This is a genomic window from Streptomyces sp. NPDC092296 (assembly GCF_044755465.1).
In the GTDB taxonomy this organism is placed as follows: Bacteria; Actinomycetota; Actinomycetes; order Streptomycetales; family Streptomycetaceae; genus Peterkaempfera.
The window spans coordinates 17963-104489 of sequence record NZ_JBIVRB010000019.1 but is presented as its reverse complement, the minus strand read 5'-3'; the positions used below and the strand labels follow the sequence as shown (position 1 = coordinate 104489).

At 72.7% G+C, this 86527-nt stretch carries 84 protein-coding genes, 1 pseudogene and 1 riboswitch; of the genes and pseudogenes, 39 read left to right on the top strand and 46 right to left on the bottom strand.

Annotated elements, in window-relative coordinates; translation table 11 throughout:
* Window positions 1–137: 137 nt before the first annotated feature.
* On the bottom strand, window positions 138–1214 hold the full coding sequence (locus ACIQGZ_RS27505; RefSeq protein ID WP_402606836.1) for a glycoside hydrolase family 11 protein: 1077 nt from the start codon (window positions 1212–1214) through the stop codon (window positions 138–140).
* Between the two features lie 1411 nt (window positions 1215–2625).
* On the opposite strand from ACIQGZ_RS27505, the gene ACIQGZ_RS27500 reads away from it, so the two are divergent.
* Window positions 2626–3405, top strand: coding sequence for a hypothetical protein (locus tag ACIQGZ_RS27500; protein WP_402606833.1), 780 nt, complete (start codon window positions 2626–2628; stop codon window positions 3403–3405).
* A gap of 146 nt (window positions 3406–3551) precedes the next feature.
* Here ACIQGZ_RS27500 and ACIQGZ_RS27495 read toward each other — a convergent pair whose 3' ends face one another.
* From ACIQGZ_RS27495 to ACIQGZ_RS27485, 3 genes are all read right to left on the bottom strand, one after another.
* Window positions 3552–3920 carry a hypothetical protein gene (locus ACIQGZ_RS27495; RefSeq protein WP_402606831.1) on the bottom strand — a complete coding sequence of 123 codons (369 nt, stop codon included), beginning with the start codon at window positions 3918–3920 and terminating at the stop codon, window positions 3552–3554.
* A gap of 278 nt (window positions 3921–4198) precedes the next feature.
* A complete protein-coding gene (locus ACIQGZ_RS27490) occupies window positions 4199–4492 on the bottom strand; it encodes a hypothetical protein (protein ID WP_402606828.1) in 294 nt (97 codons plus the stop codon).
* Between the two features lie 72 nt (window positions 4493–4564).
* Window positions 4565–4897 carry an Lsr2 family protein gene (locus tag ACIQGZ_RS27485; protein WP_402606826.1) on the bottom strand — a complete coding sequence of 111 codons (333 nt, stop codon included), beginning with the start codon at window positions 4895–4897 and terminating at the stop codon, window positions 4565–4567.
* A 253-nt stretch (window positions 4898–5150) separates the two neighbouring features.
* On the opposite strand from ACIQGZ_RS27485, the gene ACIQGZ_RS27480 reads away from it, so the two are divergent.
* The gene (locus tag ACIQGZ_RS27480; protein WP_402606824.1) at window positions 5151–5537 is read left to right on the top strand and encodes a hypothetical protein; all 387 of its coding nucleotides are present in this window, start codon (window positions 5151–5153) and stop codon (window positions 5535–5537) included.
* 152 nt (window positions 5538–5689) lie between these two features.
* Here ACIQGZ_RS27480 and ACIQGZ_RS27475 read toward each other — a convergent pair whose 3' ends face one another.
* Together ACIQGZ_RS27475 and ACIQGZ_RS27470 are read right to left on the bottom strand one after the other, a co-directional pair.
* Complete coding sequence (locus ACIQGZ_RS27475; protein ID WP_402606822.1) at window positions 5690–6265, bottom strand: TerD family protein; 576 nt, start codon at window positions 6263–6265, stop codon at window positions 5690–5692.
* A 163-nt stretch (window positions 6266–6428) separates the two neighbouring features.
* The gene (locus tag ACIQGZ_RS27470; protein ID WP_402606819.1) at window positions 6429–6914 is read right to left on the bottom strand and encodes a hypothetical protein; all 486 of its coding nucleotides are present in this window, start codon (window positions 6912–6914) and stop codon (window positions 6429–6431) included.
* A gap of 102 nt (window positions 6915–7016) precedes the next feature.
* On the opposite strand from ACIQGZ_RS27470, the gene arfB reads away from it, so the two are divergent.
* Window positions 7017–7463, top strand: coding sequence for an alternative ribosome rescue aminoacyl-tRNA hydrolase ArfB (arfB, locus tag ACIQGZ_RS27465; RefSeq protein WP_402606817.1), 447 nt, complete (start codon window positions 7017–7019; stop codon window positions 7461–7463).
* A 308-nt stretch (window positions 7464–7771) separates the two neighbouring features.
* On the opposite strand, the gene ACIQGZ_RS27460 is transcribed toward arfB, so the two are convergent.
* A complete protein-coding gene (locus tag ACIQGZ_RS27460; protein ID WP_402606852.1) occupies window positions 7772–8323 on the bottom strand; it encodes a flavin reductase family protein in 552 nt (183 codons plus the stop codon).
* 499 nt (window positions 8324–8822) lie between these two features.
* Here ACIQGZ_RS27460 and ACIQGZ_RS27455 point away from each other — a divergent pair, with 499 nt between their 5' ends.
* On the top strand, window positions 8823–10706 hold the full coding sequence (locus ACIQGZ_RS27455; RefSeq protein WP_402606815.1) for a diguanylate cyclase domain-containing protein: 1884 nt from the start codon (window positions 8823–8825) through the stop codon (window positions 10704–10706).
* Window positions 10707–11039: 333 nt separating this feature from the next.
* The gene (locus ACIQGZ_RS27450) at window positions 11040–11987 is read left to right on the top strand and encodes a carbohydrate-binding protein (protein WP_402606812.1); all 948 of its coding nucleotides are present in this window, start codon (window positions 11040–11042) and stop codon (window positions 11985–11987) included.
* 73 nt (window positions 11988–12060) lie between these two features.
* Here the strand turns inward: ACIQGZ_RS27450 and nagA are convergent, their stop codons facing one another.
* Together nagA and ACIQGZ_RS27440 are read right to left on the bottom strand one after the other, a co-directional pair.
* A complete protein-coding gene (gene nagA / locus ACIQGZ_RS27445; protein WP_402606849.1) occupies window positions 12061–13266 on the bottom strand; it encodes an N-acetylglucosamine-6-phosphate deacetylase in 1206 nt (401 codons plus the stop codon).
* Window positions 13267–13289: 23 nt separating this feature from the next.
* The gene (locus ACIQGZ_RS27440) at window positions 13290–14222 is read right to left on the bottom strand and encodes an ROK family protein (protein WP_402606810.1); all 933 of its coding nucleotides are present in this window, start codon (window positions 14220–14222) and stop codon (window positions 13290–13292) included.
* 286 nt (window positions 14223–14508) lie between these two features.
* Here ACIQGZ_RS27440 and ACIQGZ_RS27435 point away from each other — a divergent pair, with 286 nt between their 5' ends.
* From ACIQGZ_RS27435 to ACIQGZ_RS27425, 3 genes are all read left to right on the top strand, one after another.
* Window positions 14509–15807 carry an extracellular solute-binding protein gene (locus ACIQGZ_RS27435; protein ID WP_402606807.1) on the top strand — a complete coding sequence of 433 codons (1299 nt, stop codon included), beginning with the start codon at window positions 14509–14511 and terminating at the stop codon, window positions 15805–15807.
* A gap of 121 nt (window positions 15808–15928) precedes the next feature.
* The gene (locus ACIQGZ_RS27430; RefSeq protein ID WP_402606805.1) at window positions 15929–16837 is read left to right on the top strand and encodes a carbohydrate ABC transporter permease; all 909 of its coding nucleotides are present in this window, start codon (window positions 15929–15931) and stop codon (window positions 16835–16837) included.
* The gene (locus ACIQGZ_RS27425; protein WP_402606802.1) at window positions 16834–17724 is read left to right on the top strand and encodes a carbohydrate ABC transporter permease; all 891 of its coding nucleotides are present in this window, start codon (window positions 16834–16836) and stop codon (window positions 17722–17724) included. Before ACIQGZ_RS27430 ends, ACIQGZ_RS27425 begins: the two co-directional genes overlap by 4 nt.
* Window positions 17725–17771: 47 nt before the next feature.
* Here the strand turns inward: ACIQGZ_RS27425 and ACIQGZ_RS27420 are convergent, their stop codons facing one another.
* Window positions 17772–18131 (bottom strand): cupin domain-containing protein, encoded by a 360-nt coding sequence (locus tag ACIQGZ_RS27420; protein WP_402606800.1) that lies wholly within the window; start codon window positions 18129–18131, stop codon window positions 17772–17774.
* Between the two features lie 114 nt (window positions 18132–18245).
* On the opposite strand from ACIQGZ_RS27420, the gene ACIQGZ_RS27415 reads away from it, so the two are divergent.
* Together ACIQGZ_RS27415 and otsB are read left to right on the top strand one after the other, a co-directional pair.
* Window positions 18246–18479, top strand: a complete 234-nt coding sequence (locus ACIQGZ_RS27415; RefSeq protein WP_402606797.1) for a DUF3263 domain-containing protein — start codon at window positions 18246–18248, stop codon at window positions 18477–18479.
* Between the two features lie 598 nt (window positions 18480–19077).
* Window positions 19078–19923: a trehalose-phosphatase gene (gene otsB, locus ACIQGZ_RS27410; protein ID WP_402606795.1), complete on the top strand. Its 846-nt coding sequence runs from the start codon at window positions 19078–19080 to the stop codon at window positions 19921–19923.
* A 70-nt stretch (window positions 19924–19993) separates the two neighbouring features.
* Here otsB and ACIQGZ_RS27405 read toward each other — a convergent pair whose 3' ends face one another.
* Window positions 19994–21472 carry a trehalose-6-phosphate synthase gene (locus ACIQGZ_RS27405; RefSeq protein WP_402606793.1) on the bottom strand — a complete coding sequence of 493 codons (1479 nt, stop codon included), beginning with the start codon at window positions 21470–21472 and terminating at the stop codon, window positions 19994–19996.
* 50 nt (window positions 21473–21522) lie between these two features.
* Entirely contained in the window at window positions 21523–22524 is a 1002-nt protein-coding gene (locus ACIQGZ_RS27400; RefSeq protein ID WP_402606790.1) for a glucosyl-3-phosphoglycerate synthase, read from the bottom strand.
* 168 nt (window positions 22525–22692) lie between these two features.
* Window positions 22693–22831: riboswitch (SAM riboswitch) on the top strand.
* Window positions 22832–22847: 16 nt separating this feature from the next.
* Between ACIQGZ_RS27400 and thrC the strand changes: the two genes are divergently transcribed.
* The 5 genes from thrC (at window position 22848) to ACIQGZ_RS27375 (ending at window position 28527) form a co-directional block, all read left to right on the top strand.
* Window positions 22848–24155: a threonine synthase gene (gene thrC, locus ACIQGZ_RS27395; protein WP_402606787.1), complete on the top strand. Its 1308-nt coding sequence runs from the start codon at window positions 22848–22850 to the stop codon at window positions 24153–24155.
* Window positions 24152–24430, top strand: coding sequence for a MoaD/ThiS family protein (locus tag ACIQGZ_RS27390; RefSeq protein ID WP_402606784.1), 279 nt, complete (start codon window positions 24152–24154; stop codon window positions 24428–24430). The genes thrC and ACIQGZ_RS27390 overlap by 4 nt, the downstream gene beginning before the upstream one ends.
* A 969-nt stretch (window positions 24431–25399) precedes the next feature.
* On the top strand, window positions 25400–25606 hold the full coding sequence (locus ACIQGZ_RS27385; protein WP_005486335.1) for a cold-shock protein: 207 nt from the start codon (window positions 25400–25402) through the stop codon (window positions 25604–25606).
* A 482-nt stretch (window positions 25607–26088) separates the two neighbouring features.
* Complete coding sequence (gene groL, locus ACIQGZ_RS27380; protein ID WP_402606781.1) at window positions 26089–27711, top strand: chaperonin GroEL; 1623 nt, start codon at window positions 26089–26091, stop codon at window positions 27709–27711.
* A 201-nt stretch (window positions 27712–27912) separates the two neighbouring features.
* Window positions 27913–28527 carry a Uma2 family endonuclease gene (locus ACIQGZ_RS27375; RefSeq protein WP_402606779.1) on the top strand — a complete coding sequence of 205 codons (615 nt, stop codon included), beginning with the start codon at window positions 27913–27915 and terminating at the stop codon, window positions 28525–28527.
* 5 nt (window positions 28528–28532) lie between these two features.
* Here the strand turns inward: ACIQGZ_RS27375 and murQ are convergent.
* Window positions 28533–29438: pseudogene (murQ, locus tag ACIQGZ_RS27370) on the bottom strand (N-acetylmuramic acid 6-phosphate etherase); the annotation flags it as partial.
* 332 nt (window positions 29439–29770) lie between these two features.
* Here murQ and ACIQGZ_RS27365 point away from each other — a divergent pair.
* Entirely contained in the window at window positions 29771–31147 is a 1377-nt protein-coding gene (locus ACIQGZ_RS27365; RefSeq protein ID WP_402606776.1) for an NADP-dependent succinic semialdehyde dehydrogenase, read from the top strand.
* 66 nt (window positions 31148–31213) lie between these two features.
* Window positions 31214–31609: a hypothetical protein gene (locus ACIQGZ_RS27360; protein ID WP_402606774.1), complete on the top strand. Its 396-nt coding sequence runs from the start codon at window positions 31214–31216 to the stop codon at window positions 31607–31609.
* 7 nt (window positions 31610–31616) lie between these two features.
* Here ACIQGZ_RS27360 and ACIQGZ_RS27355 read toward each other — a convergent pair whose 3' ends face one another.
* Entirely contained in the window at window positions 31617–32261 is a 645-nt protein-coding gene (locus tag ACIQGZ_RS27355) for a hypothetical protein (protein ID WP_402606771.1), read from the bottom strand.
* Between the two features lie 98 nt (window positions 32262–32359).
* Between ACIQGZ_RS27355 and ACIQGZ_RS27350 the strand changes: the two genes are divergently transcribed.
* Window positions 32360–33052 carry a copper homeostasis protein CutC gene (locus tag ACIQGZ_RS27350; RefSeq protein WP_402606769.1) on the top strand — a complete coding sequence of 231 codons (693 nt, stop codon included), beginning with the start codon at window positions 32360–32362 and terminating at the stop codon, window positions 33050–33052.
* A gap of 76 nt (window positions 33053–33128) precedes the next feature.
* Here the strand turns inward: ACIQGZ_RS27350 and ACIQGZ_RS27345 are convergent, their stop codons facing one another.
* From ACIQGZ_RS27345 to ACIQGZ_RS27335, 3 genes are all read right to left on the bottom strand, one after another.
* Window positions 33129–33842 (bottom strand): hypothetical protein, encoded by a 714-nt coding sequence (locus ACIQGZ_RS27345; protein WP_402606766.1) that lies wholly within the window; start codon window positions 33840–33842, stop codon window positions 33129–33131.
* A 122-nt stretch (window positions 33843–33964) separates the two neighbouring features.
* A complete protein-coding gene (locus tag ACIQGZ_RS27340; RefSeq protein ID WP_402606764.1) occupies window positions 33965–34360 on the bottom strand; it encodes a hypothetical protein in 396 nt (131 codons plus the stop codon).
* A gap of 95 nt (window positions 34361–34455) precedes the next feature.
* Entirely contained in the window at window positions 34456–36696 is a 2241-nt protein-coding gene (locus ACIQGZ_RS27335; protein ID WP_402606761.1) for a HelD family protein, read from the bottom strand.
* A 343-nt stretch (window positions 36697–37039) separates the two neighbouring features.
* Between ACIQGZ_RS27335 and ACIQGZ_RS27330 the strand changes: the two genes are divergently transcribed.
* The 3 genes from ACIQGZ_RS27330 (at window position 37040) to ACIQGZ_RS27320 (ending at window position 38883) form a co-directional block, all read left to right on the top strand.
* Window positions 37040–37228, top strand: a complete 189-nt coding sequence (locus ACIQGZ_RS27330; RefSeq protein WP_402606758.1) for a hypothetical protein — start codon at window positions 37040–37042, stop codon at window positions 37226–37228.
* A gap of 92 nt (window positions 37229–37320) precedes the next feature.
* Window positions 37321–37968, top strand: coding sequence for a VanZ family protein (locus ACIQGZ_RS27325; protein ID WP_402606846.1), 648 nt, complete (start codon window positions 37321–37323; stop codon window positions 37966–37968).
* Between the two features lie 135 nt (window positions 37969–38103).
* Complete coding sequence (locus ACIQGZ_RS27320) at window positions 38104–38883, top strand: DUF4232 domain-containing protein (RefSeq protein ID WP_402606756.1); 780 nt, start codon at window positions 38104–38106, stop codon at window positions 38881–38883.
* Between the two features lie 39 nt (window positions 38884–38922).
* On the opposite strand, the gene ACIQGZ_RS27315 is transcribed toward ACIQGZ_RS27320, so the two are convergent.
* From ACIQGZ_RS27315 to ACIQGZ_RS27270, 10 genes are all read right to left on the bottom strand, one after another.
* A complete protein-coding gene (locus ACIQGZ_RS27315) occupies window positions 38923–40587 on the bottom strand; it encodes a DNA repair helicase XPB (protein ID WP_402606754.1) in 1665 nt (554 codons plus the stop codon).
* Between the two features lie 56 nt (window positions 40588–40643).
* Window positions 40644–43031 (bottom strand): tetratricopeptide repeat protein, encoded by a 2388-nt coding sequence (locus ACIQGZ_RS27310; RefSeq protein WP_402606751.1) that lies wholly within the window; start codon window positions 43029–43031, stop codon window positions 40644–40646.
* A complete protein-coding gene (locus ACIQGZ_RS27305) occupies window positions 43028–44596 on the bottom strand; it encodes a hypothetical protein (RefSeq protein ID WP_402606748.1) in 1569 nt (522 codons plus the stop codon). The genes ACIQGZ_RS27310 and ACIQGZ_RS27305 overlap by 4 nt, the downstream gene beginning before the upstream one ends.
* Window positions 44597–44899: 303 nt before the next feature.
* A complete protein-coding gene (locus ACIQGZ_RS27300; protein ID WP_402606745.1) occupies window positions 44900–45625 on the bottom strand; it encodes a 3-keto-5-aminohexanoate cleavage protein in 726 nt (241 codons plus the stop codon).
* Window positions 45626–45712: 87 nt separating this feature from the next.
* The gene (locus tag ACIQGZ_RS27295) at window positions 45713–46396 is read right to left on the bottom strand and encodes an RraA family protein (protein ID WP_402606742.1); all 684 of its coding nucleotides are present in this window, start codon (window positions 46394–46396) and stop codon (window positions 45713–45715) included.
* A gap of 3 nt (window positions 46397–46399) precedes the next feature.
* Window positions 46400–47197 carry a carbon-nitrogen hydrolase family protein gene (locus ACIQGZ_RS27290; RefSeq protein ID WP_402606739.1) on the bottom strand — a complete coding sequence of 266 codons (798 nt, stop codon included), beginning with the start codon at window positions 47195–47197 and terminating at the stop codon, window positions 46400–46402.
* 114 nt (window positions 47198–47311) lie between these two features.
* Window positions 47312–48445, bottom strand: coding sequence for an ABC transporter ATP-binding protein (locus ACIQGZ_RS27285; RefSeq protein ID WP_402606737.1), 1134 nt, complete (start codon window positions 48443–48445; stop codon window positions 47312–47314).
* Window positions 48446–48456: 11 nt separating this feature from the next.
* Window positions 48457–49530, bottom strand: a complete 1074-nt coding sequence (locus ACIQGZ_RS27280) for a PotD/PotF family extracellular solute-binding protein (protein ID WP_402606734.1) — start codon at window positions 49528–49530, stop codon at window positions 48457–48459.
* 47 nt (window positions 49531–49577) lie between these two features.
* The gene (locus ACIQGZ_RS27275) at window positions 49578–50465 is read right to left on the bottom strand and encodes an ABC transporter permease (protein ID WP_402606731.1); all 888 of its coding nucleotides are present in this window, start codon (window positions 50463–50465) and stop codon (window positions 49578–49580) included.
* On the bottom strand, window positions 50462–51331 hold the full coding sequence (locus tag ACIQGZ_RS27270) for an ABC transporter permease (RefSeq protein ID WP_402606730.1): 870 nt from the start codon (window positions 51329–51331) through the stop codon (window positions 50462–50464). Before ACIQGZ_RS27270 ends, ACIQGZ_RS27275 begins: the two co-directional genes overlap by 4 nt.
* Window positions 51332–51773: 442 nt before the next feature.
* Here ACIQGZ_RS27270 and ACIQGZ_RS27265 point away from each other — a divergent pair, with 442 nt between their 5' ends.
* Complete coding sequence (locus ACIQGZ_RS27265; protein WP_402606728.1) at window positions 51774–52262, top strand: Lrp/AsnC family transcriptional regulator; 489 nt, start codon at window positions 51774–51776, stop codon at window positions 52260–52262.
* Here the strand turns inward: ACIQGZ_RS27265 and ACIQGZ_RS27260 are convergent.
* Together ACIQGZ_RS27260 and ACIQGZ_RS27255 are read right to left on the bottom strand one after the other, a co-directional pair.
* Window positions 52225–52719 (bottom strand): Lrp/AsnC family transcriptional regulator, encoded by a 495-nt coding sequence (locus tag ACIQGZ_RS27260; RefSeq protein ID WP_402606726.1) that lies wholly within the window; start codon window positions 52717–52719, stop codon window positions 52225–52227. The genes ACIQGZ_RS27265 and ACIQGZ_RS27260 overlap by 38 nt on opposite strands.
* A gap of 119 nt (window positions 52720–52838) precedes the next feature.
* A complete protein-coding gene (locus ACIQGZ_RS27255; RefSeq protein ID WP_402606724.1) occupies window positions 52839–55352 on the bottom strand; it encodes a helicase-associated domain-containing protein in 2514 nt (837 codons plus the stop codon).
* 343 nt (window positions 55353–55695) lie between these two features.
* On the opposite strand from ACIQGZ_RS27255, the gene ACIQGZ_RS27250 reads away from it, so the two are divergent.
* Window positions 55696–56667 (top strand): hypothetical protein, encoded by a 972-nt coding sequence (locus ACIQGZ_RS27250; protein ID WP_402606722.1) that lies wholly within the window; start codon window positions 55696–55698, stop codon window positions 56665–56667.
* 52 nt (window positions 56668–56719) lie between these two features.
* On the opposite strand, the gene ACIQGZ_RS27245 is transcribed toward ACIQGZ_RS27250, so the two are convergent.
* The 5 genes from ACIQGZ_RS27245 to ACIQGZ_RS27225 form a co-directional block, all read right to left on the bottom strand.
* On the bottom strand, window positions 56720–57583 hold the full coding sequence (locus ACIQGZ_RS27245; protein WP_402606719.1) for a class I SAM-dependent methyltransferase: 864 nt from the start codon (window positions 57581–57583) through the stop codon (window positions 56720–56722).
* Window positions 57584–57626: 43 nt separating this feature from the next.
* Window positions 57627–58484 carry an ABC transporter ATP-binding protein gene (locus tag ACIQGZ_RS27240; RefSeq protein WP_402606716.1) on the bottom strand — a complete coding sequence of 286 codons (858 nt, stop codon included), beginning with the start codon at window positions 58482–58484 and terminating at the stop codon, window positions 57627–57629.
* Window positions 58481–59533, bottom strand: a complete 1053-nt coding sequence (locus tag ACIQGZ_RS27235) for a FecCD family ABC transporter permease (protein ID WP_402606714.1) — start codon at window positions 59531–59533, stop codon at window positions 58481–58483. Before ACIQGZ_RS27235 ends, ACIQGZ_RS27240 begins: the two co-directional genes overlap by 4 nt.
* Complete coding sequence (locus ACIQGZ_RS27230; protein WP_402606711.1) at window positions 59530–60630, bottom strand: FecCD family ABC transporter permease; 1101 nt, start codon at window positions 60628–60630, stop codon at window positions 59530–59532. Before ACIQGZ_RS27230 ends, ACIQGZ_RS27235 begins: the two co-directional genes overlap by 4 nt.
* A gap of 154 nt (window positions 60631–60784) precedes the next feature.
* Window positions 60785–61222 carry a hypothetical protein gene (locus ACIQGZ_RS27225; RefSeq protein ID WP_402606708.1) on the bottom strand — a complete coding sequence of 146 codons (438 nt, stop codon included), beginning with the start codon at window positions 61220–61222 and terminating at the stop codon, window positions 60785–60787.
* 151 nt (window positions 61223–61373) lie between these two features.
* Here ACIQGZ_RS27225 and ACIQGZ_RS27220 point away from each other — a divergent pair, with 151 nt between their 5' ends.
* Window positions 61374–62018: an HAD family hydrolase gene (locus ACIQGZ_RS27220; protein WP_402606705.1), complete on the top strand. Its 645-nt coding sequence runs from the start codon at window positions 61374–61376 to the stop codon at window positions 62016–62018.
* Window positions 62019–62026: 8 nt separating this feature from the next.
* Here the strand turns inward: ACIQGZ_RS27220 and ACIQGZ_RS27215 are convergent, their stop codons facing one another.
* The gene (locus ACIQGZ_RS27215) at window positions 62027–63214 is read right to left on the bottom strand and encodes a methyltransferase domain-containing protein (protein WP_402606702.1); all 1188 of its coding nucleotides are present in this window, start codon (window positions 63212–63214) and stop codon (window positions 62027–62029) included.
* Window positions 63215–63616: 402 nt separating this feature from the next.
* On the opposite strand from ACIQGZ_RS27215, the gene ACIQGZ_RS27210 reads away from it, so the two are divergent.
* Entirely contained in the window at window positions 63617–64828 is a 1212-nt protein-coding gene (locus ACIQGZ_RS27210) for a helix-turn-helix transcriptional regulator (protein WP_402606699.1), read from the top strand.
* Window positions 64829–65148: 320 nt separating this feature from the next.
* A complete protein-coding gene (locus tag ACIQGZ_RS27205; RefSeq protein ID WP_402606696.1) occupies window positions 65149–66162 on the top strand; it encodes an alpha/beta fold hydrolase in 1014 nt (337 codons plus the stop codon).
* Between the two features lie 242 nt (window positions 66163–66404).
* On the opposite strand, the gene ACIQGZ_RS27200 is transcribed toward ACIQGZ_RS27205, so the two are convergent.
* The 3 genes from ACIQGZ_RS27200 to ACIQGZ_RS27190 all read right to left on the bottom strand — a co-directional run bounded on the left by ACIQGZ_RS27200 (window position 66405) and on the right by ACIQGZ_RS27190 (window position 68824).
* The gene (locus ACIQGZ_RS27200) at window positions 66405–67226 is read right to left on the bottom strand and encodes a class I SAM-dependent methyltransferase (RefSeq protein ID WP_402606693.1); all 822 of its coding nucleotides are present in this window, start codon (window positions 67224–67226) and stop codon (window positions 66405–66407) included.
* Window positions 67227–67512: 286 nt separating this feature from the next.
* Window positions 67513–68280: a GntR family transcriptional regulator gene (locus tag ACIQGZ_RS27195; RefSeq protein ID WP_402606691.1), complete on the bottom strand. Its 768-nt coding sequence runs from the start codon at window positions 68278–68280 to the stop codon at window positions 67513–67515.
* A 1-nt stretch (window position 68281) separates the two neighbouring features.
* On the bottom strand, window positions 68282–68824 hold the full coding sequence (locus tag ACIQGZ_RS27190) for a GntR family transcriptional regulator (RefSeq protein ID WP_402606689.1): 543 nt from the start codon (window positions 68822–68824) through the stop codon (window positions 68282–68284).
* Window positions 68825–69244: 420 nt separating this feature from the next.
* Here ACIQGZ_RS27190 and ACIQGZ_RS27185 point away from each other — a divergent pair, with 420 nt between their 5' ends.
* Both ACIQGZ_RS27185 and ACIQGZ_RS27180 read left to right on the top strand, forming a co-directional pair.
* A complete protein-coding gene (locus ACIQGZ_RS27185; RefSeq protein ID WP_402606687.1) occupies window positions 69245–69748 on the top strand; it encodes a hypothetical protein in 504 nt (167 codons plus the stop codon).
* Window positions 69749–70194: 446 nt separating this feature from the next.
* Window positions 70195–71463, top strand: a complete 1269-nt coding sequence (locus ACIQGZ_RS27180; protein ID WP_402606685.1) for a cytochrome P450 — start codon at window positions 70195–70197, stop codon at window positions 71461–71463.
* Between the two features lie 96 nt (window positions 71464–71559).
* Here the strand turns inward: ACIQGZ_RS27180 and ACIQGZ_RS27175 are convergent, their stop codons facing one another.
* Together ACIQGZ_RS27175 and ACIQGZ_RS27170 are read right to left on the bottom strand one after the other, a co-directional pair.
* A complete protein-coding gene (locus ACIQGZ_RS27175; protein ID WP_402606683.1) occupies window positions 71560–72033 on the bottom strand; it encodes a carboxymuconolactone decarboxylase family protein in 474 nt (157 codons plus the stop codon).
* A 116-nt stretch (window positions 72034–72149) separates the two neighbouring features.
* Entirely contained in the window at window positions 72150–72791 is a 642-nt protein-coding gene (locus ACIQGZ_RS27170) for an MBL fold metallo-hydrolase (protein ID WP_402606680.1), read from the bottom strand.
* A 53-nt stretch (window positions 72792–72844) separates the two neighbouring features.
* On the opposite strand from ACIQGZ_RS27170, the gene ACIQGZ_RS27165 reads away from it, so the two are divergent.
* Window positions 72845–73270: a MarR family transcriptional regulator gene (locus tag ACIQGZ_RS27165; RefSeq protein ID WP_402606678.1), complete on the top strand. Its 426-nt coding sequence runs from the start codon at window positions 72845–72847 to the stop codon at window positions 73268–73270.
* 23 nt (window positions 73271–73293) lie between these two features.
* On the opposite strand, the gene ACIQGZ_RS27160 is transcribed toward ACIQGZ_RS27165, so the two are convergent.
* Complete coding sequence (locus tag ACIQGZ_RS27160; protein WP_402606844.1) at window positions 73294–73530, bottom strand: dihydrofolate reductase family protein; 237 nt, start codon at window positions 73528–73530, stop codon at window positions 73294–73296.
* Complete coding sequence (locus ACIQGZ_RS27155; protein ID WP_402606676.1) at window positions 73527–73757, bottom strand: hypothetical protein; 231 nt, start codon at window positions 73755–73757, stop codon at window positions 73527–73529. The genes ACIQGZ_RS27160 and ACIQGZ_RS27155 overlap by 4 nt, the downstream gene beginning before the upstream one ends.
* Window positions 73758–74236: 479 nt before the next feature.
* Between ACIQGZ_RS27155 and ACIQGZ_RS27150 the strand changes: the two genes are divergently transcribed.
* Window positions 74237–74620, top strand: coding sequence for a cold-shock protein (locus ACIQGZ_RS27150; protein WP_402606674.1), 384 nt, complete (start codon window positions 74237–74239; stop codon window positions 74618–74620).
* 14 nt (window positions 74621–74634) lie between these two features.
* Here ACIQGZ_RS27150 and ACIQGZ_RS27145 read toward each other — a convergent pair whose 3' ends face one another.
* Genes ACIQGZ_RS27145 through ACIQGZ_RS27130 form a run of 4 tightly spaced genes read right to left on the bottom strand, consistent with a single transcriptional unit; the run spans window position 74635 to window position 78297 of the window.
* A complete protein-coding gene (locus tag ACIQGZ_RS27145; RefSeq protein WP_402606671.1) occupies window positions 74635–75552 on the bottom strand; it encodes a 1,4-dihydroxy-6-naphthoate synthase in 918 nt (305 codons plus the stop codon).
* Between the two features lies 1 nt (window position 75553).
* Window positions 75554–76357, bottom strand: coding sequence for a futalosine hydrolase (locus ACIQGZ_RS27140; RefSeq protein ID WP_402606669.1), 804 nt, complete (start codon window positions 76355–76357; stop codon window positions 75554–75556).
* 38 nt (window positions 76358–76395) lie between these two features.
* Entirely contained in the window at window positions 76396–76920 is a 525-nt protein-coding gene (locus ACIQGZ_RS27135; protein ID WP_402606667.1) for a hypothetical protein, read from the bottom strand.
* 27 nt (window positions 76921–76947) lie between these two features.
* Window positions 76948–78297 (bottom strand): MFS transporter, encoded by a 1350-nt coding sequence (locus ACIQGZ_RS27130; protein WP_402606841.1) that lies wholly within the window; start codon window positions 78295–78297, stop codon window positions 76948–76950.
* 681 nt (window positions 78298–78978) lie between these two features.
* Between ACIQGZ_RS27130 and ACIQGZ_RS27125 the strand changes: the two genes are divergently transcribed.
* The 9 genes from ACIQGZ_RS27125 (at window position 78979) to ACIQGZ_RS27085 (ending at window position 86408) form a co-directional block, all read left to right on the top strand.
* Window positions 78979–79887 carry a DUF3027 domain-containing protein gene (locus ACIQGZ_RS27125; RefSeq protein WP_402606665.1) on the top strand — a complete coding sequence of 303 codons (909 nt, stop codon included), beginning with the start codon at window positions 78979–78981 and terminating at the stop codon, window positions 79885–79887.
* Between the two features lie 228 nt (window positions 79888–80115).
* On the top strand, window positions 80116–83481 hold the full coding sequence (locus ACIQGZ_RS27120) for a sacsin N-terminal ATP-binding-like domain-containing protein (protein ID WP_402606663.1): 3366 nt from the start codon (window positions 80116–80118) through the stop codon (window positions 83479–83481).
* Window positions 83482–83701: 220 nt separating this feature from the next.
* On the top strand, window positions 83702–84046 hold the full coding sequence (locus ACIQGZ_RS27115; protein WP_402606661.1) for a hypothetical protein: 345 nt from the start codon (window positions 83702–83704) through the stop codon (window positions 84044–84046).
* Window positions 84047–84107: 61 nt separating this feature from the next.
* Complete coding sequence (locus ACIQGZ_RS27110) at window positions 84108–84278, top strand: hypothetical protein (RefSeq protein ID WP_402606658.1); 171 nt, start codon at window positions 84108–84110, stop codon at window positions 84276–84278.
* Window positions 84275–84994, top strand: coding sequence for an ABC transporter ATP-binding protein (locus tag ACIQGZ_RS27105; protein ID WP_402606655.1), 720 nt, complete (start codon window positions 84275–84277; stop codon window positions 84992–84994). Before ACIQGZ_RS27110 ends, ACIQGZ_RS27105 begins: the two co-directional genes overlap by 4 nt.
* A complete protein-coding gene (locus ACIQGZ_RS27100; RefSeq protein WP_402606653.1) occupies window positions 84991–85788 on the top strand; it encodes an ABC transporter permease in 798 nt (265 codons plus the stop codon). Before ACIQGZ_RS27105 ends, ACIQGZ_RS27100 begins: the two co-directional genes overlap by 4 nt.
* Before the next feature lie 97 nt (window positions 85789–85885).
* Window positions 85886–86023 (top strand): daptide-type RiPP, encoded by a 138-nt coding sequence (locus tag ACIQGZ_RS27095; RefSeq protein WP_402606649.1) that lies wholly within the window; start codon window positions 85886–85888, stop codon window positions 86021–86023.
* A 53-nt stretch (window positions 86024–86076) separates the two neighbouring features.
* Window positions 86077–86214, top strand: coding sequence for a daptide-type RiPP (locus ACIQGZ_RS27090; RefSeq protein WP_402606649.1), 138 nt, complete (start codon window positions 86077–86079; stop codon window positions 86212–86214).
* A 53-nt stretch (window positions 86215–86267) separates the two neighbouring features.
* Complete coding sequence (locus tag ACIQGZ_RS27085; RefSeq protein WP_402606650.1) at window positions 86268–86408, top strand: daptide-type RiPP; 141 nt, start codon at window positions 86268–86270, stop codon at window positions 86406–86408.
* The last annotated feature ends 119 nt before the right edge of the window (window positions 86409–86527 follow it).

Here is an 86527-nt window from a genome sequence, read left to right as displayed (position 1 = left end):
GGGGGGGGGGGGGGGTGGGGGGGGGGGGGGCGCGGGGGGGGGGGGGGGTGGGGGGGGGGGGGGGGGGGGGGGGGGGGGGGGGGGGGGGGGGGGGGCCCCCCCCCGCCACGGGTGCGGTGTTTCGGGGGGTGCGGGGGTCAGCTTGCGCTGCAGGAGACCGTCGGCCAGGTCCAGGTGCCGTTGGTCATGATCGTCACACCCCAGTTGTTGCCGTTGCCGTTGGGCTTGGCGACGAGCACCTGACTGCTGGGCCAGTTGGCGCTGACGTTCCAGGTCGAGCTGATCTTCTCCGGGGACGGGACGTTCATCGTCACGGTCCAGTTGCTGGAGCCGCTGACCGAGACGTTGAGGTTGTACCGGTCGCTCCACTGCTGGCCGGCGGAGAGCGTCGCCGTGCAACCGCCGCCGCCGTTGCCCCCGGTGGTGCCGCCGGTGGTGCCGCCGCCGTTGCCGCCGGTGGTGGAGCCCCCGGTGGTGCCGCCGGTCGTACCGCCGGTGGTGCCGCCGCCGTTGCCGCCGTCACTCACCGTGATGTTGGAGTTGCCGCTGCTCTGGTAGCCCTCGGTGGCGAGGATCTGGTAGTTGTGGCTGCCCAGGTTCATGCCGTACTTGGCCCAGGCGTCGAAGTGGTTGCCGGTGGTGATGGTGCCGCCGGTCTTCTTGGACTGCCGGACGCTCCAGTACTGGTTGAACGTCGCGGTGCCCTGGATGGACGGGGCGTTGGTCCGCGTGGTCTCGTAGATGTCGTAGGTGCCGCCGTCGCTGGTGACGGTGCCCTTGAACGTGCCGGTGGGCCGGTAGGTGCCCCAGTTGTCGACGACGTAGTACTCGACGAGCGGGTTGGTCGTCCAGCCGTACAGCGCCAGGTAGGCGTTGCCGGACGGGTTGAAGCTGCCCGAGTAGTTCACGGTCCGGCGCGCGCCGGTGGCCCAGCCCTTGCCGGCGACGAAGTTGCCGACGTTGCTCCACGAGGTGCTGTAGTTGCCGCCGGAGCCCAGGTTCATCGAGGACGAACCGCCCCCGTCGGTCCAGAACGAGTAGTAGTAGCCGTTGTTGGTGCCGGTCTGGTTCGAGGAGACGGCCGTGTCGGCGCTGGCGGTGCCGGGCAGGAACATCGCGGCCACGGCGACCAGCAGCAGCGAGCAGGCACTGCTGATCAGCAGCCTGAAGCGGCTGTGTTGGCGGCCCTTCGGGTGGGCGGGGGCATTGTTCATGTGCGTGCTTCCTCCTCGTGAGGGGTGGGGGAGGCCAGGCAGGCGTGACTTGACCCGGCGGGACTGTCAGCAGCCGGGATGACGGCGACCGCGTCGGCATCGCGCAACGCGTCCGGATTGGCCGACCGTCGTGTCCTCGGCGATCGGAGGGCCAGGTCAGGGTGGTGACCTGGATCGACAGCGGCTGAGCTGTCGACGGCGAACAGTTTTGGGCCGTCCCCATGGACCTGTCAACGCTTTCGGCAAGGATTACGAAACTTTCCCCTGGTCAATAGTTCTCGCGCGAACGCCTGGCCTGGCTATTTGCCCTCTTTGGTCTCTTGGGTCAGAGGTCGGCCCGGCGAAGCTCCGGCTCGAAGATCAAAATCCAGGGTCAGCAATCTCGAAAGTTTCGGAGTTCCCTCCGATCATGCCGGTGGAATCTGTGACCAGATGGCAACTGAGCGTGTCCGACCTGCTGAGACAGCCCGACGACATTTCCGAGCCGGACCCCTGGCAGACGGCCCCGCCTCGTGGTTCCCTGAACTTCCAGGCGGACGGCCGGATTGTCTGAGGTGGACTCGGCGACATCTGACTGGACCAGCAGGTCTACCGCGAGGAACGCGGCGACGACTTCGAAACCATTGCCCAGTAGTGGGGCGCCTTGCGGGTGCCCGTCATCGGGGGCGGCTCCCCCGAGAGGTTGCCGCACTCTCCGAACCGGTCCCGACGAGAACGTGCTGATCCGTGATCGGGTCATAGGCGATTTCCTGGCCCACAAGCCGATGCAGCTCGCACCCGGCTACCTCCCGGCCGCCCTTGCCCGGGGCGCCCGCCCCGCCGAGCGTGATACCGGCCCCTGTGGCAACCGCGACCTGCTGGGGCCAGCCATGGCTGTCCCGTTTTCCGTGCTGGGCTTCCAGGTGGCAATGCAGTTGGACATTCGCGTCGATCACCGCGCCGTAGTCCGCCGCAGAACGGGCGTTCCGCCGGCGTACCGCGAGACCCAGGCACTGCGCGCAACCGGGTACGGGGGCAAGCTCTTGTTGAAGGGGTGTGGGTGTGGAGCTCTGCCGCCTGCTTGTCGCCATGTGCAACCTCCCGGCTGGTTCCCGTGGGTTGCTCGATGGTCCCCGCAGGCGGGGGCGATCATCCGTCGGCTTCCTGTTCGCGCAAGAAGTCATCCCGGATGCGCGACAGCATCACCTGCATATCCGCACCGTAGACGGCGACGGAGGCGCCGGACCGCGCCCGTCGCGTTCGATCGTCCCGAGTCGATTGTGGCGGGGCCAAGAACTGACGCTTTCCAAGACGGGAAAGGGGGCAGGGCGGGGCCGGCGGTGCTGGGGCCGGCCCCGGCCGGGGTGGGTCAGACGTTGACGCCGAAGTCCTTTACGCCGAATCTCAGCTCGAAGGGTTTGGTGGAGTACAAGTGGAACGCCTGACAACCACACGTCGGACCTGCCTGGATGTCCCGCTCACCCGGCTGGCAGACCGGCCTATCCGAGACAAGACCTACGCGGAGTACCTGAAGACCCTCAAGCACCTGGGAATTGAGAACCTCCCCTTTGAGGAAGCAACTGTGCGGTTCCTCACCAACAGGCTCGACACTGTTTTTAATCCCGGTACCCGGCGGAAGCACTCCATCGCGCTCCGCGCCAGTCTCGGAATCAAGCTTCCGTGCCCGAAGGCACCGCAGAAGGTCTATGACCTGCAAACCATCGAGAAGATTCACGAGGTCTTCGAAAAGAGCATGTACCGGCCTTGGGTGATGACCATGCTTCACTCAGGCGCACGGCTGGGCGAATCGTGCGTGAAGCAGCCCATCAAGGGGAACATCATCGATTTCGACCGGCAAAGGCTCCCGGACGGGGCTATCTCGACTCCCAAAACCGCCGGACCCGTTGTTGTGGCCGACTGGTTTGCGGCGGAGTACACGGAATACGACCTGGACAAGAATCAGAACTCGGTCTATGTCGGCATCAGGCGCGCAGGCAAGCGCGCGGGACTCACCTTGAATCCCCACCAGTTCCGCCACATGTTTGCCAACGAGATTGTGACGCTCGGCGGGCATCCGGAAATGCTCCGGCGCCAAATGCGCCATCATGATGTGAGTGTGTCCCTGCGTTACTACGTGCAGACGACCGAAGCGGACATCATGGATGTGATGACAAGGTTCGGTGGGGAACCGCAGCTCCCCAAGCACCCCTAGAAAACCCATAACGGCCCTTCTGGCGGCCTTGGATATCCCCCGGGCGTCCTAGCCCCTGAAACGTCAGAAGGCCGCACAGAGCCTCACAGAGCATGAAGGAGCCCCGGCCGCCATTTGGTAGCCGGGGCTCCTTGCTGTTCCCAGGGTCACAGCATTCGTTCCAAGTCGTAGACGTTCGTCAGGTCGGGCGCCGGGTTGAGCTTCGAACCTCTCGGCCTTTGTCTTGCGAACACATCGCCGCCTTGAGCACAGACCAATTCAAGCCAGTGGATTGCGTGGTCGGCGTCGGAGAACACCAGCAGTTCCATTTCTCCTTCCCCGCGCGAATCCCGGGGGTCTTTCGGAAGGCTGGCAAAGCCTCCAAGTACCTTGTCCCAAATCACGTACCCGTCAGCCATGGTCGAGTACTGGAACGAGTAGCGAGGATACATCTCACACCACATCGTCTTTTTCGCCTTTTTGGCGATGCGCTCACGGATTTCGGCCGCCAGCGCCTTAATCTCTTCGTCTGTCATCAGAGCACTCTTTCCGGGGTAGGGACAAGGGTCATGCCCTTGCCGGTCATTTCCAAACCTCGCTTTGAGCACCCGCTCAGCCAGTAGAGAACATCTTCACCCCGGCCGAATCGGAGCAGTTCCTTTTCCCCGGACTTATTGGGCAAGGTGCAGAACCCTCCCACTGCTCGGTCAAAGATGAGATAGGACCGCTCCTGCTTCGAGTAGAGCATTTTGTATCTCTGCCACGGATTGCACTACATACCCGCACCCTTCCGTCTGACTGCCTGTCAAGCAGGCTAACGACGCTTGATGGTGATTTCAAGAGGGATGGATTCGAACGAAAAGACCCATGACCCTGTGTCGGCAAGGGAGCTGTCTGCCTCACCGCCGGACAGGGCGAGGTTCAGACGGCCTGCGTCGCTGCTGTAGGCGTCGAGAGCCTTGCCGGGAGGGAGAGTGCCCAAGGCCGTCTCGCAGGCGCCCAGGATGGCGCTGCGAGCCTCGCGGAGGCTGCCTACATCAGCCGTGTGGGTGACCATGCCGGTGATGGTGACCTTGAACGGCTTGAGGGACCGTCGAAAAAGACTCATACGGCTACCTTATCTAGGTCGAAATGAGAGTGCCCGGGTGTTTGACCACCCGGGCACTCCGCTCAAATCCGGTTACAGCTCCTGGTGAGCCTTCTCGTACAGCTCGACAAAGGCGGCAGGAATTCGACCCCGCGCAAGAAGCGGTTGGCCATCCACCAGGATGTTGTTCTCCTGCGCCCACTTCCGGACCTTGAAAGAATCGGGGCCGGGCTGAACCGGCAAGGCGCGCTGACCGCTGGTGACTTCCTCGGCTACCTTAAGATAAGGAGCAAGAAAATCGTCAATCTTCTGCCGCTCGCTGTCCACCAGGTCAATGGAGTACCTAGTTCCCTCCCACGCGAACTCGACAGTGTCCGCGCCTTCCTCACCAGTGATGTCACAGACAACGATTGTTTTCTTAGCCATGGTCTCTCTCCCTTGCTCTGTGCCTTGGCAGGAGTATAGCGGAATGTACGTCGGCACGGAGTACCTTGGCATTGCTCGGAAACAAGTCTGTTTATCTGTCGCCTCTCGCAGAGAGAGCCATTGGAAATCTGTCCTGGCACCGGAGTCGCAGGATTCAGATGGAGCCATTCAACTACCGGCGCGAAGTGCTCAGGCAGAATCGGCAAATCCGCCGGTTGCGTGACATGTGGCGGTCCTGGTGAAACCCCTTGCCATGAAGCGCTATGAGCTGACAGCAGAGGTGTATCGGCAGTCCTATATTCAGGACCCCGAATCAGGTGCTTTCCATCATGACTGGAACTACTCCAGTCCGGAGGTAATCCACTGCAAGGCAAGGACTGTCCGGCCCTGGGACTCCATTGAGTCTTTCGGGAAGCAATATGAGGACAAGGAGTACCTGGAGATTCAGACTCCAAGCCAAGTATCTCTTGATGCACAGGTAGGCCGGATTGGAAACAGGGCCGGTGAATTGATGTGGAAGCGTGACGATGATAGGCCAATGCTGTTCGAGGTATCCGGCTGCCAACCGAGTCTTGACCGCAATGGCAGAATCATCGAGTACAGGGTTTTGGCATCCTTGGCTGAGGCTCGGTCTCTCTGACAATAAAGAAGCCCCCCTTCCGACCAGGAAGGGGGGTTCTCTCTATTGCGCTATTCCGGCTGAATTACGGCCGACTTGACAGGGTGAGTAGACTCTGCCCTGCAAGGGCGTTCAGGATTAAACCTTCAACGCATGACAGCTAAGCGACATTGTCAGACGTTGACGCCGAAGTCCTGGGCGATGCCGGTGAGGCCGGAGGCGTAGCCCTGGCCGATGGCGCGGAACTTCCACTCGGCGCCGTTGCGGTAGAGCTCGCCAAAGATCATGGCGGTCTCGGTGGCGGCGTCCTCGGTGAGGTCGTAGCGGGCCAGCTCGGTGCCGCCCGCCTGGTTGAGTACCCGGATGTAGGCGTTGCGGACCTGGCCGAAGCTCTGGCCGCGGTTCTCCGCGTCGTAGATGGAGACCGGGAAGGTGATCCGGTCGACCTCGGCCGGGAGGCCGGCCAGGTTGACGTTGATCTGCTCGTCGTCGCCCTCGCCCTCGCCGGTGAGGTTGTCGCCGGTGTGGACGACGGTGCCGTCCGGGGTCTGGCGGTTGTTGAAGAAGACGAAGTGGCCGTCGGAGACGACCTTGCCGGAGCCGTTCAGCACGATGGCGCTGGCGTCGAGGTCGAAGTCGGTGCCGGTCGTGGTCCGCAGGTCCCAGCCCAGGCCGACGGTGACAGCGGTCAGCCCCGGGGCTTCCTTGGTCAGCGAGACGTTGCCGCCCTTGGAGAGGCTCACAGGCATGGTGGGGAGTGTCCCTTCATCGTCGTCGGTCGGCCGTTCGACGGGTCGGACCGGGCGGTCCGGCACTGTCGTCGATGGCAATAACGCGGTAAAGGCCCCGGGTGGTTCCGCGCCGCCGCACCCGGGCGTGTCGGGCTTGTGGGGCGGGTGCGGTGAGGGAGCGTCAGACGCGTGGGAAGCGGGACTGGAGCGCCCAGACATTGGGGTTGTCGGCCAGTTCGGGGTGCAGGTCGACCAGGTCGGCCAGCACGTCCTGGAGGAAGTCGCGGGCCTCGCGGCGCAGTTCGGCGTGGCGTACGGCGGCGGGCGGGCCGTCCACCCAGTCCGCGTGGATCTCCACCCAGCCGAACCGGCGGGCGAAGCGCAGCAGTTCGGTGGACTCGGTGAAGTCCAGCTCGGCCGTCTGCACGGTCGCGCTGCGGCTGCCCGCCGGGTCGCGGTCCAGCAGCTCCGCGATGTCGCACAGCGCCCAGGCGAAGTCCAGCACCGGCACCCAGCCCCAGGCGGTGGACAGGTCCCGGCCGTCCGCGTGCAGGTGGACGTCGCCGCAGAACAGGTCGCGCCGCAGGGTGCGGGCGTCCGCGCTGCGGTAGTCGGTCTGCGGGGGGTCGGGGAAGCGGGGCGACAGCGAGTAGCCGAGGTCGATCACCCGTCCATTGTCGCGGGCCGCCGGGCGGGTCCGTCGCGGGGGCCGGTGCGGGGCCGGGATATCGGGGTGACGGGGTGCGGGGGGAGGCGGGATCATGGGGGTATGCCTGAGCCCATCCGCGTCCGGGGGTCGGTGGTCGTACCCGACGCCGAGCTCCAGTGGCGCTTCTCCCGTTCGTCCGGCCCCGGTGGCCAGCACGTCAACACCTCCGACAGCCAGGTCGAGCTGCGGTGGGACCTGGTCGGGTCGGCCGCGCTGCCGCAGGTGCTCAAGGAGCGGGCGCTGGAGCGGTTGGCGGGGCGGCTGGTGGAGGGCAGGTACATCGTCATACGGGCCTCCGAGCATCGGTCGCAGTGGCGGAACCGGGAGGCTGCGGCGGCGCGGCTGGGGGTGTTGCTGGCGGCTGCGACGGCGGCGCCGCCGAAGGCGCGGCGGGCGACTCGGCCGAGTCGGGGGATGGTGGAGCGGCGGTTGGAGAACAAGAAGCGGCGGTCCGAGGTGAAGCGGGGACGGGGTCGGGGGCGGTCGGGGGGCGGCTACGCCGAGTAGGGCGGGCGGTGCGGGCGCTGTTTGCCGGGTGCTGGGTGCTGGGTGCTGCCCGGGGGTGGGTGCCGCTCGGGGGTGGGTGCCGCTCGGGGTGGGGGGTGCTGGGGGTTCGGGGCTCTACGGGGTGGGGGGTTGTTCGCGCGGTTCCTCGCGCCCCTGGGTGGGTGGGGGGTTGGGTCTGTGTGGGTGTCTGGGTTGGGTGGGGGGTGGTTGTTCGCGCGGTTCCTCGCGTTCCTGGGTGGGTGGGTCGGCCGGGGGTGGGTAGGGGGTTTTCGCGCTGGTGGGCTGAGGCTGTGCGGGGTTGGGGGAGGTCAGGTGAGGGTGCGGTAGCCGCCGCGGAAGTAGAGCAGGGGGCGGGCGTCGGGGGACGGGAGGTGGGCGGTGAGGACGCGGCCGATCAGGAGGGTGTGGTCGCCGGCGGCTATCCGCTGCTCGGTGACGCACTCCACGGTGGCGAGGGCCCCCTCGACCAGCGGCGCGCCGCTGGCCGTACCGCGCCGGTGCGGGGTGTCGGCGAACAGCAGCCGGTCGCTGACCCGGCCCCGCATGGCGAACTTGGCGGCGACCCGGCGGTGGCCGTCGTCCAGGATCGATACCGCCCAGTGGTCGACGCGGGAGAGCAACTCGTCCATCCTGGAGTCCTCGCGGACCGAGACCAGCACCAGCGGCGGCTCCAGGGAGACCGACAGGAACGCGGTCGCGGTCATGCCGACGTCCTCCCCGCGCGGGCCGTCTTCCGGGTCGTGGGCGGTGAGCAGCACCACGCCGGCGGTCAGCCGGGAGAGCGCGGCCCGGAACTCGTCCGGGGTGGCCTCCAGGGCGGTCGTGGGCGTGCCGGGGTCCTCCGACTGCTGCTGGGTCACCCCTCCATGATGGCGGGTGGCCGGCTCCGTCGGGGAGGAGAGGGGTGCGTCCTGGGTGTTCTGCGGAGCGTTGTACACGTATCGCACGGTAGTGGGAGGGAAAGGCTCGGGTCATCGGACCCGGGTCGTAGGACCGGGCGGGACCTTGGTCGCACGGTGAATTCCGCATGGGGCAATTCGCTATGCATGGGACAGAAGGGGCGTGATCACCCGCAGGAGTGAATGTGGCGGGTCCGGCGGGGTGCTGTTGACTTCAGGTCTTGGTGGGTTTGACCGAGGCGAACACCCTCCGGGCTGCGAGGTCTTGAGGTCGGGACGTCCAGTCGCACCCGTCGCGCATGCCTGCCGGCTGTGTGATTTGGGTCACAAGTGGTGGTCTATTGCTGACCGAGCGTGCCGAACGATGTGCTCCCTGTGATTCAGTTCTTCTGGCAATTGGACGATAACCATTCAAGAAGCAGTCAAGGCGCTAGCAGTCGAGGACTCGGGGAGACCCCACATGGAAGCCGAGTCGGAGCCGTATGTCCGCTTGGCGACCCTCCGAACCCTGCACAGGGTTGTCGCGGACCTGAACGCAGCCCGGAGTCTGGCCGGGACCCTTCAGGCCGTCGTCGAGGGCGCGGTCACCGGTATGGGGTTCGACGCCGCAGCCGTCAGCCTGGTGCGGCCGGACGGTGACCTGGTGGTCGCCGCCGTCTGGGAACTCCGCGAGACCGAGTGCGGCGGCCCCGCCGTGCTGCTCGGGCAGGTCGGCTCCCGCGAGTCCTGGGAGCGGCTGCTCAACGTGGGCGACCACTGGGGCACGCTGCGCTTCGTCCCGTACGACCGGGGCTGGGCCGTCGGCCCGGACATCCCGAGCTGGACCGGCGACGGGCCGATGCCCCGCGACGAGACCGACTGGCACCCCGCCGACGGCCTGCTGGCGCCGATGTACAGCCCCGGCGGCGAACTGCTCGGCGTGCTCTCGGTGGACCGCCCGCGCAACGGCAAGCGGCCCGGCGCGTGGACCCGCGAGGCGCTGGAGATGTTCTCCCTCCAGGCGTCGATCGCGATCGGGAACGCCAGACTACGCGCGGAGATGCAGCGGGCCCTGGCCCGGCTGGAGAAGGAGCAGCAGGCACTGCGGGCCAGCGAGGAGAGCTTCCGGCACGCCTTCGAGTACGCGCCCAGCGGCATGGCCATCACCGAACTGCACGGCGTGCAGCGCGGCAAGCTCTCCCGGGTGAACGACGCCCTGTGCCGGCTGCTGGGCCGCCCGCGCGCCGTGCTGCGCCGGCAGAGCTTCGCCGACCTGGTGCACCCCGAGGACCTGGCCCTGCTGGAGCGGACCAGCGCCGAGGGCGGCCGCGCCGAACTGCGGCTCTCCCGCCGGGACGGCGACTACCTCTGGGTCTGCCTGCGCAACTCCGTGGTCGCGGACGCCTCCGACGGCCCCCGCTTCCTGCTCACCCACGTCGAGGACATCGAGGACCGCAAGCGCCACGAGTTGCAGCTCGCCCACCGGGCCAGCCATGACGCGCTCACCGGCCTGCCCAACGGCGCCGAGCTGCGCACCCGGCTCAGCCTGCGGCTCTGCGGCCTGCCGCAGGGCCCCGGCGGCGCGGCGGCGCACGGTGCGGCGCCGGGCGCGCCGGGCGGCGACACGGTGGGAGGCGCGCTGGGCCTCGGTCCGGGGCATGACTTCGAGCTGGCCGCCGGGATGGATCTGGCGGTGCACGGCTACTGCCTGCCGGATGGTTACGGTGCGCAGTCGTACGGTCCCCATGCGTACGGGGCGCAGCCGTACGACCCGCAGGCGTACGGGTCGGAGTCGTACGCACCCCAGCCGTACGCACCCCAGCCGTACGCACCGCAGCCGTACGGCATGCACTACGGCTACGAGCATGTGCACGCGGTGGTGCCGGACCCGGTGCTGCCCGACCAGCCGGCGGCCGGCGGTGCGGCCAAGGGGCTGGCGGTGATCTTCTGCGACCTGGACGGCTTCAAGTCGATCAACGACCGGTTCGGCCACAACGCCGGGGACGCGGTGCTGGTCGAGGTCGCCAAGCGGCTCCAGCACGTGGTCCGCGAGGGCGACACGGTGGCCCGGCTGGGCGGCGACGAGTTCGTGGTGCTGGCCGACGGCATCGGCCGGGACGAGGCCAAGGACCTGGCCGGGCGGCTGCGGATGGCCATCCTGCCGCCGATGCGGATCGACGGCCGGGCGATGCGGGTGGACGTCAGCCTGGGCATCGGCTGGGCCGGCTGCGGGATGAGCATCGACGAGGTGCTGCACACGGCGGACGAGCTGATGTACGTGGAGAAGCGGTCACGCGGCGGCGCCTCGCGCGGCGCCCGGGGGACACAGCAGGGCGGCCCCCGCTCCCACCGACGGGCGGGCTGACCTGCCGTCCGGCCAACTCCGGCCCACCGCCGGGCCACTGTCGCCGGGTCCGTCGGCGGTGGCGCCGGGCGGGCCCGGCCGAAGGCCCCCGCAAGCCGTACGCGCACGTTCGTCGTTGTCACCCGTCCGGGGTAGGCTGCCACGGGTACGGGTGTCCTACGTCTCGAATCGCGGTCATGTGCCGCGGTGCCAATTGATCATGTGCTCAGACCTGCCGCATCGACCGCCACGCCGACCGTCGCACACCCCGCCAGGTGCGGGGGGAACCGTGCACGCGCCCGCGTGCGTCGCATCCGCGGTGAGGCGTACTGCAAGTGGGGAGTTGACGACCGCATGACGGCCGGCAGCAACGGTGTACCCGAGGACGACGACCCGTTCGCCTACCTCTACCGCCCGGCGGGCGGTGAGGGCGCACACGAGGGCGCCGACCAGGCTGCCCCGGCGGCGGTCCAGCAGCCCGGGGTGCCGCGCACGTCGTACGCGCACCCGACCCAGGTCGGCCGGGCGCAGTACGGGCAGCAGCGCCCCGGGCAGCAGCAGCCCGCCTACGGCCAGACGGTGCCGCAGCAGCACGCCCCGTACGCCCAGCACTCCCGCCCCCAGCCCGCCGACGACGGCGGGGCCCAGGGCGGCGGCAGGGCGGCGGGCCGGGGCGGCGGCGGCGGGAGCAGCCGGGGCGTGCTGATCGGCGCCATCGCGGTGGTGGTCGCGATCGCGATCGGCGTGGGCGTGGCGCTGAGCAACCGCGGCAGCGGCAAGGAGGCCGACACGGCGACCGGTGCCTCGCAGTCCCCCACCGCGACGACCAGCGACTCGGGCGAGCCGACCCGGCCCGCCACGACCGCCGCCGCGTCCGGCGACCCGGTGAGCGACGTCTCGGCGCTCCAGGTGCAGAACGGCTCGCAGGCGTCCGAGGTGCAGGGCACCAAGTCCGGCGACGGCAAGTACGTGACGCTCCAGCAGGGCACCAGCATCTCCTGGACGGTGGACGCGCCCTCCGACGGGCAGTTCGCGTTCTGGGTGCACTACGACAACCCCGGCGGCGACGCGCAGGCCGCCGTGACCGCCAACGGCACGCCGCACCCCGGCGGGATCGGCATGAAGAACTACAGCCCGGGTTCCGGCGACCCGGCGGCGAGCTGGTACAGCTCCTATGTGTGGCCGACGCTCAAGAAGGGCGCCAACACGATAGTCCTCACCTGCGACAACGACGCATGCGCCGGGCTGCTGGTCGACAAGGTCGCCCTCACCCCGACCAGCGTCAAGACGTTCCCGGGCTGACCTCGGCGAGCCGGTACGACGCGGAGCGGGCCCCGGGTGACTCCACCCGGGGCCCGCTCCGCGTCGCCGGGGGTCAGGCCACCCGGGCGGGGGCCAGCCGGTCGGCGCCGACCACCCAGCGGCCCCGGCGCATCACCGCGACCAGGTCGTAGCTCTCCGAGTCCAGCACCACCAGGTCGGCGTACTTCCCGGCCTCCAGCGACCCGATGTCGGCGGACAGGCCCAGCAGCGCCGCCGGGTTGCCGGACAGCGCCCGTACCGCGTCGGTGAGCGGCAGGCCGTTGACCGTGACGGCACGCTTGAAGGCGACGTCCAGCGTGAGGGTGGAACCGGCGATCGAGCCGCCCTCGACCAGCCGCGCCACGCCGTCGGCCACCTCGACCTGGAGCGGGCCCAGCGGATACAGTCCGTCGCCCATCCCGGCGGCGCCCATGGCGTCGGTGATCAGCGCGACCCGGGCGGCACCGGCCGCGCCGAAGGCCAGGTCCAGCATGGCGGGGTGCAGATGGACGCCGTCGTTGACCAGCTCCACCGTGACCCGCTCGTCCGCCAGCAGCGCGACGATCGGGCCGGGCTCGCGGTGGTGCACGGCGGGCATGGCGTTGAACAGGTGGGTGGCCACGGTGGCCCCCGCGTCGACCGCCCGCAGCGTGGTGGCGTAGTCGGCGTCGGTGTGGCCGACGGCGGCGATCACCCCCAGCTCCGCCAGCAGCCGGACGGACTCCAGCCCGCCGGGCAGCTCCGGGGCCAGCGTCACCATCCGCGCCGTACCGCGCGCCGCCTCGACCAGCCGGCGGACCACCGCCGGGTCCGGGTCGCGCAGCAGGTCGGGCCGGTGGGCGCCGCACCGCTGGTGCGAGATGAACGGCCCCTCGAAGTGGACGCCGGCCAGCACGCCGTCCTCCACCAGCTCGGAGAGGACGGCGGCCTGCCGGCACACCTCGTCGATCTCGCCGGTGACGGTGCTCGCCATGGTGGTGGTGGTGCCGTGCTCCAGATGGGTACGGGCCGCCGTCAGCGCCTCCTCGGCCACCCCGGAGGCGTACGAGGCACCGCCGCCGCCGTGCACATGCAGATCCACGAAGCCGGGCACCACCGTGCGGCCGGTGAGGTCCAGCGCGCCCGGCACCGGGGCGCCGTCGGCCGGACCGGCGGCGGCGATCCGGCCGCGCTCGACGGCCAGCAGGCCGTTGCCGACGACGCCGGTGGGCAGCACCAGCCGGCCGCCGGTCAGCACGGTGCGGCCGACGCCCGGTCCGAAGGGGCCGCCGGTGGCGATGGGGCCGGTGGCGATGGGGCCGGTCACGCGGTCACCTCCAGGGAGAGCAGATCCCAGGCGAGCAGCCCCGCGCCCAGGCAGGCGGCGTTGTCGCCCAGCACGGCCGGCACCAGCAGCGGCGGCCGCTGGAAGGTGAGCCGCTGCGCCAGCGCGGCCCGCAGCGGGGTGAGGAGGGTGTCCCCGGCCTCGGCCAGCCCGCCGCCGACGATGACCGTCGAGGGGTCGAGCAGGCTCTGGCAGACCACCAGTCCGTCCGCGAGGGCGTCGACCGCCCGCTGCCAGACGGCGGCGGCCCGGTCGTCGCCCGCCGCGACCGCGCGGGCGCAGTCGGCGGCGTCGGCGGCCGGGTCGCCACTGGCCTCGGCCCAGGCCCGGGTGACGGCGGAGGCCGACGCCACGGTCTCCAGGCAGCCGCGCGCGCCGCAGCCGCACTCCGGTCCGCCGGGGCGCACCACGACATGGCCGATCTCGCCGCCGTAGCCGTGCGCCCCCGCCTCGATCCGGCCGTCGATGCCGATGGCGCCGGCGATGCCGGTCCCCAGCGCGATGAAGACGAACCGGTCGACGCCGCGCCCGGCCCCGATCCGACCCTCGGCCAGCCCGCCGGTGCGGACGTCGTGGCCGAGCGCGACCGGCGCCCCGCCCAGCCGCTCACCGAGCAGGGCGCGCAGCGGGACGTCGCGCCAGCCCAGGTTGGCGGAGAAGACGGCGATGCCGTTCTTCTCGTCGATCGTCCCCGGGACGGCGAGGCCGGCCGCGGCGGGCGCCCGGCCGAAGCGGGCCGTGCCCTCGGCGGCCAGCTCCCCGGCGAAGTCGAGGATGCCGGTGACCACGGCGTCGGGGCCGTGCTCCCGGCCGGTGGACCGGCGCGCCCGGTGCAGGGGCGTGCCGTCGGGGGCGATCAGCGCGGCCTTCATGCCGGTGCCGCCCACATCGAGTGCGATGACGTACTTCACGGGGACAGTCTCCTCGACCAGGCAGGAGAGGTCTAGTCCAGTTTGGTAATTGGTCTGGTCCAGAGAGCGACCATCGGACGACCCGGCGGTCGGCGGCCGGCGGCTGTGGGGCCGACCGGGGTCGCTGGTATGTCCGGGGATCGATGCTTTCGTCGTTGCACAGGGTGCAATGAAGCTCAGCGATTCGATAACTGGTGTAGACCTCTTGGGTCCGCGCGGGCACGCTGACCGACACACCGGGCCCGACCAGGACAGGGACCCACAGGCGCAAAAGGGCGGTTAGTTGATGAACCGGCGTGTGCTCGGCCTCTCGACGATCCTCGCGGTCGGCGCGCTCGCGCTGACGGCTTGCAGCAGCAGCGGCGGCAGCGGTGGTGACAGCGGCGACAAGGGCGGCGGCAAGGCGGCCGGGGGCGAGGTCACGCTCAAGCTGGTCGCCGCCGACTACGGCAACACGGCGAGCGACTCCTCCAAGATCTACTGGGACGACGTCGCCAAGCGCTTCACCGCGCAGAACCCCACCATCAAGGTCGATGTCCAGGTGATCAACTGGGATGACATCGACAAGCAGGTCAAGACGATGATCCAGAGCGGCAATGTGCCGGACGTCGTCCAGACCGGCGGCTACGCCGACAAGGTCGCGGACGACCTGCTCTACAAGGCGTCCGACGTGCTGTCCTCGGACACCCAGGCCAACCTCATCGAGTCGTTCGCCAAGGCCGGGCAGGTCGACGGCACCCAGTACGGCATCCCGTTCGACTCCTCCACCCGCGTCCTCTTCTACAACAAGAAGATCTTCTCCGAGGCGGGCATCGCCGACCCGCCCAAGACCTGGGACGAGATCAAGGCCGACGCGCAGCTCATCAAGGACAAGAAGCTCGCCCCCGTCCCCTACGCCCTGCCGCTCGGCCCGGAGGAGGCCCAGGGCGAATCCATGATCTGGGAGCTGGGCAACGGCGGCGGCTACACCGACGCGTCCGGCAAGTACACCCTGAACAGCCAGGCCAACATCGACACCTTCACCTGGCTCAAGGCCAACCTGGTGGGCCCCGGCCTCACCTACGCCAACCCCGCCACCACCGACCGCAAGACCGCCTTCGCGGACTTCGCGGCCGGCAAGGCGGCCATGCTCAACGGCCACCCCACCCTGATCGCCGCCGCCACGGCCGGCAAGGTCGACTACGGGGTGGCGCCGATCCCCGGCAGGACCGCTCCGCTCCAGTCCACCCTGGGCGTGGCCGACTGGATGATGGCGTTCAAGAAGAACGGCCACCAGGACGAGATCAAGAAGTTCCTGGACTTCGCGTACACCAAGGAGAACACCCTCAAGTTCGACGAGATGTACAACCTGATGCCGGTCACCAAGGACACCCTCCAGGACATGACCGGCAGCGGCAAGCACAAGGACCTGGAGCAGTTCTTCGCGCTGCTGCCCACCGCGTCCTTCTACCCGCTGGGCGACACCACCTGGGACGCCGTCTCCGCCGAGATCAAGAAGAGCGGTGGCACGGCGGTCAAGGACGACCCGGCGCAGGTGCTCGGTGCGCTCCAGAAGAAGGCCGAGCAGGCGGTCGCCAACCAGTAGCCCCCCGCGAGCCCCGGCGCCGGCCGACCCCACCGGCGCCGGGGCGCCGGGGCGCCCGGCCGTCCCCTGCCCGACACCGCCCGACCCCGACACCGCCCGACCCCGACTTCGGGAGATACCCGTGTCCCTCAAGACCGCCTCGCCGGGCCGGCGCCGTTCCGGCCTCGCCAGGCTCGGCCCGCTGCCGTGGATCGGTCCGGCCGTGCTGCTGATCCTGCTCGTGGTCGTCTGGCCCGTCTACGAGATGGTCCACACCTCGTTCCTCAAGATCAGCACCAGCGGATTCGTCCGCGGCTCGGCCGGCACCGCCAAGTACAAGCAACTCTTCGACGAGACCGACTTCGGCCATGTCATCACCTGGACGGTGATCTGGACCCTGGTCGTGGTCGGCCTGACCATCGTGGTCTCGCTGGCACTGGCCCAGCTGTTCAACCAGAACTTCCCCGGCCGCCGGGTCACCCGCTGGGCGCTGATCGCCCCCTGGGCGGCGTCGGTGCTGATGACCTCCATCGGCTTCAAGTGGATGCTCAATCAGACCGCCGGCGTGCTCAACACGCTGATGACCGACCTCGGCCTGATCGACAAGCCCGAGGACTGGCTCGGCGACCCCGCCACCGCCTGGCCGTGGATGATGTTCGTCGCCGTCTTCGTCTCGCTGCCGTTCACCACCTACACCCTGCTGGCCGGGCTCCAGACCGTACCGGGCGAGGTGTACGAGGCGGCCAAGGTCGACGGCACCTCCACCTGGCAGACCTACCTGCGGATCACCCTGCCACTGCTGCGGCCCGCACTGCTGGTCGGCGTCGTGATCAACCTGATCAACGTCTTCAACTCCTTCCCCGTCATCTGGGGCATGACCCAGGGCGGCCCGTCCAGCGACACCGCCACCACCACCGTCTTCATGTACCAGCTGATGAGCACCGACATCGGTGAGTCCGCCGCGATGTCGGTGGTCAACTTCCTGCTGGTGGTCGTCATGGTGCTGCTCTTCCTCAAGGTCAGCCGCTGGAACGAGAAGGAGGGCCGATGAGCGCCGCCCAGACCGTCGCCGCGCCCGCGACCGGCAGCGCCCCGGCGAAGGCGCCCACCGCCCCCAGGCGGCCGTTCCGCTCCCGTACCGTGATCACCGCCGGGCTCGCCTGGCTGCTGGCGGCGGTCTTCGTACTGCCGTACCTGGAGATGGTGATCACCGCGCTGCGGCCCGCGGACGAGCTGCGCGACGCCACGTACCTGCCCAAGCACTTCGCGTGGTCCAACCTGGTCGACGTCTGGCGGGACTCCAACCTCGGCTCCAACCTGCGGGTCACCCTGCTGGTCGCCGGGGGCTCCACGCTGCTGGTGCTGCTGGTGGCGCTGCCCGCCGCGTACTACACGGCGCGGATGAGGTTCCGCGGCCGGACGGTGTTCCTACTGCTGGTGCTGGTCACCCAGATGTTCCAGCCGACCTCGCTGCTGGTCGGGCTGTACCGCGAGTTCTACACCTTCGGCATGCTGAACTCGGTCTGGACGCTGATCCTCTGCAACGGCGCCTTCAACCTGGCCTTCGCCATCTGGATTCTCACCGCCTACATCGGAGCCATCCCGGTGGAGCTGGAGGAGGCCGCGATGATCGACGGCCTCGGCCGGGTCGGCGCGCTGTTCCGGGTCACCCTGCCGCTGGCCATGCCGGGCGTCGTCACGGCGCTGATCTTCACCTTCATCGCGGCGTGGAACGAGTTCGTGATGGGGCTGACCCTGACCACGGTGCCGGAGAACCAGCCGCTCACCGTCGGCATCAACAGCTTCGTCGGCAACTACACGGTGCAGTGGAACTACCTCTTCGCCGGGTCGGTCGTCGCCATCGTGCCGGTGGTGGTCCTCTTCGCCTTCATCGAGCGGCACGTGGTCTCCGGACTCACGGCGGGCTCCGTGAAGTGAGCCGACCTGCGGTCTGCCGCCCCGGTGCGCCGGGGCGGCAGGCCGTTTCACGGCAGTGAGATCTGGTACACCTTGCGCAGCGTCTCGTGGATCGTCCAGCGGGTACGGTCACCGGCCCGCAGCACCGCCGCGTCGCCCGGCCCCACCTCCAGCACCCCGCCGCCCGCCACCTCGATGGTGGCCCGGCCGCTCAGCACCACGAACAGCTCATCGGCCTCCGTGTCGGTCACCACCCCGGGCGTGATCTGCCAGACCCCCCGCACCTGCCGCCCGTCCGCCGACTCCCACAGCACCCGCCCCGACACCTCGGGACTCCCCGCGACGATCTGCTCCGGGTCCAGCGGATCGGGCTCCAACGGCAGGTCGGGGACGTGGACGGCGAAACTCGGCGGCGGTGCGATGCTCATGCGCGGAGGCTAGCCCGGGGCCGGTGGGCAGCGGCAGTGGCAGAGTGCGTCAGCGGTGCCGGGCAGAATGACAGGTCGTATCGTCGGACCCGTCGGCCCGGGAGGAGGCTACCCATGGACGAGTCGCCGCTCAGCGAGCGCGACCGGGCGGTGCTGGCGCTCGAAGCGCGGTACTGGCGCACCCCCGGCGCCAAGGAGCAGGCCATCCGCGAACAGCTCGGCCTCTCCCCGACCCGCTACTACCAACTCCTCGGCGGCCTCCTCGACCGCCCCGCCGCCCTCGCCCACTCCCCGGTCCTCATCAACCGCCTCCGCCGCCTCCGCGAATCCCGCCGCAACCGCCGCTGAGACCCCGGCTCCGCCGGGGGCGCGAGGAGCCACCCTCTCCGCCCTCCCACAGCAGCCCCGTCAGGGGCGCGGGGAACTGCGCGAGAAACCACCCCCTTCGTATCGAGTCCCTCCCACAGCAGCCCCGTCAGGGGCGCGGGGAACTGCGCGAGAAACCACCCTCTCCGTATCGAGTCCCTCCCACAGCAGCCCCGTCAGGGGCGCGGGGAACTGCGCGAGGAGCCACCCTCTTCGTATCGAGTCCCTCCCACAGCAGCCCCGTCAGGGGCGCGGGGAACTGCGCGAGAAACCACCCCCTTCGTAGTGGACCCTCCCCACAGCAACCCACCCCCCCCGGGTGGTGCCTGGCTGGCCACGTGTACTTTCCGGCCCCCTGGGGGCGGCCGTTCGCGCAGTTCCCCGCGCCCCCGGGGTGGTGCGTGGCTGGGCGAGGGTGTTTTTCGGGCCCCCTGGGGGCGGCCGTTCGCGCAGTTCCCCGCGCCCCCGGGGTGGTGCGTGGCTGGGCACGCTGCTTGGTACCTGCTGTCCGCGAAGCGAAGATCCACCGCCCCCGCAGCACCGGGCTTGGGCCCGGCCCGGCGCGGGTAGGGTCGCCGGCATGGGCATCCCCGAGCCGACCACCGCCGCTGGAGCGAAGGGCCTCGCCGCGCTGACCGCGGACCCGTCGCGAACCGTCATAGCCCTCGACTTCGACGGCACCCTGGCCCCGATCGTCCCCGACCCCGACCAGGCCCGCGCCCACCCCGGCGCCGTCCCGGCCCTGGCCCGGCTCGCCCCCCTGGTGGGCGCGGTGGCCGTGATCACCGGCCGCCCGGCCGGCATCGCCGTGCGGTACGGCGGCTTCGCGGGCGTACCCGGCCTGGAGCACCTGGTCGTTCTCGGCCACTACGGCGCCGAACGCTGGGACGCCCGCACCGGCGAGGTCCGCGCCCCCGGCGTCCACCCCGGCGTGGCAGCCGTCCGCGCCGAACTGCCGGGCTTCCTCGACCGGATCGGCGCCTGGCAGGGCACCTGGGTCGAGGACAAGGGCCGCGCCGTCGCCGTCCACACCCGCCGCACCGAGGACCCCGACACCGCCCTGGACCAGCTCCGCGCGCCCCTCCTCGAACTCGCCACCCGCCACGGCCTGGTCGGCGAACCCGGCCGCATGGTGCTGGAACTGCGCCCGCCGGGCGTCGACAAGGGCGTGGCCCTCAGCGACTTCCTGCGCGAACGGGACGCCCACTCCGTCCTCTACGCCGGCGACGACCTCGGCGACCTGGCCGCGTACGCCGCCGTCGACCGACTCCGCACCGAAGGCGTCCCCGGCCTGCTGGTCTGCAGCGCCACCACCGACGGCGAAGCCCCCGTCCGCCAGCTCACCGACCGCGCCGACCTGGTCGTCGACGGCCCCTCCGGCCTGGTCACCCTCCTCGACGCCCTGGCCGACCAACTGTCCGCATAGCAGCCGTACGGAAGCCCCGCCGGGCCGCGAGCAGCGGCCCGGCGGGGCCCGGAGGCTCCCGGGGGCCGGGTCAGTCCAGGGCGTGGAGCTGGTCGAGGAACCACTGCTGCGGGGGGAGGGCGGTGGCGGCGGCGGCGAGGCGCTTGCAGCGGTCGGTGCGCTCGGCGGTGGGCATGGAGAGGGCCTGGTGCAGGGCCTCGGCGGTGGCGATCACGTCGTACGGGTTGACGGTGATGGAGTCGGCGCCCAGCTCCGCGTAGGCGCCCGCCTCGCGGGAGAGCACCAGGGCGCAGCCCGCGTCGGAGACCACCGGGATCTCCTTGGCGACCAGGTTCATGCCGTCCCGGATCGGGTTGACCAGGGCGACGTCCGCCAGCCGGTAGGCGGCCAGCGAGCGGGGGAAGTCGTCCTGGACGTGCAGGATCAGCGGCTGCCAGCGCTCGGTGCCGAACTCCAGGTTGACCTCCTGGGCGACCCGCTGCACCGCCGCCGTGTACTCCCGGTACTCCGGCAGGTCGTGCCGTGAGGGGTAGGCGAAGGCGACGTGCACCACCCGGTCGTGCCACTCGGGGCGGGTGCGCAGCAGGTGCCGGTAGGCGAGCAGCCCCCGGACGATGTTCTTGCTCAGCTCGGTGCGGTCGACCCGCACCACCACCTTGCGGTCCCCGACGGCCTCCCGCAGCCCGGCCAGCCGGGAGTCCACGTCGGGCCGGTGGGCCCGCTCGCGCAGGAAGTCCGCGTCGGCGCCGAGGCCGTGCACGCCGATCCGGGTGGTCCGGCCCTGGTGCAGCACCGTCAGGTCGCCGTCGGCCGGGCGTGAGGTGGTCGCGCCGAGCACCGCCTCGCAGCAGTCCGCGAACGCCTCCGCCCAGCGCCGGGTCAGGAACGCCGCCCGGTCCGCGCCGAGCACGCCGGTGAGTACGTCGCGCGCCACGTCGTCGGGCAGCATCCGGTAGTACTCCGGCGGCGCCCACGGGGTGTGCGAGAAGTGCCCGATCCGCAGGTCGGGGCGGCGGGCCCGGAGCAGCGCGGGCACCAGCGTCAGGTGGTAGTCCTGCACCAGCACGGTCGCGCCGGGTGCCGCCTCCTCGGCCAGCGCGTCGGCGAAGGCGGTGTTGTACGCCTCGTACGAGGCCCACTCCTTGCGGAACCGGTCGTCGAAGGTGGGCGCGGTCGGGGTGTTGTACAGCAGGTGGTGCACGAACCAGAGGGTGGAGTTGGCGACGCCGTTGTAGGCGCGGGCGAAGGTGCCGGGCTCGATGTCCAGCATCCGGACGGCCTGGCCGCCGGTGTCGTACCCGGCCCGGTCCAGTCGGCCCGACGGGGCCAGTCGGGCCGCCGTACGGTCACCCTCGGTGAGTGCCGCGCAGACCCACACGGCGTCCGCGTCCTCGATCGCGGACAGTCCGGAGACGAGCCCGCCGCCGCCCCGCTTCAGGGAGAGCGACCCGTCGTCCTCGACGGTGAAGGACACCGGCCCTCTGTTGGAGGCGACGAGTATCGGAGCGCTGCCGCCGGCCGGATCGGGATGTGCTTCGGTCTGGACCATGACCCGTACCTTGCCGGGCAGCTCTCCCGGCAAACCAGCCGGCCGGCCCGTCAGCGCCGCCGGCCAGGCGCGCGGCGGGCCCGGTACTCGGGCACGTCGGCCATCGGCGGGCGCTCCAGCATCGGCACCGGATGGCTGTGCGGTACGAACGCGCCAGCCTCCGGGGCCCGGGAGAACTGGGTGAGCAGCGGCCGTACCAATCCGTCCTCGCCCTTCAGCCGGCCGGTGCGGACCAGCCGCTCCAGCGCGGTGCGGTAGATGGTGGCCGCCATCCGGCCGAGCGCCTGCCCGTCCTGATGGCGGTGGTGGCGTACGCCGACGTCCACCTGGGCCAGCGCGTCCAGGCCCGCCTCGTCCAGCGCGTCCACCAGCAGGCCCAGCTCCACGCCGTACCCGGTGGGGAAGTGCAGCCGCTCCAGCAGCGACCGGCGGGCCGCGTACTCGCCGCCCAGCGGCTGCACGAACCCGGCCAGCTGCGGCCAGTGCAGATTGAGCAGCGGCCGGGCGACCAGCTCGGTGACCCGCCCGCCGCCGGCCGGCACCACCGCGCCCTCGGTCTCCAACGGCCGGTCGTACATCGCCTTGACCAGCTGCACGCCCGGGTCGGTGAGCAGCGGGCCGACCGTCCCGGAGACGAAGTCGGCGGAGAACTCCCGCAGGTCGGCGTCGATGAAGCAGACGATCTCGCCGCTGGTCACCATCAGTGACCGCCACAGCACCTCGCCCTTGCCCGGTACGGCCGGCACCCGGGGCAGCACATCGTCGCGGTGCACCACCCGGGCCCCCGCCCGGACCGCGGCGGCGGCGGTGCCGTCGGTGGACCCGGAGTCCAGCACCAGCAGCTCGTCCACCAGCGGCACCCGCTCCATCAGCTCCCGGCGGATCACCGCGACGATGGCGCCGACCGTCGACTCCTCGTCCAGCGCGGGCAGTACCACGCTGACGGTGCCCGCCGCGCCCGCCGCCGACTTGGCCGCCAGCAGGGCGTCCAACGGCCGGTCGGCGGCGGACCAGGACCGGCGGCGCAGCCAGTCCTCCACCTCGTCGAGCACTCGGTCGTCTCCCGTCACGCGTGGCCTGGCGCTGCCGTAGTGATCCATCTCGCACAGCGGACGTCTCCCACCGGGGGTGGGTCCGTCCGTTACAGTCTTGAGGAAGCGGTACGACCATCGCACGTCGGGGTCGATCACGGACAAACGCGCTCGCCACGGGCGCCATAGAGCTCATCCAGAGGGACAGAGGGAACGGCCCGAAGAAGTCCCGGCAACCCTCCCACCGGTCTCGCATCCTTCGCGAGGCCCCGGTGGGCAAGGTGCCAATTCCGTCCTGCGGCGAGACGCGCCGCGGGGAAGATGAGGAGAGAGGGCCTCGCCACATGGCTGTGCAGAGCATCGCACCCGCAGCAGACGCAGATTCCGCCGCTTCGACGGCCGCAACCGTGGACCTCGGCCCCGCCGTCGCGCTCTCCTGCCGCGAATGCGGCGCCCGGAGCCCGCTCGGACCCGACTTCGCCTGCCTGGAGTGTTTCGGGCCGCTGGAGATCGCGTACGAACTCCCGAGCGGCGACCCCGAGGCCCTGCGCCGGCAGATCGAGTCCGGCCCCGCCAACATCTGGCGCTACGCCGCACTGCTGCCCGTCCCCGCCGACGCGGCCGCCCACCCGGGCCTGAATCCGGGCTGGACCAAGCTGGTCAAGGCCGACAATCTGGCGGCCGAGCTGGGCATCACCGGCGGCCTGCACATCAAGGACGACTCCGGCAACCCGACCCACTCCTTCAAGGACCGGGTCGTGGCCATCGCGGTCCAGGCCGCCCGCACCTTCGGCTTCACCACCCTCTCCTGCTCCTCCACCGGCAACCTGGCCGGCGCCGTCGGCGCCGCCGCCGCTCGGGCCGGCTTCCGCTCCTGCGTGTTCATCCCGCATGACCTGGAGGCCGGCAAGGTGGTGATGGCCGGCGTCTATGGCGGCGAGCTGGTCGCCATCGAGGGCGGCTACGACGACGTCAACCGCTTCTGCTCGGAGCTGATCGGTGACCCGGTCGGCGAGGGCTGGGGCTTCGTCAACGTCAATCTGCGGCCGTACTACGCCGAGGGCTCCAAGACTCTGGCGTACGAGATCTGCGAGCAGCTGGGCTGGCGGCTGCCGGACCAGCTGGTCATCCCGGTGGCGTCCGGCTCCCAGCTCACCAAGATCGACAAGGGGCTGAAGGAGCTGATCGCGCTCGGCCTGGTCGAGGACAAGCCGTACAAGATCTTCGCCGCCCAGGCCACCGGCTGCTCGCCCGTCGCCGCCGCCTTCAAGGCCGGCCACGACGTGGTCCGCCCGGTGAAGCCGGACACCATCGCCAAGTCGCTCGCGATCGGCAACCCCGCCGACGGCCCGTACGTCCTGGACATCGCCCGCCGCACCGGCGGCGCCGTCGAGGACGTCTCGGACGCCGAGGTGGTCGACTCGATCAAGCTGCTGGCCCGGACCGAGGGCATCTTCGCGGAGACCGCCGGCGGCGTGACCGTCGGCGTGCTGCGCAAGCTGCTGGACCAGGGCCTCCTGGACCCCGCCGCCGAGACCGTGGTGCTCAACACCGGCGACGGCCTGAAGACCCTGGAAGCGGTCTCCGGCACCGGCCCGACCGCGACCATCCGCCCCACCCTTGCTTCGTTCCGAGAGGCTGGCCTCGCATGAGCGTCAACGTCCGCATCCCCACCATCCTGCGTACCTACACCGGCGGCGCGGCCGAGGTGACCGCCGAGGGCAAGACCCTCGCTGACGTCATCGACGACCTGGAGGCCAACCACGCCGGCATCCGCGCCCGGCTGCTGGACGACGCGGGCAAGCTGCGCCGCTTCGTGAACGTCTACGTCAACGACGACGACGTGCGCTTCGCCGAGGGCCTGGGCACCGCCACCCCGGACGGCATCGGGATCTCCATCATCCCGGCCGTGGCGGGCGGCTGCTGAACACCGCTGTGCGGCACGGCCGCCGGGCCCCCCCCCCGGGGGCGGGGCGGGGGCCGGGGGGGCCGCCCGGCCCGGCGGGGGCCCCCCCCCGGGTGGTTTGCCGCCCGCCCGGGGGCGGGCGGGCGGGAATGGGGGGCGGGGCCCCCCCCCCCCGGCCCGGCTGGGGTCCCCCACCCCCCCGGGGGGGGGGGGGGGGGGGGCCCCCCCGGGGGGGGCCCCCGCCCCCCGGCCCGCCCCCCGGGGGGGGGCCCCGCGGCCGTGCTTCCGGCCTTCCCGGTCGGGTCCCCGCCCGCTGTTCGTTTCCGGCCCGCCGGGTTCCGGACGTGCGGAAAGGGCGTTCGGCGCGGTAATGCGGTGACCGCGACCGGACGGGCCTGGGGTAGATCGTGGCCCCATGCATGTTTGAACTCCGGAAGCGCGATACAGTGGCTCCGGTCGTCAGTGCACCGTTCGATCAACGCACGAACGGCCCTCCCTCTTTCTGTACCGGCGCTTCGCGTTCCAAACCTTCGGCCGCACCCCTGTCGTGCCCCGGAGGCCGATCCGCCCCCCGTACCAACGCACAGCACGGCACCTCCGCACCGGCACGGAATCTCCGGCTCGGTCGGACCGGGCGCGGCCTTTCGGGTCGCGTACGGACAGTGCGTCCGCCTTGTGAGACGGCCGCACGCTGCCGCCTGCCCCGCTGCGGCGGACGGCACAGAATTCTGAGCGCGAATTGTCGCGCAGGTCCGCTATGTCCGGACCGTATTGCCTGGCGCTGCGGTATTTGCCCAGGGATATCCGATAAGACGCTTTCCGAATTTTCGGCTATTTGACCTGTTGCACAGGGCATCGATGCGGATACATTCAGCCGCGGTCGACACGTTCACTGTCCAGGCTCTGCACAGGGGGACCGCAGTGATCGGATTCGTCCCGGGTCCGCGGAGTGCGGGTCCGTGAAAGGGCCCAGTACTAGGGGAGTTTGGAATGGCTCAGGGCACCGTCAAGTGGTTCAACGCGGAGAAGGGGTACGGCTTCATCGCGGTCGACGGTGGTGCGGACGTGTTCGTCCACTACAGCGCGATCCAGATGGACGGCTACCGCACCCTCGAGGAGGGCCAGCGGGTCGAGTTCGAGATCTCGCAGGGCCAGAAGGGCCCGCAGGCGGACATGGTCCGCCTCGCCGCCGGCTGACCGGTCGGCTGTCTCGACACTCTGCCTCATCGGCCACCGACCGAAGAAGCGCCCGGACCGACACACCCGGCGACTGCTGTCAGCACCACTGCCGAGGCGGACCCCGGCCAGTGCTCCACACGGTCTTCTGCGGGCCCGCACCCGAACACCTCGGGTGCGGGCCCGCCGCCATGTCCGGCTCCGGGTCCGGCTCCGCCCGCCCGCCCGGCTCCCCGGTGGTCCGCCGCCCGCCCCGGCCGTGATCTGCAACCACCCCAAAACATCAGCGACTGAGGTTGCACTCGGAGGGGGAGAGTGCTAAATCTTGCGTTAGCACTCTCCGGTTGAGAGTGACAGCGGACCGGGTCGGTGAGGCTTCCGGGGCGGTGGGGAAAGGACCCACGCGGCCAGGAGGTCGTCCGTCGCGGGCACCCTCGCGGTCCGAGCATGCCAACCCTCCCCCAGCCTCCGGCCGGGGGGACCCCCATGGAGGACCTTCCCACATGGCCAAGATCATCGCGTTTGACGAGGAAGCGCGCCGCGGCCTCGAACGCGGGATGAACCAGCTCGCCGACGCCGTCAAGGTCACGCTGGGCCCCAAGGGTCGCAACGTCGTCCTTGAGAAGAAGTGGGGCGCCCCCACGATCACCAACGATGGTGTTTCCATCGCCAAGGAGATCGAGCTGGAGGACCCGTACGAGAAGATCGGCGCCGAGCTCGTCAAGGAGGTCGCCAAGAAGACCGACGACGTCGCGGGTGACGGCACCACCACCGCCACCGTGCTCGCCCAGGCTCTCGTCCGCGAGGGTCTGCGCAACGTCGCCGCCGGCGCCAACCCGATGGCCCTGAAGCGCGGCATCGAGAAGGCCGTCGAGGCCGTCTCCGCCCAGCTCCTCGAGCAGGCCAAGGACGTGGAGACCAAGGAGCAGATCGCCTCCACCGCCTCCATCTCCGCCGCTGACCCGCAGATCGGCGCGCTCATCGCCGAGGCGATGGACAAGGTCGGCAAGGAAGGTGTCATCACCGTCGAGGAGAGCAACACCTTCGGCCTGGAGCTTGAGCTCACCGAGGGCATGCGCTTCGACAAGGGCTACATCTCCGCCTACTTCGCGACCGACCTGGAGCGGATGGAGGCGTCGTTCGACGACCCGTACATCCTGATCGTCAACTCCAAGGTCGGCGGCGTGAAGGACCTGCTGCCGATCCTCGAGAAGGTCATGCAGAGCGGCAAGCCGCTGCTGATCATCGCTGAGGACGTCGAGGGCGAGGCCCTGTCGACCCTGGTGGTCAACAAGATCCGTGGCACCTTCAAGTCCGTCGCCGTCAAGGCCCCGGGCTTCGGTGACCGCCGCAAGGCCATGCTCGGTGACATCGCCATCCTCACCGGTGGCACGGTCATCTCCGAGGAGGTCGGCCTCAAGCTGGAGAACGCCGGTCTCGACCTGCTGGGCCGCGCCCGCAAGGTCATCATCACCAAGGACGAGACGACCATCGTCGACGGTGCCGGTGACAGCGACCAGGTCCAGGGCCGCGTGAACCAGATCCGCGCCGAGATCGAGAACTCGGACTCGGACTACGACCGCGAGAAGCTCCAGGAGCGCCTCGCCAAGCTGGCCGGCGGCGTCGCCGTCATCAAGGCCGGCGCGGCCACCGAGGTGGAGCTCAAGGAGCGCAAGCACCGCATCGAGGACGCGGTGCGCAACGCCAAGGCCGCCGTCGAGGAGGGCATCGTCGCCGGTGGTGGCGTGGCCCTGCTCCAGGCCGGCGTGGCGTTCGAGAAGCTCGAGCTCGAGGGCGACGAGGCCACCGGTGCCAACATCGTCAAGGTGGCGCTCGAGGCCCCGATCAAGCAGATCTCCGTCAACGCCGGCCTTGAGGGCGGCGTCGTGGTGGAGAAGGTGCGCAACCTTCCGGCCGGCCACGGCCTGAACGCTGCCACCGGCGAGTACGTCGACCTGGTCGCCGCCGGCATCATCGACCCGGCCAAGGTCACCCGCTCCGCCCTGCAGAACGCGGCCTCCATCGCCGCTCTCTTCCTCACCACCGAGGCCGTCATCGCTGACAAGCCGGAGAAGAACGCCGCTCCGGCCGGCGGCGGCATGCCGGGCGGTGACATGGACTTCTGATCCTTCCGGATCAGCCCGTCCAGAGCCCGACCGAAGGGCGGCTCCCCGACACCGGGGAGCCGCCCTGCGGCATTGCCCGGCACCGGTCACTCGTTCGTGGGACTCTGAGGAACGACTCTGAGGAACATGGAACGTTTCGGCACCTCGGGTCCCTCCTACCGTGATGAGGAGAAGGACCGTGCGGGAGAGGGGGAGCAGGGGATGACCGCTGCACTGGCCGAGCGCTGCGCGGTGGACGAGCAGCCGCCGTCATGGGAGTACCTGCTGGAGGTCTGGCAGCAGTTGGACGTTCCCGAGGGTTGGCGCGCCGAGATCGACGAGGGGCAGATCACCTTGGTGCCGCTGCCGGACACCGGACACAACTACATCGCAGGTCGGGTCCACCGGGCGCTGAGCCGCGCCCTGCCCGACACCTGGGACGTCTACCAGACGCTGGGTGTGCACATCGTGCGCCAGGACCGGCTCTACATCCCCGACCTGGTGGTGATGCCGGTCGAGCTGCTCGCCAAGCGGATCAGGAAGCGCGACAAGGGACCGCTGGACGCGGCCGAGGCCGAGGCCGCGATGGTCGTGGAGATCACCTCCAGCGGCAACGCCGGGCACGACCGCGCGACCAAGCTGCATGCGTACGCCCATGCGCAGGTGCCCCATTACCTGCTGATCGACCGCTACGCGGAGAGCGGCCCGGAGACGACGCTGTACTCGCGGCCGGAGGACGGCAGTTACCGGTTGGGGGTGCGGCGGCCGTTCGGGGAGCTGGTGGAGCTGCCGGAGCCGTTCTCGGCGGGGCTGGACACCTCGGGGTTCCTGGTCTGAGCCCGGTTCCCGCTCTGCGCCAGCGCCTCGCGCAGCCGGCCGCCGGCGGCGGCGAGCAGGGCGGCGGCGGTGGCCGGGTCGAGGTCGGCCAGCAGGCAGAGCACGGCGGGCTTCACCTCGCCGCCGGTGGCGGCCAGCGCGGCCGTGACCTCGGCGTCGGCGGCGCCGGTTGCGGCGGCGACCAGGCGGTGGGCGCGGGCCCGCAGCTTGTCGTTGACCGGACGGACGTCGACCATCAGATTGCCGTACGTCTTGCCCAGCCTGACCATGGCCAGCGTCGAGACCATGTTGAGCACCAGCTTCTGCGCGGTGCCCGCCTTGAGCCGGGTGGACCCGGCGATCAGCTCCGGGCCGGTCAGCACCTCGATGCCGTACTCAGCGGCGGCCGCCAGCTCCGAGTCCGGGTTGCAGGCCAGGCCGACCGTGAGCGCCCCCAGTGCGCGGGCGTGCCGTACGGCGGCGACCGCGTACGGGGTGCGGCCGGACGCGGAGACGCCCACCAGGGCGTCGGCCGGGCCGAGCGAGAGAGCCATCAGGTCCGCCACCGCCGCCGCGCGGTCGTCCTCCGCCCCCTCCACCGACGCCACCAGGGCCGCCGGACCCCCGGCCAGCAGGCCCACGACCTGCCCCGGCGCCGTGCCGAACGTCGGTGGGCACTCCCCGGCGTCCAGCACGCCGAGCCGTCCGGCGGTGCCCGCGCCCGCGTAGACCAGCCGCCCGCCGCCCGCCAGCCGCGCGGCCACGGCGTCCACCACGGCGGCGATCCGGGGGAGGACGGCGGCCACGGCGGCCGGTACGGAGGCGTCCTCCGCGTTCATCAGCCGGGCGAGTTCGGCGGTGGGCAGCAGGTCCAGGTCGGCCAGGTCCGGGCGGGCCGCCTCGGTGGGCAGGGCCGCCAACCGGTCACGCAGCTCGCCGGGGCGGTCGCCGGCGCGGGGCTGGTGGGTGTCGCGGGGCTGGTAGGGATCAAGGGGCTGGTGGGGATCAAGGGGCTGGTCGGGATCAAGGGGCTGGTGGGTGTCAACGGGCCGACCCGGGACGCCGGGGCGGTCGGGGGCAGCGGGCTCGGCGGGCCGGTCAGGGTCAGCGGGCTCGGCGGGCTCGCCGGGCTCGCCGGGCCGGTCGGGCTCGCCGGGGGAGGGGGACACGCCGTGACCGTACAACGGGACGCTTCGCCGCGCACGTACCGGGAAGGAGGCGTGCGACGGCGACCGCACGCCGTTGCCGAGGAGGGCAGTCCGCCATGGCCATCGCATCGGTGAACCCCGCGACCGGGGAGACGCTGAAGACCTTCGAGCCGCTGGGCCGCGAGGAGGTCGAGGCCCGGATCGGCCGGGCGCATGACGCCTTCCTCGCCCACCGGCGCACCCCGTTCGCCGACCGGGCGGCCCGGATGCGCAGGGCCGCCGACCTGCTGGACGCCGACCGGGACGACATCGCCCGCACCATGACCGCCGAGATGGGCAAGCCGCTGGCCCAGGCCCGCGCGGAGGCCGCCAAGTGCGCCGCCGCCATGCGCTTCTACGCCGAGCACGCGGAGGCGTTCCTGGCGCCCGAGCCGCTGCCGGACCCCGCCGCCGTCAAGGCGTCCCGGGCGGTGACCCGCTGGCAGCCGCTGGGTGTGGTGCTGGCCGTGATGCCGTGGAACTTCCCGCTCTGGCAGGTGGTCCGGTTCGCCGCGCCCGCGCTGATGGCGGGCAACACCGGTCTGCTCAAGCACGCCTCCAACGTGCCGCAGACCGCCCTCTACCTGGAAGAACTCTTCAGCCGGGCCGGCTTCCCCGACGGCTGCTTCCAAGCCCTGCTGATCGGTTCGGCCGAGGTGGAGGCGGTGCTGCGCGACCCCCGGGTGGCGGCGGCGACCCTCACCGGCAGCGAGCCGGCCGGCCGCTCGGTGGCGGCGATCGCGGGTGACGAGATCAAGAAGACGGTGCTGGAGCTGGGCGGCAGCGACCCGTACGTGGTGATGCCCTCCGCCGACCTGGACGCCGCCGTCGCCACCGCCGTCACCGGCCGCACCCAGAACAACGGCCAGTCCTGCATCGCGGCCAAGCGGTTCATCGTGCACGCGGAGGTGTACGACGCCTTCGCGGAGCGCTTCACCGAGCGGATGCGGGCGCTGCGGGTGGGCGACCCGATGGACGAGGAGACCGACATCGGGCCGCTGGCCAGCGAGCAGGGCCGCACCGACGTGGAGGAGCTGGTCGCGGACGCGGTGGGGCGCGGCGCGCTGCTGCTCTGCGGCGGCGAGCGCCCGGCGCGGCCCGGGTGGTTCTACCCGCCGACGGTCGTCGCCGGGATCACCCCGGAGATGCGGATCGCCCGGGAGGAGACGTTCGGCCCGGTCGCCTCGCTGTACCGGGTGGACTCCGCCGAGCAGGCGGTGCGGGTCGCCAACGCCACCTCCTTCGGCCTGGGCGCCGCCGCATGGACCCGCGACCCGGCCGAGCAGGAGCTGTTCACCGCGGAGCTGGAGGCCGGGGCGGTCTTCGTCAACGGCATGGTCGCCTCCTATCCGCAGCTGCCGTTCGGCGGCGTCAAGCGGTCCGGCTACGGGCGGGAGCTGGCGGCGCTGGGCATCCGGGAGTTCTGCAACGCCAAGACGGTCTGGATCGGCTGACCGGCTGCCGACCCGCCCGGCCCTGGCCGCACCCCCGGGCCGGCCGGACGGGGGACAATGGACACCATGTCCAGCGAATCCGCCCAGCCCCGCGAACCCGAGCCCGAATCCGCCCTGGAGACGGCCCTGCACACCGCGCGGGCCCGCATCCTCGCCGACCTCACCGCCCGTGACGTCTGCGACGCCGCCGTGGTGTCCCTGGTGGAGGACGCGGTGGCGCACCGCCGCTGGTGGGTGGAGCAGTGGCCGGCGGGCGTGGACTACCTGCTGGGCCTGGTCGCGCAGGACGTCCAGGACGCGCTGCTGGAGGCGTACGGCCGCTGGCCGCTCTGCCCGGTGCACGCCGCCGAGGGCGACCCGCACGCGCTGGCCGTCGAACCCGAGCTGGGTCCCGACCCGCACTGGGTCTGCGGTGAGGCGGGCGTCGCGGTGGCCCCGGTCGGCGGGCTGGGCGCCGCGTAGCGCGACGTCAGCCGCCGAGCAGTTCCAGTTCGGTGGCGAGGTTGCGGCGCGCCCGCTCCTCGTACCGCCGGTGCGCGGTCGCCGTACGGTAGAGCGCGGGCCGTGCGAGCAGCTGCCGGAGCACCGCCGCCCGGCCCGCCCGGAACGCCTCCTCCGGTACGAAGCCGTACTCCTCCCGGACGGCGGCGGCATAGGCCGCGTACGCCTCCGGTGGGCCGGCCAGCACCGCGAGGTCGGCGTCGCACAGCACCTCGCCGTCGCGGTCGCCCGCCGCCGGGTCGTGGCCGACCGTCAGCCGCACCAGCCGGGCCACCTCGGTGACCCGGCGCGGCGGCAGCCCGGCCTCGGTCAGTGCCCGCTCGGCCAGGGCGGCGCTGCGCTCCTCGTTCTCCGACCGGTCCGGGCGGTAGACGGCGTCGTGGAACCAGGCGGCCAGCCGCACGGTGTCCGGGTCGGCCGCATGCTCGGCCAGCGCGTCGACCTCCGCCAGCACCGCGGCCAGGTGCGCGGGGGTGTGGTAGCGGCGCTGCGGCTCGGCCCAGCGGCGCAGCAGCTCCGCGCCGTACGGGGCGGGGTCGGCGGGGGAGCCGCAGCGGGTCAGCAGGGCATGCCAGCGCTCCAGCAGGTCGGGGCGCGGGTCGGTGGTGGCCATGCCCCATTGTGGCCGACCGCGCCGGGGGGTGGGGCGGGGGCGGGGCGCGGTCGGGGCGGGCTCGCGGTGGAGGGTGTGCGTATGGCAGGCTGTGCCACATGTCTAGACCAATCTTCGAGGTGATCGCCACATCAGCCCAGGACGCCGTGGCTGCGGTGGCCGGAGGCGCTGACCGCCTCGAACTGGTCACCGACATGCACGCCGACGGGCTCACCGTGCCGGTGGAGACCTTCGCCCGGATCAGGGCGGCGGTCGAGGTGCCGCTGCGGGTGATGCTGCGCATCCAGGACGGCTTCGCGCCGGGCGACCTGGACGAGCTGCGGACCCGGGCCGAGCGGTTGCGGGCCGAGGGCGCCGAGGAGTTCGTGCTGGGCTTCCTCACCGCCGCCGGTGCGGTGGACCTCCCGGCGATCCGGGCGGTGCTCGCCGCCGTACCCGGCTGCCGCTGGACCTTCCACCGCGCGCTGGACCACGCCGCCGACCGGGCCGCCGCCCGCGCCGCCGTGAGCGGCCTGCCGGGCCTGGACACCTTCCTCACCGCCGGTTCCGCCGCCGGGGTCTCCGCCGGCCTGGACGTCCTGGCGGCCGAGGCCGGCACCGCCTCGGACCAGCAGCTGCTGGTCGGCGGCGGCCTGCGGGCCGACCACATCCGCGACCTGCGCGCGGCCGGCCTCGCCGCCTTCCACGTCGGCGGCGCGGTCCGGACCGCCGGCTGGGAATCCCCGGTCGACGCCGACCGGGTCCGCGTCTGGCGCGACCTCATCGACACCCAGATCGCCGTCTCCGTCTGACCCCGCACGGGAGCGCTCCCGCCCGGCCGTCCCCACGCCGCGCGGGGGCGTGCCCCTGAGCGCGGCGGTGCGGGCGCTACGCGTCGCGCCGGGGGCGGTTGCGCAGCAGGGTGTCCACGCGGCTCCGCGCCCGGAGGTAGTCGGCCAGTTCGGGGACGAGCATCCCGCACAGCGTGCCGAGGTCGGCCATGCGCAGGGCTACGGGCTCGGCCAGTACCGGCTCCCAGTGCGCGGCCCGGTTGCGCAGTTGGTGCAGGTCGCCGATCTTCCGGTCGACCTCGGTGCGGTTCGTCCCCGGGGGGAAGGCGCGGTGCAGGAAGGGGACCCAGAGCGTCTTCTCGTGGGCGCTGGAGGAGAGGTAGCGCCAGACGCCCAGCGAGAGGTCGGCCATGATCTTCCCCGGTGGCGCCTGTCTGCCGTAGCGGGCCCGTGCGGCGTCGATGGACCGGCGCAGCTTCTCGTTGACATCGACCTGCCGGGTGCCGCGCGGGCCGCCGCGTTTGGTGCGCGGCAGCGGGGCCCTCAGCGGGCTGCCCGGGTCGTCCAGCCAGTGTTCGGCGCCCTGCCACCCGGCATCGAGCGCTGCGGCGTAGGCGTTGCGGAGCGCGATCTCGAAGTGGCCCAGGTCGTGCAGGAGCGCGGCCGACAGTTCGCTGTTCCACTCGTACAGGGCCAGTGCCCGGTCCCGGTCTCCTCCGGCGGCCGTGAGGTAGGACCGGAAGCGCGGTGCGCTCAGCCAGCTCTCGACCCAGGGGCCGGCGGAGGAAGGCTGAAAAGGCTGCTGCGGCACAGCGGTGCTCCTGGCGGACCGGGTACGATGGTCGGGACAAGCCCCGGTGGACCGCTGATCTTCGGATCAAGTCGCCGGGGCTAAGACTTTTCCGGGCTGCGGCTTTTTGGGGCCGCCGCCCGTTACCGGATGCTCTGGAGCAGGGCGCCGGTCTCGCTGATCACCCAGAAGGACCAGCCGTTGCGGTTCGGGTTCACCGTGGGATTGGCCGCCTGGAGCACCGCGACCGCCGCGCCGCTCGGGGACCTGTACTTTCCCTGCGCGGGTCCGGCGGCGATGGAGACGCTCTTCGTCGCCGGGTCGTACAGCGCGTCCGTCCGCTCGCCCTCGTACACGGCGTGGACGGCCACCACGCCTTCGCGCCGTTCGGCGTTGCCGTGGCCCGAGGAGCGCTGGAAGTGCTCCAGCAGTCTGCGCACCGCTTCGGCGTCGGAGACGCCCCAGGCGAGGGCCAGCAGGTTCACCTGGAGGTAGGTCGACTCGGGCAGGTCTACGGTTTTGCTGCTCCCGGTACTCACAAGAAGAAATAGTAGCACGGTGGGCGCCGTCGATCGCGACGGCGGCCCACCGTGCGGCAGCGGGATGCGGGCGGCCACCCACCTCTGACGTGGCGTCAGGCCAGCTGTTCCGGGAGGGGTTGGGAGTGGACGATGGTGAGGCCGGAGACGGCGCGGGTGAGCAGGACGTAGAGGCGGCGGAGGCCGGTGCGGTGGTCGGGTTCGCCGGTGACGACGGCGGCGGGTTCGTCGAGGACGACGTAGTCGTACTCCAGGCCCTTGGCCAGTGAGGCGGGCACCAGGGTCAGCCGGGCCTCGGTGCTGGTCTCCTGGCCCGGGTCGAGGTGGGGCAGGCCGGCGGCGCGCAGGGCGGCGGCGAGGGCCGGGATGCGGGCGTCGGCCGCGATCAGGCCGGTCGAACCCTCCTGGGCCAGCGCGTCCCGGCAGGCGGCGACCACGGCCTCGTCCAGCGCCGGGTGGTCCACCGGGTCGGGCAGCCCGGCGGCCCGGTCCAGCGCCGCCAGGTCGGCCAGCTCGGCCAGCTCGGCCAGCTCCGCCTGGTCCGCCTGGTCGTCCGAGGCCCGCTGCGGCGGCGGCACCCGCCGTACCGACAGCGCCCCCGCCGCCTCGCGCACCGAGGTCGCCGGGGCCAGCCCCGGGGCGATCGACGGCAGCAGCCGGGACGCGTACGCGATCACCTCATGCGGCACCCGGAAGCCCCGGGTCAGCTCCTCCACCCTGGTCTCCGGCTTGCCCAGGTGGTGCAGCGCCTCCGCCCAGGAGGAGGTGGCCCACGGCGTGGTGCCCTGCGCGATGTCGCCCAGCACCGTGGCCGAACCGGTGGCGCAGCGCCGCCCCACCGCCCGGTACTGCATGGGGGAGAGGTCCTGCGCCTCGTCCAGCACCACATGGCCGAGCGAGGGCGTCCGCTGCACCAGGTCGGCGGTCTCGTCCACCAGTACGGCGTCGGCCAGTGTCCATGGCGCGGTCCGCACCGACCGGCCGGGCCGCGCCCACAGCACCGCCCGCTGCTCCTCGGCGCTGAGCAGCCCGTCCGCGCACTCGGCCAGGAAGTCGGCGTCGCTGAGCAGCCGGTGCACCAGCTTCACCGGGTCCACCGGCGGCCAGAGGGCCTTCACGGTGGCCTTGACCGCCTGTGAGCGGGCGACGGCGTCCTGCACCCGGTCGTCGGGCGCCTCGCCGCCGTTCTCCATCTTGACCAGCACCGCGTGCGCGATCCGCTGCGGCAGCGCCTCCCGCGCCGCGCCGTAGCGGATGTCGCGGGAGAGCAGTTCCGTGACGATCTCCTCCAGCTCGTACGCCGGGACCCGCCAGCGGCGCGAGCCCCGCACCACCACGCACGGCTCGGTCGGCATCCGTACGCCGTGCCGCACCGCGCGCCGCAGCACCTCGGCCAGCCGGGCGTCGCCCTTGACCCGGGCCGACTCCGCCGGGTCGACGGCCCGCACCGGGACGTGCGAGATCAGCTCCTCCACCGTGGCCTGGGCGACGTCCAGCTCACCGAGGGCCGGCAGCACCTGCTCGATGTAGTGCAGGAAGGACCGGTTGGGTCCGATGACCAGGGTGCCGGTGCGGGCCAGCCGGTCGCGGTGCGCGTACAGCAGGTACGCCACCCGGTGCAGGCCCACCGCGGTCTTCCCGGTGCCGGGGGCGCCCTGCACGCAGACGCTGCCGGTGATCCCGGCGCGGACGATCTCGTCCTGCTCGGGCTGGATGGTGGCGACGATGTCCCGCATCGGGCCGACGCGGGGCTTCTCGATCTCGGCCGCCAGCAGCGCGCTGGAGGTCTCGGCCTCCGCCGGGTCGCTGAGGTGCTCGTCCTCGTACGCGGTCAGCTCGCCGCCGGTGTAGCCGAAGCGGCGGCGGCGCTCGACGTCCATCGGCTCGGTGCGGCTGGCCCGGTAGAACGCCTGGGAGACCGGGGCGCGCCAGTCGATCACCATCGGGTCACCGTCGGCGTCGTGGACATGGCGGCGGCCGATGTAGAACCGGTCGCCGTCGGCGCCCTCGGCCTGCTCGCCGCCGATGGCGTACCGGTAGTCGAGGCGGCCGAAGAACAGCGGGGTGTGCGCCAGGTCCGCGAGGGCGGCGATCCGGTGCTGGATCTGGCCGCGCAGCACTTCGGCGGAGACCCAGGTGCCGGCGACATCGCTGAGGTCGAGCGACTCGACGTCCTGGCGCATGGCGCGCAGCGCGGCGCGGGCGGCGCGCAGATGGGCGCGCTCGCGCTCCAGCGGATCGGCGGCGTCGGGGGCACCCTCAGGGGTGCCGACCGGGGTGCCAGTAGGGGTGCCAGTAGGGGTGCCAGTAGGAGTGATCGGGGCGTGCGAGGGCACGGCGAAGCCTTCCCGGCTGCGGCGGACCAGGGGGTCCGGGAAGGGAGCGGCCAGGCGCCGCAGCGGACTCGAAACGGAACTCGGTGAAGGATGCCGACCGGTTTCCGACCGGACGGCTTCCTCCCACGGCTGCCCGGCGAGCGGGCACCACGGTTCGGGAGGCGGCAGGCGGGACATGTTAGACGCTCGCCGGCCGATCCGCGAACTGTTTTCCGGGCCCGTCTCGGGGTCGGTACCGGCTTGCCGGAGGAGGCGGCGTACTCCTCCGGGACGACCTCCGGCCGGCCGGCAAGTGGCCGTTCGGCTGATGACCGGGGCGGCGGCGCGACCTACCGTGGACGCCATGAGCACTGCACACAGCACCCCGCACCGCCGGGCCGCCCGCGCCGGGCGGGCCCCGGCGCAGCAGCCGGCCGCAGAGCAGCATCCGCACGGCGGCGGTCCGGTACGGTCCGCGCTGCGCAAGGCCGGGATCGTGGTCGGCACCGTCGCCCGGGTGACCCTGCTCGGCCGGGACGGCGTCGACCTCTGACCCGCCGTCCGGTGTGGCGTGCCCGGCAGGGCGCGGGGTAGGCGCGCCGGGACGGGGCGTGGGGCGCCGGTGAGGGAGGGGCCGTGCAGATCATCCAGCGCGGTGGGTCACGGGCCTGGCGGCGGTCACGCCCGGTCGGGACGGCACTGCCGACCGGGCCGCCGACCAAGCCGCCTCCCGAGCGGATCTCGCAGCGGTCCTTCGAGCGGCACCCCGAGCGCGGGCCGGAGCGGCCCCGGCCCTGGCGGTTGTCGCTGGCCGGGCTGGTGCGGGCCCTGGTGATGCTGGTGGCGTTCACGGCCATGGTGGCGTTCGCCGCCGTGCTGGCCCGGCTGACGCTGACTCCGTCGCCCGCCTCGGTGCCGCTGTCGCACAGCAATCTGCACCCGGGCGAGTCGCTGCGGCTCTATCTGCACCAGCCGTCGGTGCGGGACGCGGTCAAGCAGATCGGCGGCAATCTGCTGCTGGGCCTGCCGTTCGGGGTGCTGCTGCCGGTCCTGTTCCCGAGGGTGCGCGGGCCGCTGCGGGTGCTGCTGGTGACCGCCGCCGTGATGCTGCTGGTCGAGCTGGTGCAGGGCGCGGTGATCGTGGGGCGGTCGTTCGACGTGGACGACGTCATCCTGAACACCACCGGCGCCGTCCTGGGCTATCTGCTGCTGGGCCGGTGGATCTCGCGGGCCGTGCACCCGCCGCGCCGGAGCCGGTGGCGGCGCGGGAGAGCTGAGTCAGACGGCAGCTGAGCTGCTGCTGGTTGCGGATCGCAGCGGTGAGATGGCTCACGTGAAGCCTGCTGACCGGAACTGCAACCGGTCTCCGAGCCTCTGGCGTGTTGTGGTGACGTCGGACACATCATCAAATCCCAGGGGGGAATCCCGATGCGACTCACCAGGATCACCGTAGCCACCGCGGCCGTGCTCATCGCCGGTCTCGGCCTCACCGCGTGCAACTCGGACGGCGACAGCAGTCCCCGGGCCGGCGGCAGCGGCAGCAGCCAGTCCGCCACCACCGGTAGCGCCGACAGCAGTAGCCCCGACACCGGTAGCCCCGACACCGGCAGCCCCGACAGCGGAGGCGCCGACCAGGGCGGCGGCACCGGGGACACCTCCGGCGGGTCCAGCACCTCCGGCGGCTCCGGCACCACCAGCCCCGGCAAGGCCGCCACCCCTGACCAGGCCCCCGGCACCAGCGCCCCGGCCGCCGCCCCCGCCGGCAGCAGCCGCTGCCGCACCGAAGACCTCACCGTCACCGTGCAGGGCCCCGGCAACGACGCCAGCGAGCAGCAGGCCGCCGTCGCCGACATCCAGGTCGTCAACTCCTCCGGCCGCACCTGCACCCTCAAGGGCTTCCCCGGCGTGGAGCTCACGGACGACCAGGGCAAGAGCGACCCGCTCACCGCCCGCCGCCAGGACATGACCGCCGACACCGTCCGGCTGGCCCCCGGCGCCAAGGCGGTCGCCGACCTCGCGTTCAGCAACATCAACCGCGAGGGCACCGCCAGCGCCCGCAAGGTGTGCGGCGTCCAGGCCAGCTACGCCTCGGTCATCCTGCCGGACGAGCGGACCACCGTGAAGGTCAAGGTGCAGGGCGGCGTCGACCACGGCGTCCTCAACGTCTGCGGCCGCGAACTGGCGCTCCGCCCCTTCGAGACCCGCTAGCAGCGGCCGTGCGTGACCGGCCGCGAACGGGGCGGCCGGTCAGCGGACCGGGTCGTCCCCCGCCTCGTGCAGCACGTCGTCCGCGTCGATGATCCGGTAGGCGTAGCCCTGCTCGGCCAGGAACCGCTGCCGGTGCGCCGCGAAGTCCTGGTCCACGGTGTCCCGGGCGACCACCGAGTAGAAGCGCGCCTCCCGGCCGTCCGCCTTGGGCCGCAGCACCCGGCCGAGCCGCTGCGCCTCCTCCTGCCGGGAGCCGAAGGTGCCCGACACCTGGATGGCCACCGCCGCCTCCGGCAGGTCGATGGAGAAGTTGGCGACCTTGCTCACCACCAGCACCGAGATCTCCCCGGTGCGGAACGCCTCGAACAGCTTCTCCCGCTGCGGGTTGGTGGTGTCGCCCTTGATCACCGGGGCGTCGAGCGCCTCGCCCAGCTCGTCCAGCTGGTCGATGTACTGGCCGATGATCAGGGTCTGGTCGCCGCGGTGCCGCTCCACCAGCGACTCCACCACCCGGCGCTTGGTGGCGGTGGTGGCGCAGAACCGGTACCGCTCGTCGGGTTCGGCGGTCGCGTACGCCAGCCGCTCGGAGTCGGTGAGGGTGACCCGTACCTCGCAGCAGTCGGCGGGCGCGATGTAGCCCTGCGCCTCGATCTCCTTCCACGGCGCGTCGAACCGCTTGGGGCCGATCAGCGAGAAGACGTCGCCCTCGCGGCCGTCCTCCCGGACCAGGGTCGCGGTCAGCCCGAGCCGGCGGCGGGCCTGGAGGTCGGCGGTGAAGCGGAAGATCGGCGCGGGCAGCAGGTGCACCTCGTCGTAGACGATCAGGCCCCAGTCGCGGGAGTCGAACAGCTCCAGGTGCGGGTAGACGCCCTTCCGCCTGGTCGTCATCACCTGGTACGTGGCGATGGTGACCGGGCGGATCTCCTTGCGGGTGCCGCTGTACTCCCCGATCTCCTCCTCGGTGAGCGTGGTCCGCTTCACCAGCTCGTGCTTCCACTGCCGGGCGGAGACGGTGTTGGTCACCAGGATCAGCGTGGTGGCCTGTGCCTCGGCCATCGCCGCCGCGCCGACCAGCGTCTTGCCGGCGCCGCAGGGCAGGACGACGACCCCCGAGCCGCCGTGCCAGAAGCCCTCGACCGCCTGCCGCTGGTACGGGCGCAGGTGCCAGCCGTCCTGGTCCAGCGCGATGGCGTGCGCCTCGCCGTCCACGTACCCGGCCAGGTCCTCGGCGGGCCAGCCCAGCTTGAGCAGCACCTGCTTGATCTGGCCGCGCTCGGAGGGGTGCACCAGCACGGTGTCCGGGTCGACCCGGGCGCCGACCAGCGGTGCGATCTTCTTGGAGCGCAGCACCTCCTCCAGCACCGGCCGGTCGGTGGTGACCAGCACCAGCCCGTGCACCGGGTGCTTCTGGAGCCGCAGCCGCCCGTAGCGGGCCATGGTCTCCGCGACGTCCACCAGCAGGGCGTGCGGCACCGGGTAGCGCGAGTAGCTGACCAGCGCGTCCACTACCTGCTCGGCGTCGTGCCCGGCGGCGCGGGCGTTCCACAGCCCCAGCGGCGTCACCCGGTAGGTGTGCACATGCTCCGGCGCCCGCTCCAGCTCCGCGAACGGCGCGATGGCCCGCCGGCAGTCACCGGAGCGGGGGTGCTCGACCTCCAACAGCAGCGTCTTGTCGCTCTGGACGATGAGGGGACCGTCGTTCACGTACATCCATCCCTTCCGCGCGGGCCAAACGTCCAGTGTGCCTCATGCACGAGCGATCACATCCGGCTCTCGACGGGTCGGCTGCCGACTCCGACCCGCCTTCGCGCCCGGTCGGCACGGGCGAGCGCGTCGGCGGCCCGTTCCGTATCGCCGGTCTGGTGGTACAGATCGGCGGCGAACTCCAGGTTCTCCAGGGCCTCGGTGTTGCGGCTCTGCTGGAGGAGTGCGTGTGCGAGATTCCCGAGCTCGGCGGCCAGACCGTGATCGTTGTTGCCCTCGAGGAATGCCTCCAGAGCGAGGGTGTGCAGCTGTACAGCCCTGTTCCACTTGCCCTGCTGCTGGCGTACGAGGGCCATGTTGCCCAAAGCCACCGCCTCACCACGGCGGTCTCCCAGGCGCCGGAAGGTGTCCAGTGCCTCCCGCTGTGCGGTGAGGGCCGCTTCGAATTCTCCGGCAGCGATCAGCGTGCCGGCGAAGTTGGACAGCTCGATCGCCCTCTCATGGGGTATGACCAGGCCGTCGGTCATGTTGAGCGCGCGCTTGTGCAGCCTCGCGGCCCGCTCGGCCCTCCCGTTGCCACGCGTCGCTTTGGCTAGACTGCCCAGAGCCTGGGAGTAGCCACGCAGGTCAACCTGTTTCCGGAAGATCTTCGCAGCTTTGCGGAGGGCACGGGAGGCCTCCTCTTCGCGGTTCAGCTCGGTCAGTGTCTCGCCGGTGTTGATCAGCGCGCCCGCCACTCCGATCCGGTCACCGGCGCGCTTGAACAACTGCGCGGCTTCGGCGTGGGCCGCCACGGCCTGTTCGAACTTGCGCTGCTCGTGGAGCGAGAGTCCGAGGTTGTTCAGCGCGCTGGCCAGGGCTTGGCGCCTCTTCAGTTCCCGGCAGATCTTGATGGCCCGGTGGTGCGCACGGACGGATTTGCGAAGCTTGCGCATGTCCCGAAGTACCACACCGAGGGAGCTCAGCAGAGATGCCTCTCGAAAACTGTCCTTGCGCCGTCGACTCGACCGGATGCCTGCGGTCAGCACCCACCCGGCGTCCTCCAGGTAGCGCATCTCCATCAGGAATCGCGAGACGGGTACCGCCAGGGCCACACACAGCAGATCATCGTCGGCCTTGTGGGCCCAGAGGGCAGCCGCGACCAGGGTGTGCCGCTCGGCATCCAGCCAATGCAGCGCCGCAGCTCGATCGGCGAAGAGGGGCTCCGCCGTGGGTTGTGGTACCACGGGGCCGAAGAGCGTTTCACACGCCAGGGTGGTCATCTTGTGGAAGTGGGCGAGCAGACGCATGAGGTTCTCGCCCCAGGAGTCGTCGCCCGATACGAGCTGCTCCCTTGAGTAGAGGCGTACGAGACTGTGTTGCTGCCAGCGGCCGTACGGTTCTCGCGGCTCGACCAGGTGTCGGCGGGCCAGCTCCAGCAGCAGCCGTTCGGTTTGTTTGACGTCCTCGCCGTACAACTGGGCCGCAGCCTCGGTGGAGAAGTCCGGTCCGGGATGCAGGTACATCAGCCGGAAGAGCTTGGCCTGGTCTTCGGTGAGCCTTCTATAGGACAGTTCGAAGGCTGCGGTCACAGCGCGCTCCTCCCGGCTCAGCACGGAGAGTCTGGAGTGCGCGTCCTCAAGGTCTTGGCGGAGGTGGGACAGGGGCCGGGTCGGCACGTCCACGAGCAGGGACGCCAGGATGCGCAGGGCCAGCGGCAGACCGCCGCACAGCGCGACGAGCCGGTCGGCCTCGCCAGCCTCGACCGCCATCCGCGAGTCCTCGGGCAGAGCCGTGCGGAGGACGTCGCCCAGCAACTCCCGCCCCTCGTCGGCGGGCAGCTCCCGTAAGGTCAGCGCCAAGGCGTCCAGTTCCGCCAGGGAGTGCCGCGAGGACACGAGTGTGGCCGTGCGCCCGTCACTGGGCAGGAGATGGCGGATCTTGTCGGTGGTCGGTACGTCGTCCAGGACGACCAGGACCCGTCGCCCGGCAGCGGCCAGTGCGTCGAGCGCGGATCGGTAGATGAGCGCGCGTTCCTCGATCCCGGGTGGAATGTGCTCCGGCGGGATGCCGAGCGCCCGCAGGAGGGTGCCGAGCGCCCGTTTCGGTGACACTTTGCGCTCCGCGTCGTAGCCGTGCAGATCCACGAAGAGAACCCCACCGGGGAACCAGCCTTCTTTCCGCTGTGCCCGGTGGGCGGTCTGGAGAAGGAGTTCGGTCTTGCCCGCCCCGGCGAGCCCGGTCACCACCACGGTGCTGGCCGTCTCGCCCGGCGTGGCCGGTGCCAAGGCCGCGAGGACCTGTTCCAGCTGAGTGTGGCGCCCCGCGAAGGTCGCCGACTGCCGGGGAAGTCCGGAGAGCGCGGGGTCCGGGCGATCCGGGAGCGTCAGGGTGATGGTGCGCCCCTGGACGACGATGCCGAAGAAGACCCCTCCACTGATGTGGTTCTCGGTTCTGTCCGTCATTCCCCGGCCTGCCGGTGCCGGGCAAGGGCTCTTTTGAAGGCGAGCACCTCGGCGGTGGTGAACATGCTCCTGGTTTCCTGCGTGACCACATACCCAACCTCGCGCCAGGCGTGGAGGAATGCGGGATCGATGCCCATCTCGACCGCACGCTCCGCCATGTCCAACATCAGGTTGTCGAAGTACTCCCTGGTGAGGCGGGTGGGTTCGTCGGCGTCGGGGTCGAACAACAGTGGGTCGCCCGGCTCCGGCTCACGGCCGAACTTCTCGCGGAAGGCGTCGTGTTGACCTTCCAGAGCCTCCTGAAGCTTCTGTCCGTGCGGAGTGTCGGCCGAGATCCGCACCACGGAACTGCCGTCCGCGTCCCAGATGCGCTCGACGGGGCGGTCGAACCGGCGGTGCGTGGCCGCCGTACCGCCGGACTTCTTGCGAACCTTGTGCAGCACCGCTTCGCGCACGGCCTCACGCCGCTCGCCCCATCGCTCGCCCGACTCCTCCTGCGTTTCGTCCGTGCCGTCGACGCTGTCCGTTTCCTCGAGATCGGTGGCACTCCCGCGAGCGGCGTTCAGGCGCATTCTGGCGTGCATGCCCACCCAGTCCAGCAGGTCCGGGGTGACGGTGGCTTCCAGCGTGGAGACCTCGGGAATGCCCAGCTCGAAGGCCAGGCGCGGTAGGGCAAGACCGGGAGAGCTGGTCCACAGCAGAGCCTCCGAGGGGATCGGCTCCGTGAACGCGGGCATGGCGAAGAGATGCCCCAGGGTCTTGGCGACGGACATCCCCAGCTCGGGGGCGACAAGGAGGACGTCGAGCACCGGCGCCAGCGTCGATGCCTCCTCCAGAGAAAGCGCCCACGCCCAGGCGTGTGGGCCCATGTCCTCCAGAGGCTCGCCGGGCTTCGTCAGGAGCGCCGCGTACAAGGCTGGCAGCAACATTCCGGATTTCTTTTTCACCGGTAGCCCGGCGTCATGGAACCGGCGCAGCCCGTCGCGGAGAACGGCCCGAGGCGTGTCATCGGCCCACGACTCCTCTTCCTTCCAGAACCGCCTGACCCGCTCTTTCGCGTCCTCCGGCGGGTCGGGCAGCCGCAGGTTCAGACTTGGCCCATGGACCGCCCGGAGGTCCTGGAGGGCCGCCCCGGGCAGCAGCCGCCGGGGCAGGCGACGTTGGTCGAGTCCGGCGGCTTCAAGCCGGCCGACAAGCGCCAGCATCAGTTTCCCGTCGTCCACCGGCATCCCCAGCTCCTCGCTCGCCGAGACGGCCTCGCGGACGAAGCGCTGGATGCCTTGGCCGTGCACGGTGCCTCGCAGGAGGCGCAGCCAGGCGTCACGCGCATTGGCGAACTCGAACTCGTCGCGAAACCCCCGGGGCCGGGCCGCTCCTAGGAACAGCGCGTCCAATGGGTCGATCTCGTGGTACCAGTCTGGACCGGTCTCCTCTTGCTGAGCGTGTCCCAGGACCAGATAACCGACTGCGTAGGCGCCGGCCAGGCTGAGCTTCCCCTGTTCGTTCGAGCGCAGCAGTCGCCTGAACGCCCCCTCGAGTGCTCGCGGGTCACCACCGTCGGCCATGGCTGCGGCTGAGGGAGCCGAGGCGGCTCTCCGGCCCCGCTGTACCTGCTTCTTCCTCGATGCTTTGCCCACATCGCCCTCCCGGCAGCCAGGATGCCGCATCGCACCGGACTTGACCGATGTGGGTCGGAAGCCCCGACAAGCAGGCTAAATTGAGAAGTTTGTGACTTGAGAGCGGAGGTCGTGCCGAGTAGGTCCCGAAGGAGGGCAATCGGACGCTCAGGTATGTGGGCTGGGACTGTTCGAATGAACGATGAGGGGACCGGGCCGGGGGTGGCGCTGCCCCGGCCCGGTCCGCGGGGGTCAGCGGGGGGCCGGGGTGAGGGCGAGGGCGGCGTGGATCAGGGCGAGGTTGCCGGGGGCGGGGGAGCCGTCGGGGAGGGTGGCGCCGTCCTCCAGGCCGATCCGCACCTGGTGGCCGTCGTCCAGCGAGGCCCGCAGCACCGGCCAGACGGTGGTGTCGAAGCCGTGGTAGAGCAGCGGGCAGGTCACCCCGGCGGCGGTGATCTGCGCGGCCATGGCGCGGGCGTGCGCGACGGCGGTGTCCGGGTCCTCGTCCTCCGGCTCGATCAGGATGCGTACATTGCGGTGCAGGGTGGGCGAGGCGAGCAGCGCCGGTACGTCCGCCAGGCTCCACACAGCGCTCTCCAGCACCATGCCCCGCGCCACCACCAGCTCGGCGGTCTCCGCCGCGCCCTCCTCGCAGAAGGCGACCGAGGCGAAGTCGGGCAGCAGGTTCCAGGTGGCGACCTTGGCGTAACGGTCGGCGTGCCCGTCGCTGGTCCACAGCCCGGTGGTGATGCCGACCACGACCCCGGGGGCCACCCGGCGGACGGCCGACAGCACGGCGTCCACCGCCGGCGGGGCGATGCTCTGGCTGCCGTCGGCGGCACGGATGTGCAGGTGGACGACGTCGGCGCCCGCCTCGGCGGCGGCCAGCGCCTCGGCGGCGATCTCCTCCGGGGTCACGGGGGTCCCGGGGTGGTCCCGCTTGGTCAGTCCTCCGTTGATGGCGGCCTTGAGGAACACGGTGGTCCTTTCGGGGCGGTGCGGCTGCGGGCCGCGCCGCCCGGGATTGTGCACAGGTGCGAAGAGGTACGGGAGAGGGCGCGGGCGTCAGTGGGCGCCGGGCAGGGCGCCGAGCCGGACCAGGGTCTCGGTGGCGCCGGTGAGGTCGCCCAGCCGGCCGCCCCGGTGGAGGTCCGCGATCAGGTCGGGCTCCTCGGCGTCGTCCGCCAGCGCGGTGTCGATCACCGCCGCCAGCCGCTCCGGGGCGGCGATCAGCAGGCCGTTGGCGTCACCGAGCACCACGTCGCCGGGCCGCACCGCGACTCCGCCGCAGCTGATCGGGACGTTCAGCCCGCCGTCGTCGATGCCGTGCAGCTTGGTGGTGAGCACCGAGGTGCCCCGGGCGAAGACCGGCAGGCCGAGGGCGCGCAGCGCGTCGATGTCGGTGCAGCTGCCGTCGACCACGGCGCCCGCCGCGCCCCGGGCCAGCAGCGCGTTGACCACGACCTCGCCCAGCGGGGCGTGCCGCACGTCGCCGCCGCAGTCGATCACGACCACGTCACCGGGGGCCACCGTGCCGGCGGCGTGGTGCAGCAGGGTGGAGTCCAGGGCGGTGATCCGGACGGTGACCGCGCGGCCGGTGAGCCGCTGCTCGCCCGCGAGGCGGTGCAGCGCCGGGTCGCAGAAGCCCTCCTCCAGGTAGTGCCCGAGGGTGGGGAAGTCGACCCGGGTGAGCTTCTCGACCAGGTCGGGGTCGAGCGCGGCCGGCGTCGGGTTGACGGTGATGGGCATGGTTCAGCGTCCCTGGATGAAGATGCGCCGGTTGCGCAGTACGGGCAGTCGGGTGCGGGCCTCGTCGAGGCGTTCCTGGTCGATGTCGACCAGCAGCAGGCCCTCGCGCTCCTCGCCGAGGGCGCCGCGCACCACGCCGAGCGGGTCGACGGTCATGGACATCCCGATGCAGTCATCGCTGACCAGCGAGGACGCCACGACCCAGCAGGTGTTCTCGATGGCGCGGCTGCGCAGCAGGGTGGCCCAGTGGTCCTCCTTGAGCGGGCCGCGCACCCAGGCGGCGGAGACCGACAGCAGGTCGGCGCCCATCTCGACCAGGGTCCGGGTGAACTCGGGGAACCGGATGTCGTAGCAGTTGACCAGGCCGACGTTGAAGTCCCCGATCCGTACCACGCAGGGTCCGGCGTCGCCGCGCAGCACCCGGCGCGACTCCTGGTAGGAGAAGGCGTCGTACAGGTGCATCTTGCGGTACGTCGCCAGGACGGTGCCGTCGGCGTCGACCGCGACCAGGCTGTTGTAGGGCAGGTCGGGGGTGGTGGCGTCGGCCTCGTAGCCGCCCGCGATGACGGCGACGCCGTGCTCACGGGCGACGGCGGACAGGTGCGCCACGAAGCCGGGCCAGGCGGCGGCGGCCGCCTCGACGAGGGGGGTGTCGACGTGGTCCGCCGAGAGCATCGCCTCCTCGGGGAAGACGATCAGGCCGGCGCCCGCCCCTGCGGCGGCGGCCGTCATGCGGGTGATCACGGTCTGGTTGTCCGAGACCGTGCCGGTCGGCTCGAACTGGGCGACGGCGACTTTCACTCTTGCTCCTTGCGGGGGGCGCTGACGCGCGGGGGCGGGGGTGGGTGCTGCGTGGGTGCTGCGATGTACTGCGGGGTACGGGGGGCGGGTACGGGGGCGGGTACGGAGGGCCGGTCAGTCCGGCAGGACGCGGCCGTCCTCCGGCCGCCAGCAGATCCGTACGGTGTCGCCGGGGGCGAGGGCGGCGGCGCGGCCGTCCCGCCCGGCCTGCTCGATCTGCACGGTCGAGCCGTTCGCCAGGGTGCAGTGGTAGCGCAGGCCGTGGCCGAGGTAGACCGCCTGCTGGAGCACGGCCTCCAGCCCGAACCGGCCGTCGCCCGCCGGTGCGTCGACCGCCTCCACCCGCAGGTCCTCCGGCCGCAGCGAGAGGTGCGCGGTGGAGCCGGCCGGGAGGTCGCAGGCGGGCAGCGGCAGCGTGCCGACGCCGGGGACTTCGAGCGTCCGGTCCGCGCCCCGGGCGGCGACGGTGCCGCTCAGGATGGAGGAGGTGCCGATGAAACCGGCCACGAACCGGGCCGCCGGGCGGTCGTAGATCGCCTCGGGGGTGTCGACCTGGAGGACCCGGCCGCCGCTCATCACGGCGATCCGGTCGGACATGGTCAGCGCCTCCTCCTGGTCGTGGGTGACGTAGATGAAGGTCACCCCGACCTCGCGCTGGAGGCGCTTGAGCTCCAGCTGCATCTCCAGCCGCAGCTTCTGGTCCAGCGCGCCCAGCGGCTCGTCCAGCAGGATCAGCGAGGGCCGGGAGACCAGCGCCCTGGCCAGCGCGATCCGCTGCTTCTGGCCGCCGGAAAGCTGGCCGATGGTCCGCTTGCCGAACCCTTCGAGCCGGACCTGGGCCAGTGCCTCCTCGACCACCCGGGGGATCTCGGCCCGGGGGACCAGCTTGCGTACCCGCAGTTCGAAGCCGACGTTCTGCGCGACGGTCAGGTGCGGGAAGAGGGCGTAGCTCTGGAAGAGCATGTTGAGGTCGCGCCGGTGCGGCGGCAGGTCGGTGGCGTCCCGGCCGCCCAGCTCGACGGTGCCGGTGGTCGGCGTCTCGAACCCGGTGATCATCCGCATCAGGGTCGTCTTGCCGCAGCCGGACGGCCCGAGGATGGAGAAGAACTCGTTCTGCGCGATGGTGAGGTTGACGTCGCTGACGGCGGCGGCGCCGCCGAAGGTCTTGCCGATCCCGGTCAGCCGGACGGCGGGTGCGTCGGCCGACGGCTGCGCCGGGGTGCCGGTCGCGGTGGTGAGTACGGTCATGGCCCGGCTCCTCAGGATGCCTTGATCTTCATCCAGCCCTGCTGGAAGAGCTGCATGGCCTGCCCCGGGTCGAGCAGGAAGTCGGCCTTGTCGACGGCCGCGTCCGGCGCGTAGACGGCCGGGTTGCTGAGCAGGTCGGTCTTCTTGATGTGGCTGCGGGCGGCCTGGTTGGTGCTGGCCGAGGAGCCGTCGTCGGTGACCAGGGCGGCGACCTCCGGGCGCAGGGTGTAGTTGATGAACTCGTAGGCGGCGTCGATGTTCTTGGCCCGGGAGGTCACCGAGAGGTTGTCGGTCCACAGCGAGCCGCCCTCGGTGGGCAGCGTGTAGTGCACCTTCTTGTTGCTCTCCACGACCTTGGCCATCGCGGTGCCGCTCCACGCCTCGGCCACGCACGCCTGGCCGGTGGCCAGCAGCTGCGGGTAGTTGGTGGAGTTGTAGCCGGCGAGCTGCGCCTTCTGGGACTTCAGCGAGTCGGTGGCCTTCTGGATCTCCGCCGGGTCGGTGCTGGTGGCGCGGTAGCCGTTGACCTGGAGTCCGGCGATGTACGCGGCCAGCATGTTGTCCAGCATGTACGTCTTGCCCTTGTACTCGCCGTCGAACAGGGCCTTCCAGCTGTCCACCGGGCGGCCGGTGCAGTCCTCGTTGTACGCCAGCCCGGTGGTGCCCCAGATCCACGGGATGCTGTAGGCGTTGCCGGGGTCGAAGGACGGGTCGCGGAACTTGGGCGCGAGGTTGTCCAGCCCCTTGATCCGGGAGTGGTCGAGCTTCTGGACCAGCTTCTGGCCGACCAGCTGCTGGAGCGCGTACTGGCTGGGCTCCACCAGGTCGTAGTCGGCGCCGCCCGCGCTGAGCTTGGCGGTCATCGTCTCGTTGCTGTCGAAGGTGTCCAGGGTGACCTTGATCCCGGTCTCCTGCTGGAAGCCCTTGACCACCGAGTCGGGGATCTCGCCGGCCCAGGCGTAGATGTGCAGCGACTTGCCGCCGCCGGAGGCCGAGCCGCCGCCGTCGCCGCCGGAGGAGCAGGCGGCGGTGGTGAGGAGGGCGGCGGCGGCCGCGCAGGCGGTGAGGAGGGTGGTGGTGCGCATGGTGGTCCTTTCGAGCGGGGCGGCCGTGGGCAGGGGTCTGCGGCCGGTCACGAGGAGGGCCGGTCGCCGCCGGCGAGGATCTGGCGCATCTGGCGCAGGCCGACGCCGAGGATGATCAGGAAGGTGAAGAGGATCAGCAGCGTGCCCAGCGCGTTGATCTCCGGGGTGAGGCCGCCCTTGAGCAGCGAGTAGACCCGCAGCGGCAGCGTGGTGGAGCCGACGCCGTTGGTGAAGGTGGACATCACGATGTCGCCGAAGGAGATGGTGAAGCAGAGCAGCCAGGCCGCCACCAGCGCCTGCCGCATCAGCGGCAGCGTCACCGAGAAGAAGGTCCGCAGCTTTCCGCAGCCCAGGTCGGCGGCGGCCTCCTCCAGCGAGGGGTCCAGGGCGCCGTGCGCGCCCAGCAGGATCAGCGCGGCGTACGGGAGGATCACCACCAGGTGGCCGAGCACCAGCGTGGTCATGCTCAGCGTGATGTGCAGCTTGGCGAAGACCGAGAGCAGTGCGACGCCGAGCACGATCTCCGGGATCACCAGCGGCAGGAAGAGTCCGCCGCTGAGCAGCGCCCGCGCCTTGGGCCCGAAGTGCGGCATCGCGATCACCGCGAGCAGTCCGGCGGCCACCGCCAGGGTGGCGGAGGTGACCGCGACCACGGCGCTGGTGCGCAGGGTCGCCAGCAGGTCGGAGTCGTGCAGCAGCACCGAGTACCAGTGGGTGCTGAAGCCGGTCCAGCGGTAGGTGACGTCCGAGGAGTTGAAGGAGAGCACCACCACGACCGCGATCGGTACGTAGAGGAAGGCGATCAGTCCGCGGGCCGCCCAGGCGGTCACCCGGTCCATCGGGTGCGGCCGGTCGCCGCGCCGCCTGCGGGGGGTCGGCTGCTCAGCGCTCCGCTGCTCGGCGGTCTGCTGCTCGGGGAGTTCGGTAACGGTCATGACTTCCTCCGCAGGCGCCGGGCGGTCAGACCCACCGCGACGAGGCAGACCAGCATCAGGCCCAGCAGCAGCACGGAGACCGCCGCGCCCATCGGCTGGTTCCGGAACTCGGTGTAGAGCGTCACGATGAGGTTGCCGACCAGCTGGTTCTTGCCGCCGCCGAGCAGCACCGAGATGACGAAGACGCCGAGTGTGGGGATGAAGATCAGCAGGATGGAGGCCAGCAGCCCGGACCTGGCGATCGGCAGCAGCACCTTGGTGTGCACCCGCCACCAGCCGCAGCCCAGGTCACGGGCGGCCTCCCGCAGCGCCGGGTCCACTCCGCGCAGCGAGGCGTAGATCGGGAAGACGGCGGTCGGCAGGAAGGCGTACAGCAGCCCGACGAAGGACGCGCCCTGCCCCGGCACCAGGTTGAGATGCCCGTGGTAGAGGCCCAGCGACCGGCCGAGGGAGTCCAGCGGCCCGCCGGGGCTCAGCAGGTTGATCCAGGCGAAGGTGCGGACCAGGAAGTCGGTCCAGAACGGCACGATGATCAGCAGCAGCAGGCCCAGCTGCCGCGACGCGGGCCGGCCGGCGATGTAGTACGCGACGATGTACCCGGCGACCAGGCAGAGCACCGTGTTGGCGGCGGCGATGCCCAGGCTGTAGCCGATGACCTTGAGGTAGACCGGGTCGGCCAGCTGCCGGTAGTTGTCCAGGGTGAATCCGCCCTGGATGCCGCCGTACGCGTCCGCCGTGGCGAAGCTGTTGCGTACGACGATCACCAGCGGTGCGAGGACGAGGGCCACGATCGTCACGGCGGCGGGTGCCAGCATCAGCGCCGGGACCATCCGGCGGCGGACGGCCTGCGGCGCGGCCAGGCTCACTGGGGAACCCGCAGGGTGGGCGGCGTCTCGGGCATGGCGGTGCTTCCTTTCCGACGCGACGAGGCGGACCCGGTTCGCGGGCTTCTGGCGGAAGCCCGAGGGGGAGGGTCGGCGCCTCGGGTGGGGATAAGCCATCATGGGCTGTGGCTGATTTCGGCCACCAGCGGCAGGTGGCTCGAATCCAGTGGTTGCCGGGGCCGCCGTCGACGGGATTCGGTGCCCGGCGGCGCGGCCGGGTCACACGTCGGTCGGGCGGGCGGCGCCGCCGGGGCCGGGCGGCGGGCAAAGTGCCAGGTGGCAGTGGTCACCCGGCGTTCCGCCGGCCGCCACCGCCGGGTAACGGGAAGGTCAACACCGGCGCAGCCGCTGTCAGTACTGTCGAGGCCGCTGTCAGCACCGGCGAAGCCGCTGTCAGCACCGGTGAAGCGAGGAGGCGGGACCCATGGAGATCGACGGCCTGGACCGCAGCATCATCGATCAGCTGCGGATCGACGGGCGGCGCTCCTTCGGGGAGATCGGCCGCTCCATCGGCCTGTCCGAGGCGTCGGTGCGCGCCCGGTACGGCAGGCTCCAGCGGCAGGGCATCCTCCAGGTCGTCGGCATGACCGACGCCCGGCTGCTGGGCGAGATGGAGGTGCACCTGGCGATCCGGGTGCAGCGGGTGCCGCTGGCCTTCGTCGCCCGTGAGCTGTCCCGGCTGGCCGAGGTCCGCTATGTGGCGTCCTGCGTCGGCCCGTACGACCTGATCACCGATGTGCGCTGCCGCGACCTCGCGCACCTGGCCGAGCTGCTGACCGAGCGGGTGCGGCGGATCAACGGTGTGGAGTACGCCGAGGCGCTGACCGTGCTGGAGGTGGTCAAGGACTCCTACCTCTGGGCGGGCTTCCGCGACGTCACCCCGACTGCCGCGGAGCGGATTCTTCCTCGGTGAAGCCCTGCCCCACCGAGGAGGACAGGCCGTCCCAGGAGTAGTCCTTGAACAGCTCCAGCAGCAGCAGGACCTGGACCGTGGAGACGCCGGGCAGCATCCGGATGTCGTCTAGCAGCCGGATCAGCTGCGCCTGGTCGCGGCAGGTGCCCTCCAGGTAGATGTCCTGGCCGCCCGCGCAGAGCGCCACATGGTTGATCATCGCCATGTCGGCCAGGCTCCGCGCCACCGCGCGCGGCGTCAGATCGCGGACCCGGATCAGCAGCCGCACCGACTGGTGGCCGAGGGTCAGCGCATTGGCCAGCGCGACGATGCGCAGCGCGCCGCTGTCCTGGAGCTTGGAGACCCGCTGGCGGACGGTGGCCTCGCTGACGCCCAGGCTGCGGGCAACCGTGGTGTACGGCGTCCGGCCGTCCCGGGTGAGCGCCTGCACGATGTTGCGATCGAGTTCGTCGATCATCCGGCATCAGCCCCGTCCGTCGGCGTGTGCGGCGGGCGCGGACTCGCGGCGCCGCCAGGGGATTCGTACACGCATCGGTTTCGGCCGAGTGTAGGCGACCGCCCCCGCGCGCGGGCGGGTCAGCCGTCCTCGTCCAGATCCGCGACGCCGGTGATCCGGTGCAGGGCGAAGGTGCGCATCTCGTCGCGGTGGTGGTCGTACGCGGTGACATAGCCGCCCTCGACCTTCACCGGAGAGACGATCCGCTGACCGGCCGAGCCCTCCGCGTTGACATAGCCGATCCACATCCGCTCACCGAGCAGCACGGCGGTCTGCAACGCGGCCAGCGTCTCGGCGGCGGCGGTACGCGGCAGCCGGGACGGGCCGCCCGCCGGGTCCTCCGGGTGCGCGGCGGGCCCGGCGACCGTACTGCGGCGGGACGCGGTGGAGGCCCGGTCGCCCGCCCGGACGGCCCGCACCGCCGCGCCCAGCAGCACGTCGGCCGGGACCGGCGGCCCGTCGGGGACCGGCGCCGGGGCGCTGCGCGGCGGGGTGCGGCGGGCATCCGGCCGGGCGATCAGGATGTCGCCCTCGGCCGACTCGGCGGCCGGGGCGTAGCCCATCGCGCGCAGCCCGGTCAGCACCGCCTCCGGCCCGGCCTGGGCGGCGAGCACGGTCGGCGCGAGGCGGCGCAGCCGCAGCTGGGCGGAGCGGCGGTCGGCCAGCAGCTCCGCGAGCAGCGACTCGTCGTCGCAGCGCAGATAGGCGGCGGCCGCGCCGACCCGCAGCCGGCCGTGCCGCCGGGCCACGTCGTCGATCAGATAGCCGAGCGGCTGCGGGACGGGGGTGCGCGAGTGCCGGGTCAGGAACTCGTGCAGCTCGGCGGCGGTGCGGCCCGCGTCCAGCGCCCGGCGGACCGACTCGGGGGTGAAGCGGTAGACGGTGGCGCCGCCCTTGGACTCCACATCGGCGGCCAGCGCCAGGGCCTGCGCCAGGGGGGTGTGCAGCGGGCCGGGGGCGATGGCGGTGAGGTCGGGTTGCAGGATGACGTGGTCGAGCGGCTGGGGGAGCAGCGGCTCCAGCGCCGGGGCCGGGTCGGTGCCGGCCAGCAGGGCGCGGGCGGGCCCGGCCAGGGCGCCACGGCCGGTGACGCCCAGCAGTTCGGCCTCGGTGAGCGCCCAGCCGGTGAGGTCGTCGCGCAGGTCGCGGCCCTCGCCGGTGGCGGGGCCGCCGCGCCGGGGGCGGTGCCAGCGCAGCGCGGGCAGCAGCGCCGCGGCGGGCGCGGCGGAGCCCGGCGGCAGCGCGGCGAGCTGCCGCAGCACGGCCCGGCGGTTGGCGGGGGCCAGGGTGCGGTCCAGGTCGGGGCCGAGGGCGGCGAGCACCTTGCCCCGGGGGTCGCGCCCGCCGACCAGGCCGGGCACCCGGGTGGCGGCCAGCCAGCTCCGGGCGAGCAGCGCCCAGCGGTCGGCCACCGGCTGCTGCAACCAGCCGTCGTACGCGGGGGTGGGCGCCCACACCGGGTCGGCCTCCCCGTCGGCGGCGAGCAGGCCCGCCGCGTAGGCGGTCTCCAGCCAGAACGCGGCCGTCGGCTCGGGGAGGTCCAGCGCGGCGGCGGTGCGGCGCAGGTCCCGTACGCCCAGGCCGCCGGCCCGGAGCACCGGCGGCGGGGTGAGGCTCCACAGGTCGAGCAGCTCCTCGACCGTACGGACGGCGGTGAACGCCTGGGCGGCGGCGGTGCCGTCCACCAGCTGCGGGTCATGGGCGCGCACCGGCTCGACCGGCGGCGGGGCCGGCTCGACCGTGCGGTGGCTGCGGCCGCCGCGCAGGTGCAGCGCGGCCTCCCGGGGGAGGACGACGGTGCCGGGGCCGGTGGGCAGCAGCAGGCCCCGGGCGAGCAGCCACTCCACCGGGCTGCGGGCGTCGGCGGCGCGGACCGGGCGGGCCGCGTCGGGGACCGTACCGGTGGGCGGGCCCCAGGTCAGCCGGTCCAGCACGCCGATCGCGGCGGGCGGGGCGGTGGCCAGCAGCGCGGCGGCGCGGGGGTGGTCGGTGAGCAGCGCGGTGAGGGCGGCGACGGCGGACACCGGGTCGTGGGTGGTCGGCAGCCCGGCGTCGGCCAGCAGCTCCTGGAGGCGGCCGGGGGACATGCCGACGGTGGCCTCGGCCAGCGTCGGGCCCAGGCCGGTCGGGCCGGGGTGGGCCGTGGTGGGCGCCAGGATCTCGCGGACGGCGCGGACCAGCCGCAGCGTGGCGTCGGGGCCCCAGAGCAGGGCCCGCTCGCGCAGCAGGGCCAGGGCGGCGGGCAGCGCCTCGGCCACCGCGCCCGCGTCCACCGGGTCGGCGTGCCGGTGCGGCGGGACGCCGGGGGCGCCGGTGAGCAGGGCCAGCACGGTGTGGCTGTCGCAGCCGTCCGGGGCGGCGGCCAGGGCCTCGGCGGCCTGGAGGGTGAACCGGTCCAGCCGCTCCAGGGCGCGCAGCGACGAGGCCCGGGTGGAGATCCGCCCGGCCAGCTGGGTGAGGTCGCTGGGCACCGGGTTGAGCAGGTCGGGCCGGGCGCGCAGCAGCGCGGCCAGCGCACCGTCGCCTCGGGCGCGGAGCTCCTCGGCGAGTGTGCGTGGCGGTGCGGCGGGCCGCTCCCCGGTCTGCTCGGTCATCCGCCCCAGGTTAGTCGGCCGCACCGACGCCCGGACCCCTGCCGACGCCCGGACCCCTGCCGACGCCCGGACCCCTGCCGACGCCCGGACCCCTGCCGACGCCCGGCTCGGTGTCGGGGCCCCCGCCGGGGCGTTCAGGCGCCGGTGGTCCCGTCGGTGGCCCCGCGCGGGAAGTCCGGGTGCCCGCTGTGCCACCCGTCCCCGGTGCCGGCGGCCCCCGGCGGGGTACGGGCCGTCAGGCGGGCTCGGCGGAATGCGCGTTGTCTCGCCGTGGCCGTGCGGGGTCGGTACCGTCCTGGGGAGGGAGTGGCCGGGTGCGGCCCGGGGAGTGGAAGCGGCGCGGATGGGCATCGAGAGCGACAAGCTGGTCTACGACTACCTGGGGAAGGTGGCCGACCTGGCGCAGGCGTCCCTGCCGCCCGCGCAGCGGGCGCGGCTGATCGCCGGGCTGCGCGCGGACATCGACCAGCGGCGGTCCGGCGTCCGGGACACCCCGGCGGCCGTACGGAAGATGCTGGACCGGATGGGGCCGCCGGACCGGCTGGTCGAGCAGGCCGCCCGGGACGGGGTGCCCGCGCCGCGCGGGCCCGTACCGCCACCGCCGCCGGCAGCCGCAGTGCCCGCCCCACCGGCCCCGCCCGCCGGGCCGCCCGTCCCGCCCGTACCGTCCATGCCGCCCACCGTGCCCGGCGCGTCCGCCCCGGCCGTCCCCACCGCGCGCGACCCCGAGTGGTGGCGGCTGGCCGCCCCCGCCGAGGGCGGGGACGCCGCGCTGCCGACCCACCTGCCCACCGCCGCCGACTTCCCCGGCTGGGACGGCGTCGAGATCGACTTCGACGTACCGGAGAAGCCCGCCCCGCCCGCCCCCACCGAGGCCGCGGCACCGCCGCCCGCCCCCGCCACCGAGGAGCAGCCGCCGCCGAAGGCCGCCGCCCCCGCCCGGCCGCGCCGCCGGATGGGCCGGCCGCCGCTGCTGGAGACGCTGTCGGCGCTGCTGCTGCTGGGCGGCGCGGTGGCCGGTTCGCTGGTCCCGATGCTGCTGGGCTGGCTCGCCGCGTACGCCTCCCGGCGGATCGGCCCTACCGCGCGCAAGTTCGCCGCCCTGGGCATCCCCGCCCTGGCGGTGCTCGGCGGCGCCGTCTGGCTCTGGGGTCGGACCAGCGGCAAGTGGGGCGGCCCGCCGCCGACCGACCAGCAGTTCCAGCAGGCCGTGAAGGACCTGGTGCCGGAGGTGCTGCGCACGGCCGCCTGCGGCTCGGCGGCGTTCATGGCCTGGTGCGCCTACCGTCGCCGGACGCTGCCGATGTCGGACTGACGGCCCGTCAGCCCCATCGGTCCCATCGGTCCCGTCAGTCCCATCAGTCCCATCAGTCCCGCCGGGCCAGCGTGTACCGCACCGACGTCCGGTGGACCAGCCGCCCCCGCTCGGTGAGCGGTTCGACCGCCGCGCAGGCCGCCTCCCGGGCCTGCGCCCGGCGGCCCGGCGCGATGGTCTCCAGCAGCGCCCGGTGCCCGCCCGCCCACAGCGACCGCCACCAGGTGTGCACGTCGGCGTGGACGACGACGGCCGGCTCCTCGACCGTACGCACCCCGGTGAACCCCGCCGCCGCCAGCGCCCGCTCCGGGTCGCCGCCGGGCCGGTCGGCCGCGACGGCGCGGTCCCCGTCAGCAGCGGGCCAGTCGGCGTCGGGCCCCAGGTACGGCAGCAGCGCCGGTAAGGCCCGCCGCCAACCGGGCTCCGGCTCGGCCCCGGCGCCGGGGCCGGTCAGGCCGAGCCGCCCGCCCGGCGCCAGCACCCGGTGCGCGCCGGCCAGCGCGGCGGCCGGGTCCGGGAGGAGCGGGAGCGTGAACGAGGAGAGCACGGCCTCGAACGACCGGTCGGGGAAGCCCAGGTCCTCGGCGTCGTCCACCCGGACCGAGACATTGCGCAGCCCGGCGCGGGCGGCCTGCGCGGCGGTCCGCCGCACCATGCCGGGCGAGAGGTCCACCCCGGCCACGTACCCGTCGGGCCCGACCGCCGCGACGGCGGCGAACAGCACCGCGCCGCGCCCGCACCCCAGGTCGAGGACCCGGTCGCCGGGCCGCAGGTCCGCGAGGTAGGCCAGCCGGTCGCCGACGGGGTTGACGAAATCCCCGTGGGCTTCTTCGTAGGTGTCCGAGGCGAGGTCGAAGGAGCGGGCGAGGTGGGCCTTGCGCAGCTGCGCCGTTGACTGCTCGTGAGTGCTCGGCATGCTGCCATGGTGGGCGCGGTGTGGCCTACGTCACAAGGGTGCGTCAGCCGGCAGTCCGACCCGGCCCCGCCCCGGTCCAGGGCGCGCCCGGGACGACCAGCGGAGTACCGGTCACCGGGTCGGGCACCACCACCGACTCCAGCCCGAACACCTCCCGTACCAGCTCGGCGGTGACCACCTCGGCGGGCGGCCCCTGCGCCACGATCCGGCCCGCCTTCATGGCCACCAGGTGGTCGGCGTACCGGGCGGCCTGGTTGAGGTCGTGCAGCACCGCGACGACCGTCCGGCCGCGCTCGTGGTTCAGCCGCCGCACCAGGTCCAGCACCTCCACCTGGTGCGCGATGTCCAGGAAGGTGGTCGGCTCGTCCAGCAGCAGGATGCCGGTGCCCTGCGCCAGCGCCATCGCGATCCACACCCGCTGCCGCTGGCCGCCGGACAGCTCGTCCACACTGCGGTCCGCCAGCCCGTCGGTGGAGGTGCGGGCCATCGCCTCGGTGACCGCGCGCTCGTCCTCCTCCGACCACTGCTGCCACCACCGCTGGTGCGGCTGCCGCCCCCGGGCGACCAGGTCCGCGACGGTGATCCCCTCCGGCGCGGTCGGTGACTGCGGCAGCAGCCCGATCCGCTGGGCGATCTGCCGGGTCGGCGTGCGGTGCAGCTCCTCGCCGTCCAGCAGTACGGCACCGGCGGACGGCTTCAGCAGCCGCCCCAGCGCGCGCAGCAGCGTCGACTTGCCGCAGGCGTTCGGCCCGACCACCACGGTGACCCGGCCCGCCGGGACCGCCAGGTCGAGCCCGGTGACGACCGTACGGGACTCGTACGCCAGCGTGAGGTCCCGCGCCTCCAGCCGGGACGCCGGGACGATCGGCGCCTGGGTGTCCTGGTCCGTACGGGTCGTCATCGCGGGCCTCCGTTGCGGCGGGAGCGGACCAGCAGCCACATCAGGTAGGGCGCGCCCACCAGGGCGGTGACCACGCCGACCGGCAGTTCGTCGGGGGAGAGCAGCTTGCGGGCCAGCAGGTCGGCGGCCACGGTGAGCACCCCGCCGGTGAGCGCCGAGCCCAGCAGCGGCAGCTGCGCCGTACGGGCCAGCCGGACGGCGATCTGCGGGGCCATCAGCGCCACGAAGTCCACCGGCCCGGCCGCGCCGGTGGCGCAGGCCGCCAGCGCGACGCCCAGCAGGGCCAGGCCCAGCCGGATGCGGTTCAGCCGCAGGCCCAGCGCCACGGCGGTGGCGTCGTCGAAGGAGACGGAGCGCTGCGCGCGGGCCGCCCACAGCACGAAGGGCACGGCGGCCAGCAGCACCAGCGACAGCCACCCGGCCTGGTCGTAGCCGGCGCCGTTGAGGCTGCCGGTCGTCCACACCTTGGCCTGCTGGCTCTGGAGCGCGTCGCCCTTGGTGAGGAAGAGTTGGGTGAGCGAGCTGAGCGCCACGCTGATGCCGATGCCGACCAGGACGAAGCGCTGCGCGTGCATCCCGCGCCGCCAGGCCAGCAGATACACCAGCAGCCCGGCCAGCAGCCCGCCGCCGACGGCGGCCGGCGGCACCTGGCCGGGGGACTGCGCGGTGCCGAAGGCCGCCAGGCCGACCACCACGGCGGAGGCGCCATGGGTGACGCCGATGACATCGGGGCTGGCCAGCGGGTTGCGGGCCACCGTCTGGATCAGCGCGCCCGCCAGACCGAGCGCCAGGCCGACCAGGATGCCCACGGTCACCCGGGGCAGCCGCAGCGTGCCGACCACCAGCTCGTCGGGGCTCGGCCGGCCCAGGATCACCTTGACCACCTCGCCGGGCGCCACGGTCGACTCGCCCAGGCAGAGCGAACCGACCACGGCGACGGCCAGCAGCACGGTCAGCCCGGTCGCCACCAGCGCGGCCCGGCGGTGCAGCAGCAGCGACACCCCGGGACGGCGCAGCAGCGCGTACCCGGCGGGGCGGACGGCGCTCACGCGGCCACCACCGCCCGGCGGCGCACCAGGACCACCAGCACCGGCACCCCGACCAGCGCCGTCATCACCCCGGCCGGCACCTCGGACGGCGGCAGCAGCAGCCGGCCCAGGGTGTCGGCGAGCAGCAGCAGCGCCGGGCCGAGCAGCGCGGACAGGGTGAGCACCCAGCGGTGGTCACTGCCGACCAGCGCCCGCGCGGCGTGCGGCACGGCCAGCCCGACGAAGGCGATCGGCCCGGCGGCGGCCACCGCCGAGCCGGTGAGCACGGTCGCGCCGAGCGCGGCGACGGCCCGTACGGCGCCGGTACGGGTGCCCAGGCCCCGGGCCACGTCCTCCCCCAGCGCCAGCGCGTCCAGGCCCCGGGCGACGGAGAAGACCAGCACCAGGCCGACCAGCAGGAACGGCAGCAGCTGCCAGGCGACGTCGGCGGTGCGCCCGGAGAGCGAGCCGACCTGCCAGAACCGGAACTGGTCCATGGTCGCCGCGTCGGTGGTCAGCACCGCGCCGATCAGCGAGGCGATGAACGCCGAGACCGCCGCCCCGGCCAGCGCCAGCTTGACCGGGGTGGCACCGCCCCGGCCGCGCCCGGCCAGCGCGTACACCGCCACCGCGCCGAGCAGCGCCCCCAGGAAGCCGAACCAGGTGTACCCGGCCAGCGACCGCACCCCCAGCACCGAGATGGCGAACACCACCCCGGCGCCCGCGCCCTGGCTGACGCCCAGGATGCCGGGGTCCGCGATCGGGTTCCGGGTGACGCCCTGCATCACCGCGCCCGCCGTACCGAGCGCCGCGCCCACCGCCAGCCCCACGGCGGTGCGGGGCAGCCGCAGCTGCCGGACCACGACCGCGTCGGCGGAGCCGCCGCCGTGCAGCAGCGCGCCCAGCACATGCGCGGGGGAGATCGGGCGGCTGCCGACGGCCAGGCTGAGCAGCGCCGCGACCAGCAGCACGGCCGCCGCCGAGACCAGCAGCGCCACCCGGCGGGCGGTCCGGGGAGCGGTCGGCGGGGTGGTCGGCGGGCGGTTCGGGTCGGCGGGGTGGGAACCGGACGGCGGGGAGTTGCTGCTCTGCGCGGTCGTCTCGGCCATCCGTCCCATGCATTCAGCTTAGGGAACGCTAAGTCGTCGGCGGCGATCGGGGCGAAACCGCTGCGGGCGACGGGTGTCGGGCCGCCCGGACCCGGCGTCACCCGGCGTCACCCGGCGGCCCGGTGGGCGGGACGACCGCCCACCGGACCGCCCGCTCAGCTGCTCAGCTCCACAGCGGGAAGGTGACCTGCCGAGGCGTGCCCGGCGGGCGCTGGGCGGTGTAGCGCAGCAGCAGCCGGCCGTACTGCCACCGGCCCGGGTGGCCGGCCCACGGCCGTACCCGGTCGAGCCGCACGGTGACCGGGTAGCTGCGGTACCGGCCCGCCACGCAGTTGGGCACGCAGTCGTTGAGCACCTGCCGGCCGGTGGCCGAGGCGGACTGCGGCTGCCAGGACGACCAGCGCAGCCCGGCGAGTGCGTCATTGGCGTCGGCGCAGGTGATCACATAGCTCGCGGGGCGCACCCGGGCCTGGTGGGCGCAGTCCACCACCACGGGGACCCGGGCCGGCCGCTCGGCCGCCTGGGCGCTGGACGTGGGCACCGCCACCGCCGCCAGTGCTGCGGCGGTGCCGGAGAGGGCGAAGAGACGTCGGCAAGGCATCCGCATCCGTACCTCCTCGGTCGGGCTCCCCCCACCTCCCACAGGTTCACCTCCCCGCCCGACCGGCGCAACCGGGGTTGCGGGGACCGCCCCGGCCGGGGCGGGATCGCCGGACGGAACCCGTCCCGCGCGGCCGGTTAGGGTGGTGGGCATGGCTGCTGCCCCGTTGGGTGCCCCCTTCACGGTGGGCTTCGACCTCGACATGACCCTGCTCGACACCCGGCCCGGGATCAAGGCCACCTACGACGCCATCGCGGCCGAGACCGGGGTGCCGATCGACAGCGCCCTGGTGGTCACCCGGCTCGGGCCGCCGCTGGAGACGGAGCTGGCCAACTGGTTCCCGGCCGACCGGGTCGACGCGGTCGCCGACCGCTACCGCGAGCTGTACGTGCACCTCGCCGTGCCCGCCTGCGTCCCGCTGCCCGGCGCCCGGGAGGCCGTCGCGGCGGTACGCGGACACGGCGGCCGGGTGGTCGTGGTCACCGGCAAGCACGGCCCCAACGCCCGACTCCACCTGGACCACGTCGGCCTGGACGTGGACGCGCTGGCCGGCTCGGTGTGGGCCCGGCAGAAGGGCGCGGTGCTGCGCGCCGAGGGCGCCTCCGTCTACGTCGGCGACCACCTGGGCGACATCACCGGCGCCCACGCGGCCGGCGCCCTCGCGGTCACCGTCGCCACCGGCCCGTACTCCCGCGCCGCCCTCCACACCGCCGGCGCCGACGTCGTCCTCCCCGACCTCACCGCCTTCCCCACCTGGCTGACCACCCACCTCCTCACCACCCCGACCCCGGTCTAGCGCGCCCCCTACCGCCCCTCGCCGCCGAGGACGGGCACGGGCCGGTCCGGCCGGTCGAGCCACACCCGCTCTCCCTCGCTGTCCACGGTGAGCCCGAACCGCCCGAACCCCGGCCGTCCCTGTGCGTCCCACCAGAGGTAGGCGGCCACCACCTCGTCCCAGAGATTCCGGGGGCCGGACTGGCGGACCTCGAACTCCGCGCGGCCCGGCTCGTAGTCGACGGTCGCCCATGACGTGACGGCGGTGTCCCGCAGCCACAGCGTGTAGGACCCGTCATCGTAGGTCTCGGCCCACGGGAAAGCCTCGGGAACCTGCACGCCGATGGCGAACATGACCGGCCAGTCCCCCACCGATTCCGGGGAGACGCCGGTCATGCTGCGCCGCCCGTCCGCCGGCCACTTCCGACCGCCGAGGTACTCGCGGACGTGCTTGCGTCCGGTGCGCTGAGCACGTAGCCGCATGAACGCCGACGACCCGAGGAACCCACCCGTAGCCGTTCCGTCCGTGGCCACAGCGAGACGAACGACCGCCTCCCCGCCGTACGTCGGCCCCCACGGTGCGACGATGAGCCCGTCCGGCCTCGTCTGCGCCACCCACTGCCGGGGGACTCGGCCGATTGACGCCGTGGCGATCACCCGGTCATACGGGGCCCCCGCGGGGTATCCCTCGGCACCGTCCCCGATGATCGAGACCGGATCGAACCCGGCGTCACTCAGACGCTTACGCGCATCCCTCGCGGTGGCCTCGTCCACTTCCACGGTGACCACCTGCCCCGCACCGACCCGGTGAGAGAGCAGCGCGGCGTTCCAGCCGGTACCGGTGCCGATCTCCAACACCTTGTGACCCTTCTCGGCGCTCAGCGCGTCCAGCATCGAAAAGACCATGGACGGCATGGAGTTGGAGCTCGACGGGATCTGGCCCTTTCCAGGTCCGGTGTACGCGCCGTCATCCCATTGCGTCGTGATCGGCGCGTCACGGTAGACGGCCTGCCACCACGTCTCGGGTTCCTCGCTGCGGATCACTCGGTCATCCTGCCGGTTCATTCCGGCGCGACCGGGCCAGATCACATCCGGAACGAACAGATGCCGGGGCACCGCGTCAAACGCGGGCAACCAGTCGCTTGTCAGCGCCCCTTTTTCCACGAGCGCGGAGGCGAGCCCCTGGGGGCCCGCCTCCTCTTCGCTGTGCGTGCTCATGTTCAGCGGCCGTCCGCCGGGTCCTGGCCGTCGTTGGTGTTGCCACCCTCGTCCGACCCGCTACCGCCGTGCTTGTTCCCGCTGTCGCTGTCGTCCTGCGGGTTTCCGCCGTCGGCCATCGTGAGCCACCGTGCAGGCATTTCCGTACCTCCCCTTGTCAGTGGACCGACGCGCAGTCACGCATCGGCGGTATGAGTTCCGGACCACCCGGTCAGGGTGCCCGAGACTCCCGAGCGGCTTGTCGCAGTCCGGGCACGTCTCACTGCTCGGCGCATGGGCCATGTACTCCGACCCGCTCGCATCGGTCCGGGCCGCCGTGGTCGCCGTCGGGAAGATCGTCCCTCCGGGCCGACGTCCGCACTAGCGGCCCGCTGTAGGCCGGCTGTCGGCCAGACTGGACCCATGGGGAGCGTGGGAGCCACCATCAGACGAGAGCGTGAACGTCTCGGGTGGAGTCAGGCACGTCTGGCACGGGAGGTCTGCCGGACCGCCGGCGTCCAGGGTGAGCCGGTCGGCCGCCAGGAGGTGAGCCGGTGGGAGACGGGCAAGCGCACCCCGCGCGAATGGCTGCCGTTCCTCGCCGCGGCCCTCGGTGTCCCCGTGGCGACCCTGCTGGAGTCGCGGGCAGCCGCTGAGCCGCCGCTGCCGACACTGGCCGACTTCCTGGGGCCGGCCGCGGACCCGCTGGAGCCGCTGCGCGGCCGTCCGGGAGGCCGTATCGGTACCCGGCAAGTTGCCGACCTACAGCAGCGCGTTCACGGCCTACGGCTGGCCGATGACTACCTGGCCGGTGGGGATCTCAGGCGGCCCGCGCTGCGTGAGCTTCGAAGAGCCGTCCGGATGTACCGGGAGCACTCATACGCCGGCGAGACGGGCCGTCAGCTCTTGGTGCAGGTCGGGGAGCTGGCACAGATCGCGGGATGGATCGCGTCGGACGCCGGTCAGCCTGAGGAAGCCGAGAGGATCTACCGGCTCGGCCTCAGCGCGGCGACGCAGGCCGAGGACCGCACCCTCGTCGGGAATCTCGCCGGATCGCTGGCCTACCAACTCAGCAACACCGGCCGGGAAGTCGAGGGGTTGGACCTCGCCCGTGTAGCTCTCGACGCGGCCGGGCCGGACGCCTCCCCGAAAGCCCGTGCGCTGTACCTGGATCGGGTGGCTTGGGCGCACACGAAAGCGGGCGGGACCGAGAACGCGCAGCGCGCAATGCGGGCCCTCGGGGAAGCCGGCGAGGCTCTGGCCGAGGACAGCGGGGGTACCGAGTCACCGGCCTACCTGTACTGGGTGGACGCCGGGGAGTTGCGGGTCATGGAAGCCCGCGTCTACACGGAACTACGCCGACCGCTCCGGGCGGTCCCCTTGTTGCGGGAAGCCCTCGGGGGATACGACGTGACACACACGCGCGAAATGGCGCTCTACCTCTCGTGGCTCGCGGTGGCCTACGCGGACGCCAACGAACCCGAGGAAGCGGCGGCCACGGCTGAACGAATGCTCACGCTGTCGGCCGACATCGCCAGCGAAAGGACAGCGGAACGGGGGCGGGTAGTCCTGGCCCGGCTCGCTGACTACGCCGACGTACCCGAGGTGAGGGCCGTTCTCGACTCGGCCGCCTGAGAATCGAAGGCGGTGGAGACCTTTCGGGGCCGGGCAGGCGCCACCCGCAAGGCCCGCCCGGAGCTTTCCGGCGGTGCTGCCGGTAGCCGGGCGCTCGGACCTCGGAGTGGGACGCATGTCCTCCGACGTGCCGGAGTGGCAGGTCCTGCCGGTCGCCGTCCGGCGGCGGCCGGTGCCGTCGGCGAGTCCGGGGAGGCCCTTCGGGCCCGGATTGCCTTCCGGGGCCCCGGTTCACCCGCCTGCTTCGCAGCGCGCGCCCCGGGGGTGGGTGTCGGTGACGCTGGTCGTACGGCTGACCGGCCGTTCAGAGGAGGGACCACATGCCCATGCCGCCCACCCCGGACTCGCGGATACGGCGTTCGCGTCGCGGGCCCGCGCTCGCTGCGGTTCTCGCCGCGACCGCGCTTGCCGCCGCGCCTTCCGCCAGTGCCGACCCCGCCGCCTCCGACGCCCGGGGGGCCGCCGCCAGGCCCACGGTCGTGCTGGTGCACGGCGCCTTCGCCGACGGGTCCAGCTGGGCCGGGGTCGTCCAGCGCCTGCAACGTGACGGCTACCGCGTCATCGCGCCCGCCAACCCGTTGCGGGGCCTGCCCGGCGACTCGGCCTACATCGCCAGCGTCCTGCGGAGCATCCCGGGCCCGATCGTGCTGGTCGGCCACTCCTACGGCGGTGCGGTGATCAGCAACGCCGCGTTCGGCAACGCCCACGTCAAAGCGCTGGTCTACATCGCCGCCCTCGTCCCCGACCAGGGGGAGACCCTCTCGGTGCTGTCCGCCAGGTTCCCCGGCAGCGCACTCAACGCGGCCCTCAAGTCGGTGCCGTTCACGAAGCCCGACGGGACCACCGGCACCGATCTCTACATCAAGCCCGACAGGTTCCGAGCGGTGTTCGCCGCCAGTCTCCCGCCGGTCAGTACGGCGGTGCTGGCGGCCACCCAGCGCCCGATCAACGCCGCCGCGTTCGCCGACAAGGCCGGGCCCGCCGCCTGGAAGACCATCCCGTCCTGGGCCCTGGTCGCCACCCGGGACAGGGCCATCGCCCCGGCCCTGGAGCGCTTCGAGGCCGGCCGGGCCCACTCGCACACCATCGAGGTCGACTCCCCGCACCTCGCGATGGTCGCCCACCCCGAGGCCGTCACCACCCTCATCCTGGACGCCGCCCGCTCCCAGGCGCCCGCCGCAGCACCGGCCGGTACCAAGGCGGACACGCTGGCCGACACGGGAGCCACCAATCGGATCGTCGCCGGTGCCGCCTGCGCGGCCGTCCTCGCCGGAGCGACCCTGCTCGGCGTGGCCCGCAGACGACGGCCCACCGGACCCCCGGCGGACCGGTAGACCGCCAGACCGCCAGACCGCCAGACCGCCAGACCGCCAGACCGGCTGCGCCGGGGTGGCGCCCGGCGACCGGTCGAAGCCGCCGCTCGTCCCCGCCCAGGGCGAGCGGCGGAGCGGCCCGCTCCGCCTCCCGCGCCTGCGATCCGGCCGTCACCGGACCGTCCTGCCCGGCTTCCGCCGCCGCAGCCCCCTCCAGCGCCGCCAGGCTCACCCCCCAGCCCCGGTGCAGCGCGTCCTATCGCCTATACATCGGCGGGGCGGTGGGCGACGGCGAGCAGGTGGGAGGTGGCGGCCAGCAGGGCGGGGTGGTGGTCGGCCGCGCGGGCGGCTGCCAGGGCGGCGGCGAAGAGCGGGGAGTCGGCGGTCACCGGGCCGCTGTGCTGCTCCACGGCCTTGAGCTGGGACCAGGCCGGGCCTTCGACTCCGTGGACGTGTACCTGGGTCAGGCCCGCGTGGCGCAGTTCGGCACCGAGTTCGGCCGGGGTGTGGAAGTAGGCGCGGGTGAAGGCATGCCGGCCGTCGTGGCGGCCGGTGGTGAGGCTGCTGTCCACGGCGGCCTGGACGCCGGGCCGGGCCAGGTTGCCGGTGGCGGCGTTGTGCAGCAGGGGCGCGTACCGGTTGATGGCCGCCGCCGCGACCAGGCCGCCGGGCCGCACCGCCCGGTACGCCTCGGCCAGCGCCCGTGCCCGGTCCCCGGCGTCCTGGAGGTGGTACAGCGGCCCCAGCAGCAGCACCACGTCGTACGAGGCGTCGGCGGCGGTCAACCGCCGGGCGTCCCCCAGCTCCACCGTGCAGCCCGCCACCCGGGCCTGCTCCACATGCCGTGGCACCGGATCGACCAGATGCACGTCATACCCGTCCTGCACCAGCCACCGCGCATGCGTCCCCGGCCCGCCGCCGACATCCAGCACCGCCGCCGGCGCCCCCGGCAGCCGCCGCCGCAGCAACTCCTGCGTACGCACCAGCTCCAGCACCCCGTCAGCCCCCGAGACCAGGCGGGCTGCCTCGTCGTACACCTCGCCGTAGAAGCTCAGGATCTCCGGCGCTACCTGCGGGCTCGTCATTCCTCCATTCTGTCGCCCGAGGTGACGCCGAGGTGGGCGTCGGCGCGCAGACCACGGCCCACCGAGAGCGGAGCGGAGCCGACTCCGCATGTGGCTGAGTCGACGTCATATGTCGTGCGCGACCTGGGCGAACCCGGCACCGGTGCAGGGCGGGTGCAGGATCTCCCCATGAGGATTCTCCTGACTTCGACCCCCTTTCAACGAACCGTGGCCGCACGCCGAATCGCTCTGGGTGGGTCTGTTGGCAGGCCGAGACCGCCCGGCCCCACATCCGCCGCACGGGCCACTACATGAATTCGTACTGAAGCTCGTACAGGTGGCCTGCCTTGGCCATGACCGCGACCTCGATCGGCCGGTCTCCGTCGCTGTAGACCACGCGGAGGGTGCGCAGGATCGGCAGATCGCTGGGGAGCCGCAGCGCCTCGTACTGCTGCTGGGTGGGTACACGCGCGGACACCCGGTCGACAGTGCGGCGGGGCGGGTACCCCAGCTCCGCCAGAAGGGCGGGAGTACCGCCCCGGATCTTCCGTGCTTCAGCCATCGGGGTGCCGGCGGCCAGTTCCAGCGGGTAGTACGACGTGGCCAGTTCGACGGGGTCGCCGTCGTGCATGAGGAGTCGGTGCCGCATGATCGCGGTGCCGCCGTCGGTCATCTCCAGCGCGGCGGCCACCTCGCTCGGCGGCCGAACCTCAGCCACCTCCAAGAGCTGGATGGTGCCCTGCCTGCCCTGCGTGCCGGCCGCTGTGAGCCATCGGTAGGGCTTCCCCGGCTCGGCAGGTTTTCCGAAGTCGGCCGGCCTCACTGTTTCCTGGCGGTGCGCACGAACCGTGACCGAGGCACCCGCCCGCCCGACGGCCAAGCGTTCGTCCTTCAGGACCTGCAACGCCTTCTGCACTGTGGCGTTCGACGCGCCGAAGCGATCCTTCAACCGCTGGGTGGAAGGCAGACTGGTCCCCGGCGGGAGGTCGCCGGACATGATCTCATCGCGGAGATCCGCAGCGATGCGCTCGTGAAGCGGGCGCTGGTCAAACGAGTCCTCGTCGGCTTTGGGCATGTCAGCCAATCCTCATCTCGTACCGAAGTCGCTGCGTTGCCGCCGGGAAGACCGACACGTCCACCTGGAACGGCTCGTTCCCGGCGTCCAAGGTGACCCGGGTCAAGTGCAGGACCGGATCGCGGGCGGTGAGGGCCAGAACTTCACACTCGGACGGGGTGGGCAGCCGGGCACGGATCTCCTCCCGCACCCGGCAGCCGGTGCGTCCGAGGCTTGCCACCAGCGTCACCGCACCGCCGGGGATCTTGCCTGTCTCCGCCAGCCGAGTCCCCCGGGCGAAGCTCGCCGGGTAGTAGGTGTCCGTCAGTTCGACAGGGGCTCCGTCGAGGAGGATGACCCTGCGCCGTTCCACGACGGCGGCGCCCTCGGAGAGCCCCAGGAGCGCGGCCACCCCTTCCGGGGCCGCGATTTCACCCGCGCGGACGATGCGCTGAGTGCCCCGCCTTCCACGGCTGGCGGCTTCTTCGCTCCAGGCATCCCCCCGCCCCCCGCTGCGGGGCTTCACGTATGCCGTCGATGTGTGGACCCACTCGCTGCCGTCCACCGGATCTCCCTGCTCTCTGCGGATCGCGGACCTTGCTGCTTTACACAGTAAGCGCCTCGGCTGACATGGATACCTTGCCACCTTTTGCGAAAGGCAGTACGGTCATCTCGGGTCGCCAAGCGAAGCGGAAGCGGCCGGTGGGCCCTTCTTGGGCTGCTCTGACATGCGCAAATGCCCCGAAGGGGTGGGGTGACAGCCCCGACGGAAGCCGCTAGCCGATTGAGAACTGAACGGAGACACCCGCTCATGCCTGCACATGCCTCTGCACCTTCCCCGTCGCTGTCCCGGCCGACGGTGGTGCCGTACGTGACGAAGTGGTCGGGTGAGCGGGGGGTGCGGTGGGGGGAGTTGACGGTGCGGGCGGATGGCGGGGGGTTGTGCTTTCGGCGGGAGGTGGTGGGGGATCGGGATGGGCGGGGTGTGCTGTGGGAGCGTCTGTCGGAGGCGGTGGGCGAGGGCCGGCCGGTGTACCGGGTGATGCATCCGGACCGGCAGCGGCGGGCGATGCTGGGGCTGCTGTGCCAGATCTGCGGCGGGCCCGCGTCGCGTACGTCCAGGGGGTGGCTGTTCCTGGCGAACCGCACCGGGGCGGAGCTGGCGGCGGCGGGCGGCGCGGAGGAGATGCTGACCGCCCAGCCGCCGCTGTGCCTGCCCTGTGCCGGCATCGCGGTCCGGCAGTGCCCCAGCCTGACCGGCCGCCATACGGCGGTGCGGGCGCGGAAGCCGTCGCTCTGGGGTGTGTGGGGCAGCGTGTACCGGCCCGGCGGCCGCGTCCTGGAGGAGGTGGGCGAGGGCGCCTCCCTGCCCTACGGCCACCCCGGCACCCGCTGGCTCCTCGCCTCCCAGCTCATCCGCGAACTCCGCCGCGCCACCCCCGTCGACCTCACCACCGAACTCGCCACCAGCGGGATCGCCCAATGCTGACCGACCTCACGTCAGTTGCCGGGCGCCGTGCTGGGGAGAGGCTGCGGAGCCCCGACCAGCTGCGCCGGGCTCGCTGCTGCCGGGTGGTTTCTGGGCGGGGTGCGTCGGCGGTACGGGTTCGACTACGAGCGGCTTGCTGAGGCCGAGGTGCGCCGGCCCATGGCAGCGGTCGGGGAGCAGTGTGTTCGGCCGGGGCGCGGGGTTCACTCTTTCGGGTGAATGGGTCGATGGGGGCTGACTTACCGGGCGGTTCATTGCTGCACTGTGGTACGGCCACCCCGGGGTACCCGCGCCACCCGGCCGACTGCGTGGGCAGGGGGCGGGGAGCTGCGCCGACGGCATGGTGCGGGCCGGCGGGGGGCCCTGCTCTGCGGGGTCGGCCGGGTTGAGCAGCTGCGCTTCATCAAGGCGGTCCGTCGTTTCGAACGTTTCGAAAGGATGCCAGCATGGACGTGCAAGGCCCGCAGACCGAGGACGACGAGCCGGTCATCGATCTGGCCGCCCGGGAGTTGGTGCGCGATCCGTTCACCGGCTACGGGCCGATACGCGAGCGGCCGCAGCTGGTGCGGGGACAGGTGCGCGGAGTCGATCCGATGTGGCTGGCCACCCGCCACGAGGACATCCGCACCGTCATGAGCGACCCCTGCTTCACCATCGACGCCGCAGCCGTCCCCGGCGGGGCGGTCGCGCACCGCACCGAGCAGACCTGGCAGGCCCGTGGCATGCTCCCCGGCTACGAGAAGTACCTGCGCGCCGGAATCTTCGACGCGGACGGCCCCGACCACCGGCGGCTGCGCGGCCTGCTCACCGCCGCGTTCTCCCCCCGGCGGGTGGCGGCGCTGCGCCCCCGGATCGAGGCCGTCGCCGCCGCACTGCTGGACCGGCTGCCCGAGCACGCCGAACACGGGGTGGTCGACCTGGTCGAGCACTTCGCCCGCCCGCTGCCGATCACCGTCATCTGCGAACTCATCGCCGTCCCCGAGGCCGACCGGGACCGCTGGCGCCGCCGCAGCAACACCCTCACCGCCGGCACCTGCGGGGGCGAACTCGGCGCCGCACTGGCCGGCATGGTGGACGACGCGCACACCCTCGTCGACCACCACACCAGCCACCCCGGCGGCGACGACCTGGTCTCCGCGCTGCTGACCGCCCACGACGGCGACCGGCTGAGCACCGTCGAGCTGGTCGCCCTGATCGTCAACCTCGTCGTGGCCGGGCACATCACCACCGTCAACCTCATCGCCAACGGCACCGAAGCCCTGCTCAACCACCCCGACCAGCTCGCCGCACTGCGCCGCGACCCCACCCTCATGCCGCACGCCGTGGACGAACTCATGCGCTACTGCGGGCCGGTGGTCCGCGCCCTGCCGCGCTACGCCACCCGTGACACCACCGTCGGCACCACCCCCGTGTGCGCCGGCGAGGCCGTCCTGCCGATCCTGTCCGCCGCCAACCGCGACCCCCGTGCCTTCACCGACCCCGGCCGCCTCGACATCACCCGCACCCGCAGCCACCGCGAGACCCACCTCGGCTTCGGCCACGGTGCCCACCGCTGCCTCGGCGCCCACCTCGCCCAGGAGGAGGCCGCCATCGCGCTGAGCGCCCTCCTGCACCGCTTCCCCGGCCTGCGGCTCGCCGCGGCCTCCCCGCAGGACCTCGAACGCGGCACCAACCCCGTCAACTGGTACCTCAAGGCCCTCCCGCTCCACCTGTGAGACCGGAGCCGGTGCGGCGCCGCCGAACGACCGGGCCCGAAGGCCCGGTACCGGCTCCGTACGGCGGGTGGCCGGCCCCGGGCGCGGTGGCTGCGGTCAGTCGAACTGGCCCGGCTGGTAGTCGCCGGCCGGCTGCTGGGTGATCACGTTCAGCCGGTTGTAGGCGTTGATCAGGGCGATCAGGGCGACCAGCGCGGCCAACTGCTCCTCGTCGTAGTGCTTGGCGGCGTTGGCCCAGACCTCGTCCGTGACGCCGCCCGCCGCGTCGGCGATGCGGGTGCCCTGCTCGGTCAGCTCCAGGGCCGCCCGCTCGGCGTCGGTGAACACCGTGGCCTCACGCCAGGTCGCGATCAGGTTGAGCCGTACCGGGGTCTCCCCGGCCTGGGTGGCGTCCTTGGTGTGCATGTCGGTGCAGAAGCCGCAGCCGTTGATCTGGCTGGCCCGGATCTTCACCAGTTCCTGCGTCGCGGCGGGCAGGGTCGAGTCCGTGACGGCCCTGCCCGCCGAGTTGATGTACTTCCCGAACTTGAGCGCGACGGGGCTGGCGTAGAGGTTGAGCCGGGCGTCCATGGTGGTCTCCTCGCTGTGGTGACGCTTGCACAGCATTGACCGGGCGGGCCGCCGGAATGTGACACGTCGGTGAGCCGGACGGGTGTGACCCGCGTCTCAGCCGGTGCCGGGGCTGCTCACGCCCGGGGGCCGAGGGTGGCGCTGTCGCCGGTGGTCCAGGCGTGGACGGGCGGGCCGTCCGGGCCGCCGACCAGGGTGGTGAGCAGCTGGGTGTGGGTGTCGAGGGCGGGGGCGCTGAGTACGGCGTTGTGGATGAGGTAGACCTCCTCGGGGTCGACCTCGCGGACGTAGTCGACCACCTCCGCGAGCTTCACCCAGGGGGCGCCGGCGGGGGCGAGCAGCGTCCGCACCTTCTCCGTCGGGACGGTGAGCGCGTCGCCGGGGTGGAAGAGCCCGTCGACCAGGAAGCCGACGTTGTCGAACTCGGTGAAGTCGCGGTGGATGGTGGCGTGCTTCTCCCCGTACACATGGAACTCCAGCGGGCCGACCTCGAAGACGTCGCCGTGCCGGACGGTGTGGACGCGTCCGCCGAGGTCGGAGAGGTGGGCGGCGACCGCCGGGTTGGTCCAGATCCGGACGTCGGCGGGGGTCGCGCGCAGCCGGTCGGGGACGACATGGTCGATGTGCTCATGGGTGACGAGTACGGCGTCGGCGCCGGCCAGTGCGTCGGGGTCGCTGAAACAGCCGGGGTCGATGACGACGGTGACGCCGTCCCGTTCCAGCCGTACGCAGGAGTGGCCCAGGGTGGTCATCTTCATGGTCCGGAATATACAGCAAGGCTGTACAGCTGGGCTGGATGTAGGGTGGGCGGGTGAAGGAGCAGCAGATCGCCAGTGACCTGCGGGCCGTCCTCGGCAGCCTGGTGCGCAGCGCGCGGCACACCGACGACATGCCGGCGGCGCAGGCTGCCGCCTTGGGCTTCCTGGACCGCGAGGGGCCGATGACGACCAGCGAACTGGCCGCCAGGCAGCAGGTCCGCCACCAGTCGATGGCCAGGGCGGTCGGCCGGCTGCTGGAGCAGGGCCTCGCGGACCAGCAGCCGCACCCCGAGGACCGGCGCAAGGTCCTGATCACGCTGACCGAACCGGGCCGGCGGGCGCTGTACGCGCGTCGGGAGCGGCGGGCGGACTGGCTGGCCGAAGCCATCGCGGCCGAACTGTCGGCGGCCGAGCAGCAGCGGCTGGCGGACTGCGTCGACCTGCTCGGCAGGCTGGCCGCGCACGGTTCCGGCCGCTGACACCGCAGCCTCGGCGGCCGGGGTCAGGAACGCTCGGGCGCCAGGTGCAGTGCGGTTATCCCGCAGGCGAAGGGGTGGGCGGAGACCAGGCGGAACCGCCGGCGGGCACCGGTGTCGGGGAAGACGGGCCTGCCGGAGCCGAGCGCGGTCGGGTTGACGAACAGGTGCAGTTCGTCCAGCAGGTCCTGGGCGATCAGCTCGGAGACCAGAGTGCCGCCGCCATAGGCGATGATGTCCCCGCCGGGCTGGGCCGGTGTCAGCCCGCCGTGTGGCGGCGCTGCTCGCGGGCGGTGCGCAGCAGGCCGAGCAGGGCGACCAGGAAGCCGACCGGCATCAGCATGCTGAGCCAGTACGCGGCGGTGGGCAGCCGGGTGAGGTCGAGGAAGAGCGGGACGAAGGTGGCGACGGTCGCCACCGCGCCGGCGATGAAGACGACGGCGCCGGTGCGGACGAGGGCGTCGCCGGTGGTGCTGGTCTCGGTGCTCACACGGACTCCAAGGGCGGGACTGGGGCGCCTCCAGTGTCGCAGCTTCGCCACCTGGGTGGGCGGGTGGCACGGGTGCGGGGCGGCGGCCGGGCGCGGGCGTGCAGGCGGACGCGCGTTGCGATGTCGGCCGTCCTGGGGGTTAAGTACGGACCGTGCACGGGTATGCACGTCACGCACGGGGCCGTAGGGGCCCCGGCGTCCGGACCGGGGGGTGCGTACGAATGGTCGACACCGCGTCGCGACCCCGGCGTGCCCGGAGCGGCAGAGCCGGTCGGTATCGCCATCCGGGCGGGGTGGACGGCGTACGAGTCGCCCGCCTGCCCGAAGCGCCGCCCGTTAATCTTGCGACTGCCCGCTAGTTCCACCCGGGGCAGCCCGCACCGCGCCCCGCCGGCACCGGTCGGGCGCGGGCGTCCCACCCATCAGCCAACGGTCGTCGGACTCTCCCGACATCCCTGACACCCTGGACGAGGTCTCCCGTGCCTACCGGCAAGGTCAAGTGGTTCAACAGCGAGAAGGGCTTCGGCTTCCTCTCCCGCGACGACGGCGGTGACGTCTTCGTACACTCCAAGGCGCTGCCCGACGGCGTGACCACGCTCAAGCCGGGGCAGCGGGTGGAGTTCGGCGTGGTCGCCGGGCACCGGGGCGACCAGGCGCTGTCGGTGGCCCTGCTGGAGAGCCTGCCCTCGGTCGCGGCGGCGCAGCGCCGCAAGCCGGACGAGATGGCGCCGATCGTGCAGGACCTGATCTCCACGCTGGACGTGGTGCTGCCCGGTCTCCAGCACGGCCGCTACCCCAACAAGCCGACCGGCCAGAAGCTGGCGACCCTGCTGCGTGCGGTGGCCGACCAGTTCGACGTCTGAGGAGGGCCGCCCGGTCAGCCCGGGAAGTCCAGCGCCGCCGGGGCCACGGCCGGTACCAGGCCCTCGGCGGCGGCCCGGGTGAGCAGCCCCCGTACGGCGGCGTGCCCGGCCTCGCCCAGGTCGGCGGTGAACTCGTTGACGTACAGGCCGATGTGCTGGTCCGCGACGGCCGGGTCCATCTCCTGGGCGTGGCCCATCACATAGCCCCGGGACGCCTCCGGGTCGTCCCAGGCCATCCGGACCGAGTCGCGTACGGTGTCGGCCAGGGCGAGCAGCCGGTCGCGGCCCAGTGAGCGGCGGGCGACGATGGCGCCCAGCGGGATCGGCAGCCCGGTGTCGGCCTCCCACGCCTCGCCCATGTCGGCCAGGCAGCGCAGCCCGTACTGCCCGTAGGTGAAGCGGGCCTCGTGGATCACCAGTCCGGCGTCGACCAGGCCGTCCCGTACGGCGGGCATGATCTCGTGGAACGGCAGCACCCGGACCTCGCCCAGCCCGCCCGGCACCGCCCTGGCCGCCCAGAGCCGGAACAGCAGGTAGGCGGTGGAACGCTCGCTGGGCACCGCGACGACCTTGCCGGCCAGCGCCGCCGGGTCCGCCGGGGCGTCCGGGCCGGTGAGCACCAGCGGGCCGCAGCCGCGCCCCAGCGCCCCGCCGCACGGCAGCAGCGCGTACTCGTCCAGCACCCAGGGCAGCGCCGCGTAGGAGATCTTCAGCACGTCCAGCTCGCCGCGCTCGGCCAGCCCGTTGGTGATGTCGATGTCGGCGAAGGTCACCTCGGGCGCGGTCGCGCCCGGCACCAGGCCGTGCGCCCAGGCGTGGAAGACGAAGGTGTCGTTGGGGCAGGGGGAGAAGGCGATCGACAGCCGCTCGGGCAGCCGGTCGGCGGCCGGCGGTGCGGGCGGGGCCTGGAGGGAGGGCGTCGGCTCGGGCATGTCAGGGGGCCTCCTTCGCGGCGATGTCGATCAGTTCCCGGTACGGCAGCGCGGCGAACGCCTGCCGCAGGGCCGCCAGCGCGTCACCGATCCGCCAGGCGGCGCGGTCGCGCGGGCCCACCGGGTTGGACACCGCGCGCAGCTCCAGCACCGGCAGGCCGTGCCGGACGGCGGCCTCCGCGACGCCGAAGCCCTCCATGGCCTCGGCCGCCGCGCCGGGGTGCCGGGCGGCCAGCTCGGCGGCGCGGGCCGCCGTGCCGGTGACGGTGGAGACGGTCAGCACCGGGCCCACGGCGGTGGCGAGGCCGGTGGCGCGCAGCGCCCCGGCGGTCAGGGCCACGGCGCCGGGCGGCGGGGTGTGCCGTACGGTGCCGAAGCCCAGCTCGGAGACGTCGCTGAACCCGTCGGCCGTGGTGGCGCCCAGGTCGGCGGCGAGCAGTGCGTCCGCCACCACCAGCGAGCCGACCGGCGCGGCCGGGGCGAAGCCGCCGCCGATGCCCGCCGAGACCACCAGGTCGTACCGGGCCCGGCAGCAGGCGATCGCGGTGGCGGCGGCTGCGGCGGCGGGGCCGACCCCGGCGGCGCACACCAGGACCTCCACCGCGTCCGGGCTCGCGTCCGGGCTCGCGTCCGGGCTTTGGGCGGGGCCCACCCGGACCGTCCGGCCGTCCGGATGCACCTCGGCGTCGGCGGCGGCCCGCAGCCCGGCGACCACCGCGTCGGCCTCCGCCGCCACGGCGGTGACGACCAGCAGCCGGGCCACCCGGCCCGGCTGCCCGCCGTCGTCGTGCGCTGCCTCGCTCATCGCGGCCTCGCTCATCGCGGAGAGGGCGGTACGGCGGCTCAGACGTCCGTGTTCCGCAGGACGAAGTACCAGACGCCGTAGATCTCCTGGTTCTTCACGTCGGCCTCGTAGACCGTGACCAGGGTGTCCTTCTCACCGGACTTCAGCACGGTGGGGGCGGCGACCGAACCCGAGTAGGTGGAGTTCTTGCGCGGGGTGGCGATGAACGCGGGGGTCTGGCTGCCCGCGTCGGTGTAGGCGCCCCAGCCCCGCTTGGCGATGTCCGGGTCCACCCCGACGCCGACCCGGTCGCCGTTGTTCACCTCGATGGTGGGCAGCTTGCCGGACTTCTGGAGCTTGCCGACCTTGGTCTGGCAGGCCTGCTGCGCGGCCTCGTCGAGCGGCTTGCCGTCGTTCCAGCAGGTCGGCTCGGAGTTGATGCTGCCGGTCCCGGCCACCAGGGTGACCATCCGGTTGACCGGCTTCTCCACGCCGGTCGCATGGGCGACGGAGAAACCCACCGTGGCGGCGCCGATCACGACGATCGCGCCGAGAGCGGCGATGCCGCGGCTGTTGATGCTCATGGCATGGAGGCTACCGTTCTTCCCTCGTCACGCCGCGCGGGGGTGCGGTGTGCCGCCGCGATCACGTCCGAACAGGCTCCACAGCGTGAACGCCAGCGCCACCGCCATGATCCCGGCGGCCACCCCCATGCCCAGCACGCCGTTGAGCGGCAGCACGATCCCGAGGCCGCCGCCGACCACCCAGCACAGCTGCATCAGGGTCTCCGAGCGGGCGAACGCCGAGGTGCGCACCTGCTCCGGCACGTCCCGCTGGATCAGCGCGTCCAGCGCCAGCTTGCCCAGCGACTGGGCGACTCCGGCCGCCGCCGCCACCAGGGTCACCGTCAGCGCCCCGTACCAGAGCGCCCCGCAGCCGGTCGCCGCCAGCGCCAGCGCCACCATCGCCGCCACGGTGGCCTCCGGCCCCCGGGTGCGCAGCCAGGAGCCCAGCACCGAGCCGAGCGCGTTGCCGAGCCCGGCGGCGGCCGCGACCAGGCCCAGCGCCACCCCGGGGTGCAGGCCGCCCACCGAGTCGGCGCGCAGCAGGAAGGCCAGGAACATGGTCAGGAAGCCGGACAGGCCGCGCAGCGCCGCCACCGCGCGCAGCGCCAGCAGCACCGACGGCCCGACCGAGCGCAGCGGGCGCTCCCGTAGCCGCCCCTGGGCCGCCGCCTGCTCGGCGGCGCCCCCGCCGTCCTCCTTGACCAGCAGCGCCCGCTGCTCGCCGTGGGCCGAGTCGACGGCGGGCGGCAGCGCGAAGGCGAGCAGCGTCCCGGCGACGAAGACCAGGAAGGCGCCGCGCAGCGGCCAGCTCGGCCCCAGCAGGTGCAGCAGTCCGCCGACCCCGGCCGCCGCCCCGGTGGCGATCAGCCCGGCCAGGGTGACCCGGGAGTTGGCCTTGACCAATGTCACCTGACGGGGCAGCAGCCGGGGCACCACCACACTGCGGACCACCCCGTATGCCTTGGAGGCGACCAGTACGCCGAGCGCCTCCGGGTAGAGCGCCAGGCCGCCGCCGGAGATCACCCCGGCCATGGTCCAGGCGAGCACCGCCCGGGTGAGCATCGAGATCGCCATCGCGGCCCGGCGGCCGTGCGGCAGCCGGTCCAGCAGCGGGCCGATCACCGGGGCGAGCAGCGCGAAGGGGGCCATGGTGATCAGCAGGTAGAGGGCGACCCGGTTGCGGGCCTCGCCGGTGGGGACCGAGAAGAAGATGGTCGAGGCCAGCGCGATGGTGATCAGCATGTCGCCGAACGAGTTGACCGCGTGCAGCTCGATCAGCTTGGCGAGCCCCGACTCGCCCGCGCCCTCCGCCGAGGTGGCCCGGCGGATGCGGCGGCCGGTGCCGTGCACCAGGCGGCCGGTGCCCCGGGCCAGCGCGGCGGTGCCGCTGTGCACGGCGCGGCCGGTGCGGCGGGCGGCGCCGGGGTGCCGGCCGGCGGGGGTGTCCTGGCCGTCCGAGTCGTCCGGGTCGCCGTCCGGGTCGTCGTCCGGGTCACCGTCCGGGCCGCTCCGGTCGTACGGGCCGTCAGCGGGCTCCCCGGCGGGCTCCTCGCCGGCTCCCTCGTCGGCACCTTCACCGGCCCCCGGGTCGGCCCCCGGGTCGGTCCCGGCCGCCGGTCGCGGGGCGGCAGCGGGTGCCGACCCGGCCGGTCCCTGCCGCCCCGGCGGCGGCGACCCGGGTTGGTGCGGATCGTGCAGAGCGTGCTGCGACGAGGTTTCCTCGGCCACATCCGCCATCCTGCCCGACAACCCCCGTCCTCACGCCGCTTGCGGCCCGCGCGGCCCGGTGTCGTACGGGCGGGCTGTCGCGCGGCACCGACCGGCCGGTAGCGTGCTCCTTCGCGCACCATGACGTCGGAGGACGCCGGGGCGGTCCACGGACGACGTTCCGCAGGGTCCCTGGCGGCGTCCGGCTGGTGCGGGTGGGGCACGGGTGACCGGATCGTCCCGCAGAATAGGAATCACGGCGGCCGTCGACCTCGGCCGCGCCGCCACATCCTCCGGCGCGATCCGCATGCGGGTCAGCGGCGGACCAGGGAACGGATTGGGAGAGAATCGATTCTCGTGAGTGCTGCGATGCGAAGCCGTACCCCTGACCGGCTCTGTGCCGAGGCCGTCGAGATCGCACGCGCCGCCGCGGTGGACGCCGCCGGTGTGGACGCGGTCGGCGAGTACATCGGTGCGGAGGCCGACGGGGACCGCGTCGTCACCCACTCCTTCGCCTGCCGGGTCCCCGCCTACCGCGGCTGGCGCTGGGCCGTCACCGTGACCCGCGCCTCGCGCAGCAGGCTGGTGACGCTGGACGAGACCGTGCTGCTCTCCGGGCCGGACGCGGTGCTCGCCCCGGAGTGGCTGCCGTGGAGCGAGCGCCTGCTCCCCGGCGACCTGGGCCCCGGCGACCTGCTGCCCACCGCCGCCGCCGACGACCGGCTGGAGCCGGGCTGGAGCGGCGCCGACGAGCCGCCGCCGAACTCCGCGCTCGCGGAGGACGACTCGGCCGCCGCCTTCGTGCCCGGCGAGGACGTGGAGGTCTCCGACCGCTCCACCCCGGTGCGGCCCGCCCCGGCGCGCGGCGCCATCACCGCCGTCGCCGACGAGCTGGGCCTCACCCGGCCCCGGGTGCTGTCCCGGCTCGGCCTGAGCCTGGGCGCCGACCGCTGGGAGAAGTCGTACGGCCCGGAGACCGCGATGGCCCAGGCCGCCCCGGCGTCCTGTACCACCTGCGGCTTCCTGGTGCCGATCGGCGGCTCGCTCGGCCAGGCGTTCGGCGTCTGCGGCAATGAGTTCAGCCCGGCGGACGGCCGGGTCGTCTCGCTGGCGTACGGCTGCGGCGGCCACTCCGAGGCCGCGGTCATGCCCACCCCGCCCAAGCCCGCCCAGCCGATCCTGGACGAGCTGGCGGTCGAGCCGCTGCCGCTCCACCCCGACCGCACCGGCGGCCTGGTGGCGCCCGAGACCCCCGCCGACGAGCTCGGCCACTCCTGACCCCGCCCCGGCCCGCAGCCCCGGGCCGGCCCGCCGTACGCCCCCGCCCGCCGCCTCCGCCGCCCCGTCCGACCGCTGCCCCGTCCGACCGGGCCGGACGGCGGGTGGCGGAAGCACCGCTCCGGGCACGCGAGAATGCCCCTGGACGAAGCGGCAAGGCGCAGTAGGGCGGGACGTCCGCCCCGCAGCGCTCAGGGGAAGGCGGTACGGCCAGTGGAGCCTCGGATCATGGGCGGCGCGGCGGAGGGCTCCGACCCGTTCGGCACGGCCGCCCTGCGCCGCCGGGTACTCGACGCCTGGGCGGCGTCCGCCGCCCGCTTCCGCGAGGACGCCAACGCCGAGGAGGAGCTGGCCCTCGGCGGCTACCGCGACCGCCTGGTCGTGGAACTCGCCCAGAACGCCGCCGACGCCGCCGTCCGGGCCGCCGTCCCCGGCCGGCTGCGGCTCACCCTGCGTGACGGCGTGCTCGCCGCCGCCAACACCGGCATCGCGCTGGACGCGGCGGGCGTGGAGTCGCTCTCCACCCTGCGTGCCTCCTCCAAGCGGGAGGACGGGCGCGGCGCCGTCGGCCGGTTCGGCGTCGGCTTCGCCGCCGTCCTCGCCGTCTGCGACGAGCCCGCCGTGCTCGGCACCCCCGGCGGGGTGCGCTGGTCGCTCAGCGAGGCCCGCGACCTGGCCGGGACCGCCGCAGCGGCGGCGGGCGCCGGCGGCCTGGCCGAGGAGCTGCGCCGCCGCGACGGCCATGTGCCGCTGCTGCGGCTGCCGCTGCCCGCCGAGGGCACCCCGCCCGCCGGGTACGACACGGTGGTGGTGCTGCCGCTGCGCGACGCCGCCGCCGAGGACCTCACCCGCCGGCTGCTCGGCGAGATCGACGACGCCCTGCTGCTCACCCTCACCGGCCTGGCGGAGATCACCGTCGACACCGGCGACACCGTCCGCACCCTGACCCGCCGCGCGCTGGACGCCGACCCGCAGCGGCCCGGCGCCCCCCGGACCGTCCTGGTCACCGACAGCGCCGCCGCCGAGGAGAGCCGCTGGCAGCTGGTCACCGCCGACGGCCGCACCGACGACGCGCTGCTCACCGACCGCCCGCTCGAGGAGCGCCGCCGCCCGTACTGGTCCGTCACCTGGGCCGTCCCGGTGGACGGCGAGGGCCGCCCGCGCCCGCCGCGCACCGCCCCGGTCGTCCACGCGCCCACCCCCACCGACGAGCCGCTGGGCGTCCCCGCGCTGCTCATCGCGGGCTATCCGCTGGACTCCACCCGCCGCCATGTCGCCCCCGGCCCGCTCACCGACTTCCTCACCGAGCGCGCCGCCGACAGCTACGCCGCGCTGCTGCGCGCCCGTGGCGCCGACCTCTCCTCGCTCGGCCTGGTCCCCGGCGCGCTCGGCCAGGGCGCGCTGGACGGGGCGCTGCGCCGGGCGATCCTGCTGCGGCTGCCGGACACCCCGTTCCTGCCGGAGGTGCCGGCGCCGGACGGGGAGCAGCAGCCGGAGCCCGAGGCGTACGACCTCGACCTCGACGCCGGCAGCCCGCCGCCGCCCGCCGGGCCGCGCGCGCTGCGGCCCCGCGAGGCGACGCTGCTGGAGGGCGCCGACGCCCAGGTGGTCGCCGCCGTCGCGGCGGTGCTGCCCGGACTGCTGCCGGCCGGCCTGGAGCGGCGGCCCGAGCTGCGGACGCTGGAGGTCAGGCGGCTGCCGCTGGCCGAGGTGGTGGACCAGCTCGGCGGCCTGGACCGCGAGCCCGCCTGGTGGCGCAACCTGTACGGGGCGCTGGCCGGCGCCGACCCGGAGTCGCTGGGCACCCTGCCGGTGCCGCTGGCCGACGGCCGCACCCTGACCGGGCCGCGCCGGGTGCTGCTGCCCGGCCCGGCCGGCGAGTGGGCCGACGCCCCCGCCGAGTGGCTGGGCGAGGACGGCGAACTGCCCGCCGTACTGGACCTGCTGGGCCTGCGCCTGGTCCACCCCGACGCGGCCCACCCGCTGCTGGAGAAGCTCGGCGCCGGGGTCGCCACCCCCGCCGGGGTGCTGGACACGCCCGAGGTGCGGGCCGCCGTCGCCCGCTCGGTACGGCTGGCGGACGACGACGCGGACGAGGCCGACGACCTGGCCGACGCCGTGCTCGGCCTGGTCCGGGCGGCCGGTGTCCAGCCCGGTGACCACCCGTGGCTGGCCCGGCTCTGCCTGGCCGACGACGAGGGCGAGCCCGCGCCCGCCGGTGAGCTGGTGCTGCCCGGCAGTCCGCTGGCCGCCGTGGTCCGCGAGGACGACACCGGGTACGTGGACGACGAGCTGCTGGAGCGCTGGGGCCCGGCCGTGCTGGAGGCGGCGGGCGTGCTCGGCCGGTTCCTGCTGGTCCGCGCCGAGGACGCGGTGCTGGACCCGGACGACCTGGAGCGGCTCGACCCCACCGCGCCCGCCGACCGCGCGGCGGGCGGCGAGCCGACCGGGCTGCTGGACGAGGCCCCCGACGGGCTGGCCGACTGGTGCGAGGACGTCCTGGAGACCCTGCACCGGGACGGCGACGAGCCCGCCGTCCCGCCGGTCGCCGCCGAGCTGTCGGCCGTGCGTGACCTCGACCTGGTGGATGACGACCGCTGGGGCGAGGCGCTGGCCATGCTCTCCCGGCCGCCGTACCGGCGGGCCGTGGTGGACCCGGTCCGGGTGCTGCTGCCCGACGGCACCGCCGCCGACGTCCCGCCGTACGCCGCCTGGTGGCTGCGCGACCACCCGGTGCTGGACGGCCGCCGCCCCGCCGGGCTGCGCGCGGCGGGCGCCGATCCGCTGCTGCGCGGGCTGTACGACGAGGCGCGCACCGGGCTCGACGAGCAGTTCCTGCACGCCCTGGGGGTGCGCACCACGCTGGCCGCGCTGCTCGCGGAGCCCGACGGCGCCAATGAGGTGCTGGACCGGCTGGGCGACCCCGAGGCGGCCGTGTCGCACCGTCAGCTGCACGGCATCCACACCGCGCTGGCCCGGGTGCCCGCCGACCGGGTCGAGCCGCCGGAGGCCGTACGGGCGCTGCCGCCGCTGGACCCGGAGACCGGCCGCCGCCCCGGGCACACCCTGATCGTGGACGTCACCGACGCGGTGGTGGCCGACGCCCCGGACCTGGTGCAGCTGCTGGACGACTTCCCGGTGCTGCCGGTCGCCCCGGCGCTGGCGCCCGCCCTGGCGGAGCGGCTGGGCGTCTCGCTGGCCAGCGAGGTCGCCGGCGGCCGGGTGCTCAGCGAGGGCACGGTGCACCGCGTCCCGGCGTTCGTCCGCGAGCTGCTGCCGGGCTGCCCGGTGGTGTACGAGGAGCACGAGGAGCTGCTGGTGGTCGGCCCGGACGGCGGCGAGGCGGCCGTCGACTGGCGCTGGGACGTGCACTCGGCGGCCCCGGAGCCGCCGAGCGACCCGGACGCGGTGGAGGACGACGAGTTCACCGTGCAGCCGGTCCCCGGCGCGCTGCACGCGGCCACGCCGGAGGGGCTGGCCGCCGGTCTGGCCTGGTCGGTCGGGCAGTTCCACCGGCGCTTCGAGGTGCTGGTCGCGCTCACCGAGCCGGACCGCGCGTACGAGCTGTCGGCCGCCCGCGACTTCGAGGGCTGACCGCCCCGCGACCGCCCCCGCGATCACCCCCGCCGATCACCCCCGCGAGTGCCCCGCGCCACCCGGCTGACATGTCCATATCTGCCCTGCACCGCCCTGCACACTGTTGCAGGGGAACTCTGCAAGAAGCTGCAGTCAAGGTGTCTGGTGGGCGGGTTGGCCGGGTGGCATATTTTTCGTTGTCAGGAGCGAACGGAAACAACGAGAAAAGGGGAAAGAGATGAGCATCCGGGGGTACATCGCAAAGGCCGGCACCGCCCGAAAGGTGACCGGGGTCGCGCTCGCCGGTTCCTTTGCCGCCACCGCCCTGCTCTTCACCGGTGCGGGTTCGGCAAACGCCGCCACCGTCGACTCGGCGATCGTCTTCTGCCCGCTGGGCGGCCCGGTCGCGGCGAGCACCACCACCATCATCATCGGCCACCCCCTGCCGCAGCCGGGCCCGATCCCGGCCCCGCACTGCCCGCCGATCATCCGCGTCCCGCTGCCGGTCACCACCCCGGACCCGATCGAGGACCCGATCACCCCGGGCCCGGTCACCGCCATGAAGACCGGCGCCTGGGACTAGTCCGGGCCCTCGCCGCCGGCGAGCGCGCCTCAAGGAATTCCAGCAATTCGAGGGATGAATCATGCGGACGAAGCTTTCAGCAGTTGCTGCGGGAATCCTGGTGATCCTGGCCGCCTGTGGAGGTCTGCTGTTCCGGTCGAACCCCGACGCCCGCGGAATTGGGTATGCATTCCTCGGACTGGTGTTCGCGGCGGCGATCGCGGTGGGAGTAGCCATAAGGGGGAAGCGATGAGCGGACCCGGGTACGACATCGCCTTCGACGGAGTGACCAAGGATTTCTCCGGGCGCAAGGCACTCGACGACGTGACGTTCACGGCGTCGGCCGGCCGGGTCACCGGCTTCATCGGACGCAATGGGGCGGGCAAGACCACCGCGATGCGCATCCTGCTCGGCCTCGCCGAGCCCACCGCCGGCCGCGCCACCATCGGCGGAGTCCCGCACCGGCAGCTTCCGGCGGGTACGGTCGGGCACCTGCTCGAACCGACCTTCCACCCGGGCCGCAGCGGACGGGCCCACCTGGAGATCCAGGCCGCCGCGCTGGGGATCGACCGGGCCGAGATCGACCGGCTGCTGGACGATGTCACCCTGCGCGAGGCCGCCGGACGCAAGACCCGCTCCTACTCGCTCGGCATGCGCCAGCGGCTCGGCCTGGCGAGGGCACTGCTCGGCTCGCCGAAGGTGCTCGTCCTGGACGAGCCCACCAACGGACTCGATCCTGACGGCATCCTCTGGCTGCGCGAGCGGCTGCGCCACGCCGCCGACGACGGCTGCACCGTCCTGGTCAGCAGCCACCTGCTCAGCGAACTTGAGCAGATGGTCGACGATGTGGTGATCCTCCAAGGGCAGGTCGTCTGGCGGGGAACGCACCGCGACGCCGCCCACGAGTCCACTGACGGAAGCCTGGAGCAGCTGTACCGGCAACTGGTCGGATCGGGGGTCGCGGCATGAGCGCCCTGACCGAGTACCGGTTCGCGCCGACCGCCCGCGAGGGTGTCCTCGGCCGCGCCGTCACCGCGGAGTGGTTGCGGGTGAAGTCCACCCGGACCTGGTGGGGGCTGCTGCTGGCGGCGATGGCCATGCCGGCGGTGACCACACTCGGCTCCGTCTCCACGGTCGGCAAACCCGGTGGTCTCGATGTGACCACCGCGCAGGGGCTGCACACGGCGCTGAGCAACGGCTTCGACGCCGCCCTGCTCGCGGCGGTGCTCGGAGTGCTGATCGTGACGACCGAGTACCGCTACCGCACGGCGGGTGACTCGCTCACCCTGCTGCCGGAGCGCAGGTGGTGGCTGCTGGCGAAGGCGCTGGTAGCAGCACCGCTCGGGCTGCTGTTCACCGTCGCGGGACAGGCCACCGTACTGGCCGTCGGCCTGCCGGTGCTGAGCGCCAAGGGCGTGCATGTCGACCCGCTGCACGGGGAGCTGCTGAGCACCCTGTGGGGGACCTGCCTGCTGGGACCGTTCGCCGCAGTCTTCGGCGTCGGAGTCGGCGCACTGGTCCGCAACCAGGTCGCGGCGGTGGCAGGGCTGGTGATCTACACCTTCCTGCTGGAAGGCGCGCTGGTGGAGTTCGTCCCCGCTGTCGGCAAGTACCTGCCGGGCGGCGCGATCGCGGCGATTGCCGTGGACCCCGGCGTAAGGCACCTGCCGATGGCCGCCGGATTCCTGCTCTATGCCGCCTGGGCGGCGGTCTGCCTGGCCGCCGGCAACCGGCGCCTGAACTCGCAGGACATCGCCGGCTGACCGGCCGGCACCCAAAGACTTCCCCGTTCGGCGGGGGACCCGGCCTGCGCTTGGCCGCAGGCAAGGCACACACACGCAGTGGAGGGAGGTGAAGAACATGCAGCAGAACATGGTCGAGGAGCTGGCTCAGGTCGAGGAGCTGGAGCAGCTGGAGGCCCCCGGTTTCTGGGACACCGTGGTGGCGGTCGGCACCGGCGTTGCGATCGGCATCGGCGTGGGCGTCGCGATCACCTGATCGGACCCGAAGGCCGTACGAGGCAGTCGAGTTGCTGAGGGGAGGTGAAGAACATGCAGCAGAACATGGTCGAGGAGCTGGCCCAGGTCGAGGAGCTGGAGCAGCTGGAGGCCCCGGGTTTCTGGGACACCGTGGTGGCGGTCGGCACCGGGGTTGCGATCGGCATCGGCGTGGGCGTCGCGATCACCTGATCGGACCCGAAGGCCGCACGAGGCAGTCGAGTTGGCGAGGGGAGGTGAAGAACATGCAGCAGAACATGGTCGAGGAGCTGGCTCAGGTCGAGGAGCTGGAGCGCCTGGAGGCCCCGGGTTTCTGGGGGACGATCGTGGAGATCGGTACTGCGGTCGGTGTGACGGCGGTCGTGGTCAGCGTCGCGATCACCTGATCGGGCCGGAAGGCCGTACGGGACAGTCGAGTTGCTGAGGGGAGGTGAAGAACATGCAGCAGAACATGGTCGAGGAGCTGGCCCAGGTCGAGGAGCTGGAGCAGCTGGAGGCCCCGGGT

Bases quoted from the DNA above. Each gene is read 5' to 3' on its own strand.
- ACIQGZ_RS27275 (WP_402606731.1), bottom strand. From the start codon at position 50,465: ATGACCGTTACCGAACTCCCCGAGCAGCAGACCGCCGAGCAGCGGAGC.
- ACIQGZ_RS27095 (WP_402606649.1), top strand. From the start codon at position 85,886: ATGCAGCAGAACATGGTCGAGGAGCTGGCTCAGGTCGAGGAGCTGGAG.
- ACIQGZ_RS27115 (WP_402606661.1), top strand. From the start codon at position 83,702: ATGAGCATCCGGGGGTACATCGCAAAGGCCGGCACCGCCCGAAAGGTG.
- ACIQGZ_RS27100 (WP_402606653.1), top strand. From the start codon at position 84,991: ATGAGCGCCCTGACCGAGTACCGGTTCGCGCCGACCGCCCGCGAGGGT.
- ACIQGZ_RS27455 (WP_402606815.1), top strand. From the start codon at position 8,823: ATGGAAGCCGAGTCGGAGCCGTATGTCCGCTTGGCGACCCTCCGAACC.
- ACIQGZ_RS27135 (WP_402606667.1), bottom strand. From the start codon at position 76,920: ATGAGCATCAACAGCCGCGGCATCGCCGCTCTCGGCGCGATCGTCGTG.
- ACIQGZ_RS27195 (WP_402606691.1), bottom strand. From the start codon at position 68,280: ATGCCCAAAGCCGACGAGGACTCGTTTGACCAGCGCCCGCTTCACGAG.
- ACIQGZ_RS27495 (WP_402606831.1), bottom strand. From the start codon at position 3,920: ATGACAGACGAAGAGATTAAGGCGCTGGCGGCCGAAATCCGTGAGCGC.
- ACIQGZ_RS27175 (WP_402606683.1), bottom strand. From the start codon at position 72,033: ATGGACGCCCGGCTCAACCTCTACGCCAGCCCCGTCGCGCTCAAGTTC.
- ACIQGZ_RS27210 (WP_402606699.1), top strand. From the start codon at position 63,617: ATGGGGAGCGTGGGAGCCACCATCAGACGAGAGCGTGAACGTCTCGGG.
- ACIQGZ_RS27505 (WP_402606836.1), bottom strand. From the start codon at position 1,214: ATGAACAATGCCCCCGCCCACCCGAAGGGCCGCCAACACAGCCGCTTC.
- ACIQGZ_RS27205 (WP_402606696.1), top strand. From the start codon at position 65,149: ATGCCCATGCCGCCCACCCCGGACTCGCGGATACGGCGTTCGCGTCGC.
- ACIQGZ_RS27245 (WP_402606719.1), bottom strand. From the start codon at position 57,583: ATGCCGAGCACTCACGAGCAGTCAACGGCGCAGCTGCGCAAGGCCCAC.
- ACIQGZ_RS27280 (WP_402606734.1), bottom strand. From the start codon at position 49,530: ATGCGCACCACCACCCTCCTCACCGCCTGCGCGGCCGCCGCCGCCCTC.
- ACIQGZ_RS27170 (WP_402606680.1), bottom strand. From the start codon at position 72,791: ATGAAGATGACCACCCTGGGCCACTCCTGCGTACGGCTGGAACGGGAC.
- ACIQGZ_RS27320 (WP_402606756.1), top strand. From the start codon at position 38,104: ATGCGACTCACCAGGATCACCGTAGCCACCGCGGCCGTGCTCATCGCC.
- arfB (WP_402606817.1), top strand. From the start codon at position 7,017: ATGCCTGAGCCCATCCGCGTCCGGGGGTCGGTGGTCGTACCCGACGCC.
- ACIQGZ_RS27295 (WP_402606742.1), bottom strand. From the start codon at position 46,396: ATGCCCATCACCGTCAACCCGACGCCGGCCGCGCTCGACCCCGACCTG.
- ACIQGZ_RS27265 (WP_402606728.1), top strand. From the start codon at position 51,774: ATGGAGATCGACGGCCTGGACCGCAGCATCATCGATCAGCTGCGGATC.
- ACIQGZ_RS27110 (WP_402606658.1), top strand. From the start codon at position 84,108: ATGCGGACGAAGCTTTCAGCAGTTGCTGCGGGAATCCTGGTGATCCTG.
- ACIQGZ_RS27365 (WP_402606776.1), top strand. From the start codon at position 29,771: ATGGCCATCGCATCGGTGAACCCCGCGACCGGGGAGACGCTGAAGACC.
- ACIQGZ_RS27355 (WP_402606771.1), bottom strand. From the start codon at position 32,261: ATGGCCACCACCGACCCGCGCCCCGACCTGCTGGAGCGCTGGCATGCC.
- ACIQGZ_RS27420 (WP_402606800.1), bottom strand. From the start codon at position 18,131: ATGAGCATCGCACCGCCGCCGAGTTTCGCCGTCCACGTCCCCGACCTG.
- groL (WP_402606781.1), top strand. From the start codon at position 26,089: ATGGCCAAGATCATCGCGTTTGACGAGGAAGCGCGCCGCGGCCTCGAA.
- ACIQGZ_RS27490 (WP_402606828.1), bottom strand. From the start codon at position 4,492: ATGAGTCTTTTTCGACGGTCCCTCAAGCCGTTCAAGGTCACCATCACC.
- ACIQGZ_RS27225 (WP_402606708.1), bottom strand. From the start codon at position 61,222: ATGCCTTGCCGACGTCTCTTCGCCCTCTCCGGCACCGCCGCAGCACTG.
- ACIQGZ_RS27485 (WP_402606826.1), bottom strand. From the start codon at position 4,897: ATGGCTAAGAAAACAATCGTTGTCTGTGACATCACTGGTGAGGAAGGC.
- ACIQGZ_RS27250 (WP_402606722.1), top strand. From the start codon at position 55,696: ATGGGCATCGAGAGCGACAAGCTGGTCTACGACTACCTGGGGAAGGTG.
- ACIQGZ_RS27125 (WP_402606665.1), top strand. From the start codon at position 78,979: ATGCGAAGCCGTACCCCTGACCGGCTCTGTGCCGAGGCCGTCGAGATC.
- ACIQGZ_RS27330 (WP_402606758.1), top strand. From the start codon at position 37,040: ATGAGCACTGCACACAGCACCCCGCACCGCCGGGCCGCCCGCGCCGGG.
- ACIQGZ_RS27260 (WP_402606726.1), bottom strand. From the start codon at position 52,719: ATGATCGACGAACTCGATCGCAACATCGTGCAGGCGCTCACCCGGGAC.
- ACIQGZ_RS27180 (WP_402606685.1), top strand. From the start codon at position 70,195: ATGGACGTGCAAGGCCCGCAGACCGAGGACGACGAGCCGGTCATCGAT.
- ACIQGZ_RS27215 (WP_402606702.1), bottom strand. From the start codon at position 63,214: ATGAGCACGCACAGCGAAGAGGAGGCGGGCCCCCAGGGGCTCGCCTCC.
- ACIQGZ_RS27305 (WP_402606748.1), bottom strand. From the start codon at position 44,596: ATGGCCGACGGTGGTGACCCGCGAGCACTCGAGGGGGCGTTCAGGCGA.
- ACIQGZ_RS27220 (WP_402606705.1), top strand. From the start codon at position 61,374: ATGGCTGCTGCCCCGTTGGGTGCCCCCTTCACGGTGGGCTTCGACCTC.
- ACIQGZ_RS27255 (WP_402606724.1), bottom strand. From the start codon at position 55,352: ATGACCGAGCAGACCGGGGAGCGGCCCGCCGCACCGCCACGCACACTC.
- thrC (WP_402606787.1), top strand. From the start codon at position 22,848: ATGGCTGTGCAGAGCATCGCACCCGCAGCAGACGCAGATTCCGCCGCT.
- ACIQGZ_RS27385 (WP_005486335.1), top strand. From the start codon at position 25,400: ATGGCTCAGGGCACCGTCAAGTGGTTCAACGCGGAGAAGGGGTACGGC.
- ACIQGZ_RS27200 (WP_402606693.1), bottom strand. From the start codon at position 67,226: ATGACGAGCCCGCAGGTAGCGCCGGAGATCCTGAGCTTCTACGGCGAG.
- ACIQGZ_RS27310 (WP_402606751.1), bottom strand. From the start codon at position 43,031: ATGACGGACAGAACCGAGAACCACATCAGTGGAGGGGTCTTCTTCGGC.
- ACIQGZ_RS27360 (WP_402606774.1), top strand. From the start codon at position 31,214: ATGTCCAGCGAATCCGCCCAGCCCCGCGAACCCGAGCCCGAATCCGCC.
- ACIQGZ_RS27480 (WP_402606824.1), top strand. From the start codon at position 5,151: ATGAAGCGCTATGAGCTGACAGCAGAGGTGTATCGGCAGTCCTATATT.
- ACIQGZ_RS27350 (WP_402606769.1), top strand. From the start codon at position 32,360: ATGTCTAGACCAATCTTCGAGGTGATCGCCACATCAGCCCAGGACGCC.
- ACIQGZ_RS27405 (WP_402606793.1), bottom strand. From the start codon at position 21,472: ATGGTCCAGACCGAAGCACATCCCGATCCGGCCGGCGGCAGCGCTCCG.
- ACIQGZ_RS27230 (WP_402606711.1), bottom strand. From the start codon at position 60,630: ATGGGACGGATGGCCGAGACGACCGCGCAGAGCAGCAACTCCCCGCCG.
- ACIQGZ_RS27390 (WP_402606784.1), top strand. From the start codon at position 24,152: ATGAGCGTCAACGTCCGCATCCCCACCATCCTGCGTACCTACACCGGC.
- ACIQGZ_RS27475 (WP_402606822.1), bottom strand. From the start codon at position 6,265: ATGCCTGTGAGCCTCTCCAAGGGCGGCAACGTCTCGCTGACCAAGGAA.
- ACIQGZ_RS27375 (WP_402606779.1), top strand. From the start codon at position 27,913: ATGACCGCTGCACTGGCCGAGCGCTGCGCGGTGGACGAGCAGCCGCCG.
- ACIQGZ_RS27450 (WP_402606812.1), top strand. From the start codon at position 11,040: ATGACGGCCGGCAGCAACGGTGTACCCGAGGACGACGACCCGTTCGCC.
- ACIQGZ_RS27415 (WP_402606797.1), top strand. From the start codon at position 18,246: ATGGACGAGTCGCCGCTCAGCGAGCGCGACCGGGCGGTGCTGGCGCTC.
- ACIQGZ_RS27285 (WP_402606737.1), bottom strand. From the start codon at position 48,445: ATGACCGTACTCACCACCGCGACCGGCACCCCGGCGCAGCCGTCGGCC.
- ACIQGZ_RS27120 (WP_402606663.1), top strand. From the start codon at position 80,116: ATGGGCGGCGCGGCGGAGGGCTCCGACCCGTTCGGCACGGCCGCCCTG.
- ACIQGZ_RS27085 (WP_402606650.1), top strand. From the start codon at position 86,268: ATGCAGCAGAACATGGTCGAGGAGCTGGCTCAGGTCGAGGAGCTGGAG.
- ACIQGZ_RS27140 (WP_402606669.1), bottom strand. From the start codon at position 76,357: ATGAGCGAGGCAGCGCACGACGACGGCGGGCAGCCGGGCCGGGTGGCC.
- ACIQGZ_RS27105 (WP_402606655.1), top strand. From the start codon at position 84,275: ATGAGCGGACCCGGGTACGACATCGCCTTCGACGGAGTGACCAAGGAT.
- ACIQGZ_RS27425 (WP_402606802.1), top strand. From the start codon at position 16,834: ATGAGCGCCGCCCAGACCGTCGCCGCGCCCGCGACCGGCAGCGCCCCG.
- ACIQGZ_RS27090 (WP_402606649.1), top strand. From the start codon at position 86,077: ATGCAGCAGAACATGGTCGAGGAGCTGGCCCAGGTCGAGGAGCTGGAG.
- otsB (WP_402606795.1), top strand. From the start codon at position 19,078: ATGGGCATCCCCGAGCCGACCACCGCCGCTGGAGCGAAGGGCCTCGCC.
- ACIQGZ_RS27435 (WP_402606807.1), top strand. From the start codon at position 14,509: ATGAACCGGCGTGTGCTCGGCCTCTCGACGATCCTCGCGGTCGGCGCG.
- ACIQGZ_RS27240 (WP_402606716.1), bottom strand. From the start codon at position 58,484: ATGACGACCCGTACGGACCAGGACACCCAGGCGCCGATCGTCCCGGCG.
- ACIQGZ_RS27145 (WP_402606671.1), bottom strand. From the start codon at position 75,552: ATGCCCGAGCCGACGCCCTCCCTCCAGGCCCCGCCCGCACCGCCGGCC.